The following is a 115,343-nucleotide window of genomic DNA, read 5'->3' as shown; positions in this document are numbered from 1 at the left end:
GGGAAGCCGACGCCCAGACTTATATTCGCGACTTTCCTATTTTTCAGGCTATCGAGTGGGTGGATGAGTCCTTTAATGCTAACTGGATTGTGTCTCGCAGCAGTGATGAAGAGGTAAAAGGATTATTTATTGAGCATGGGAGTGAAAGACACGGGCTACTCACACAGGCGCTAGCTCGTGATAGCACGACCATCATTTCTCCCGTGAAGCTAGTTCAGGGTGAATATGGGCTGGTGGTCGTTAGGCCATTAGGTGTTGGCGGAGAATTTAATGGCTTTATTTTAGCGATCATTAGTGTTCAAAAATTACTCGACAGTGTGGTGCCGACCTTGTCCATCGCTGATGATTTTCAATTTCAATTCAAACTCTTCGACGGCGATACCTTAATTGCAAGTAACCCCAGTAACCTAGCAGAACATACTGTTCAGCTTAAGAAAAGCAGCGAGTTTTCTTTTAAAGAGAGCCTGTGGCGTACAGAACTTGCCTTGTTTAACGGGCCAAATACTCAATCAGGTTCACTGTGGGCCCATAGTAATATCGTACTCTCCATTAGTGCTGTCATTTCTGTTTTGATGCTGTTACTCATGCATTTACGCTATCGTGAGCAAACAAGCATCAAGCAGCTTGCGCAACAAATTGAGCTGGCTGAAAAGGAAGAGCGGCTGAGAGTCACCTTAGAGAATATGTATGATGCCGTCATGTTGATGGATAGTCAGGGAGGGGTGTTAAGTTTTAATAAAGCCGCAGAACAGATCTTTGGCTATTCAACCGATGACATTATCGGCAAGAATATACGTACCCTAGTCGCTGAAATTGACCATGGTGAGCCCAGGCAAAGCCTTGTCGACAGTTTTTTGTCTCAAGAGGTTGGCACTATAGGTCAAAGCTTTGAGACGTTAGGGCGCAGAGCCAATGGCGAACAATTTTTCATGACGATAGCGGTTGTCGATATCACGCTCAATAACCAGCTGTTTTTCTCCGCCACAGTACGTGACATTAGTTTGCGAAAAGCCACTGAAAGCAAAATGAAGCAATATATGCTTCATCTAGAACGCAGTAATAAAGAGCTTGATGATTTTGCTTATGTGGCCTCCCACGACCTTAAAGCCCCGCTTCGCGGCATCATGCAGCTCGCCAGTTGGATCCGAGAAGATGTTCAAGACAGTGCTAACACGCAAACATTAGACTATTTAGCCTTGATGCAAAATCGCATAACTCGCTTAGAGAATCTGTTAAATGACTTGCTTGCCTATTCTCGTATTGGTCGTAAGCATGGAGAGTTTAAAAGTATCAATGTCAGCGAAATGGTGGCTGAGACATTTAAGCTACTGAGCCCCCCAGTTAATTTCACCTTGAATTGCAGCGTAGATTTACCTGACTTTAATACCTTATCGACCCCTTTTGAATTAGTCATGCGCAACTTGATCAACAATGCGATTAAGCACCACGACTCGGATTGTGGTGCTATCACTGTAACGGCAAAAAATATGCGTGAACACATTGAATTCACGGTTAAGGATGATGGCCCAGGGATTGCGCCCGAGCATCAGCAACGTATTTTCGGGCTATTTCAAACCTTAAAACCTCGAGATGAAGTTGAAGGAAGTGGGATGGGATTGGCCATTATTAAAAAAATTATTGAACGCTATCATTGCACTATCAATGTTGAATCTGATGGTGTGCGCGGAACTCAATTTCAATTTACTTGGCCTAAATACAATTTATTAAGGAGTTATTTAGATGAATAACAGGGCATACAAGGAAGTATCCATTCTATTGGTTGAAGATGATGATATCGATGCCATGAGCATAGAGCGCGCCTTAAAGAAGCTGCGATTAGCTAACCCCTATTATCGCGCAGTCGACGGTGTAGAAGGGTTAGCTATTCTGCGTAACCAAGGTGTGGGTCGGCCATTTATTATTTTGCTCGATTTGAATATGCCTCGTATGAACGGACTTGAGATGCTAGTTGAGCTCAGAAAAGATCCTAAATTGACCGACAGTGTGGTGTTTGTGCTCACCACATCAAATGATGATCAGGATAGGGCACAAGCCTATAAAGAGCATATTGCGGGTTACATTGTGAAATCAAAGTTAGACAGTGATTTTACTGAGTTACTGCAGCTGTTGGATCATTATTGGCGTTTAGTGGAATTGCCTGTTGACCATAATTGATGTTTTAACATTGTCGAGCATAAAGTGATGAAAATACTCTTAATTGATGATGACACCATAGACAGAATGAATGCTATTCGCAATCTAAAAAACTCAGGATTAGCACTCAATATTATTGAAGCTGACACGGCAAAAAAAGGGCTAGAATTGGCCACATCTGATCAATTCGACGTGGTATTACTGGATTATAGCCTGCCGGATATGGATGGCTTAGAAGTGTTAACCTTGCTACAGGGGGTGTGGATAAAAAGCACAGCAATCATCATGCTAAGCCACAGTAGCGATGAAGGTATAGCATTAAAATGTATAGAAGCAGGAGCACAAGATTTTATCGTTAAGAGCGAGGTGTCTTCAGTCAGGCTCAAGCGAGCCATCTTACAGGCTCAAGAGCGTTTTAAGTTGGAGCAAGAATTGCGTTCCAGTTACGTCAAATTACGGCATTTGGCGGAACGGGATACCTTGACAGGGCTCACAAATAGATACTTTTTCGATGAAACATTAAAAAATGCCATCCCCACCGCAAAACGGGAGAACAAAAGCTTAGCTCTGATCATGCTGGACTTAGATTTTTTTAAGAATGTTAATGACACCATGGGGCATGAGGCGGGTGATTATTTATTACAGGAAGTGGCACAACGCTTAAAAAATCCGCTCAGAGAAGGGGACACCTTGTGCCGCTTAGGTGGTGATGAATTTGCAATATTAGTGCAAAACCTTGGCAATATTGTCAACATAGGTCAGCTCATCGCTCGAGTTTTTGAATCCCTTAAACCAGCGATGATGATAAACGGCAATCCAGTCACAGTGACGGCGAGTTTAGGTATAGCCACTTATCCTGATTGCGCCACAGATGCGAACCAATTAATGAAATGCGCAGACGTCGCCATGTATCGCTCTAAGTCATCTGGTCGAAATCAATCCCATTTCTATTCGAAGGCAATCCATGATGAAGTACTTAAGCGCGTAACCCTAGAGAGTGATCTGCGTATTGCCGTGGAACAACAACAATTTATTTTATATTATCAACCTCAAGTGAGCTATAACGATCATCATATCGTGGGTGTAGAAGCCTTGATACGATGGCAGCACCCGACGCAAGGGTTGATTTCACCCATGGTGTTTATTCCTGTGGCTGAAGAGATGGGTTTAATCGATGAGATAGGCCGATGGGTGATAGATATGGCCTGCCAGCAGTTAGCCCAATGGAATCAAATGACAAGAAATGACGTTAAGCTATCCATGGCGGCAAACTTATCGGCATTGCAGCTTAATCGCAGCGATTTTTATCAATTTGTGATGAATACCTTGTCTAAGCATGAAATCCAACCAGAGCAACTCGAACTTGAATTAACCGAAAGCACTATTAATAGAAGTGAAATAGCAGATAAGCAGTTAATGGATCTATCACTAGCAGGGATTAAATTGGCGTTAGATGATTTTGGCACTGGTTATTCTTCACTAACTCACCTGCAACTCTTACCTTTTGAAGTGATCAAGATAGATAAATCTTTCATTCATAATATTCACAGCGAAAGTGATAGCCATTTTTTACGAGCCATATGCGCGTTTTCCAAAGCACTCAACTTTGAAATTGTGGCCGAAGGGGTGGAAACCGAGTTTCAACGAGGTTTGTGTGAATCCTTGAAGGTGGATAGGATCCAAGGGTATTATTTTGCCAAGCCTATGCCCGCTAAGGAGCTCGAAGAAAAATGGATAAATCGAACTCACTTGTTTAGATAAATGATCTCAAGCTTGAGTTTATTGGGCAATGGACCGAGCATCAAACCGATAAGGATTGATGCTCGGTTTTTATATCAATCGTATTAACTATCTGATTTTGACTTATCTTCGACATTGGCGTTGTCTTTTTTACTGAAGATACGCTCTACAATGACGAAGAACAGTGGCACAAAGAAAATCCCTAGGAAGGTCGAGCTGACCATGCCCCCTAGAACGCCTGTACCTATGGCATTCTGACTGCCAGACCCTACACCTGTGCTAATCGCCAGCGGTAACACCCCTAAACCAAAGGCCAATGAGGTCATAAGAATAGGTCGTAAACGTACCTTCACTGCGTGTAAGGTGGACTCAACTAAACCGCCACCTTGCTCGTAATATTTCTTGGCAAACTCCACAATTAAAATGGCGTTTTTAGTCGCCAGTCCCACAGTGGTTAATAGGCCCACTTGGAAGAAAACATCGTTAGATAAGCCGCGAACATTCATGGCAATCAAGGCGCCGATGATCCCTAATGGCACCACGAGTACCACGGCCAAAGGCACGGTCCAACTTTCATAGAGCGCGGCTAATACCAAGAAAACCACTAAGATAGACAGGGCATACAAGGCGGGTGCCTGATTACCTGACAAGCGTTCCTCATAGGACATGCCATTCCATTGGATGCCAAAGCCTGCAGGCAGTTTTTCTACCATGGCCTCAATCGCGGCCATAGCATCACCTGTGCTGACGCCCGCAGCTGTTGCCCCTTGAATGTTAACCGCAGATAAGCCATTGAAGCGCTGCAGTTGTGGTGATCCAAACTCCCATTTCCCAGTGGCGAACGCCGAGAATGGCACCATCTCACCTTGGCTGTTTCGCACATACCAGGTATCAAGATCCGCCGTTTGCATGCGGTATTGTGCATCACCCTGAAGGTAGACTTTCTTCACTCGGCCACGGTCAATAAAGTCATTGACGTAAGCGCCGCCCCAAGCTGTACCGAGTACGCTGTTGACATTGCTTATGTCTATCCCTAGGGCGCTGAGTTTGGCGTGGTCGATATCAATCTGATAAATAGGCGCATCTTCCTGGCCATTGGGGCGCACTCCAGTGAGCTTAGGGTCCTGCGCCGCCATGCCCAGTAATTGATTACGGGCTTCAATGAGTTTTTTGTGGCCTTGGCCGCTCTTATCTTGAAGGTAGAAATCAAACCCATTGGAGGTGCCCAGCTCAATCACAGCGGGGGGGGCGAAGGCAAAGGCGAATGCTTCTTTCATTTGCCATAAATATCCCATGGAACGCTCGGCCACAGAGGCCACATCTAATCCAGGGGCTTGTCGCTCTGACCAGTCTTTTAAGTTAATGAAGGCAAGGCCCATGTTTTGACCGCTGCCAGCGAAACTGAATCCTGCAACGGTAAACACAGAGTTAACCGCTGCTTTCTCGTCATTAAGATAATAATCTGAGACCTTATGCAACACTTTGACAGTGCTTTCTTGAGTGGAATTGGTGGGCAATATGGTTTGGGCAAACAATATTCCTTGGTCTTCATCGGGCAAGAAGGCCGTTGGCATGCGCATGAAAATCCAACCCACAGCGATCACTATACCTAAGTAAATCATCATTACCCTGACACTGCGTTTAAGTATGCTGGCGACATTACGCTGATAGCCTGAGGTCATCTTGTCGAAAGTACGATTAAACCAGCCAAAAAAGCCCGTTTCTATATGAGTGTGACCCTTCTTAATGGGTTTTAGCATGGTGGCACACAGGGCGGGTGTGAGTACGATTGCGACTAACACAGATAGTGCCATGGCAGAGACTATGGTGATGGAGAACTGCTTATAGATGACGCCTGTCGAGCCTGCCATAAAGGCCATAGGCACAAACACTGCCGACAAGGTTAACCCTATACCCACGAGAGCGCCTGTGATCTGGTCCATGGATTTGCGGGTTGCTTCTAAGGGGCTTAATCCTTCTTCAGACATAATACGCTCGACGTTTTCCACTACCACTATGGCATCATCCACCAACAGACCGATGGCGAGCACCATGGCAAACATGGTTAAGGTATTAATGGAAAACCCCGCCATGGACAAGATAGCGAAGGTGCCTAACAAGACAACAGGCACGGCAATAGTGGGGATAAGCGTTGCCCTAAAGTTTTGCAAAAACAGATACATGATAACGAAAACCAGTACCACGGCTTCCAGTAAGGTGTGCACCACACCAGTAATAGATTCGGTGACGAAGGGGGTCGTGTCATAAGGATAAACGACAGTCATGCCTTGAGGGAAAAAGGGGGTTAACTCATCTATTTTACTGCGAACGGCTGCGGCCGTGTCCAAGGCGTTAGCTCCAGTGGCTAAGGAGACAGCGAGTCCAACAGCGGGTTTGCCATTATAAAACGACACCACAGAATAACTCTCGGCCCCAAGCTCCACTCTGGCCACATCTTCAAGGTAAACATTGGCGCCTGTGGTGCTTGATTTAAGAATAATGCGCTGAAATTCTGCTACGGTTTTAAGGCGACTCTGGGCCGATACTGTGGCATTGAGCTCTTGCCCTGGTACAGAGGGCGCGCCGCCTAATTGGCCGGCTGACACTTGGGCATTCTGCTCTCTAATGGCGGCTATGATGTCGACACTGGTGAGCTTGTACTGGGTTAGTTTTAACGGGTCGAGCCAAATACGCATGGCGTACTGGGCGCCAAATAGTTGTATATCGCCGACACCGGGTACTCGACTCATGGGATCTTGAATATTGGCCGCCACGTAGTCGGCGATATCTGTCTTATCCAAATTGCTATTTTCAGACACAAAACCTAATACCATCAAGAAGCCTGAACTGGATTTGCTGACATTGACCCCTTGAGCTTGCACTTCTTGGGGTAAGAGTGGCATGGCCGATTGCAACTTGTTCTGCACCTGAACTTGGGCAATATCGGCATCTGCTTCGGCATTGAAAGTTAAGGTGATTTGCGCATTGCCAAAGCTGTCGCTGGTGGAGGATATATAGCGCAGATGATCTAGCCCCGTCATACGCTGCTCAATCACTTGAGTGACGGTATCTTCCATAGTCTTGGCTGAAGCACCCGGATAATTAGCCGCTATCACCACTGTGGGTGGGGCAATACTTGGGTATTGGGATATGGGCAGGTCTTTGATGGCCAAGATCCCGGCCAGCATGATGATCATTGCTATCACCCAAGCAAAAATGGGGCGATCGATAAAGAAACGAGCCATAATTTACGCCTACCTAATTTAAATTATATGAGGGCTTTAAAGGTCTATTCGTTACTGTGATGCACTAGTTGCCTGCATTAGCCTCTGGCGCTGCAGACCATACCTGAGGCATAACCTCTGCACCTGGGCGAATTTTTTGCAACCCTTCGACAATCAGCTTATCGCCAGCCGTTAAACCTGAGGTGATCCGCCACTGATTATCTATGACTTCAGCTGTGGTGACTGGGCGCATCTCCACCTTGTTGTTGACATCGACCAGCATGGCCACGGCTTCGCCTTTACTGTTACGAGTAATGGCTTTTTGAGGCACCAAAATCGCGTTAGGATCTAGGCCTGTATTAATTAGGGCCCGCACATACATGCCGGGGAGTAATAAGGCATCCGGGTTAGGGAATTCGGCGCGCAAAGTCACAGACCCTGTGGCCTCATCGACACTCACTTCGGCAAAGCGAAGCGTGCCCGTATGTTGATAGTTGCTGCCATCTTCCAATACTAAGGTGACATCGGCATTGTCACTTTTTTGTAACTCACCTTGCCTAAATTTAGCTTTGAGGCGCAATAATTGGGCGCTAGATTGGGCTATGTCCACATTGATAGGGTCAAGCTGAGAAATCGTGGCTAAGGTGTCAGCTTGATTGGCTGTCACTAGCGCCCCAGCTGTGATGCTCGATTTACCAATACGACCCGAAATCGGCGCCTTCACTTGAGTGTATTGCAGACTAATATTGGCGGTGTTGATGGCGGCTTTGGCAACCGTGACACGGGCTTTCGCTTCTTTAAAAGCGGCTTGTGCTTCATCAAAATCTTGCTGGCTGATGGCCTTGGTTTTCACTAAAGATTGAAAGCGGTCCGCCTTAGCTTTCGCAGAGATTAAGCCTGCCTCGGCACTGGCTAAGTCAGCTTCTGCACTTAGTAACGCGGCGCGATACGTGGCTGAGTCTATTTGATATAACGACTGACCTTTGATTACGTCCGTGCCTTCGATAAAGCTACGTTCGGTAATAATGCCAGAGACTTGAGGGCGTACTTCTGCTTCTTTAAAGGCGCGGCTACGGCCAGGCAGTTCCACTTGAATCGCTTGAGACTGAGTGCTGACATTAAGCACACTGACAGGAGTGGGCGGCGGCGCACCTTGAGCCGCAGCGTCAGTTTGACCCTCTTGACTACAGGCTGACATCCAAATCGTTGCTGTGACCACAGCGGCTATCTTCAAGGCGTTTCGCATACAAGCTCCAGCTTAATTTAAAAACGGCATACCCTAATTTCAACGACAAATTGCTCAAATGATGGCAAGAGTGAGTCATGTTTGTCTATTTATCCCACAATGAGGGGCATTCAACAACAGAAAAAACATAGAAAATGTGTAAGTAAATAATCAGCTTAGTAGATATGCTGATGTAATGTAGGCTGGGTTTAAGTAATTTTCGAAATTATGAGGGGGTGAAAATTAACGGGATTTTTTTGGAAAAAATGAACTCGGTTAACGAGCGTGTGATCAGGAGGTAAGTGTGGCATTGGCGCCACACTTAATGGGCTAGGAACTGTGTGGCAGAGACTATATATTGCGCTCTTTTTTAAGCTGTAAAAAATCTTTCCACATTACCACTTCTGCTGGCAGCCGCGGTGTATCGCCTTTATAGCCCGCTTCGGCGACTAAGGTGTCGAGGGGGATTTGCTTACCCTTACAGACGAATACGCCGCGCACATGCACTATGCAATGCAGGCCACGCTCGCTGACAAAACGCTGTTCTATATAAAAGTACTTTTCATCCCAACCAACAATCTTGGTTTCAATTTCAAATTTTTGAAACGGTTTAATATCACGTATATAAGTGAATTCCGCGGCATTGACGATCGGCATCCATTTAAGCTTAATGAATTTCTTCAACAGGCCCATTTCTGCCAGCATATAGGTACGAGCTAGATCCATAAAAGCGGGATAGCGGGAATTGGTTAAGTGAAAGTTTACATCACAATCACTAGGCAGGGCACGGTATTGAATGCGGCTGACATCTAAAAAATCGATGCGGCGGCAATGGCGAGTACGCCAAAAAAGCAATAAAAACAAACGGAAATATAAATTCATCGGTGAGCACTTCTTTAATTAGACGATACAGATATAGCCAAGAGGCTAACAGAGGTCTTACCAGTGAGCAAGCTTAAGAATGTAAAACAAAAAAGAAGCACTTAAGTACTTCTTTTTGATAGGAGCATGGAATAGCGCGCCTATATTCGGGCTAGAAATTCTCGGTAAGCTTGCATGGTCTTGGCTGAATTTAGCATCTCACCATGGTTCGCTTTGGGTACAATAATTAATGATTTAATTTTTGACTGACTTGCCAAGAATAGCTTTTCAGATAACTCAGCTGGGACTTGATCATCTTTCTCAGCGCCGATGACCATTAATGGACCCTGATAAAATTTTGAGACGACTTCCTGATTATCCACAAGCTTGAATGACTCAGGGGTTTCTACCGTTAGAAAAGGCATATACCAAGGGATTTTAGTGGCTATCCAATCGTCCACATTGGTAGCCGAGCCTTGCATCACTAATGCATCGGCGGCTTGATTTTTTACTAGCTGAGCTGCGATAAAACTGCCTAGCGAATACCCATGAACAATGACTTTATCTGGCTGATAGGTGTGACGAATAAAGGTTAATTCTTGGATGGCATCAGTTAACAGATTGGCGATAGTGGCTTGGCCATTACTTGCACCTAAGCCTCGACGATCGAATATGGCTATATCCGTTCCTAACTGAGACAAGGTCAGTAGTACGGCTAAACTATCGGGGTCAACTTTCATGCCATTTCCTTGGATAAAAAATACCAGGGTATGGCTATTTGGATTATCGATAAATAAACCTTTTAAGCTGACTTGCTCATCGCCATCAATACTGATCTGATTGACCATGTGTTGAGGCAGGGATTGTGCTAATTTCTCAATATACTCAGTGTTAAACTGGGTGACTTGCTTATCTTGGGTGATAAATCCTTTTTCACTCATAATCGCGCTGCAGCCCACATTGAGCAACAAGGCCCCTAGCAACATACTTGCAATATGCTTGTTCATTTTGACATCCTTGGGTTATTTTTGCTGTATATCTAGCCTATTTTAAAGGGCTAGTCATCAATCACATTGCAGCTGTCATCAGGGTCTACATGCGCCAAAATGTCCCCAGGTGTGCACTGTAAATGCATGCAGATGGCATCGAGGGTTGAAAAGCGAATGGCTTTGGCTCGCCCGCTGCGAAGTACCGATAAGTTCTGTGGTGTAATGCCAATCAATTCAGCCAGTTCTGTAGACTTCATCTTGCGCTTAGCTAAGACAACATCTAATTCAATAATAATGGCCATTACACGGTTAACTCTGCGTCGTCATGAAGCTCTGCGGCCTGTTTCATGATCCACGCAATGCAATAAATCACTAAACTTGTGAGTAGGTAATAGAGTTCTTGGCTGCCGAAGGAGAAATAAAAACTGGTGGCTTCAGCACGTTCAAACACGCGAAGCAGCAAGGTGATCAGTAGAGGATATAGTAGGCTGATGAATAACCAAGCAAGGCAGGTTAAGGCGATGTAGCTTAAGTAGTTAAAGTTTGCTTGAGTAAATATTTGCCGAGTCTGGTACAAGCTAAAAAGTCGATACAAGAAAAAATAAATCACTAAGCAAGGCATAAGTTCAACACTGCCCAAGATCCAGCCGGCATGTAACCCTTCAGCTTCCAACACTTGGGCAATGCTTTGCCATGTGTGTTCAAAATCAATACTGAAATGGCTGTAGAACCCACCCCAATTGAGTGTATAGAGGTAGGCTCCGTTCTCTAGCTCACCTAAACTCATCACCATAGCAAAGCTGCTCATTTGCAACAGGGTGATAAAAACCAGTAAGTATTTAACCCATCGACTCAGGCTAACTATGTTATTCATGATGCTCATCTAAAGTGTGTTATTTATAACACAAGCTAACATGGTGGTCGTTATTCGGCAATAAGTTATCGATTAGCGATAACTTTCGTTGATATTTTTGAAGAAAGCGAATCCGTTAAGCTTTAGTTACAGCTCAATAAATAGCTGCTCGAGTAAGGTTTTGATTTGCTCATCGTCTTCATTGAACTGTATGCCGACATTAACCTTGCCATCGTCATAGCGGCTGTTGCAGACTCTGGCGGGTATGGTGATATCGCCATCTATTGCGGTGCGAATGGTGACAAAAATTTCTTTTGGGGTCACTTTAATCTTGTCGTTATTACTTTTAAAAACGAAACCACATCCCTTGGCTGAGATATCTGAAATAATGCCTTTTAACTTAGGGGTGGGCTTATCTGCGAGCTCTTCTTTTGGATAAAGCGTGGCTGGCAGATGGGTGATAAACCTTTGGTGAGTGCGTAATTGCCGATTCTCAATTTGCTGTGGGTAGCTTAAAAAAATAAATTTCTCTGGGAATTTAGTCACGTTACGTATGCTGGCTTTAAAGGCATAGCACTCACCTTGTTGGCCTTCAAGTAGATAACGAGCGACCACCACATTCCCTTCAACCAGCACATCACTATAGTTACTCATCTGCATAGGGGATGGATGTTTGAGAATAATATAATTGCCCACTTCATAGCCTACCAACGCGGCTTTTATGCGCACTCTAACGGGATGATCTATCTGTAAATCTATGATTTTCCCTGGCGTTAAGTCGAAAAAAAGAGGTTTCTTGGCAATGTTCAAGATGAGGTTCCCGCTATTATTGTTTTTATGTGTTATCTACATCAAATTTGAGCCTTTTTTCTTGATGAATGCTCATTTTCGTACAAAGGTGTAATGTAAGGTGACTAGGAATTGAAGGCAACAATTTTTTGACGCTTGATGGTGGAATGTCTTCGGGACTGAGATCTACAATAGAGATAAATCGCCACTAAAAAGGGCATAAACTTCAGTTTATGCCCCATGTGTGTTGCTAACGCTTTGATCTTTATGCTAGTTAACCGTTAACCGCTAACCGCTAACCGCTAACCGTTAACTTGAAACCTTAAGCCTTGATGCCCGAATGCCTTAACAGGGCGTCAATATTCGGTTCGCGGCCCATAAAGCGTTTGAACAATGTCATCGGCTCTTCGCTGCCGCCCATCTCGAGTATGTTGTTCATAAAACTTTTACCGGTTTCAGGGTTAAATATACCTTCGGCTTCGAAACGGGAGAAGGCATCGGCCGATAACACTTCTGCCCACTTATAACTGTAATAGCCTGCCGCGTAGCCGCCAGCAAAGATATGGGCAAAGCCGTGTTGGAAGCGGTTAAAGCTTGGCGGAGTCAATACTGCTACCTGGCTGCGCACTTCATCTAACATGCCTTGGATGTTGGCGCCTTTCTCGGCACTGTATTCCAGATGCATTCTAAAATCGAATAATGAAAACTCAAGTTGGCGCAACATCATCATGCCAGATTGGAAGTTTTTCGCCGCCAGCATTTTATCTAATAACGCTTTAGGTAAGGGCTCGCCGGTTTCAAAGTGACCGGATATTTCACCTAGTGCCTCTTCTTGCCAGCACCAGTTTTCCATAAATTGGCTCGGAAGCTCCACCGCATCCCAAGGTACCCCATTAATGCCAGACACATCGGCCACATCAATTTTGGTCAACATATGGTGTATGCCGTGGCCAAATTCATGGAATAGCGTGGTGACTTCATCATGAGTGAACAAGGCAGGCTTGCCATCCACTGGGCGATTGAAGTTACAGGTTAAATAGGCCACAGGTTTTTGCAAGCCGTTTGGGGTTTGACGACGCACTCGGCAGTCGTCCATCCAGGCGCCGCCGCGCTTACCAGTGCGGGCATATAAATCTAAGTAGAAGCTGCCTCTTAGGCTATTAGTGTCATCAAAAATATTGAAGAAACGCACTTCTTTATGCCAAGTATCGACATCTTTCTGCTCTTCGATACGTAGCCCAAACAGGCGTGATACCGTATAAAAAAGGCCAGATAGCACTTTGTCTTCAGGGAAGTAAGGTCTTAATATTTCTTGAGAAACTTCATATTTATGTTGCTGCAATTTTTCAGCATAGAAGCTTAAATCCCAGGACTCCATTTCACTGACGCCGTATTCGCTTAAGGCGAAGGCTCGCAGTTCGGCAAGCTCTGTCTTGGCTTGCTCTTTCGAGCGTTGACCTAGTTCGCTTAAAAACGTTAATACTTGCTCTGGGGTTTCGGCCATCTTAGTGGCTAAAGACTTGTGAGCGTAAGATTCAAACCCGAGTAGCTGGGCTAATTCATGGCGCAGGGCGATAATTTCATCCATGGCGGCACTGTTGTCGAACTCACCGGCATTGGGGCCTTGATCTGAGGCGCGGGTGACGAAGGCGCGATAACATTCTTCTCTTAGTGCACGGTTTTCGCTGTAGGTCATCACAGGTAAATAGGAGGGAAAATCTAAGCTGAATAACCAACCACTTTTGTCATCTTCTTCCGCCATGGCTTTGGCCGCCGCTTTAGCTGAATCCGGTAAACCCGCCAGCTCTGATTCATCGGTGATCAGCTTGTGCCAGGCCTGGGTAGCATCGAGCAACTGATTGGAATACAAGCTTGTGAGCTCAGACAGACGTTTAACGATTTCGCCATAACGTACTTTTTGCTCATCATCTAGGCCAATGCCAGACAACTCAAAGTCTCGCAAGCTTTGTTCTATGGCCATTTTTTTAGCTTGTGGCAAGTGAGTAAATTCAGCCGACTCATGGATAGATTTGTAGGCTTGATACAGGCCCTGATGTTGACCAACAAAGGTGCCGTAATCTGACAGCAAGGGTAGGCAAGCATCGTGAGCTTCCCGCAGCGCATCTGAGCTGGTGACTGAATTCATGTGGGACACAGGCGACCAAATTTGGCTGAACTCGTCATCACTTTGCTCAAGGGGGGCAATTAAGTTATCCCAAGTGTAGTGGCTATTCTGCGCCAATAAGGTCTCTATGGTATTGCGGCATTTGGCGATAGCTTGCTCTACCGCGGTCTGAATATGTTCAGGCTTAATTTGGGAAAAAGGCGGTAAGGCGGCGCCACTCAATAGCGGGTTACTCATAGTATGTCCTTAAATGCGTGTTGGATCTGTTCGTTGAGCAAGTATGCCCCAGAGAAACCATTAATTTAAAAGAATAAGCATAGGCTTAGTATGGATAGATATATGGCTTTGGTGCAAGAATTCAAGGCTTAGCCCACTTCTGTTAACTCGCAGGTCCAAGCAGGTCGAATTATGTGGGGGCTTGAGGCGAGCGCGCGCCTTGTTGCAGGCTAACTATTGCAGCTTAGATTACCGCCCTTAAGTTCGCACAAATAGATGTTCGAATCATGATATTTACTGATGCAGGACTTAATCAAATCAGAAAAGTGTGCTGTATCGACTAATTTAGATTTACACTATCTTTACAGAGAGATAGCTGACTTATTTATGTAAATAAGACTGGTTTGTATTTGCAATTGTCTCGGCCAAGCGGACTGTACAGTGATGGGAACAGCAGCTTGGTTTTACGCTTGGATGATAATGGCTAAGCAAGTAAAGAAGACCTAAAGGTATTATGAATAAAAAGCTAACTCAGTGTTTGTTGTTATCTTCCTTAGCCGCTGTTGTGATTCGTGCTCAGGCTGAGGAGGGGGATGCGCGATGGTTCGTCTCTACAGGGCAAGATAGCCACTACGTCACAGAGGGGCGTAATAATTTAGCCCAAGGCGGTATTTACTGGGCCAATGCCTTGTTGAATAAGGCGGCCTTCACTGGTTTTGCCACTGTGGCTCGCGGTAGCAATAGCCATTATGTGGAGTGGAACCTAGGGGTCGAATACTTAATCCAACTTAGCGATAACCTGGAGTCTTATGTGGGCTATCAGCGCTTAGAAACCTATGGCAGCCATGAGGGAAATCTGCGCACTTCAGATAATGAGCTGTTTTCACTGCTCAGTTACACCCAGTGGGACTGGTTAACGCCCTCAGTGGGCTATACCTATTCGACCTTGGCCGCAGGTTATTTTGTTGAGCTAAGCCTGCACAGTCATTGGCAGCTCGATGATAAATTTAGCCTCAGCCCTTATATGAGCCAAGGGTTTGATTTTCAGTATGCAACCGAGGCTCATAACGGTGCTAACCACGTTCAATTAGGTGTCGAAGCCAATTATCAATGGACAAAACAGCTGCGTCTTAGTGCTCACATGGCCCATAGCTGGGCCTTGGAAGACATAAATCTTGAAGCCCGTCGCACGGGGCAAGCAGGCAACCTAGGTCAAACCTATGGTGGCTTGCATATACATTGGCAATTGCGCTAATGACGGCTTTTTTGCGGCAAAATTGAGTCCTATTTACTAATCTTAACTGACAACTCATTAGGTCTTATACCTAAGGCTCAAGGCAAGGAACGCCTATGTTGTCTACTCATCAAGATTTCACTGCTAAAGCTATTTCGCAGCATCTCACCTCTGTGGTGATGGCAATGCCCGTTTGGCTATGCCTGAGTGCTAACTTACCCCTGTTGTTTATGTGCCCAGAAATTGCAGCCAGTGACGAAAACTGGCGCCAATTGGTTGAACAAGTGGAGCAGGCGCAGCAAGACCCAGAAGCCAGTCAGACGCCCCAACTCAAACTTGGCAAGCCCTTAGTGTTAGATAACCAAGGCCAAAGCATGGATCATCAAGCTGCAGATGATATTGAGGTCGGTCTAGAGTTTAGTGCTCAAGATGCGCCCGATTTATCAGAGCGTTCAAAATTACAACAGGGCAAGCAGCACAAAAAATCAGTCACAAAAAACCGCAAGAAAAAAGCTCGCACTCTGAGCCGTAAACAGCAATTGGCCAGCCGTAAACATGTGGCCAATGATGCCGGTTGTCGATGGCTCGACAGCCGCATGGATCATCTAGAGGGGCAGCTAGCACAAACGGGCACCCAAGACTTAGGGCATCAAGCCGCAGAGCTTGAGATCAGGCAAAAAGAATGGCAGTGCCTTAAATGTGGTGTCGAGGGACCGTCGGTTGCAGATCGCAGCCGTTGCCAACATAAGCGCTGAGTGCTTACGCCTTAGCACTTACTGTTTAGAGCTTACTCTTTAGAGCTTACTCTTTATAACTTAGAGTTGAGAGAACCGAGAATCGAGAACCAGCCGTAAGCATTTGGCATTCATAGGTTTACGATAAACACTTAAGCTTCATATATGCAGGCTAGTATGCGACGTCATTCCCCCCTACAATGGCTGCAATAATAAAACGTGGAGAACAGCATGACCCAAGAATTTGACTATATCTGCCTAGGCGCAGGTAGCGGCGGTATCGCTTCGGCTAACCGAGCAGCGATGCGCGGCGCCAAGGTATTACTCATCGAAGCCAAACAAGTGGGCGGCACTTGCGTTAACTTGGGCTGCGTGCCGAAAAAAGTCATGTGGTATGGCGCCCATATTGCCGATGCAATGAACTTATACGCCAAAGATTATGGTTTCGATGTCACAGTGAATAAATTCGATTGGAGCACCTTAGTTGCCAGTCGCGAAGCCTATATAGGCCGAATTCATGATGCCTATGGTCGCGGCTTTGCTAACAACAAGGTGACCTTGCTCGAAGGCTACGGCCGTTTTGTTAATGGCAACACCATAGAAGTGGACGGCAAGCATTACAGTGCTAAGCATATTCTTATTGCTACCGGCGGTGCGCCAAGCTTCCCCAATATTCCTGGCGCCGAGCATGGCATAGATTCAGATGGTTTCTTTGGCCTTAATGAGCAGCCCAAGCGAGTTGCCGTGGTCGGAGCGGGCTACATAGCGGTGGAACTCGCTGGTGTCATGCATGCCCTTGGCAGTGAAACCCATTTATTGGTGCGTAAACACGCGCCGCTGCGCAACTTTGACCCCATTTTGACTGACGCCTTAGTGGAAGCCATGGCGCTCGATGGTCCGACGCTGCATACTCACAGCGTGCCCAAAGAGGTGCTGAAAAATGCCGATAATAGCCTGACCTTAGTGCTAGAAAACGGCAATAGTGTCACGGTCGATTGTTTAATCTGGGCCATAGGCCGCGCGCCATCCACAAACAATATTGGCCTAGAGCACACCCAAGTTGAACGTGATGAAAAAGGCTATATCATCACGGATGCACAGCAAAACACCAGCGCTGAAGGCATCTATTGTGTTGGCGATATTATGGCGGGTGGCGTCGAGCTGACTCCCGTTGCCGTCAAGGCTGGACGTCTGTTATCTGAGCGTTTATTTGGCGCCATGCCAGATGCCAAGATGGACTATAACTTGATCCCAACCGTGGTCTTTAGCCACCCGCCTATAGGCACCATGGGCTTAACCGAGCCAGAAGCCGTGACTCAGTACGGCGCGGATAAGGTCAAAGTTTACAGCTCAACCTTCACCTCTATGTACACAGCGGTAACCGCCCACCGTCAGGCGTGCAAGATGAAGTTAGTCTGCGCCGGTGACAATGAAGTCGTGGTCGGCATTCACGGTATTGGCTTTGGAATGGATGAAATCCTCCAAGGCTTTGGTGTAGCCATGAAGATGGGCGCCACTAAGGCAGATTTCGACTCTGTGGTCGCAATACACCCAACTGGCGCCGAGGAATTTGTTACTATGAGGGGTTAATGTAGAAAACCCACCTACACACGTTTTTTCTGTAGAAAAACCTAGCAAGGCCAGAATTATTTCTGGCCTTTTATCTCATGAAGTTTATTTCGATATCTCACATCAACATGATTGCCTAGAGATGGAAGTTCACTTAAAATTCTTCTGACTGCATATTGTATGAATGATAATGTAGATATTTTCCTATACATACGATATGTGCCAGATTTTATTTATTTTTTCTATATTATGCAACCACATCCATTAACATTCTACTTTATACACCAATTAAAACATGGACTAGCATCATTTGATGTAAAAATATTTATCTGCAGATTAAATTCATATTTAAGAATCGGTTATATGACAATGAAATTCAGGACTTATGATGCATAATACTTATAAAAAAATTCCTCCGATTTTATACGCGCTCATATTTATAATTTTTTTTACATCGTGCTCAAACTTCATTTCAGGCGAAACACCATTACCTTTGCCTTATGAAGAAAGAGAGTTTATTAAATTATCTAAGCTAGTATCAACAATCCCTAACATTACCTATTCAAGCGGTGAGAGAAACATAAAATTCTATGTAGTGGCTTTCGATGGCACGCAAAATAATCAGTACGATTTTGATAAAAATTCAGAACGTGAAACTATTGTGGCCTACTTGTACAATTCCCTCCCAAAAAACTATCAGGGAAATTATTATTTCGGGCCTGGATACAAAGACATTATAGATTCTGTGCTGTGTACTACATGCGTAAGTAAGGCTGAGACAGCAATTAAAGACATAAAAAAGAAGATATCAAATGAATGGGGAGGCATCCCGAATCTTGAAGTTAGAGTTATTGTCTTAGGCTTTAGTAGAGGTGCAGCAATTGGACGACACTTTATGAATTTATTAGATGAGAATTTCCAAACAAGCCTATTAGCATCTATAACGTCTACAGAGCCTTTAGTTAGAACTACCGCAATAATGTTCGATACGGTTCCGACAAGTGTATCAGATAAACTTCAATTATCTATTTCAGAATCTACTGACTACTTTATACATATAATAGCAAAAAATGAAAGAAGAGACTTATTTTATGGTGTAAAAGACTATGATCCAAACTTCATTACACTACCCATTATATATGATGAAACTGAATTTCACACATGTTCAAAAAGTGAAGTAAAGTCATCAAGTAGACTTTTTCAAATCGAACTACCTGGTTCCCACTCAGATATAGGCTCCTCATATAAAAATGGCATTGGCACGCTTTATCGTAATTATGGGTTGTTTATACTCTCCAGTCTTGGATTAATCCATGAAAATCAATTTCAGATCGAAGAGTCATTTTATTCACAAGGATATCATGATTCTCGAGGATATATTGACATAACTAAATCAGCAATTTTTGGAGAGAGACCAATTAGAAAGTATATAAATATATATTCAAAACCACTAATACCAGAAGAGATAGTACTATTGAATGAAAGATTGAACTCTATGTATCTTTCTTCCGCACATAGTTTCATCACTGACACAAAAGAAATACGGCCTATTGTTTTTGATGTATTTAAGAAAAATAATGAATTAACAATCATAGATAATCATAGTGGCATTAAAAGAAGTGACATTAGCTACAGTTATGCAGATGCTTCACATACAATTAAATATCGCTTCAATGATTCAAATAAAGCATCATTAGTAACGATCCATAAAAATATTTGGGAGCAAATTCCAAACAACGAAATGTCAAGAATTGAAATCATTTTGCTAAAGAATGGCAACGTCAACAACCTGTATTTTTACATAAACTGCAAACGTGTACTCGAATATCACTGAGATCTAATGATGATTATTAAATAATCATTAGGTAGATTTCACCCCAAAGAGCCCACTGTAAACGATAAACCTCATTTGCAAGCGCTCAAACTGCCCAAATTGGTACATTACAGGCCTTAGGATCTCGATAGCAGTAGCAGATACTGGATGAACCAACAGTTATTACAAAGTTCATCCCGTGGCTTACTTGATCAAATCAGACGACGTGCATATTGGTGGTGAAATCATCACTGAAACAGACCCTATAGAGTTTCTGCATGGCCGAAATCTAGGGTCATTGCCAACTATTTATGACCAAAATTGGGGATATGTTGCACCAGTAAATCACTGGTTCATTCATCTTAAAGCGAACAAACGCCTCGAAAACCTGAGTTCTTATGCAAGAGCGCTTTTGCATTATTGGAATTTTCTTGAATCAGAAAAGTTAACCTGGGACGCCTTCCCCTTAGCAAAGGGTTTAAAGCCTACATATCGATATAGGAATGACAAGCTTCTCAAGAGCGTTAAAGCTGGTGAGCTGGCATACTCAACTGCAAACACGTATATGACCCATGTCGTCCAGTTTTATTTATGGGCAGCACATGAACGTTATTACCACATCAGCGAGAAACACAAGCCCTTCGAAATCGAATTTGTACGAATACAGAGAAGCGACATGCTGGCTCATATGATGCCTAAATTTCTGGTCCAAACTACAGATTTGCGCATCAGAACGCCAAGGGATGCAACCAGCAATAATATTCGGGGGCTAAAGCCCTTAACTCAAACTGCACTCACTCATTTAGCTCTGCATTTACGTAACACACCTTGCGAATTTAGGCTGATCTGTTTGCTCGCAGCTCAATGCGGCTTACGTATCCAAGAAGCGTCAGGATTGACTTTGACCGCACTAGAGCAATCGGTTCAACGCTCAGGTTCTATAACTCATTTCGAGTTAACAATAGGACCAAGTAATGGTGTACCTACAAAATACAATAAAACTCGAACTATTGAGACCCGAATTCAGATAATAACTGCGACACTCTTAATTGAGGCGTAGAAGAAGCCAACTGCTGAAAGTGGTAGGCTTTATCTCGCCAAAGAAAAAAGAGTATCACTATGAGTTATCAGCAGTTGACTGAGGGAAGAAGATATCAGATTTCAGTCCTTTTAGACCAGGGTATTTCGATAACTTTGATTGCAAAAGCTATCAATTGTCATCGTGCGACTGTCTATCGAGAACTAAAACGTTGTCATGCCCTGCAGGGTTATTGTCCTGACAGCGCTCAAGCCAGTGCGTGTAAGATGCGGCGTCATTCAGCCAAATATACGATCCCCGATACAAGAATAAACGTCGTCCGCTTCCTACTGCAACATGATTGGAGCCCAGAGCAGATTTCACGGGTGTTATCGGGCATGAACCAAGCGGTTAGTCATGAATGGATTTACCGCTTTGTGGCAAGAAATAAACGTCAAGGCGGCAAGCTATATCGCCACCTACGGCAGGGTCATAAGCGCTATCGCAGAGGTAAAAAAGAGAAAGCGCCAGCGATTAAAAATGGTACCTCTATCGACTCTAGACCTGCCATCGTTGATACCCGTGAGCGTTTTGGTGATTGGGAAATCGATACCGTATTAGGCAAGCATGGGACAGGTTCAATCGTGACAATTTTAGAGCGAAAGACCCGTTTTTATTTAATAAAGAAAGTGGCCTCAAAATCTGCTGAAGATGTGACTAAAGCGACTATCGAATTATTGATGCCCTATAAGCAATATGTGCACACTATAACTGCCGATAATGGTCGTGAATTCGCTCATCATGAAGTCATAGCCAACGCGCTAGATACCTCGTTTTACTTTGCTCATCCGTATAGTTCTTGGGAACGTGGCGCCAATGAAAATGCCAACGGTTTATTAAGGCAGTATGTAAAAAAAGGGACTGACTTAAGGACAGTAAGCGACGCCATCATCTTATTTGCCCAGAACAGGATTAATTACAGACCTAAGAAATGTTTGAAGTTTAAGCAGCCAGCTGTTGTGTTTAAACAATTAGCCGCTTAATTTGGTAAGTGTCGCACTTCGGAGTTGAATTCGGGGATAACAAGTCGCCTTTTATCAGATTTGAAAACTTATGCCATTAGTGAGCGGCGAATGTGCCGACTTGACAAACTTCTTAGCAAAATTGAGTTCCACAAAGGCATCAATGACATAAAAAAATCCCACTCTGTTCATGTCTCAAAGGAAAAACTCGACGCCCTGACCACAGCCCAGCGAAACGAACCCTTATTTATTAGCCAACAAGGTAATCCATACGACCCAAACACGATAGGCTCTCGCTTTGGAGAAGTTCGCCGCTCAATAATTAAGTCAGGAATACAATTTGAGCATAAGTTTCATGATCTTAGATGTAGTTATGCAACCTACCGACTACATAGCCTACTTGAAGCAGGTATTGAGCCTGCGAATGCACTGAGCTTACTGATGGGGTGGATGGGACATAAGAATGAATCCACGACATGGAAGTACTTGCAGTACCTCAAAAGAAAAGAAGCGTTAAAAGAGAAGATATCTGTACTAGACAGCATTATGCACCAAGCATTAGAGGAAGCTAATGAGCAAGACGTTGAAATTAATAGCCCCCTGGGTTGAACATCTTTGTATTCCCATACGAAACGGGGCAAACGCACATACACTCTTAGACTTTAATCGATTCAGGTATCGTGGGGTACCTAAAACGCATGAAATAAAGCTGGGAAATGTTCAGCTATTAGACCGTGATGATATAGCACAGAAACTGTTTATCACAATTACGGGCAGGGAAGATGCTTCACCAGCAACCAAAGGTAACGCATTCACCGCAGCTAGAAGACACTTTACGTTTTGTGATACGCAAACTCCCCCGCTTCAACCGCTATCGGAAATGGCATATGTTAAAGAGCTAGAATATAACTCCATTCGTCAGCGAAGAGGAGAAATCAAAGATAGTACAGAAAGCAGGCTACGGGCTGATTTATCATCCTTATTCCAGTGGCTAGATCTCCCGGTTCGGAACATTTATCCACAACGGCTTCGATCGGGCCGCACTCAAACAGAGCCAACTCGCGGCTATAGCGATGCAGATCTAAAACAACTGCTTCCGTTGCTAAGAAGTATTTTTAAGCAATTGTACCAGCAATTTATTACCGACCCAGAATTTCATATTCAAGCAAGTTCGAACGTTCACACAATGATTTTTTCTTGGAAGGGGAAAGATTATCCAGTAGCCGGTGGAGCATCAAAGATTTTTTATGCCGCAACATTCCTTCTAAGTTATTACACGTGGAGTAACAGCACCGTCCTATATAGTTTAAGACGCCCACAAACTAGTACACACGTCATATCAAGTAATTGGTATCAAATGCCAGCATTTAAACGAAGGGCGTTTAAAACTATCACTGTAGAGCTAGGGGATCATAACAAGCTAGAAATTCCTAAGTATGCAACCCAGTTTTTTGACCAATTAATGACTGTCTCAAAACTGGTCGATCCTAATCCTGATGGTTTGCTGTTACCGGCTTACAGCTACCGAAAAAGAAAAGTTCAGATGATGAGCGGATGCCTGCTCAATGGCTTCAAAGCAAATTGGTTAACTAAATATTTCCCGATGACTGATGAACGAGGAGACGTATTATGGCCAACACCGAGGAGATTCAGAGCAACGGGTAGTCATTTAACTTTGGCACTAAAAGGCACACTGGAGGCTGCGATTCTTCTGGATAACACACCTAGGACTATCGCCCTCGCATATTCAAGTGGAAACCCTCATGAAAACGATCTGATGAACCGTGATACAAGCCAAACTTTGGAACAGATCGTTCGCGACAGACAAGGTGTGGAGTCAGCAAAACAAAAGGTCAGAGAGACACAAAAAGTGGAAGTACTTGCCTATGAAGCGTACATCCGACGAGCATCTCCTCCCATTCGTAGTGCTCACGGCAGTTATTGCAAAGAGCCGATGGGAGCAATGGCTGAGAAGTTTACATCAAGAGCACGAGCACATGGGCTCATAACTGAAAGTGAAAATCTAGCATGTGCCGATTTAATCAAATGTTGGAGCTGCGGACATCAAGTGCTTGTCGAATCGGTAACTGATTTATGGTGTGCTCTTAGTTTTCGCGAATGCATTGAAGAATCGGCATGCCTGCATATAGATAATGCTCATTATCAGAAAAATTTTGGCGAAGCCTTAGCAAAGATTGACCTCCGCTTAAAACAATTAAGCCCCAAAGTTGTACAGCAAGCCAGAAGAAAATTAGCAGATGAAGGTCGTCATCCCCTGTGGATGGATATAGATAGTGTCAATATTAGCTGAGGACAAAATGAAACCACTATTACATTTGCCAATTGAAACGCCTAGTTCACTCAATCTTTACACCCAAGAAGTGGAACGATTAGTCAAAGAGCGTAACTGGGACAAATTGAGCCAAGTACCTGTATGCATAGATCAACATCAAATATTAAGAGCATACTTTGGTCAAAATCGCTGGGATTGTAGCCCATATGCCTCGGATAAAGGCAGTGATAAAAACCAAAGAGAATTTGATTTTTCTTATTTAGCTGACTCTCCTAACTTACTTCTTGAAGCAAAACTCATAGCCTATGGCTGGTTATACGAACAAGGGCATTGTTTGGGACAAAAATGTAAATTATCCACTTTAACATCTAGATTTAATATCGGATTAAAAAAATCGTTAGTCAGCTTAAAAAATAACGGGGCCAATAGTTTTAGCGAATTAAACAACCACGATGTCTGGCAAAATTTTGAAATGGATTTGCAAAATGAGTCATTAAGTAAACGCACGCTTGAACTTGCTTTCACCGCTCTTCAATCTGTGGAAAGGCTGAATCCATGGCTTCCTTTTGAGTTATTGCTACCAAATACCAATTATAAACAGTTAGCGAGCAAGTTGGCAGATCAAGAAAAATTAGAGCATAGACAAGCACTCGCCATACCACAATATTTAGTGAACCTACTTTACGGCCAAGCTGTCAGTGATGTAGAAAAAGCATGGCCACATAGGACAAAACTCGCCCAACTCGAACGCGATTTACAATCAAACTATGATATTGGCCGTGCAGCAGTAGACTATAAGCTAGCCATCGGTAGATGGAAGTGGCTTTATGATGTGGAAGGCAGGCTTAATAGCAAAAAATACGTTGAGGAAATCAACAAAGCGACTCCTCGTTCGCAATCTGAAATCATCATGGAACATCTTGGTGGAACAGGATTACTACCAGATAATAGTGTTGATGGGAACTGGCTATTTACATGGCGAGCGAATCTTCAAGCTGCTTGTTTTGTATGTTGTGGCGCATTCAGCGGGATGAGAGTTAGCGAACTGTTTGAACTCCATGAAGATAGTTTTCGCACTTACTCTATCAACGGACAAATATTTCACTCTATATCAGCAGCAACGCATAAGCTTGCTGCTGGTAGAAAAAAAGAAGAGTGGCTCACCAGCCCTATCGTAGAAAAAGCCATATCGCTCGCAATTTCATTAAGTGCATGTGCCCGTGAACAATTGGTAAAACTTGCAGCGCATAGTAGCGATCCTGGGTAAGTTGATAAATTATTGGAAATATCAAGTAACTTATGGCTTAGCCAAGCACAACGGAAAAACTTGCCAATCCTCATATCTCGCACAAAATGGAACGACAAACTAAAAAACTATGCAAAAAGAGTTGGTGCAATCGTTGATGAAAAAGCATTGTCCGAATGCCGCCAACTCAATCCCAAGAATGGCGGGGCCATAGAAGACAAAGTTAAACTGGGTAAACCCTGGCCTTTCCTCACACATCAATTTCGACGTACTTTTGCATGTTTTGCTGTCCGCAACGGACTGGGCCACCCTATATCCATTAAGCAACAATTCAAACATATCCATGTTCGCATGAGTGAATGGTATAGCAATGGCGCAATCGAATCCCGCCTACAGGATATAAAGGTAGACAGTGAGCTAATTAACTTGCTCAACGAAGTAAAACTTGAACAAACAACGGCGCACTTTGATAAATGGTTCAATGGTGATGAAAAGCTAACGGGAAGCTTTGGTAAGGCTATTGTCGCCATGCGTGACGACAAACCTGTGATCTATAGCAACTGGGATAGCTTGTATCGATTGGTTAAAGAAAAACGGTTAACTTTACATGGCACCCTACATAGCTATTGTAAAAATGGCTATGAATGTGATATGGATGGGGTAATAAATGCCGCATTCTGCGTTGATTGCCGTGGCGGAGGTAGCGTCGTGGATGATAAAAAGGCGTCGTGGTGGCAAAAGAAACATCAAGCGTTGAGTAGCTATCTGAAGCAGCAATCCGATGTCAGCCATTCAGAGTATGCTCACTGTATTACACAAATTCGAGCTGCCGAGAAAGTATTGAATGATTTTGGACTGAAATTTGAAAAATATCAGCACCCATTACAGGTTATCGATTTATGAAAAAGTCAGAAAATACACTTCTCAAGCTTGAAGCAGCTTTGCAACGAATCATCGAACGAAAAACCAAACGAATACCCGATCACCGCAAATTATCGGTTCGAGCTGTAGAGGAAGAAGCCGGATTGGGAAATGGCAGTTGTTATTACTATCCAGATTTCAAGCTCAGAGTTCAATCAGAAGCACAAAAACTAAAGTGCCTTACGCCTGATACAGCAGTTCAGTCCGACGTCGAGATTTTGAGAGAAAAGCGCAACCAAGAAAGAAAGGTAAAAATTCAGTATCGTGAAAAAGTTGCTGTATTGAACCAAAGATTAACTTCAATGGCAGCAGAACATCATCAACTAAGTCATGCTCTAAGGAGTGCACTTTCACGTATTGAAGATCTTGAACTTCAGATAGTTGAGCTCAAACAGAGCCAGATTGTGAGAATCAAGTGATTGTATACCTGAGCTAGTTTTACTGCCCTTTGCTGGCTAAACTAGCCAAACAAACAGAGCCAAGAAAACTTTCACATGTGAAAGTTTTCCTGCTTAACCTCAAAGGCAGAGAAGATGGGTAGAAAACTTGAAGACATCATTGCAGAGCAGCCTCAAGAGGTCGTTTACGCAGCCGAAGAGATAGCGTCGAAGCAGTTGATTCAGCTTCGTCTGATGGAGCTACTCAAGCGTATCGGTGCTGATGCAAGTTACCAAATTGATAGCTGTACTATCGATAGCCTACAGCAGTTGAAACAAATTGTTGAATCAGGCGGAGGAAAAATCCGCCTTCATATTGAACTACCAGACGGCTTAAGTCATGGTGTTAAATTGTGATTATATTATATGTGTGAGTTTTTCAAGTAGATTCAATCATGTTATGAATGACATTAACAAGCTGAAATCAAAGGCTCCAGCATGAATAATTACAACTCATCTGAATTGTATTAATATCCAGTTTAGCGGCGACCATAAGGCTGTAAAAAATAATAGGAATTAAATTTTACCGAATAAGGATATCAATTATGGGAAGCGTTCAAAGAAAAACAAACAAATATCTCGAGTTGTATCGTAAAAAATTTAGAAAAAAGGTAAGAACTGTTTTGTCATTCACGCCACCGGGAATTAAAAAGAACGATTTTATCAAGTTGTTCTCTGAAATATATCCTGATGACATTATTAGCATGGAGAAAAACTTTAGATTTTACCAAGAAAAAAACAGACGACGAAGAAGGGGAAAGCCTCTTTTTTTCCAAACCCATCAGATCTATTGTATAGTTTAGCTAAACCCAAGTTAAATGATATTTGTGAGCGGGAATTTGATTTATTCCAAGCTCAGATGGCGAAAGAAGAAGCTCTGGCAGAAGCCCAATTAGATAGTAATAGAAAGAAAATACAGTACAGAAACAACAATATATCAACACAATTCGTCACTCCTAAATATATTAGCCTGCTTATTGAAAAGTATTGGCACGAAAAAAATAAATTTCGTAGACTTTTAATAGTTATCGAATGCAGCAAGTACAAAAATGAAAGTACTATTTTTTTCTTTAGACAGGTGATGAGTGGCGAAAAGGATTGGTTTATACGAAATTATTGTTTAAGGATACTTCAACGATTTGATGAAGTTGTATATCTTCCACCAAAAGGAAAAGGGGCGCAAGAAAAATACAACACCTTAGTAAAGCATTTCGGTTGCGACTATAAGGAAGATATAGGAAGGACTCCTGAAGATATTGTGAAGGAATTATATGAAAATGATTACATAGAACATGCAAAATATTTCGATGCATTCATATCTCATGCAGTTTCAAATGCAGATATGGTTGATGAATTTGTATTTAAATTAAATTCATTAGGGCTTGTCGCTTTCGTTGACTGGAAAAGCGATAGACAAGATTTAAATAGGAGTAAACTTAGTCATTATACACCAACAATACTAGAACTTAGAATGAGGCAATCAAAAAACCTGATTCTAATTCGGACCAAGGAGTCAGATTTATCTAGTTGGGTAACTTGGGAAATTAATTACTTTTCTAAACTAGGGAAAAAAATTGCAGTTCTAAACTTGGACAATGAACATGGTAAACCACATGAATTAATCGACACCTATCCAACAGTGCGAATTATAGATGGCAATATTCTTGTATTTAACAAAAGCAAACAGCACAAGTTGGTAGACTGGATAAATGAAAGTTAATCATACGCGTAAAATAGTGTGTCAGCTTATACCTTAAACATTATTTGTAGTGCATCTAACAATCATCAGCTGTATTAGTCTCGACTTGATCTGACATTCAACTTGAAAAAGTGAGAGTTACCCGTTTTGATAAAGGTGTCGAATCTTTTAATCAAAACCAAAAAGGTAACTCTCATGTTTCATACTAACAATCCAATCATTAAACACAAAGCAGGTTTACTCAATTTAGCTGAAGAGCTAGGTAATGTATCTCGAGCATGTAAAGTTATGGGGGTCTCTAGAGACACATTTTATCGCTATCAAGAGCTTGTTGAAGATGGTGGTATTGACGCTTTAATCGAAAGAACACGCAGAACACCCAATCTAAAAAACCGAGTTGATGAAGCAACCGAACAGTCAGTAATTAAATATGCTATCGACTTCCCTGCTCATGGCCAGCATAGAACCAGTAATGAACTACGCAAGCTTGGTGTTTTTGTATCGGGCAGTGGTGTTCGCTCTATTTGGCTTCGTCATAGCCTAGAGAATTTTAAGAAACGGCTCAAAGCTTTAGAAGATAAGGTCGCTAATGACGGGATTATACTCACTGATGCGCAAGTTGCAGCTCTTGAAAAGAAAAAGCATGATGATGAAGCGTGTGGTGAGATAGAAACCCATCATCCTGGGTATCTTGGTTCTCAAGACACCTTCTATGTCGGCAATTTAAAAGGTGTCGGTAGGATATACCAACAAACCTTTGTTGATACTTACAGCAAGGTAGCATTTGCCAAGCTTTACACGACTAAAACACCAATCACAGCGGCCGATGTACTTAACGATAAAGTCCTGCCTTATTTCGAGCACCACGAGCTTCCAATGCTTCGAATATTAACGGATAGAGGAACAGAATACTGTGGTCGAGTGGAGCATCATGATTACCAGTTATATCTGGCAATTAATGATATCGATCATACAAAAACAAAGGCAATGTCACCTCAGACCAATGGCATTTGTGAGCGATTTCATAAGACAATTTTAAATGAGTTTTATCAAGTCACTTTCCGCAAAAAGTTATATGACAATTTAGAAGTGCTGCAAAAAGATCTAGACGAATGGATGAATTACTACAACAATGATCGAACTCATCAAGGGAAAGTGTGTTGCGGAAGAACTCCGCTTGAAACATTGCTTGATGGGAAACGAATTTGGGCTGAGAAAAATTTAGCTCAAATCTAAACTGACAGGCACCATTTAAAATGGGTAACTGTCAGATCAAGTCTGAGCTAGTACACATCAGCACTACAATAGTTCTCTTAAATTAGATCGATAAGCCTTAGTCAGGTTTCCAGTAGCGCTCTTCCATCTCGACTGGTTGAATCTCAGGACTAGTAAACCTTTCTTCTTTTGTTGAGATACCTAACCTATTATGAAAGAGTCTAACATAATCTAAATCATTATAAAGATCACTATCTAGTGGTTCATTCATAAGCTCTGCTAGTTTTAATGTAGCGCCGCCTGTCGAGATAACTGGTACAATATCTTTATTTGGTTGAAATTTCTGAAAAAGGTTGAACTCATCAATAACCCCTCCCATTCCGCCAATAAAAACAGCAGCTTTGAAATTATTATCTGCGAACATTAGCTCTCTCATGTGAAGCAAGCTTTTCTCAAGATTATTTTCTATGTTTTTTGTATATACGACATTTTTAAAAATTTTATTATCTTGAGGGAACTGATCTTTAAAATATAAGGACTGATATAGTTTTACCCATTTCTCGTAGTCAAAACCCATTTCCTCCGCTACAACTTTTATCATTGGAGTTATTGCTGGATGACCTCCCCATACTAAAACTCTACGTCCCAAGGTAACATGAATTAATGCTCTAACAGCTGAAGTAATCGCTACAGAATTAGACGAATACGCAAACTCAGGAGCTCGCTTAGGATCAGGTACACTAGCAGATAAAAAAATAAAATCGTCCATGTTCAATACTCCCAACCAGCCAGCGACCAAGCTGCCTGAGTAATTTTCAACCCTCGCACAGACTTAATATTCTCATCTAACCATTGCAAATGATCAGACCAAGTTTTTCGAATTCCTATATCGTCATATACAAGAACTGGGACTCCTTTATCAGGATTTGACCGAGCCTTAATTGCAATATCATTTAAAGTCTCGGCGGTCGGAATCCCTACGACAGGATATAGCCAGAGTTTTCTATCATCAATTAAACGAATGGCAATTGCTCTATGAGCTCCAACGCCCTCAAAGCGAGCACCAATACGTTCAACATCAGCCCGAAGACGGCCTGTAATAGACATATATCTAGCCGCTATACTACGGCTTCTAATACTTTCTATTTTAAGAGAAATTTCATCTATTTTTCCAATAGTTAGTGGTCCGCTATCGTTTTCTAAGTCTTCATTTTCTAAGTAGATAGTTTCTGACAAATCTGCCATTTTATTTGGCTCATGGTTAGGCCAAACCACGCGTAATACATGAATTTCCTTAGCCCTGGCACGACCGATTTCTTCACGAGTCCATCTACTTTCGAAATAAGTAGGTGTATCTAGCATGATTAGCACATCGGAGTCACAAAGCTTATGCCAAAGAACGTCCTGAAAAGGCTCTCCAGGGCGTATATCATGAGTATCAAGGAATACATCAAATCCTTTTCTCATAAGAAGATCGTGTATCTGCAATGCAGCATCACGTGACTCAGTCCTGCGATAACTCACAAAAATTCGCCTTTGACGGCGCAGTAAGCCTACGCACTCCATCATTAATGTTGCAAGCTCTTTTATTTCTGGATCTTGTCCATTTAGACAATATCCATTTGTGGGCTGTAAAAACTTAGGAATACATATTGAAAACTGCTCCAAACTATTAACCACAGGAATTATTGGAACACTTTCAGTGAATATTGAGTGTGCAGCTTCTATATCAACCTGAGGTAGCCCTCCAAAATAAACTGCAGCAAAAGCTGAAGACCTATTTCTTTGTTTTACCGTCTCTGCATCATAGATTATAACTTGATTATCGAGTTCAAGTTCAAACTCGGAGGCCATCTGCTGAATTGAATTTATTAAACTTTGTCTTTGCTCAGGAGTAATACTACCTAAAACAGCAAACTCATAAATTCCCATCATATTAACGACCTGCTGCTTTAGCTGCTTTTTCTATCCAAGTGGCGAGATTTTTATATCCATCATCATTTACCCAATCATAGGTTTCATACATCTCTGAAAAATATGTTTTATTACCATTTTTTTCGATGTACCAATAATCTAGAGGGTTTTTACCCTTGGTATCGGCACCTTTTTGCGGGTCTTTGACACTATGAATATCTATTGCCAATATGCCTTTCTTTAGTTCGTAGCTACGTTTGATCTCATGACGTACCCACGTTCTATCATAAGTCTCAGCGCCAAATAGAACTACTGTAACAGATGTCCCCTTGAGTTGATCTTCAATCCACTGCTCGATACCACCTGAACGCCTCTTTGCTTCTTCAAACTCAGCTTTGTCATAGAAAGGTTGAGCCTCACCTCCAGGTCGAACAACCCAAGAGTTTCGAATCTGGACAACACGCCTAACATCACGCTCGTAATGAAAACTAAAGAATACTTTTCTAGCCATATATTACTCCCAAAACAATTATCAAGTTAAAAGTGCTGTTCTGGCCTCCCCCTTTAACTCAAAAGGGAATGTGAGACCTTTATTTACGTACTAATAGCTATCAGGTGATTTACCATTTAACCATTCTTTCATTGAACAAAATCCAGATTTAACGCTATTAACCCAAATAGTACCAAGTACGTCTATATATGGATAAAGTCCTAAGTACTCTTGACCAGCAAAAGAACTTTCATCGGATTTTGCAATGGGAAATATAGCAATTTTCCCATTAATTCCATCGAAATACCCGCACTCCCAAGGCATCCACTTGCTGGTAGTGGAGTTAGATGATGTTACAAAAAGTAAAGACTGGCACTGGGACATACGTTTTCGTAATGTTTCAGCGGTCTCAACATCCACAGATGAACGGTCTAACTCTTGTTCATCAATCCAGTCCACATATACTGATAAATCATGGTCTTCCAAGTATTTTTTAACCGCAAAAACTAAGTCTTTATCTCGATAGCTATGGGATAAGAAGACATCAAATTTTTCATGATCAAGGCTCCGATTAGAAGCACTTTCACAAGTAAGACTACTTTTGTTTAGGTATGACCTTAAGTCCGATTCTTTTAATAGAGCCACTGTTATCCTCTAACGGTAAGTGTTTGATAAGAAAATCTTAACAGCTGACATAACCAACTACGCATAATGCAGTATGGTTATATGTTGGTCAAATAGAAGACCACAAGAACGCGATGAAAGGTGCATCAGTCCCTTTAAATTAGAAGTATTTGCTCATGTGAGATTCTGGAAAAATGTATTATGGGATCTACATTTTTTAGGAAAAGTAGTGAAAAATCTCCATTTCCTTGAAAAAGGCTATTAACTCTTACCCTACAAGTCTTTCAAGATTTATTTCAGAATCGACTTGTGGGAGTATCGAACTACTATGCGCTGATAAGTATCAGGCTATCCGATTAGGCTAAAAGAGCACCTTTTAGCCTTTTTTATTCAAGCATTCTTTGGAGTGCTACAAAACAATAAGCAACAAATAGCAAAAACAATAAATAATAATTGGAGCTTAGGATGCACAGTAAGTGGTTTGGCTATGGACTTATCTTGGCACTGGTGGGCGTCATTGCCCCCTTTGAGGTATTCGCTCACGGGGTGGATGACAATACACGCGCCTTTTTAGAGCAAAAGATTGGGGTGCAATTTTTCCCTTTTGTGTATATCGGCGCTAAACACATGATCACAGGTTACGATCACTTGTTATTTCTAGTGGGAGTGATCTTCTTATATCGCAGCCAAGATGTGTTCTTGTATGTCACCATGTTCACCTTAGGTCACAGCACCACTTTGCTGCTAGGCGTGCTGAGCGACATTCAAGTTAATGCTTATCTTATTGATGCCATTATTGGTTTATCTGTGGTGTATAAAGGATTCGACAATTTAGGTGGCTTTAAACGCTGTTTTAATTGGCAACCCAATACCCAATGGGCGGTGTTGATTTTTGGTCTATTCCACGGCTTTGGCCTCGCGACCAAATTGCAGGAATTTGACTTACCTGAGGCAGGCTTACTCACTAACTTGTTAGCCTTTAACTTGGGCGTTGAACTCGGTCAGTTTGCCGCTCTTGGGTTCATTTTGATTGTCATCACAGCTTGGCGCAAATGGCCGTCGTTCCAACATTTTTCAACGGTAACGAATACCTTGCTAATGAGCGCCGGGTTAATCTTGATGGGTTATCAACTGACCGGCTACGCAATTAACTAACAAGAAGAAGATTATGCAACATACAGTAAGCAGTAAGACATTGATTAAAGCCTCGTTTTCGGCGGTTATCTTAGCGGCAATTGCCTTGGTGAGCTTAATTTTACCCGCAGAATACAATATAGACCCCACAGGAGTGGGCAAGGCCTTAGGCCTAACAGCGCTGGCTCAGCCAGACTCGGGCACTCAGATGCAAGCTGTATTAGATGCTAAGTCTGAAGCGTCACAGGCTTCAGCCAATGCGCCACAAAGTGATGCCGCCAAGCTTTCCGAGCACAGCATCAATGTGACTGTGCCTGCGGGACGCGGGGTGGAGTATAAGTTTTATATGGCGCAATTTGCCAAGATGGAATACCAATGGAGCACTAACACTGAAACCGCCACTGAAACCGCCACTAATAATAGCAGCCCGAGTCCGCTATATTTTGACTTACACGGCGAACCACAGGGAGACACCACAGGGTATTTTGAGAGCTACGTCATTGCCACAAGTGATGAAATGAAAGGCAGTTTTACCGCCCCTTTTGCAGGCTCCCACGGTTGGTATTGGAAAAACACCAGCGCACAAGCCGTTACCGTGCAGCTTAAGGTCAGCGGTGACTTCACCGTGATAGGGCTTAAATAACGCTAGAAGAACCGTTGCATTAAATGTCTGTATTCAAGGAGTGAATATGAAAGTAAAAATTAACAGAATTCTTAATGAAAGTGGTTATTTAAAGTATGAATCATTAGGTGGGGTAAAGATTTTTTAAAAGAAATTAGTGATAGATATTTTTTGGGATTTAAATATGACTCGAAGTCAATCGGTGGTTATCCATTAATATCATATGGGATTTTTGATAGAGAGATGTTTGAGGTTTTATCTTTAGTTGAAAAAAACGTCGAGTTTAGGCATATATTGTTTATCATATGAGTTCCCACTGAATTATGATCATGATTCTACGGGTAAGCTGATTGAAGATAAGCTTCAAGACACAATTCAGGATCTTAAAAATAAGGTTGTTGAATTTGAAAAGGTAAAAATGAAATCATCGATAATTACGAAAAGTATCTTTAAAAAAATGGATAGATTTTGTTGAGACGAGTCATTGCTCCAAATTTGACGTGTTGTTTTAATATAACTGTTTTATATTTCGCATTGCAAATTCTGAAAGAATTCTTGTTAAAGTGTTAATGAACACTAATATCAAGTTTCATTGGCTAAGTCAGGTGAGTAAATCCTATCAATTTGGACATGTCATAAGCTCCAGGTAGTATCACATCGTAGGCTTCGGCTGTGCCGTATTCAGTTATTGGGTTCTATATGAGTCAACAATTGCAATAGGCGCTAGCAGTTATCAAGTATTAATAAAAACTGGAGTGGTTATCGAGAATGAATCAAAAAAATAATGAAAACAGAATAGCGCCGTTTGTAAAATTGATCCCGGCAATGCTCCCTTTTCTTGTGAACTTAATATTATATGAAATGGGTTGGTTGTTTGGGATTTTAGTAGGATTTATTATGATAATTATTTCATACAAAATACCTATAGAATACATATTTTACGAAACTCGGGTTAGATACATGTGGCATGTCTGTTTGTTTATTTTATTCTCTTTTTTGTTTTATCTATTTGGTAGCCTTTACCCTCAGTACAATACAATTGCGAGAGTGATATTTGCAATAGGATTTTTTATTTTCATATATAGCTATGCGGAAAAGATTGATGGTAAAACTCAATAGTTAGATTCAAACAAAGTGTATATTTATGGCTTTAAGTCAGAAAATTACAAAAAATAAAATGTTACGGTTGGCGATTTACGTATCGGTATAAAAGTCTCTGTGCATCATTATGAAGCCAAACTCAAGTTTACATCTTTGGCCAAAGTACTATTTTTTTCATAAAAAGCCTCTAATGAGGCTTTTTATGGAATACAGAATGAACACTCATTACTAATACTGAGCGGTTTTTTCTACGCCTTCTTGGTATTCAAGTTTTTTATGTTGTTTTCCCATGGCTTCAGCCACTTCTGGCGGCATATAGTTCTCATCATGCTTCGCCAGTACTTCTGTGGCTTCAAGCTTACCTGAATCAGTTAACACCCCTTGGGCGACTATACCTTGGCCTTCACGGAATAGATCGGGTAAGAGGTCATCATAGGTGACGATAACTTGGGTGCCGGTACTATCATGAACCGCGAATTCCACATGCAAGCTATCAGGATCCCTTACCATGGATCCCATAGTGACCATGCCGCCAATGCGAATGCGCTGGCCAATCTCAGGTTTAATGCCAGTGTCGTTCTTGCCATTAATGATTTCATTGGGGGTGTAGAATAAGTTTAAATTGCTATTGAGTGCATACAAGAGCAATGAAGCTGCCCCTGCTACACCGACTATTAATGCCACTGCCAGAGTGAGTCTCTTTTTACGTCTTGGATTCACGATTAGCCACCTTTTACTTCTGAGGTTCTGATTTGTTTAAGTCTCTGTTCACGGCCAGCTTGTTTGGCTATTTCTGTCAATACTTTGCGTTTTCTGCCTAAGCTTGAAATGATCAAGCCGCCTAGGCTTAATGCTGTGACGCCGTAAGACAGCCAAACATAGAAGGCATAGCCGCCCATATTGAAAAACGCACTGATAGAGTCGAATTGCATTATTTAGCACCCTCCGCTTCCGCCAAGGCTCGCACCCAAGGGCGCATGCCATTACGGGCCAAAATCTCTGCCCTAAATCTAACCAAAGTAATCGCGCCTGCCATTAAACCAAAACCTACAATATTAATCAGCAAGGGGTACAACATATCCGAAGACATGGTGGACTCTTCGGTGATGCGAATAGTCGATGGTTGGTGCAAGCTGCTCCACCACTCCACAGAGTATTTGATGATAGGAATATTAATCACCCCGACTAAAGCCAGTATGCCAGCGGCTCTTGCGGCTAATACCTTGTCTTCAAAGGAAGCGTACAGTGAGATAACCCCCAAATACAGGAATAGCAGAATAAGCTCAGAGGTTAATCTTGCATCCCACACCCACCATGTACCCCACATGGGTTTACCCCAAGCGGCCCCGGTAAACAAGGCGATAAAGGTAACAACCGCGCCAATGGGCGCCATGGACGCCGCCGCCCAGTCGGCAGACTTTATTTGCCACACCAGGCCAACAAAAGAGGCGCTGGCCATGCCCATATAGATAGCCATAGACATAGAGGCGGCAGGAACATGGATATAGATAATGCGAAAGCTATCGCCTTGTTGATAATCCATAGGGGCAAACAATAAGCCCCATGTAAGGCCGGTCGTGAGCAGCATCAATGCTGCTACAGCGAACCAAGGCAATAAGGTACCAGAGAGTTTATACGCTCGCTCTGGATCTGCGTAAGGATGAAGCCATTTCCACATGCTAATTTGTACTCACTCTTAAGGACGCTCCAATGGCAATTGGAGCCAACACTGACGCTGCCACTAACATGGCGCCAATTATAGCCAGTTGGCCATCATAGGGTAAATTCATTCCTGCTGCATCCATGGCACTGGTCGCAAAAATGAGCACTGGAATATAAAGGGGCAAGATAAGTAGACTGAGTAACACTCCACCTTTTCTTAACCCAACAGTCAATGCAACCCCTATGGCGCCCATTAAGGATAATACTGGAGTCCCCAAGCTTAAGGTCAGGAGTAGGGCCACATAAGAATTCGCTTCAAGTTGCAGTAACAGTGCTAAGACGGGGGATATCAGGATAAGTGGCACACCCGTGAGTAGCCAATGAGCGAAGACCTTCGCCAGTACTAACACTGCTAAGGGTTGCGGGCTGAGTAACATCTGCTCTAGGGCGCCGTCGTTATAATCGGCTTTAAATAATCGCTCTAGAGATAACATAGAAGCCAGCAACGCCGCGACCCAGATAATACCAGGGGCGATACGGGTGAGTACCTTGGGCTCAGGCCCTATACCTAATGGGAACAAGGTAACTACGAGTATGAAAAACAACAGCGGATTAAAAATATCCCCTCTGTGACGAATGGCGATTTTTATGTCGCGCATCAGTACAGTGTAGAATGCTTGTCGATAGCTAATGCCTCTGTTCATTGCTTGCCCTATAGTGAACGGTAATCGAGGGTGAGGGTGCGTAACTGTTCGGCCTTTATCAGGCTCATGTCTTGGTGAGTGGTCAGGATAACGCAACCACCATTATCAACATGGGCCAAAAATAACCGCTCGAGTTGTTCTACGCCTTTTTTGTCTATGGCGGTGAAAGGCTCATCTAATATCCAAATTTTGCATTGGGTATGCAATAGTCTGGCTAGAGCGGTTTTTCTATGTTGCCCCGCTGACAGGTGGCCTGCTAATGCATCTTCAAATCCGGCTAGGGACATATGTGCTAAAGCGGCTTGGGTATCAAAGTCTTGATAGCCGCTGAGCGTCAGGTTGAAATCGACATTTTCTGCGGCGCTTAGCTCACTCTTTACCCCAGGTAAATGACCTAAGTAGAGTAAGTCAGCATTAAATTCTTCACGGCAAGCTAAAATGGTTTCTCCGCAATAGCTGACATGGCCAGAATAAGGCCGTGATAGCCCAGCTAAAATGCGTATGAGGCTGGTTTTCCCTGCGCCATTAGGTCCTTCTATTTGAACGATATCACCGGGATTAATGTCGAAGCTTAATCGGTCGAAGAGTATGCGTTCTTCACGGATACAAGTGAGTAGGCTAGCACTGAGTAATGCTGGCAGTGGTTTATTGCTTGTCACTTTAGCCTCGTTAACCTGATGGATGATATTCACGGAATGGTATCACACTCCCATTGCAATATTAAAAGCTTACGTACGATACAGGGGACAGCCGAGAGCCGTGTCTGGGCATCTAGCAGCAAAGATAATAAACCGATTTATTTATGCTTTGCTAATATAATAACTATTCTTGTTCATTTGTCTGTTTCCGCATTGCAAGCTGGGAGGCTTATCACAAAAAGGTGTGATTTTATTAACTTTATAGTAATCTAACTAGGTTAAAAATACGCCAGTCTGACATAGAGCAGGCGGTTACTGTGTGTGAGTCGTAGCATTAGGAAGGGTTAATATGAAAAAATTGTTATCAATGGCGGCTATTGTTGCTTTGAGTTTAACGGCAAGCGTTTCAGCCCAAGATGGTGAAACCGTTTATAATAAAGCCTGCCAAGTATGCCATAGTATGGGTGTAGCCGGAGCGCCTAAGGTTCATGACGCCGCAGCTTGGGAACCGCGTCTCGCTAAAGGGATGGATACATTAGTTGCCTCGATCAAGACGGGTATGAGCGCCATGCCACCAGGCGGCATGTGTACCGACTGTTCAGATGAAGACTATAAAAACGCTATCGAGTTCATGGCGAAGTAATTAGCTTTGAACCACCAGATTAAAAAAACCGGCTGATGCCGGTTTTTTGTTGCTGCTGAAATAGCTGTTACTTGTTGTGCTTATTTCAATTCAGTTTCTAGCACTAGCTGATTGAGCTGGTTAAAGCTGCCATTGGCGAGCTTAGCCTGAATATCGCCGGTTTGTGGTTTGAGGCTACCGCCCTTTGAGAGTAACACCACTATTTCTACTGACTCTAATCCAGTGGTGTTAACTTGCTCGTTAATAGCGTGGCTTGCATCTAAGGTCACACTTAAGGGGAAGCTAACCTTGGTGAGCTTAGTCAATAACAAAGGTGTTTTTGGCTGGGTTTGGCTGCGGGCGAAAACATATAAGGTATCCGTTCCTGTTAGTTTGTCTGCTAACTGAGGTGCCAAAGTGACAGTGACTTTTAATGCGTCAGGGACGATAGGTCCAAGGTGTAATTGCGCTTTGGCAGCATCGATAGCGTTAATCAACGCCCCTCTGTCGATATCGCTACGATCGCTAGATAATATCAATTGCCATGCATCAATGGCCTGCGGGTAATTAGCCTTAAAGAATGCATCCATACCTACAAGTAATAAGGTCGAAGGATCCTTAGGATCTAATGCTAATGCTTTATCTATGATAACTTGGGTTTCTGCAGTAATAGTTTGATCAGCTTGATAATATAGTGCAGTGGCTTTAGGCCCAAGCAGCTCAGCTTGTACGCCAACGAGTTCCATCACCTTATCAAATGCCGCGATGGCTTGGTTATATTGATTGTTAGTGATGTAGGCATGTCCTAGAGTGAACCAAGCTTGGCTGTTGTCTGGTTGAGCTTGCACTTCAGCTTCAAGAAGTTTAATCCTTTGGCCCAAGGCCATTTCAGGCCCCATTGCAGAATGAGCATCATTTGCCTGCATTGGTATCGCTAATTGTTGATAGGCTCCTAACTGCTGGTAGAGGTATCCGCTTAGCGCCAATAAAGTGATAGACATGAGTGATGGCCAGAATAGGCCTTTCTTTTGGATTTGGTTATCGAGCGAGTCATCGCCAACTTGTTTGATATCCTGTAACAAGCTGACTTCTAACTCTTGCTTTAGTGCCGCAAATTCTTGCTGTTCTAGTTGACCTTGCTGAAATTCTTGCTCAAGGTTAGCTAAACGTTCAGCAAAGACTTCAAGGTTAGTTTGCTTACGGACTCCAGAAGCTTCAGTTTGCAACAAGTGCTGTTGGCGAAAGTGCGGGATCCAAATTAGCAATAAACCACTAAAAACGACGAGGGCGATAGCAATCCAGAATAGAGTCATAGGGTTTATCTTCACTTATTGGTTGTAGAAAAAGCTTCACTGAGGGCAGATTATACGGAAAGTTAACTCCTTTAACAGGGGGAGAGTTAGGTGTTACAAGCGCAAATCGCTAATTTGGAAGCACAAAGCGGCCGCAGAATGACGAAATTGTGATCGAGAGCACCATAATGTTTAATCAACTAAATAACAGGAAAGCTATTTATAATGAGACCATTAGCCCAGTTTGACATGAAAATGGCAGACAGCGCTTAGTATTGATTCTAGAATGACTTAAAATTCGGCATTGCTAATGTTAATTATTATTTAATATTTATCTTAATAGCCTTTGCGTATACTCCCGCTTTTTATAGAAGAAAGATTGAGGACAACTGATGATCCCTGAACTTGGCCATTTCTCGCTGATCTTAGCGTTGGCATTTGCACTGTTACTTGCCACTGTGCCCTTGATAGGTGCAGCCTGCAGAGATCAATATCTAGTGCGCTATGCTCGGCCCCTATGTTACGGCATGTTCGCTTTTGTCAGTCTATCAATTATTAGTTTAGGTTATAGCTTTGCGGTGGATGATTTCTCCGTTGCCTATGTGGCTCATCACTCTAACTCCCAGTTACCTATTTTCTTCAAAATTTCAGCAGTGTGGGGCGGACACGAAGGCTCACTACTGTTTTGGGTGTTTGCACTTTCAGTATGGTCTGTGGCCGTCGCATTATTCAGTAAGCAGATTGAAGAAGTGTTCACCGCTAGGGTGTTGTCGGTACTGGCGATAGTGATTGTTGGTTTTACCTTCTTTATGTTACTTACCTCTAACCCTTTCGAGCGGCTTTTTCCTATTCCTATGGAAGGCCGAGATTTGAATCCTATGTTGCAAGATATTGGGCTTATCTATCATCCTCCTATGCTTTATATCGGTTATGTAGGCTTTGCCGTTAGCTTTGCTTTTGCGATTGCAGCATTAATGAGTGGCCGACTCGATTCAGCATGGGCGCGCTGGACTCGTCCATGGACTCTCGCTGCTTGGGTATTTCTCACCGGAGGTATAGCGTTAGGTTCTTGGTGGGCTTATTACGAACTCGGTTGGGGTGGTTGGTGGTTCTGGGACCCCGTGGAAAACGCTTCCTTTATGCCGTGGCTCGTGGGTACCGCATTAGTACACTCATTGATAGTGACAGAGAAGCGCAGTGCCTTTAGAAACTGGACTGTACTACTGTCGATATCAGCATTTTCATTGAGTTTGCTGGGCACCTTTATTGTTCGTTCTGGGGTGCTGACTTCAGTGCATTCATTTGCATCCGATCCTAGTCGTGGGGTGTTTATTCTATTACTGCTCGCCTTGACTGTTGGCGGCTCACTAACCCTATTTGCTTTTAGAGCTAGCGATATGGCAAGTCCTGCACGTTTTGAGCTTAAATCAAAAGAGACTATGCTGCTTATCTGTAATGTTTTGCTCGCCGTTGCAACCGGTACCGTTTTACTGGGTACCCTTTATCCTCTACTGATTGATGCTTTAAACATGGGCAAGATCTCCGTAGGCCCACCTTATTTTAATGCGGTGTTTGTGCCTTTGGTGCTTATCTTGTTTGGCTTTATGGGTATAGGTCCGATTATTCGTTGGAAAAAATCTAAAGCTGGCGAGCTCAAGCGTCAACTGCTATTGCCTGCAATGATAGCGGTAGCCTTAGGCGTTACACTGCCATTTATCATTGCTGAAGGTGAATTCGATATCTGGGTTGCATTTGGTTTAGGCATGGCAAGTTGGATAATCTTAGCTACTTTCAGGGCTGGTTATAATATGGCGCGAGGAAGTAGCTCGAATATTGATCTTCGCCGCATAGGCAGAAGCCAATGGGGTATGATCATCGCCCACTTAGGTATTGCCGTCTCAGTGATTGGCGCGACTATGGTGTCTAATTACTCCATCGAGAAAAGTGTGCGTATGGGGCCAGGCGTGAGCTATGAATTAGCAGGCTACCAATTTAAGTTTATCGATACTCGTCATATTGTCGGCCCTAACTATACCGCTGAACAAGCTCAGATAGAGATTTATCAGCAGGGCGAGTTTGTGGCTTTAGTACAGCCAGATAGACGTCAATATAATGTACGTACCATGGATATGACTGAAGCCGGTATCGATTGGGGGCTGTTTAGGGATCTTTATGTGACTATGGGTGATCCCATCAGCACTACGGAATTTGCGGTGCGGTTAAATTATAAGCCTTTTGTGCGCTGGTTATGGTTTGGTGCGATTTTCATGATGGTCGGCGGACTATTAGCTGCGTCAGACAAGCGCTATCGTCGTAAAGTGAGCGTTGCACAAGCGGACACTCACGCTAATCCTAAATTCGCACCAGCGCTATAACGGAGACTTAATGAAAAAGTTAATTTTATTTGTGCCATTAATGATCTTTTTAGGCATGGGCTTTTTTCTCTATAAAGGATTATTTCTCAATCCTAAGGTGCTGGAGTCGGCTTTAGAAGGTAAGCTGGTGCCGTACTTTGAGTTGGAGCAATTAGAGCAATCTGACAAAGTGATTACCAATAAAGATCTTATCGGTAAAGTTGCCATGCTAAACGTATGGGGCACTTGGTGTCCTGCATGTAAGTACGAGCATCCTTATTTAATGGTGCTTGCCCGTAACAAGCAAATTCCCATTTACGGTATTAACTATCGTGACGAACGAGATATGGCACTGGAGGAGTTAAAACTTCAAGGTAACCCCTATGAAATTAACATTTTCGACAAAGATGGCCGTCTTGGATTGGATCTTGGCGTTTATGGTGCGCCTGAAAGTTTTCTTATCGATCACCAAGGCATAGTCAGATACCGTTTTGCAGGGCCTATCGATCAGCGTATATGGGCCGATACCTTATATCCAATAGTTAAAACTTTGCAGGAGCAAGCTGTAAAAGATGGAGCCTCATAGATGATAAGAACAATGCTTATAGCCCTATGCTTATTCATCAGTGCGATAGCCAGTACTTATGTTCAAGCAACGCCTGTGGATACCTTTGCGTTTTCGTCGGCAGAGAAACAAAAGCGCGCCTTATCACTGGCCCACGAGTTACGCTGCCCTCAGTGTCAGAACCAAAACCTTATCGACTCTAACTCACCCGTGGCAAAAGATTTACGTTTGCAGGTCTATCAAATGGTAGAAGCGGGTAAAGGCGATGATGAGATAGTGGAGTTTATGACATCACGCTACGGCGACTTTGTGCTTTATAAGCCTAAGCTGGACCCCAAAACTTACGTGCTATGGATAGGCCCCTTTGTATTACTACTATTCGGTCTCATCATAGGTTTTGTGTTTGTTCGTAAGCAAAGGATCGTCAATAACAGCCAAGTAGAACTCACAGAGGCCGATCAGCAAGAGTTAGCCGCACTTCTAAAGCAAGATAAAGACTAACTTCTCCACGGAATATAGTGCACCTGGCTGAGCGTTATAGCCAAGGCATGAGACTTAGGGCGTCATCTCAAGACAGTATTCAACTGTGATGAGTTGATGCCCTTGTCATTTCTGGCACATTCTTGTTTGTTAATAGCGACTCACCAGGTACTAAAGCACATTCTCTAACACACTATATAACTACCTTCTATGACACTACTTTACTAACGAAACACACTCGGTCGTTAACGATAAGCAAGCGATAACAATCCGCCGTATCAGTATTCGTTTATATTAGTTCAGCATTCAATCCTAGATAAGTTTCTGGATAAGAGTCTATTCATTACTATCAATTATCCTATTAACGGTATTAATACGATTGGTATAATCAAAAAGCTTAATAAATGAGCGTAAATAGGCGGTTTCAAGCCAAAACGATCGTTTTTGTGTAAAAGATCGCCTAACGATCGCCTTTATTGAAAAAGGCGTTAAAAAGCCCTTGCGTAAAAATCTGATCTGCCTATAATGCGCAACCACTGAGACGGCAAACGGTTCACGCCAACGCTGAATCAGTTTGGTTTATAGGTTGATTTGAAACAGTTAACTGCTTAAATCAAAGCGAAAAGAAAGTTTGAAAAAACACTTGACGCTGACAACGGATTGCGTAGAATACGCAGCCCAAGCCAACGACCTAGCGTCAACGGCAGCTGAATGAAAATTAAGTTTTTCATGTTAGCAACGCTCTTTAACAATACGAACAAGAAATCTGTGTGGACACTCACAGGTATTGAGTTATTCGACAATTATTTAAATCAGTTTAACTGCTTTAGATAATCAAAAAATTTAAACTCAATGCACAAAGAGTGTTCATAGAAATATGTACATAGAACACATCGAAAGATGAGTTCGAATCAGAATTCATTGAGCCGAAGTCTTTCCTAATAGAAAACTTCAAAAAACTTTAATTGAAGAGTTTGATCATGGCTCAGATTGAACGCTGGCGGCAGGCCTAACACATGCAAGTCGAGCGGCAGCGGGGAAGTAGCTTGCTACTTTTGCCGGCGAGCGGCGGACGGGTGAGTAATGCCTAGGGATCTGCCCAGTCGTGGGGGATAACAGTTGGAAACGACTGCTAATACCGCATACGCCCTACGGGGGAAAGGAGGGGACCTTCGGGCCTTTCGCGATTGGATGAACCTAGGTGGGATTAGCTAGTTGGTGAGGTAATGGCTCACCAAGGCGACGATCCCTAGCTGGTCTGAGAGGATGATCAGCCACACTGGAACTGAGACACGGTCCAGACTCCTACGGGAGGCAGCAGTGGGGAATATTGCACAATGGGGGAAACCCTGATGCAGCCATGCCGCGTGTGTGAAGAAGGCCTTCGGGTTGTAAAGCACTTTCAGTCAGGAGGAAAGGTAGCGTGTTAATAGCACGTTGCTGTGACGTTACTGACAGAAGAAGGACCGGCTAACTCCGTGCCAGCAGCCGCGGTAATACGGAGGGTCCGAGCGTTAATCGGAATTACTGGGCGTAAAGCGTGCGCAGGCGGTTTGTTAAGCCAGATGTGAAAGCCCCGGGCTCAACCTGGGAATTGCATTTGGAACTGGCGAACTAGAGTCTTGTAGAGGGAGGTAGAATTTCAGGTGTAGCGGTGAAATGCGTAGATATCTGAAGGAATACCGGTGGCGAAGGCGGCCTCCTGGACAAAGACTGACGCTCATGCACGAAAGCGTGGGGAGCAAACAGGATTAGATACCCTGGTAGTCCACGCCGTAAACGATGTCTACTCGGAGTTTGGTGCCTTGAGCACTGGGCTCCCAAGCTAACGCATTAAGTAGACCGCCTGGGGAGTACGGCCGCAAGGTTAAAACTCAAATGAATTGACGGGGGCCCGCACAAGCGGTGGAGCATGTGGTTTAATTCGATGCAACGCGAAGAACCTTACCTACTCTTGACATCCACAGAAGCCAGCAGAGATGCAGGTGTGCCTTCGGGAACTGTGAGACAGGTGCTGCATGGCTGTCGTCAGCTCGTGTTGTGAAATGTTGGGTTAAGTCCCGCAACGAGCGCAACCCCTATCCTTATTTGCCAGCACGTAATGGTGGGAACTCTAGGGAGACTGCCGGTGATAAACCGGAGGAAGGTGGGGACGACGTCAAGTCATCATGGCCCTTACGAGTAGGGCTACACACGTGCTACAATGGCGTATACAGAGGGTTGCAAAGCCGCGAGGTGGAGCTAATCTCACAAAGTACGTCGTAGTCCGGATCGGAGTCTGCAACTCGACTCCGTGAAGTCGGAATCGCTAGTAATCGTGAATCAGAATGTCACGGTGAATACGTTCCCGGGCCTTGTACACACCGCCCGTCACACCATGGGAGTGGGCTGCAAAAGAAGTGGGTAGTCTAACCTTCGGGAGGACGCTCACCACTTTGTGGTTCATGACTGGGGTGAAGTCGTAACAAGGTAGCCCTAGGGGAACCTGGGGCTGGATCACCTCCTTACCTATACGACTAACTCATACCTGAAAGTGAGAAATCACCTTGAGTGTTCACACAGATTACTTGTTAACCTTCTTTGGAAGGGTAGAGTGAAACACACCGCGAGCCGGTTAAGTGTTGTTCTTTAACAATTTGGAAAGCTGATAGTACTAACTAAAAGGCGCAGAAATGATGATTCGTTGTCGTTTGTGTGATTAGGTTAGTGCGAAAAATAATATTTGTGCGCAAGCATGAATATGAGTTCTCAAAACACTTTATTAAGTGTCTTGAATATTTTTAAAACTAAGGCGTGTCCACTTCCTACCCGGAGGTGAGACAAGTAAAAACCAAGCTGGTCCCACTCTTTATTGAGTGACGTACGACCCAAGTTTTTCTTACTTTATCTCGATAAGGTAAGCGCAGTGATTCGATACGGTGTCTAAGCCGTGAAGCGAATGAGAAAGGAGTGTAGCAGCGCTACATGACTGACGAATGAGGTTCACAATAACGACAGCGTGATGAATAACAAGCGAAAAGATGAAACCTATCCGGGTTGTATGGTTAAGTGACCAAGCGTATACGGTGGATGCCTTGGCAGTCAGAGGCGATGAAGGACGTAGTAACTTGCGAAAAGCGTTGGCGAGCTAGTAACAAGCATTTGAGCTAACGATGTCCGAATGGGGAAACCCGGCCACATAAGTGGTCATCATACAGTGAATACATAGCTGTATGAGGCGAACCTGGGGAACTGAAACATCTAAGTACCCAGAGGAAAAGAAATCAACCGAGATTCCCCTAGTAGCGGCGAGCGAACGGGGATTAGCCCTTAAGTCTATGGGGTGTTAGTGGAATGGTCTGGAAAGTCCAGCGGCACAGGGTGATAGCCCCGTACACGAAAACTAACCGTAGATGAAAACGAGTAAGGCGGGACACGTGACATCCTGTTTGAATATGGGGGGACCATCCTCCAAGGCTAAATACTCCTGACTGACCGATAGTGAACCAGTACCGTGAGGGAAAGGCGAAAAGAACCCCTGTGAGGGGAGTGAAATAGAACCTGAAACCGTATACGTACAAGCAGTGGGAGCGGTTCTTGAGACCGTGACTGCGTACCTTTTGTATAATGGGTCAGCGACTTACATTTTGTAGCGAGGTTAAGCGAATAGCGGAGCCGTAGGGAAACCGAGTGTTAACTGCGCGTTTAGTTGCAAGGTGTAGACCCGAAACCGAGTGATCTAGCCATGGGCAGGTTGAAGGTTGAGTAACATCAACTGGAGGACCGAACCGACTAATGTTGAAAAATTAGCGGATGACTTGTGGCTGGGGGTGAAAGGCCAATCAAACTCGGAGATATCTGGTTCTCCTCGAAAGCTATTTAGGTAGCGCCTCGAGCGAATACCATTGGGGGTAGAGCACTGTTAAGGCTAGGGGGTCATCCCGACTTACCAACCCTTTGCAAACTCCGAATACCAATGAGTACTACTCGGGAGACAGACAGCGGGTGCTAACGTCCGTTGTCAAAAGGGAAACAACCCAGACCGTCAGCTAAGGTCCCAAAGTACTAGCTAAGTGGGAAACGATGTGGGAAGGCTTAGACAGCTAGGATGTTGGCTTAGAAGCAGCCATCATTTAAAGAAAGCGTAATAGCTCACTAGTCGAGTCGGCCTGCGCGGAAGATGTAACGGGGCTAAGCTAGTCACCGAAGCTACGGGTGCATTTCATTAGAAGTGCGCGGTAGAGGAGCGTTCTGTAAGCCGTTGAAGGTGAAGGGGTAACCCACGCTGGAGGTATCAGAAGTGCGAATGCTGACATGAGTAACGATAAAGGGGGTGAAAAACCCCCTCGCCGGAAGACCAAGGGTTCCTGTCCAACGTTAATCGGGGCAGGGTGAGTCGACCCCTAAGGTGAGGCCGAAAGGCGTAATCGATGGGAAACAGATTAATATTTCTGTACTTCTGCTAACTGCGATGGAGAGACGGAGAAGGCTAGGCTAGCGCGGCGTTGGTAGTCCGCGTTTAAGGTGGTAGGCTGAATTCTTAGGCAAATCCGGGAATTCGTACTTTAATGTACAGGCTGAGAGCTGATGACGAGTCACTACGGTGATGAAGTAGTTGATGCCATGCTTCCAGGAAAATCTTCTAAGCTTCAGGTTAGTAGGAATCGTACCCCAAACCGACACAGGTGGTCGGGTAGAGAATACCAAGGCGCTTGAGAGAACTCGGCTGAAGGAACTAGGCAAAATGGTACCGTAACTTCGGGAGAAGGTACGCTGCTGTTGGTGATGGGACTTGCTCCCTAAGCTGACGGCAGTCGCAGATACCAGGTGGCTGCAACTGTTTATCAAAAACACAGCACTGTGCAAAATCGCAAGATGACGTATACGGTGTGACGCCTGCCCGGTGCCGGAAGGTTAATTGATTGGGTTATCGCAAGAGAAGCTCATGATCGAAGCCCCGGTAAACGGCGGCCGTAACTATAACGGTCCTAAGGTAGCGAAATTCCTTGTCGGGTAAGTTCCGACCTGCACGAATGGCGTAATGATGGCCACGCTGTCTCCAGCCGAGACTCAGTGAAGTTGAAATTGCGGTGAAGATGCCGTATACCCGCGGCTAGACGGAAAGACCCCGTGAACCTTTACTATAGCTTGGCACTGAACATTGAACCTACATGTGTAGGATAGGTGGGAGACTTTGAAGCATGAACGCTAGTTTGTGTGGAGTCGTCCTTGAAATACCACCCTTGTAGTTTTGATGTTCTAACCTGGACCCCTTATCGGGGTTAGGGACAGTGCCTGGTGGGTAGTTTGACTGGGGCGGTCTCCTCCCAAAGAGTAACGGAGGAGCACGAAGGTTGGCTAAGTACGGTCGGACATCGTACGGTTAGTGCAATGGCATAAGCCAGCTTAACTGCGAGACATACACGTCGAGCAGGTACGAAAGTAGGTCATAGTGATCCGGTGGTTCTGAATGGAAGGGCCATCGCTCAACGGATAAAAGGTACTCCGGGGATAACAGGCTGATACCGCCCAAGAGTTCATATCGACGGCGGTGTTTGGCACCTCGATGTCGGCTCATCACATCCTGGGGCTGAAGTCGGTCCCAAGGGTATGGCTGTTCGCCATTTAAAGTGGTACGCGAGCTGGGTTCAGAACGTCGTGAGACAGTTCGGTCCCTATCTGCCGTGGGCGTTGGATGATTGAAGGGAGCTGCTCCTAGTACGAGAGGACCGGAGTGGACGAACCGCTGGTGTTCGGGTTGTCATGCCAATGGCATTGCCCGGTAGCTACGTTCGGAATCGATAACCGCTGAAAGCATCTAAGCGGGAAGCGAGCCCTAAGATGAGTCATCCCTAGAGCTTTAAGCTCTCTAAAGGGCCGTAGGAGACTACTACGTTGATAGGCAAGGTGTGTAAGCGTTGTGAGGCGTTGAGCTAACTTGTACTAATGACCCGTGAGGCTTAACCATACAACCCAGATGGGTTTTACTGATAACCTTAGTAATAGAAATAGAGCGCTTAATAAAGTGCGAACTCAAAACGAAATCAGCTTTCCGAATTATTATTTAATGCACAAATGAGTGCGTTAGATAGGAGCAATTTATCAAATACATCCGTGTATTTGACCCTAACGGGCCGCACTAAAGTGCGTTAAAAATTTGTTCCGTACAATTTTTTGTCTGGAAACCATAGAGCTGTGGCACCACCTGATCCCATTCCGAACTCAGAAGTGAAACACAGTATCGCCGATGGTAGTGTGGGGTCTCCCCATGTGAGAGTAGGTCATTTCCAGGCGCCCAATTAAGTAGAGAAGCCACCTGAATAAGGTGGCTTTTTTGCGTTTGGGATTTACAAAGTAGGCGCATCATATCTGATGACCCAAAGCAATATGCTCAGGTGACTTATCTACTTAAGCACGTACGTGCAACACCTATCCTGATGTCGGTCGATAAATGCTCCTTCAATATAGACACTTCCGCCATCCATGGCGGTCGCCCCGCCGCTAAGCGGGCTCCCCAGCTTGCAGGCTAGCTGCTGCGCGCTTCAAAGCCCTTTAATACCCTGTATTCAAAACAGGGCTTATTCGCCCCCATGTGAGAGGGCATAATAAATAGGCCAAAATTGTTCCCAACAATTTAAGGCACTTCCCACATCCTTGTGGGTCGTAGGGTGAGTTTTTTGTGTTTATAAAGCGACGCTTTATGCAAATTAACGAACACGGAGAGCTTCGATAACTGCTCCTGCGTTATTCTACTTACCGCCGTCCATGGCGGCATGCTCGAAGCTGGCCATGACAGGCGCCTAATTAAGTAGAGAAGCCACCTGAATAAGGTAGCTTTTTTGCGTTCGGAGTTTACAAAGTTAACGCATCATATCAGATGACCCTAAGCAATATGTGCAGGTGACTCATACCCATTACGATTAAAGACTTCCCAGTTTAGCCCAATCCCAGCGACATAATCTTTTCACCCTATTTCGACACTCAATGAACGTATTCCATGCACGACAGCATTGCTCAACAGTATCGTTAACGTCGGCTAGGTCCTGCGTATACCAACCAGCACCATCAAGGATCACGAGTAGATAGCGATCATTGGCTGTGGCTACCGATATTTGCGTTAATACCAATCACATTAATTATGTGACCTATCAGAGCGCCTCAAGCTTTTCAATTCAAGGCGCATTAATGCAGTAAGGGTTATTCCCTTTCAAACCTCATTCTTGCACAGGAATGCAACGATGAAGTGGAATGCTTGAGACGCTCCCGAGGGCGGGTTTCAAAGGGGATTTCTCTGCGTTGAATACTTTTGACATAGCAGCACTATGCCTTCAAGCCTTCGCCTTGATTAATCCCCTTTGAACTCCCGCTGAATGACCAGATAATTAATACGATTGGTATAAATGCTGGCTCATCCATCTTGAAAGCAAATATCAACGCGATCAAAAGGAATATAGACGGGGAGTATAATAAATTCGATAAAATCTTGAGGCGAACTGCAACTTTTCACTGATTTATTTGTCCTAGATATGCTGTTTGTTGATACAGGATATGTTAATCCAAGAGTAATTCAGCCTAAGTATTTGAAAAATATTTTAATAATAAATAGTTTTATCCTAATAAGAATAATAATTGAGGTTAACTATGACATTCTTTTCCGGCGGTACGGGAGCAAAACATTCCCGCGCTGGGTCTTTTTCATTTAGAAAAAACTCACCTTTTCAGTCTCGTCAATGGGCGTTTAAATCCCTCGCCATAATGGCATTAATCTGTCTTGTTGTGATGACACTCAGTCGTATAGGCTTGAGTTTGTGGCAATTAGACAGAGTCAATGATGCTCAAGGTTGGAGCCATTTGTTGTTACAAGGTTTACGAATCGATATCGCCAGTTTATGTTGGCTATTCGGTATCGCAGCCTTAGGCCAAGTTTGTTTTTCAGGCAATCATGCCATAGGAAAAGTGTGGCAATTCATGTTAAGGCTATGGTTAACCCTAAGTTTATGGCTGGTCATTTTCTTGGAAGCCTCTACTCCCGCATTTATTGAAGAATACGGTTTCAGGCCCAATCGCCTCTATATTGAATATTTAATTTATCCTAAAGAAGTCTTGTCCATGTTGTGGTCGGGGCGCAAGTTTGAACTTATCTTGTCTGTGGTTATTTCACTCTTGAGTCTAGGGCTTGGCTGGCAGTTAAGTGGCAGGTTTAGCCGTAATATTGCCCAACCTAAATGGTACTGGCGACCGGTGTTGGCTGTTATCGTGATGGCTATCACTATCGCTGGGGCGCGTTCAACCTTAGGTCATAGACCGTTGAACCCTGCTATGGTGTCGTTTAGCACAGATCCTCTAGTCAATTCCTTAGTACTGAATTCATCTTACTCACTGTTTTTTGCTATCAAGCAAATGGGCAGCGAAGAAGATGCCGCTAAAATGTATGGCGCCCTGCCTGAACACGAGATCATAGAAATTATTCGCCGTGAAAGTGGCCGAGAAGCGCTAGCGTTTACCCATGAAGATATTCCAAGTTTGTCTGTTAATCAGGCGAGCTTTCAGGGCAAGCCTAAGAATTTAGTGATTATTTTAGAGGAAAGCTTAGGTGCACGCTTTGTCGGTAATCTCGGCGGCCTCCCTTTAACCCCCAATATTGATGCGCTTGCAACCCAAGGTTGGAATTTTGAAAACCTGTATGCCACAGGTACACGCTCTGTGCGCGGCATAGAAGCTGTGGTGACAGGCTTTACGCCTACCCCAGCTCGCTCAGTGGTTAAGCTTGGCAAGAGTCAGAGCGGCTTTTTCAGCTTGGCAGAGTTACTTAAAAATAGAGGCTATACGACTCAGTTCATTTATGGCGGTGAAAGTCATTTCGATAATATGCGCAGCTTCTTTCTCGGCAATGGTTTTACCGATATTGTCGATCAAAATGATTATCAAAATCCTTTCTTCGAAGGCTCATGGGGTGTATCAGATGAAGATCTGATGGCGAAAGCTCATAATGAATTTGAACAATTGACCGACGAAGGTAAGCCATTCTTTAGCTTAGTCTTTAGCTCGAGTAATCACGACCCGTTCGAATTCCCCGATAATAAGATCGAGCTCTACGAGCAGCCAAAGCAGACCCGAAACAATGCCGCTAAATATGCCGATCATGCGGTAGGTGAGTTTTTCAAGCAGGCTAGACAATCAAACTACTGGAAAGATACCCTATTCTTAGTGGTTGCCGATCATGACAGTCGCGTCGGCGGCGTCGATCTAGTGCCTATTTCACGCTTTCGTATTCCTGGGATTATCTTAGGTGAAGGGGTGCGAGCCAAGCAGGATAAGCGTGTAGTCAGCCAAATTGATTTAGCTCCGACCTTGCTCTCCTTGATGGGCATTTCAGCCAGCTACCCTATGTTGGGTCAAGACTTAAGCCAAGTAGAAGACAACTGGCAAGGCCGCGCCTTGATGCAGTACGAGAAAAACTTTGCCTTGATGCAAGGTAATAAGGTCACCATCTTGCAACCAGAGCTAGAACCTAAGAGTTTTGTCTATGATTTTTCAGCTGAAAAGTTAACCGCTAAGGACTTGGATAGCGATCAAGCCAACACTGCACTGGCTTGGGCCTTGTGGGGCAGCATGGCATACAACAAACAGTGGTTTAGGCTGCCCAAAAAAGCTTCTAACCTAGAGACAACAGAAGAATTGGATCCTTAGAGAATAGGGGGCTAAAAAGAAGGATAGCTTAAATACTGATGCTAAGGGTTGGCAGGGATTGAGGTGACACTTTTGCCTGATAAAACTGCTCAACTTGCTGCCCCAGCTGCTGATAAAAACTGCTACTTTGGCCTTGTAGGCTAGGATGGTTGGCAAGGCCTTTGGTTTCTTTCTGATCCTCTTTCGCCGGTTGCTTTACATGTATGTCTTTGCGCTCGAGTGCGGCTTTGTTGTTGGCAATAATACGGACAGCTTTGGCGACCACAGGGGCTGCAGCCGTTTGAGTGCTGACTTTTTGCTGGTAAAGCGAGGCATTTTGCTGTTGCTCTTGCTGCTGCTTTTGCTTGATAACATCGGCAGGCGCACGCTCATTATTCTGGTTGTATGCCCGCTCTTCATGGCCCTTGCTGGGCTCTTGGGGCGGCAATAGCGGCGGTTTTTGCTGATTATCTATGCGCGCAAGATCAGTCGCGACATTGGATGTCGAGATAGGCACTTGTGGATAGTGTGAATTAATCAGCATGATTTGGTCACCAAGAATGAGTTAGTACAAATAATAGCCGAAGTTATGATTTACTGGAAGTGAGTCATAGCGTTACTGAGGCAAATAGTGCAAATATTTTGAGCATTGAAGATTCATTAGCTTTGCTAAGAGCAAAATAAATTCCCTTTGCGAAGCGGTGTGTCATAGTAAATGACGCTAAGGTTCAGTCATAGGTTCTTCGATGTTAGGTATCCTTCATCAAGAGAACAGCAGTATTCAACCAAATTACCTAGGCATATCAAGATGTATCAAGTCGTGAAAAAATCTGTTTTATTCGCTTCAGTGTTCACTTTGGTTATGACGTTAACGGCTTGTGGTTCTGGAAGCGATGAAGCTAAAACTGAGACTGAAATTTCAATCTGCGATGAGTTTGGTAATCGCTATTCGTCTGAAGATGAGCCCAAAGCCAAGGGGCTGGAAATGTATCAGTACGGCGCCACTTATTGCCCCGAATATAAACCAGAGCTGAACTAAATTAGACTTGAGCCGAGGATTAACGGTGCCAGCCAGTGTAATGCTCTTTTGTGATCCCAGCCTTATACCGTATGTTACATAAAGAACAGGAATCTACCTTGACGAAAGCAGAGATTTTGGAGCCTTCCAATGGCCAATAAAGTGATTAATTATTGTTTTTTTTGCCATATTGGTCGGATTGAGTTTTATCAGTGTTGAGGTATTCGCTCACGGGGTGGATGACAATACCCGCGCCTTTTTAGAGCAAAATACTGGGGTGCAATTTTTCCCTTTTGTGTATATCGGCGCTAAACACATGATCACAGGTTACGATCACTTGTTATTTCTAGTGGGAGTGATCTTCTTCTTATATCGCAGCCGAGATGTGTTCTTGTATGTCACCATGTTCACCTTAGGCCACAGCACCACTTTACTGTTAGGGGTGCTGAGCGATATTCAAGTTAATGCTTATCTTATTGATGCCATTATTGGTTTATCTGTGGTGTATAAAGGATTCGACAATTTAGGTGGCTTTAAACGCTGTTTTAATTGGCAACCCAATACCCAATGGGCGGTGTTGATTTTTGGTCTATTCCACGGCTTTGGCCTAGCGACCAAATTGCAGGAATTTGACTTACCTGAGGCAGGCTTACTCACTAACTTGTTAGCCTTTAACTTGGGCGTTGAACTCGGTCAGTTTGCCGCTCTTGGGTTCATTTTGATTGTCATCACAGCTTGGCGCAAATGGCCGTCGTTCCAACATTTTTCAACGCTAACGAATACCTTGCTAATGAGCGCCGGGTTAATCTTGATGGGTTATCAACTGACCGGCTACGCAGTTAACTAAAAAACCGGCTACGCAATTAACTAATAAGAAGAAGATTATGCAACATACAGTAAGCAGTAAAACATTGATTAAAGCCTCATTCGCGGCGGTTATCTTAGCGGCAATTGCCTTGGTGAGCTTAATTTTACCCGCAGAATACAATATAGACCCCACAGGAGTGGGCAAGGCCTTAGGCCTGACAGCGCTGGCTCAGCCAGATTCTAGCACTCAGATGGCTCCTGAATTAGCGGCATCTAAGTCTGACACGTCACAGGGGTCAGCCAGTACGGTACAAAGTGATGCCGCCAAGCTTTCCGAGCATAACATAAGCGTGACTGTGCCTGCGGGACGCGGGGTGGAGTATAAGTTTTATATGACGCAATTTGCCAAGATGGAATACCAGTGGAGCACTAACACTGAAACCGCCACTGACACCGTCACTAATAATAGCAGCCCGAGCCCGCTATATTTTGACTTACACGGCGAGCCACAGGGCGACACCACAGGGTATTTTGAGAGCTACGTCATTGCCACAAGTGATGAAATGAAAGGCAGTTTTACCGCCCCCTTTGCAGGCTCCCACGGGTGGTATTGGAAAAACACCAGCGCACAAGCCGTTACCGTGCAGCTTAAGGTCAGCGGTGACTTTACTGTGATAGGGCTTAAATAGGCCAAGTGTGAGCACAAATTTTTGCGTGAATCGTACTGTATTGGCTTGCGATTAGTGCAGTACGCACTGCGAGATTTCTAATCACTATCTCGAGTGCAAGGCGCTAGCGGTAAAAGAGGTATCAATGCTTAGCATCAGGAAGTTTCAACATGGCGACGAGTCAGAATTAAGAGACATTTTTTTCAATACTGTCCGTAAGGTGAACAGTAAAGATTATTCCGAGATTCAAGTTAACGCTTGGGCACCGGATGAATATGACCCAGCCGCATGGCAACTGCGTATTCGCGCCATCAATCCTTTTGTCGCCATGTTAGATAGCGACATAGTCGGTTATGCAGATATTCAAGATGATGGCTATATAGATCATTTTTTCTGCCATTGGAATTACCAAGGTCAAGGGGTAGGTAAAGCGCTAATGCACGCGCTTGTTACAGCAGGGCAACAAAAAGGGCTGGCTCGTTTTTATGCCCATGCCAGCATTACCGCAAAACCATTTTTTGAACATTTTGGTTTTCAAGTAGTAAAGTGTCAGCAAGTGGAAATTCGTGGTCAAACGCTTACCAATTATGTCATGGAAAAATTAGTGTGAATTATCTGGTTGTTTAACGCCGCTTAATGCATGTTAAGCGTTCAAGGAGTGGAAGGTGAAGCCAAAGAATAATAAGCCATTACTTGTCGGGGCATTATTGTGCGCCATCGCGGCCTTGCTCCATGTGGGGTGTATTGTATTTGGCGGTGACTGGTATCGTTTTTTTGGCGCCGGAGAGGCGATGGCCTCGATGGCCGAGCAGGGGCTTTGGTACCCAAGTATTGTCACTGCAGTGATAGTGGGTATATTGCTAATCTGGTCACTCTACGGACTGTCCGGCGCTGGGGTGATTAAACGCTTGCCGTTAACTAAGCTGGCGCTGGTGATCATTTCCAGCATCTTTTTGCTGCGAGGAGTGTCATTCGTGGGTTTAATGCCGCTATTTCCTTACAAAGAGTCTGAAAATAGTCTGACATTTTGGGTAATAAGTTCAGGCATTTGTCTATTCATAGGCAGCTTGTTCGCCATTGGCACCTATCAGCAATGGTCAAGATGGGTCAGTGACAAACAGTAATAAGCAGTAATGAACAGTGATGGATTTGAAGGAGTTTTGATGAATAACATTAGCCCCAAGAAATTACTCAACAGCAAATGGACAGCTGTTGCACCCGTTAATAAAGAAAAGCACTTTATGGTCACTGAAATTGAATTCGATGAAGAGGGAGTTGTCATTTTGTGCTCAATCGAAGCTGTGATATCAAAACGCTCTGCCCCAATAGACTGGCATGATTTGCAAGATGATACGCGTTGGGTTCATGGCTGGAAGTAATGCCTTTTGACTGCAATATAAATGGAATTAACTAAGCTCAATCGGTGATCTCAACCATTGCACTAACGTCCCGAGTGACGCCGTCTTCTCAAACGTAAGAAGGTCCCTGTGGGCTCGGACGCAGCGTCCCTGCCGCCTAACTCAATAGAGCAACTCGAGCCATTTAGATCAGCATCCTCCTATTAGCATTGCTGTCATTGTTTAGGTTGTATACCGATAACAGCGAAACTTAACATCAGAGGGTTGATCTCGGACATTGGGCTAACGTCCCGAGTGACGCCGTCAACACGTCCTTGTGGGCTCAAGCGCAGCATCCCTGCTGCACATGCACTCGAGCCATTTAGCCCAATACCCTCTCATTAGCATCAGTGTCGCAATTTAGAGCCAAACACCATATTGATGTCATCATTAATTCTCTAGCTGTGAAATCCCTCCATCTTACTTGAACTAATGTCATAAGTGCATTATGTTGTTGTTTTATAATGGCTATTAAGATTTCTGCCAGAGTATGTTTTCCACTTAAGAGCAATCTGCATTAAAGGGATTGATAACCCTCGGACTAGCTGATAAGTTGCTAAAATTAATAAAAATTTAAGTGTATAAATCTTATGATTTTGGGACATCTCTTAGGATGTTTGTCGGAATTCGAGTTATTACGCTGTTAAGTTTCTAAGGAATTTTGTGAACTCATCTAACGAAAAAATGAAGTGGATCCTATTTTGGGTATTTATTTCACTGTTTGTCTTAGCGGTACTAGGAACCTTAAGCGTTGTTTTCTTAGGTATGGGAACACCGACAGAAACTGAGCGCGAATGGTTAGTGAAAGGCTTAATATTAGAGGTGGCTGCATGTGTGATTGCTTTGTTCTATTCGATTTTTGGTCTTAAGAAAAATGATGATTCTTACAATGATAAAACACTTTCCGATATCGAAATTAGGTTAGAAGAACTTGAAGCGAATCTTCTATTATCCACAAAGGAAATCGATCGTTCAAAAAGCTTACTACCTATACCTAATGATTCAGAAGCGAATGCACCAGGCGATGAACTTATAAATAGAATGTATCCTTATTTAGAGCGTATTGAGGGGTTAACTACACCTCCAGCATTTGACGAAAGCACTTTTAGTATAATGCCTTCTTACTCTGAAATAATTGCAGACATTGCTAAAACAAAACCTTTTGATAAAGAACACCGATTAGAAAGCTATATTGGTTTAAAAATTCAGTGGAAGTGTGCCTTTTCTGGCTTTCAGGAAAAAGAAGATTGTTATAGGGTTAGAGTCTACACAGAAGAACCTCTTTATTCTGCATACCTAAACATAGATAAATCCAAAAATGTATCTAGATTAAAGGTTCTTGATGAAAATCATCCTTTCTGGGTATGTGGAGAGATCAGTGAGATTTCAGGTACTAACATTGAGCTAGTAGATGCTGATATATTGGTGTGATCGAAACTTGGTAAGGTATTTAAATGTAACTAAAACAATTATTTAATTTTGTGCTTGTTACACATTATCACCAACAAGTTTAGTTCGCTTAATGCGGCGTTCTAACTAAAGGAATAGGATTAACGCTGACACCCAGCATAAACTTTGGCTTAATGCTTTTAAGTTAATAAGTTACACAGAAGCTAAAAAGGTGAGCCACGGCAATTTGCGAGACGACCGTCCATCCCATGGACGGGATGTTCGAGCATCCAAGGACGGACTTGCTGCGTGTCGTAAAGTGAATGCCATGGCAAGCCTGTACTGGTCATGATGGAATTACGCTTATTTGTCTTTGCATAACTGCAGATTTTCTACAACGAGTTTAGGCAGGGAGAGATTACTTAAACATTAGACATTTTTACTGTGAAAGAGATGTATCTTGCATCGAGATAGCAGCCAATATTCAATCAAATGACCTAGGTATATTAAGATGTATGAAGTAGTAAAAAAGTTTGTGTTGCTCCCTGCTGTTGTTGCATTGGTGATGGCGCTAACGGCGTGTGATTCTGGAGGCGTTCAAGCTATCACTGAGACTGAAGCTAATATTGAAGCTGGAACTGTAATTTCAATCTGCGATGAGTTTGGTAATCGCTACCCTTCTGAAGATGAGCCTAAAGCCAAGGGGCTGGAAATGCATCAGTACGGCGCAACGTATTGCCCCGAATATAAACCAGAACTGAACTCCAACTAACTTACACCTGTCGTATTTGAAGATTAGCGGTGGAATTAACACTAGCGTTCAACACAACCGTTATGCTCATTTAGATCCCTACAACAATCTCTCTCTGCTCAATTATCTGTTGGTTAAGACCTCTTCGCTAAAAATTGGCTAGTTAAGAACCTGCCCGTGAAAAGAGTTGTATATATGTTTTTTCATATATACACTTCTGAAGTGATCTAGTTAATCAGAGAAAGCCAGTATGTCAGCGAGCGCGTCTAATCCTTTAAGCTCAGTCGGCTCAAGCCAAATCGAAGGTGATTCGCTCCCTAAACGGCGGGTGTTGTTTATTTGCAGCGGCAATACTGCGCGCTCGCAAATGGCGGAGGCGCTGCTGCGCCATAAAGCCGATAGCTATTTTGAGGTCTGTAGTGCTGGCACTGATGCCGCAGAGGCCACTGATGCAGTCGGTGTTGTGGATGAACGAGCTTTAAGTGCGCTTACCCAGTTGGGCATTAATACCCAAGGCTTAGTGCCTAAGTCGATTGCACAGTTTGCCACTCAAAGGTTTGATTTTGTCATCAGCCTCTGTGACAAGGCTAGTCAGGAATGCCGCAGTTATGCGGGTGCTGGGCAGCAATATGCCTGGGATATCGCGTCCCCTAAATCTCGGGGCGGTGAAACCCCATTTTTAGCGACCTTAGATGACATCAGCCATAGACTAGACTTATTTTTGCGCTTGGAAGTGCCACAGGCTTTGGTTCGGTCAGATGTTCATGCCGATGCTCATTCTCAGAGTGCGGCAGACCCAGTCGCAGCCAGTATCATTGTCGACCCCATCAGTTTTTATAAATGCCTAAGCGATGATATTCGCCTAAAGACCTTAATGCTCAGCCATTATCTGGGGGAGTTATGCGTCTGTGAATTGATGGTGGCATTAGATGAGTCAAGCCAGCCGAAAGTGTCGCGCAATTTGGCTGTGCTGAAAAAGGCGCACATTATCAGCGACCGAAAACACGGCCAGTGGGTGTTTTATCGCATTAATCCCTTGTTACCTTTATGGGCCAAAGCCGTATTAGCACAGACCACAGAGCACAATGTTGAGGCCATAGAGCAAGAGCTGAAGCGCTTAAGCCTGATGGCGGCTCGGCCCAATAAGGCCAGCTTTTGCAAGAGCTAACGCAGACTAGATCTACAGATGTAGCGATAATTTAAACTTAGTAAGACCTGTATATACAAGTTTTAACCTATTAAAATTTAACACGTTAAGGATCCAAGATGACAATTAAAATCGGTATTAACGGCTTTGGCCGTATGGGGCGTTTATCAATGCGGGCAGCCTTCGATTGGGACGACATTGAAATAGTGCAGATAAATGACCCCGCCGGTGATGCGGCGACCTTAGCCCATTTAATGACTTTTGATTCCGTCCATGGCCGCTGGCACCACGAAGCCACCCATGAGGGAAGTGCCATTGTGATTAATGGTAAAGCCATTCCTTGTACACAAAACATCGCCACTCAAGATACCGATTGGTCAGGTTGTGATCTGGTGATTGAGGCATCAGGCAAGATAAAAACCAAGGCCTTGCTGCAAGCCTACCTAGACCAAGGGGTAAAACGTGTGGTGGTGACCGCGCCTGTGAAGGAAGACGGGGTATTGAATATCGTCATGGGCGTCAATGATGGCTTATACGACAAGGCAATTCACCCAATAGTGACGGCCGCCTCTTGCACCACCAACTGCTTAGCCCCAGTGGTTAAGGTTATCCATGAGCACATTGGCATCAAGCATGGATCTATGACCACAATCCATGACATCACCAATACCCAAACCATTTTGGATGCGCCCCATAAAGACCTGCGCCGTGCTCGCGCCTGTGGCATTAGCTTAATTCCCACCACTACAGGTTCGGCGACTGCCATTACCCATATCTTCCCTGAGCTTAAGGGCAAGCTTAATGGTCATGCTATTCGTGTGCCGCTGGCCAATGCATCAATCACAGACTGTGTGTTTGAGCTTGAGCGCGCAACGACTGTGGAGGAAGTCAATCAGCTGCTAAAGCAGGCCTCAGAGCAAGATCTTAACGGCATTTTAGGGTTCGAGACGCGGCCATTAGTGTCCGTGGATTACAAAACCGATCCACGTTCGAGCATTATCGATGCGCTTTCTACCATGGTAGTGAACGACACCCAAGTGAAGCTCTATGTGTGGTACGACAATGAGTGGGGCTATGCAAATCGCACCGCCGAGCTTGCCCGTATGGTAGGCCGCGCCGATAAGGAATAGTCGTCATGGGTTTAAGGGATTTGTCAGCACCAGTGAGACAGTATTTGCTGATCACCAGCAATTATTGGGCGTTTACCTTAACCGATGGTGCGCTGCGCATGCTGGTGGTGCTGTATTTTCATCAGTTAGGCTACAGCCCACTTAGCATTGCCATGCTATTTCTGTTCTATGAAATCTTCGGCGTGGTGACTAATTTAGTCGGCGGCTGGTTAGGGGCAAGGCTTGGGCTGAATCGCACCATGAACATTGGCTTAGGGCTGCAGGTCTTGGCCCTCTCCATGCTGACTGTGCCTAATGAGTTTTTGACCGTGGCCTATGTGATGGCGGCGCAGGCTTTGTCTGGGATAGCTAAAGATCTCAATAAAATGAGTGCCAAGAGCGCCATTAAACTGCTGGTGCCAGCGGGGGCAGAAGGTAAGTTATATCGCTGGGTTGCCCTGCTGACGGGCTCTAAGAATGCATTAAAAGGCGTGGGCTTTTTCTTAGGCGGCCTGCTATTGAGCTTGTTTGAGTTTCGCGGCGCCATACTATTGATGGCAGGTCTATTAACGCTGGTGTGGCTATTAAGTTTAGTCAGCTTAAAGCAAGAGTTAGGCAAAGCGAAAAATAAGCCAAAATTCAACGAGCTATTTTCTAAAAGCCGGGCGATAAACTTGCTGTCGGCGGCGCGCTTGTTTTTGTTTGGTGCGCGCGATGTGTGGTTTGTGGTGGCGCTACCTGTGTATCTGGCGGCGCAATTTAATTGGCAAGCCAGCTGGGTGGGCGGCTTTATGGCGAGCTGGGTCATAGGCTATGGCATAGTGCAAACCTTGGCACCTAGACTCACAGGCAGGGGCAAAGGGGACGTAAGTGGTAACCGCACAAGCCAAAACCAAGCCCCAAGCGCCAGTACAGCCTTCAGCTGGGCCTGTTATCTCGCCTTTATTCCTGGGTTAATCGCCCTAGCGCTGCAGTGGGATTTTTATGCGCAAGCCTCGCTTATCATGGGGTTACTCTTGTTCGGTGTGGTGTTTGCCATTAACTCATCGCTGCACAGTTACTTGATTGTAAGCTTTGCCGACACTGATGGCGTGTCATTGGATGTGGGCTTTTATTATATGGCCAATGCCATGGGGCGCCTCATAGGCACAGTATTGTCGGGCTGGGTGTATCAAGTCCATGGGCTAGAGGCCTGTTTGTGGATATCGAGTCTGTTCGTCATCTTAGCTGCCTTGGTGACGTCACGACTAAAGCTTAAATCTAGGTGTTAGCTCTCAAAAGAGCACAACTTACCCTAACGAACTGGTGCTGGCAGAGGCAACAGCTAATTGTCACTAGCACAGCAGCCTGCATCGAGCTGTTTAGGCGGACATTCCATATCGGCATAGGAGCAAAAAACGCAGCAATCACCCGCTAAGGGGCTGAGCATGGTTTGGCATAGTTCGCATTCATAAAACCACAGGCAGGCGTGGGTTGGCATTTGCAGCTGTTTGCAATGGCCGCAATGAGGGCAAGTGAGCTTGGCGATTAAGTTGGCGACCTTCATGGGAGTTGTGATCCTCAATGATTGCGATTCATTGAGTCTAGCCCTTGGACCTTAGACTAAGGTCAAGGGCTAATATTAGAGGCGAAGGGCTAGTAGCCAATCATAGGGGGACATGAACAATAATTTAATTGTTTAACTTACATCGATTCACTATGCTGTAATGCTTGCTAATGGAGAATACACTTTGCGAAAGACTCAGTTAATCATGATGTTTGTGCTAATGGCCTTTGTCGGTCAGGCATTCGCGTCTGTGTTTTTACCGAGTCATATGACAATGCCAGCCATGAGTAACACTAAGATGACCATGACGGCATCTTGCGATGAGACCAGTGCACACCATGCCCTTATGCTGAGCCAGATGGAGATGGAAAACCGCTATTCCATCATCTTATCCAGTGCCGATAACAGTGCTAGCTCCAGCCAGAATAGCGGTGATTGCTGTGAGAATAGCTGTCGTTGCCCTGTGAGTTCTTGTATGTCGGTGGCGTTAACCATGGCCATGCCGGTACTCAAGTCTGAAATCCGCTTCATCGAACCTTTTTTACTGCCCTCAGCTGAGCTTAGCCCTCAATATAACGTTTCCTTGTACCGCCCTCCGATATTTGCCTAACCTAGGCACAGTCACGTCTTTTTTCTGTGACTGGGCTAACCAATCGAGTGTTTTACGCCTTGTTAACCTATTGATTAGATTGCAAGGTGATTAGATCTAGCCCTTGGGCTGAGGTCATAGAATTTGATTTGGAGGCAAAGCATATGCCCATTTCCTACCCAAAAAAATCAATTGTTCGATTTGCCACTATTATTATATTTTTCATGGTCTTATTAGGGCTCTATGTTCAAGCGAATGCCGAAAAACTTGAGGTAAGTCCCGCAGCCCTTGCTTCACATGAGCAGCTGCCAGAGCCAATACCTAAGCCAAAAGCTGAACCTATACCTGAACTTAGCGTTTACAAGGATGCCAATTGTGGTTGCTGTGAAAAATGGCTCACTCATGTAGAGCAGCGTGGTTTTAGGGTTAAGTCGCACAATATCGATAAGCTATTCGAATTCAAAACCGCTAAGGGTATACCGGCATCGCTGCAATCTTGCCATACGGCGGTATCTTCCCAAGGTTATGTGTTCGAAGGCCATATTCCCGCTAAGTTTATTAGTGCATTTTTGGCTTCCCCTCCCAAAGGAGCCCTTGGCCTCACAGTACCTGCCATGCCTGTGGGAAGTCCTGGGATGGAATATCAAGACAAGTTTAGGCCTTATCAAGTGTTGCAGTTAAACGCGGATGGCAGCACATACGTCTATGCTGAAGTGAAATCTTTAGAGGAGTCAGTGCAATGAAGACCATCACCAAGGCAGAGATACCGGCCAAAGCCTTAAGGACTAATACCTTAATGGCTGAGACCAATAATAGCGCTAACACTATGCCAGATAGCACGCGGCGTCGTTTCGTGTTTGGCGCCTCGGCCATGCTGGCCTTTGCCGCCATTCCCTTTCCTAAGAATGCCCTCGCCAATGCCTTGAGCCAGTCCTTGACTCAACTCTCGGGCAAAGTCTTCGATCTTAGCATCGACTACATGACAGTGAATTTTACCGGTAAGCCGGCAAGGGCCACAGTGGTTAACCAGCTGCTACCTGCACCCTTGTTGCGCTGGAAGGAAGGTGAAACTGTCACCTTGAGAGTCAAAAACAATCTGGATCATGACAGCTCCATTCACTGGCATGGAATTATTCTGCCCACTGAAATGGATGGGGTACCTGGCTTTAGTTTCGATGGCATCAAACCCGGTGAAACCTTTGAATATCAATTTTTAGTGCAGCAGAGCGGTACCTATTGGTATCACAGCCATTCGGGTTATCAAGAGCAGACGGGCATGTATGGCGCGATAGTTATCGACCCTGCAGAGCCAGATCCTGTGGAGTTTGACCGTGAATATGTGGTGTTGCTGTCCGATTGGTCCGATGAAGCGCCGGAAACCATCTATGCCAAATTAAAGAAACAGGCGGATTATTACAACTTCCGTGAAAGAACCGTGATGGATCTCTTTTCTGACATAGGCAAAAACGGCTTAGCCAACACCTGGAATGCCCGTTCTATGTGGAATAATGCTCGCATGAGCGAGCGGGACATTTCCGATGTGACCGGCTCGACTTACACCTATTTAATGAACGGTAATTCACCGGCTCAAGGCTGGCAGGCATTATTTAAACCCGGGGAAAAGGTGCGGCTGCGCTTTATTAACGCCGCCGCCATGACAATATTCGATGTTCGCATTCCTGGGCTTAAAATGACAGTGGTGGCCAGTGACGGGCAGAACATTCAAGCTGTGACTGTGGATGAGTTTCGCATCGGTGTGGCAGAAACTTACGATGTGCTGGTGGAGCCGGATGCGGACTCTGCCTATTGTATCTTCGCCCAAAGCATAGACAGGACAGGCTTTACCTTAGGTAACTTGACTTCGAATGTGAATTTACAGGCTGAGGTTCCTCATATGGATCCCCCGCCCGTGCTAGGCCACAGTGATATGGGCATGGGTGCTGGCGATATGCAGGGCATGGATCACAGCAAGATGGACATGGGTGCTGGCGATATGCAGGGCATGGATCACAGCAAGATGGACATGGGTGCTGGCGATATGCAGGGCATGGATCACAGCAAGATGGACATGGGTGCTGGTGAGATGCAGGGCATGGATCATAGTAAAATGGACATGGGTGCTGGCGATTTGCAGGGCATGGATCACAGCAAAATGGCCATGGGGACTGCTACTGGTTTAGGTCTGGCGGGTTTTGGCAGTAACAATGAGATTAAGCACCTAGATAGCGAGTTTGGCCCTGAGGTCGATATGCGCGCCGATACGCCGCAATCTGGCTTGGCGGATCCTGGCATTGGCCTTAGGGAGCACCAGCAAAGGTTTAACCGTAAGGTGCTGACCTACGCCGATATCAAAGGCTTGCACCCCACCTATGATAAGCGTGAGCCAAGCCGTGAAATTCAATTGCATTTAACCGGCAATATGAACCGCTATATGTGGTCGATGAACGGGGTTAAATTTATGGACGCCGCACCGCTCGAGTTTGAATACGGTGAGCGGCTGCGAATAACCTTAGTCAACGATACTATGATGACCCATCCCATGCATTTGCATGGCATGTGGAGTGAGCTAGAAACTGGCGATCCTGATTTCATTCCCCGTAAACATACAGTGCTAGTGCAGCCAGGCTCAAAAATCAGCTACCTAGTGACGGCCGATGCCAGAGGCCAATGGGCATACCATTGTCATCTGCTATTCCACATGCCAGGCATGTTCAGAAAAGTCGTGGTGAAATAAGGGGATAGATTATGAGTAACACAAGTTTAGCGTCTGTCGTGTTTATGGCACTGACGATGACGCTCACAAGTACTATGGCCCATGCCGGCGGAGATGATGATCCCTTGCTTGCCAAGCTCATGTTAGAAGAGCTGGAAACAGGAGTTGAAACAGATGCTCCAATCAACTTCAGTGGCCAAGCTTGGGTTGGCCATGACATGCATAAGCTGTGGTTTAAAACCGAGGGTGAGTATCAACGCCGTGATGCTCAAGATGTAGAGCTTCAGGCGCTCTATAGTCGGCCTATAGCACCCTACTGGGATCTACAGCTGGGACTTAGAGTGGATATTGAGCCATCACCCACTCGTAATTGGGCCGTGGTCGGGGTTCAAGGGCTAGCACCGTATTTTTTTGACGTCGATGCCGCGCTGTTTATTGGTGAAGAAGGCCGCAGTGCACTGCGTTTGAGCGCTGAGTATGAATTGTTAATTACTCAAAAACTCATCCTCAGTCCAGAAATTGAAATGAACCTTTATGGCAAAGACGATATGGACGTGGGTATTGGCTCAGGGCTCGCGGACGTGGGGGCTGGGCTGCGATTGAGGTATGAAATAGTGCGAGAATTTGCTCCTTATATTGGAGTGGACTGGAGTCAGAAATTCGGCAATACCGCAGACTTTGCTCGGGCCGAGGGAGAGGATACTCAGGAGACGCAATTTGTTATTGGCCTCAGGGCCTGGTTTTAACCCATTTTTGATAAACACTTAGGTATTTAAAATCGTTATAAACAACACAAAAAAAGGAAACAAGATGAAATTATTTAACTCAGTATTAGTCGCCGCAGGCTTAATCTTATCCAGCTCTGCTTTTGCCCATGTGGGTTTAAGCAGCACAACGCCCGCCAATGGCGCCATGATAAGCCAGGCGCCAAGCACGCTTGAGCTTAATTTTTCGGCGCCGGTGCGTCTGGTAAAGCTTGCTATGCAAGATGAAAACCAGCTTGAGGTGCCGTTAAGTGTGCCAAAACACGCTCAAAGCCAAGCAAACTTTGCCATAGCCTTACCTGCCTTAAAGCCTGCCAAATACACTGTGAGTTGGATGATCATGGGCGATGATGGTCACAAGATGAAAGGGGAGTTTGGCTTTATGCTCCACGGCGCTAAGGCTGCTGCTATTGATGCCGCTACTGGTACAGTGACTGATGCTGTGAAAGCCGATGCTAAGGTAGATATCAAGGTAGATCACAGTGCCCACCATTAAAGGGGAGCCATCAGCTAATGGTATTAACCGAATTTGAAATTCTAGCACTGTTATCAAAATGGCTTATGTATCTGAGTGTGGCCACCGTAATTGGCGGTGCATTTATGCTAGTCTTGACCCATTCACTTGCTCGAACACAAGCGAGTGAAATGACGCATTTATACCGCTACATTGGCTGTGGCGCTGTGCTTGGTTTGCTGGCGGTAACGATTAATTTTTTCGTTCAGGTGGGCTCCTTCGCCGAAGACGGCATAGGGGGCATGCTAGATCAACAAATGCAGCTATTTATGTGGCAAAGCCCTGTGGGTGAGTCTTTGGCATGGCGTGTAGCGGGCTTTAGTTTGGCGCTATTTGGCAGTAGCGGGGCATTGCTGGCCCGCCAAGGTGTTAGCAAGCTAGCCAATGCCTTATTAGCCATGGGCGTTATTGCCTTAGGGACTTCCTTTAGCCTAATTGGTCACAGCACTGAGCTTAACTTCTGGGCCCAAGGCTTGGTTGTGCTGCACATACTTGTCATCGGCAGCTGGCTAGGCTCCTTCTATCCACTATGGCGCATGTGCTCAAGTGCAAGTACAAGTTCAAGTTCAGGAGTAGGGCTTAGCGACTTGAAAGCCGTTATGGATAAGTTTGGTCAGCTAGGTGTGATGATAGTCAGCCTAGTACTGGCAACGGGTGCGGCTTTAGTCTGGATGCTGTTCGATAGCCCAATGGAGTTAATCGACAGCGACTATGGTCGGGCCATCTTATTGAAACTCAGCCTTATTGTGCTGATATTACTGATTGCTGCGCTGCATAAATTTATTTTAGTGCCTAAGTTGGAAAGCCCTCTGTCAGTAGAGGCTGAGCACAGTGCTAGGATAAAACTTAAGCGTTCCATCGCCATCGAAGCTATGATTGGGGCACTCATTTTAGCTGTCACAGTGATGTTATCTAGTGTACTTGGGCCGGTCAGCTTGAGCTAGCTGCCAAACCTTCGGCCAATATCAAAATTCAAGTTAATGAAATAAAACAAAAAAGAGTAATTTATATGAAAAAGAACAACTTATTTCGCCTAGTGATTGGGCTTATCCTTAGTGTTTTCTTAGGTCAGAGTCCATTAGCCTTGGCCCATGGGGATGAGCAACACAGCACTGAGCCCAGTCTATTTATTGGCATGGAATTAGCCCCCGCTAAAGTGGTGAAGGCGTTTCATCAGGCTCTAAGGAGTGGTGATACCCAAGGTGTAAGCCTTGCCCTTGCCAGTGATGTGTTAATTTATGAAGGTGGCAAGGCCGAGCGCTCTCTTGCCGAATATGCCAGCCATCATTTGCAAGCCGACATGGCTTATTTGAAGGGCCTAACCGTCACCACCAAAGAGCAGCAAGTGCGAATAATGGGCGATATGGCCATTTCAACGGCTATTAGTCACTCAAAAGGCGAGTTTAAGGGTAAAGCAGTCGATTCCACTGGTATGGAGACCTTAGTGTTAGCCAAGCAAGCCGATGGCAGCTGGAAGATAGTGCACATACATTGGTCTTAGTAACCCTAGTTTAGTCACTATGGTGTTAGTCACTATGGTGTTAGTTACTAGGACTGCCTAACCTATTCAGATGACAGCAAATTGTATATCCAGCATACTGCTAACCACAGCCCCAATGGGCGCAGGTTATCAACAATAGATAAAGCATTAGTTAAACATTAGTAAACCATTAGCAACCCATAAAAAGGACAATATTATGATTTCAGTAGGTCAACAATTACCTTCGGCAACCTTAGGTCAATTAACTAAAGATGGCATGGTTAATCACCAGGTCAGCGATCTTTTTGCCGGTAAGAAAGTGGTACTTTTTGCCGTACCAGGCGCTTTCACACCAACCTGTTCAGAAGCACATTTACCGGGCTATGTGGTACTTGCCGATGAATTTAAGGCCAAGGGTGTGGACATGATTGCCTGCATCTCGGTAAACGATGCCTTCGTGATGAAGGCCTGGGGCGAAGCGCAAAATGCCTCAGAACTTATGATGCTTGCCGATGGCGATGCCAGCTTCACTAAGGCACTCGGGCTTGAAATGGACACGGCGGCTTTTGGCGGCGTGCGCTCACAACGTTATGCTATGGTGATTGAGAATGGCAAAGTCACAATGTTAAACGTAGAAGCGGCTAAATCATTTGAAGTGAGTAAGGCTGAGGCAATACTGGCTGCGCTTTAAGTGCAAATATAACAGGCGGTTAATCGGATGGATTTAACCCCTGAATTAAAAAAGAGCGCGATATTGCGCTCTTTTTTTGTCTGTGTTTTCCTTCAACTAGATTAAGCCGCAGCGTCTATCCCAAGGCTTAACTCTATCTCTTGCACCCTGTCTGTGACCTCTTGGGCTATGGTCTGGCTTTGGCTGAAGGTGCCTTGGGCCTGCTCCATTAAGCTGTTCATGGCCAAGATGAAGGCATCTAAATAATTGTTCTGCTCTATGGCATGGGCTGTGCCTTGCTCGGCAGTGCGCGCCATGGCCTCTGCCTGAGATTGGACTAGTTTAGCGGCATCTAGCAGGCTTAGGGCGCGAGACTTTTGGCTCTGGGTCGCTTCTTCTATGCCAGAGACAGTCTGAGTGAGTTCATGATTAGAATGACTTAAGCGTCCAAGAATGGCGGTGATTTCTTGCAGAGATGTTTGGGTTCGCTGGGAGAGGCTCCTGACTTCATCGGCAACCACGGCAAAGCCTCGTCCTTGCTCGCCAGCTCTGGCGGCCTCTATGGCCGCGTTCAAGGCCAATAAATTAGTTTGTTCGGCTATATTACTGATCACATGGACTATCTTTTCTGCGTCGGTCACAGAGGCACTAAGTTGCCCCAAGGATCGATTGCAATGACCTATAGAGTCTAAGGTTCTTTCTGTGGCGCTTAATACTGCCTGAGATTGATTTTGACTAGACTGCATCTGCTCCATGGTTTGCCGTGCGCTATTGGCGAGCAAAGATGAAGACTGGGTGACCTCCTGAGATAAATGCTTCAGGGTATGGGTCTGATCTTGGGCGGTTTGCACTATGTGTTGAGTCTGCTTAGTATCTGTAGAAATACCACCAATGCGGGTAACCAGTTGGCTTAGTGAATGAGAAATTTGCGTCAGGTTCTTGGCCCTTTGCTCATCTTCTTGCTCAAACCTGTGTAACAAGTTATTGAAATAACCCGCAATTTGACCTGTTTCACAGCGGCTAGTGATGGTGATTCTTTCTCTCTGATTGGTTTCAGTCAATTGAAAGAAGGCTTGGTTTAGGCGTTTGAGAGGCTTCACGACCTTAAGCTGTTGCAAGATTAAATAACAAAGAGCAAACAGGGCTAAGATGGCGACCATACTATATAACAGCCACTGTAGTTTTAACTTAAGGGCTTGGCTCAGGGTATGTTGAACTTCAGCCAGTTGTGTAAGCTGTTGTTCTAACTCAGCAGTGGCCAGCATTAATGCCTGCTGTACTTTGACATTTTCAGCCTGTTGAGCTTGGGTATTAGCAATTTCTTTGGGGTAGCGCTGGGCTAAACTAAGGAGTTCTGCCTTGAGTTGCTCACCCATTTCAACTCGCTCTGGCTCATCATCACCCAGAGCAAATTCATCCAGCTCTTCAACTTTATAGATACCCAATAGGGGCAGTTTAGCCAGTGCTTGATGCCATTGCTCAAGTTCAAGCAAGCTGTTATCTAAGCTGGCTTGGCGACTGGGATCGTTTTCCAGAATAATCGCCGTGGTTAATTGTGATAATTGGTAGACGAGCTGAGGTAAGTCTTGGTTAAGGCTTTGATAGTTTTTGGCATGCTGGATCGTGTTATTTAGAGCGTCACTATGGGTTAATACAGAATTGGTTAATGCAGAATTGGCTAACACAGATTGCAGTGCATAATAGCTCAGGCTACGGTTATAGGCCAGCATTTCAGATTCAGCATGGGACAGGAGTTGCCTTGGATTGCCTGCAAGCTTACCCGCAGAGCGATATTTGCTATCGAGTTCCTTAACAAAATTGCCGATAAAGTCACTGACTCCCCGGGTATTAAGTCGTGGATGTGCTTGCTTTAATACATCGATATCAATAGCGATGGACTTGAGCTCTTTACTGGCACTGCTTAAGTGATTGCTAAAACCTGTTTGTAAATATTGGTCGATATTACGTCGAATGTTGAATTGAAATATTGTTTGTATCTGGGTTAATTCTTGGGTGAGTTGCTCATCTTCTTGTCTTTGGGTGTTGCTCCAAATGAGGGTCGCCGCCAAGGTGCTGGCAAGCAAAAGTAATAGGGCAGAAGCGGTTAACGATAAGGTCGATATTTTCATTCGCACATTAGCCAAAAGAGAGGATTCGGCGAAGTATAAGAATAGAATATGACAGAAATATGTTATCAGACGAATGCATGAGCAGAAGTCACGAACAAGCTGCCCACGAAAGCAAATCCAATTAAGATGCGTTTAATTTGATAACACATAGTTTAAAATCAATAGCTTTGCTATTGTGGCGAAACCTTGTGTTGGCAGCTAAAGGCTAAGTTTACACCAGAGGCAGCCATACTTTGGCACATAAGCCGCCTTGGGCACGGTTACTGAGTTTTACCTTGCCATGATGACGGTCGACAATACGCTTTATGATGGCAAGCCCAAGGCCTGAACCCATGCTGCCTCGGGCACTGTCCCCTTGGGTGAAGGGCTGAAACAGTTCATCAATTTTATCTGCCGCAATGCCAGTGCCATTATCTTCGACACTAAAACAGACATAATTACGCTCACTGTAAGCACTGATTTTTATCCAACCATTACCGTATCTGAAGGCATTCTCCACTAAATTACTGAGCACCCGCTTAATGGCAACGCTCTGCATGGGGATCTCTGGGCAGTCTTGTAAATCGAGCTCAATCTCACCTTCACGGTGCATTTCTTGTTGGGCGATTTCTTGGATAAGCCTGTGGATCTGATCTGGCTCTCTGGGGGTTTCCCTGTCGTGGCGAATGTAGGCAATAAATTGATTAATGATGGCATCCATGTCTTCGATATCTGTGACTATGCCTTCTTTAAGATATTGATCTTCCTCGACCATCATCTCAGAGGCGAGGCGAATTCGGGTCAAAGGGGTGCGAAGGTCGTGGGAAATGCCCGCCATCAGCAAGGCCCTGTCTTGCTCCAATTGTTTCATGCTTTGCGCCATATGATTGAAGGCATGAGTCACTTCGACAATTTCGGTGGAACCTTTCAGGGGTAAAGGATCGGGGAAGTCCCCCTTGGACACAGTTAACGCCGCTTTTTGCAGGCGTTTCAATGGTCTATTTTGCTGGCGTGCGAACCACCATCCCCCGGCGACACTCAAGGCGCCGATGACGATAAGGTATAAGGTTAATGGCGATAAGTCTGACTCATTAAAGCCTGCCAGTGGCACCTTTATCCATAAGGATGGCGCTTGAGGCGGGCGGATCCACACTTGCATCTCACTGCCTTGTGAGAGTCTAACATCGGCTTTACCGCCTAAATAAATCGACATTTGATCCGACAGAAAACCATAGTAGGTGGCCTGCTCGACCCCAGCTCGCTCGGCTTGCCTTTGACTGTAAAAGCGCATGCCATCATCGCGCACCTTGGCATTGAGGGCATCGACTATGGTTAAATGCTCGCGCCCTACCTCGACACCATCGACAAATAAGAGATTGATTTGTCTGGCAATGAGCTGGTTGATTTGCTCGTAACTGGGCTTGATAAAATACACAGTCACAGACAGGTAAGACACCAGCTGATTAATCAGCAGCAGGCTGCCTATTAGGACCACAGTCTGACTAAAGGCGCTATGGGGAAGGAAGCGGCGCCACCATTTTCTCTGCATTATGCTCTCTGCATGTTAAAGGTTACTTAGCCTCACCATCGGGCACGAACACATAACCTAGGCCCCAAACGGTTTGAATATACCTTGGGCTGGTGGCATCTTTTTCGATAAGGCGGCGAAGACGCGACACTTGCACATCGATGGAACGCTCTAAGGCAGAATAATCACGACCTCGGGCTAAATTCATCAATTTATCCCGCGATAAGGGTTCTCTGGGGTGATTCACTAACACTTTCAGCACGGCAAATTCGCCGCTGGTGAGGGCGATACTCTCTTCGCCACGATACATTTCTCGGGTGGCTAAGTTGAGTGAGAATTCACCAAAGGAGACGCTCTCTTCCTCTTGCGCTGGGGCACCGGGAACCTTAGGGGCTTGGCGACGCATCACGGCCTTAATACGGGCTAAGAGTTCTCTTGGGTTAAAGGGTTTTGGCAGGTAGTCGTCGGCGCCCAGTTCCAGGCCGATAATGCGGTCGACTTCATCACCTTTAGCGGTCAGCATCACGATGGGAATCGGGTTATTTTGTTGGCGCAGGCGTCGACAAATCGACAGACCATCTTCACCTGGGAGCATTAAATCCAAGACCAAAAGGTGGAAGTTTTCACGCTCAAGTAGGCGGTCCATTTGCTCGGCATTGGCTGCACTGCGAACCTGATAACCTTGCTCTACTAGGTAACGTTCCAGTAATGAACGCAGACGCATATCATCATCGACGACGAGTATTTTCGATGTTTCCTGACCCATGAAATATCCTTTTGTATGAATTGTTAACCCTTTGTGCCTGTCCAATATAACCAGTTTATCGATGAGCTAATAGCAGCTTACATAAACTTGAGTGTTATTAGTAGATTAGTCTTAGGTAAAAGCGTTTCAAAATATTGAAATACAAAGTAATTCGCTTAACACATGAGTGATGAATAAATTGTAACTAAATAGGTTTTATAAAGCTAAAAGCATGATTTCGACTGACATTTAACAGCTTGCCATTTTACGCTTAGGACTTTAGTTTATAACATCAATACTTTTTAGGCTGGCAGGCAAGTGGCCATGCTAGGAGAACACCATGACAATAAGGATTGCTCAGCTGGCCTTAATCGGTTTGAGTTTGCTGGTCAGCGTTAACGCGTATAGCTGCGACTTTGATTGCACCTTAACTAAGCATTTAGATGCCATTCAAGCCAAAGATTTTTCCGCGTTTGAGTCCACCATTAGTCAGCAACCACGGCTGACCTTTATTTTACCTAATGGTGCTTTTTTTGATGATGCTAGCGAGTATCGCGCCATGCTGAAAGAGTGGTTTGCCACTAAAGGTTGGCATTTTAACTATAAAATCATCAGTGTAGAGAAGAGTGCTGAAATGGCCAATGCGTTACTCTTAGTCAGTTACGATGAAGATGATCGCAATGGTAAGCCCTATCATATCGACCATTACCTGAGCCTACTGTTTAAGAAGCAAGGGAATGGCTGGTATTTGGTGCACGATCAAAATACAAAAATTGAACCTAAGCCTGCACCCACACAAGCACACTAGCTCTCTCCCTAGTCGCACATCCAAAGCCATGGCTGACTCGATACATAGGACAGGCACTGAAGTTGTGTGATTTCGCTCTCGAAATCCATGACTTTGGGCGTCAGCTCTCAGAGACATTCAATGGCGCTAATACGGACATTTCTGCCTGAGTAAACTGTGCTCTGCGCCACAAAATCCCCTGCCTTAAGATGTTAGTTTAACAAGCGAATTATTTATACCTTAAGCACTGTGCCATAGCGGTTATAGCTTGAGGTAAAAAACTAACAAAACATACTGATATGCCAAGTCAATGAGCCATATCAGCAGAGGATGAAGAGATGAGAAAGAGCCTACTCTCAGTGTGTGTTGCAGCAGTACTTGCCCCTATGGCCTTAAGCATGGGCATAGCCCATGGGGCTGAAGCCGACTCCTTAGCCAGTGCGATGACAGACGGTAAGGCAAGTATCAATCTTAACCTTAGATATGAATCCGTAGAGCAAGATAATGCCCTGAAAGATGCCGATGCCTTAACCCTGCGCACTCGATTAAATTACACCACAGCAGAATTTAATGGCTTCTCATCTGTGGTTGAATTTGAAGACTCTCGCGTTGTTGCAGGCATGGATAATTATAACGATGGCTTAGGCTATCAAGCGGGTTATTCGGTCATTGCCGATCCTGAAACCACCGAATTAGATCACGGCTATGTGCAATACAAAAACCAGGGCTTTACCGCTAAGGCAGGTCGTCAGGCACTGATGTTTGATGGTCAGCGCTTTGTGGGTGATGTGGGCTGGCGTCAAGACAGGCAAACCTTCGATGGAGTGATGTTAGCTTATCAATTCACAGAGGCTTTCAAGCTTGATTATATGTATGTCAGTCAGCGCAACCGTATTTTTGCCGAAGATAGGGATCTAGATGCTAAAGATCACTTAATTAACGCCTCTCTAAAAACAGACTTAGGTCTGCTAAGTGCTTATAGCTACCTATTAGAAGTCGATGACAACACAACTAATGGTTTAGACACCTATGGGGTGCGTTTCGACGGAGCCAAGCAGCTTCAAGAGGCTAAATTATTGTATGCGCTTGAGTATGCGACTCAAGATGCAGACAGTGCTAGCAGTTCATACAGTGCTAATTACTACAGTCTAGAAGTGGGCGCAGCATTTTCTGGTATCACCACTAAGCTAGGTTATGAAGTGCTAGGCTCAGATGATGGGCTTTATGGTTTCGCCACTCCGCTTGCCACCTTGCACAAGTTTAACGGTTGGGCTGATCAATTTTTAACGACGCCAAAAGAAGGCTTAGTGGACATGTACGCCTTAGTGTCTGTGCCTGTGGGCGGTGGTTCTTTTACCTTGATGTACCACAAATTTGAAACCGATGAAGCAAATGCTACAGTGGACGATTTGGGCTCTGAAATTGATCTTGTCTATACAATGCCAGTGGCTAAAAACTACACCTTAGGGGTGAAGTACGCCGCCTATAGCGCAGGTGATGCGGCAGCAGGCAAGGTGGATACAGATAAAGTCTGGTTATGGGGCAGCGCGGCGTTCTAATTGACGAATGCTTGCTTTGAACAATAAAAAACCTGAGTAGCCCTCAGGTTTTTTATTTGGATTAATCAAAATTGTACACGTCCCAGAGATCCACTATAAAGAAGCATAAATGATTACACGGATTGGTAGCATTTATGCCTACAATGGCATCAAGTTGTTTCAACAGATGATATTTAATACCTAAAGCGTTCCTTCAGTGTTGTACTTCAATGGTGGATCAGATTATAACGCTAGTACCTCTTTGAGCTTTTGCTGGTTAAATTGCTGTATAGACAGTATCAGCACCGCAATGCCACAAGCGATAAAAATGATTTCAATATTAAGGTGATAAAAATCGACCAATCCTCCTGAAATAACCATACCTAAAGGTAAGGATAGGCGAGTAATAACTCGGTAAATACTCATTACTCGACCACGTTTATTATCTGGAGTGTTGGTTAATATGGCTGTTTCTATCATAGTATTGATTAATCCAAAACAGCAGCCACAAGCAATGAATAATATTAAGGATAAATAAATATTTTTACTTACTCCGAGTGTAATAAGTAAGAAACCAAAAAATAGATAACTGTTACGGCCCAAAGTAGACCAGTCTTGTACTTTGGACTTAAAAAAAGGTAAAGATAAGTAGCCGATCAATCCTCCTCCACCAAAAGCTGCGATCAAATATCCATACCAATAGTCTGGAACGGATAAGGTTTGTTCAATATAAAAAGGCAGCAGGATAACAAAAGGACCAATAAAAAAATTGACCCCGCCAATGAGTAGCAATAAAGATTTTAGAGATTTTTTTTCGCTGATATACACCAATCCTTGCTTCATACCGGCGATGATTTTCTTTGAATCTGATAAAGAGTTTATAGCTTTTGCAGGTTTGGCTTCCTGTAGGGGAAGTTTTATTCGTGATTCACTCAAGGCGGAAAAATAAAACGATAAGCTATTAGCGATTAAAATAGGGATAATCCCAAATTGACCATAGAGTAATAGTCCTATGCCTTGGCCCATTAACATAGCGCCTTGAATGGTGGCATTCTTGATGGAATTGGCAAGAGGAAGCTGCTCTTTTGCAACCACATTGCTCAGTAATGCAGAGTAAGCTGGATCATATAAACCTAATGTGGCACCTAGCACTAGTTGCATCAAGAGTACTAATGTAATAAGCAGATAGAGCTTATCTGGGAAGAAATAAAAAGCTAGTGGCAATAAAATAGATGCTGTCCCGGCGAGTAAATCACTGGATATGATAATAGTTTTTCGGCTGTAGATATCGGCAAGGGCTCCTCCTAGCGGAGAAAAAATGGCGATAAAAAGAGAAAATAACATCGCTGATAGTCCCATAACTGAAGCCAAGCCTACCTGCTCTTTTAACCAAAAAATGAGTACTATTGCTGTAATTTGGCTACCAAACTGACTGATGAACTGGCCCAACCACATATATGTAAAATTACGGCGAGCGTGCTTATCCGATAATGATATGTTCAATTGCGTGCTCCAACCCGATCATAGGTCGGGTTTTTGAAATTAAGAATAGGAGTGCTTAACGTGATGAGCTGACTAAATCAGCTCGAAAATAGCTTCAAATATCGATCCGCCAAATACCATAGCTGGGTGTTTGGTTTCACCATTAAGTAAAACAACCAGCTGAACATCATCATGAGCTAATATGGCGGCTTCGTGTCCAAGCATATCTCCTACGTGCCCTAGATGCCCCTCAATGTTGAAAATTCCCAAACCAGCCTGGATATGTTGATCCAGACTCACGTGCGCGGGTAAGTCTATAAAATCCAAGCGCTGCTTTTGCATCTCTTGACTCAAGAGTCGCCCATCGTTGATGGCTGCCTGCCAGGTGAGCAGATCTTCAACAGTAGAAATTAATCCTCCGGCCGCCCAAGTGAAGCTGGTGTCTTTATTGGGTAAAGGATTTAGCTGCTTGTCATGCCCTGATGCTAGGCTTTTCTGACATGCATTATTATCTGCAAAATGAGTGTTTTGTAAACCAAGTGGCGCAGTGATACGGTTAAAAAGCCGCTGTTCAAATTTTTCTCCGGTGACTTTTTCGATAATAAGCCCGAGTAAAATATAACCGCTGCTGGAATATCGCCATTGTGAATGAGTTTCAAGAAGAGGTGGGGTCACTGCAGTATTAAAATAGCGGAGCAGTTCTTCAGGTTCCCATATTTTTTCAGGTTGATTTAGACAAATGTCTTTAAACTCACCATTATTAATATAATCCTCTAGCCCAGAGGTGTGGTTAAGTAATTGTCTGACAGTGATCTTTTTATCTATGCCTGAGTTGTTGATCAAGCTAGGACTTAAGATATCTCCGACTGCTTGGGTTAGTGAGATCTTCCCCTCATCAACCAACTGTAGGATAAGAGTAGCGACAAAAGTTTTTGATAAGCTACCGATCCTGAATTGATGATTTTTAGTTAACTTAGCTTGTGTTTGGGTATTGGAGATACCCCGGCAGCAGATGACAGTTTCTCCGTTAGGAAAGCGCGCACCGAGTACTAATCCAGGTATTTCATATTGTGTAAGAATTTTGTCTATGCCAGTTTGTAGTTTTTGTTCAAACGCCTGCTCTACTTTAGCCATTTTTTTATCGTATTTTAGGTGAATATAATCTATCAACTCCTTGTTGATATGAGCAAGCCACTGCTGAGCTAGATCCGTCGCTAGGCGATTGTTGTTATAATGGAGTTCGATATGAAGTTGACCTCCTCTAATTGAACCAGAAATGTCCATAACATGTTGCAATGGCGGACGTAGAGCGGGTAAATCAAATTTAGCAACATCGACGATTCGGCTCCGCTGACTTTGTCGGTCAAAGGTACCGTAATAATTGAAACTGGCTTGTGGCATTATGTTGCTATACGTTTCAGTTATGCTCTTATTATTGGGTAGATAGTTGAGTACACCATAGCCTAAGCCTTTATTAGGGGCTTGTTGTAATATATTTTTTGTTTTGGCTATATCTAGTAATAAGGGGCAGGGCTTATTTTGCGCCAACACCAAAGGATAAATGCTGGTAAACCAACCCACTGTCCGACTGACATCTAGAGTGTCAAAACATTCCTCTCGGCCATGGTTTTCAATGATAACGGAATACTGGTTTGCACCAAATATATTAGCCATGGCCCTAGCGTGTAGGGTTAACACTAGTTCGTGTACAGCTATGCCTTGGTGGATATTTTGTCTCAATAGTGCCTTGGTTTGTGATTGGCTCAGTACAAGGCTTATGTTGTCTGTATCAGTCTGTTCTTTGCTTGGTGCAAAGCGAAAGGCAGAGTTCAGGGCTTGATCTGTCTGGCACCATAATTCTCGTTCTTGCTGCAATGTTTCACTCTTGCTAAATTTATGAAGTTGTTGTGACCATTGCTGCAATGAACTGGTTTTACTGCCTAGGTCTACTTTTTTTCCGGCGAGTAGCTGTTGGTAGGATTTTTCAATATCATCGAGTAAAATCCACCATGAAACAGTATCGACGATCAAGTGATGAGCAAGAAGAAATACATGGTCATCGCTAGTTTCTGCTTTGAAAATAATGCCTTGCAACAGTGTGGATTTATTGAGCCAGTTTTGGTTGGCTAGTGCGTTCATATGAATAGCCATTAATGTATGGTCAATTTTTTCCAGATGAATGCAATGAAAATCAATAGATATGTTTGGGGTTAATACCTCTTGCCGCCATTGCTTTGAGTCTATGTCATAAACAAATGATGAGCGTAAACTATCATGTTGCTTCATGACCTCTTGCATTGCTTGTTGCAGGGTTGCTTGGTGAATCTTATCAGTAAAGGATAAGAGTGCGTGTTGGAAAAATTTGTTCTTATCCCCTTGATAATGGTTAAAAAACCACTGTTGTATAGGGGTTAGTGGTACTTGCCCTTGAACTTGGATATTGTCTTCTTGCAATGCATAAGTGACGTGTTGACTTAGCTGCTCTATGGTTGGATATTGCAAGATATGGTTAGCTTTTATCTTTAACCCCAATTTCTTTAATTCAGCAACAGTTTGAATCGCTTTTATCGAATCGCCGCCAAGTTCAATGAAGCTTTGTGTTTGATTAATGTGGTTTATATTAAGGATTCTTTTCCAGATACTCGTTATGCTAGCTTCAATGTCCTTGCTATTTGGTAGACTAATTATGCCTCCTTTTTGTTGTTCTGATAGTTGACGTAAGGCGCTGCTGTCCACTTTATTATTGGGAGTCATGGGAAACGTGCGTAAGGCCGTAAAAGTGGAGGGAATCATGTACTTGGGGAGTGTGCTTGATAGTGCTTGGCGGATAATGCTTTCATCATCAGCAACCCCAATATAATAAGCACTCAGGTATTGTTGGCTGGCCTTACCATTGACCAAAACTCGGGCATCTGCGATCTGTTCAAGCTGTAGTAATTGATATTCAATTTCCATGGGTTCTATTCGGTAACCGCGAATTTTAACTTGGTCATCCTTCCTTCCGAGAAATTCAATGTTACCGTCGGCGAGCCTACGGGCAAGATCGCCGGTTTTATACATAGGTAATTCAGGCATATGTGGGTTTTGGGTAAAACATTGCTTGGTTAACCCCGTCTGATTGAGATAACCATGAGAGACACCTAACCCTGAAATGTACAATTCACCGGAAATACCTGCAGGTAATTGCTGCAGGTGAGAATCCAATACATCTAAGCGGAGGTTACTGATTGCTTTACCAATAGGGATCGGTTTGTTATTTTGCTTTAAGTCTGCCCAAGCAGTGGCTGACACTTCAAAAACACTGGCACAGACGGTGGTTTCAGTCGGACCATAAGCATTAATATACCTGACCTTATCCCACCATTTTTCTACCAGAGTGTGATCAGTCGTCGATCCGGCAGTCAATAATGTTTTCAGACTATTCAGGTGCTCAGGGGTCAGTTGTCGGACATAAGTGGGGGGGAGTACAGTTACTGTGACTTGCTGTTGATTCAAATAGTCTTCAAAATCATGAGTATCTAATATTATCTCCTCGGTGATGAGCACCAAAGTACTGCCGCTTAATAACGTAATAAATATTTCAAAAATTGAAGCATCGAATGAACAATTGGCAAACTGTAAAAAGCGATCATTCGCGGTGAGGTTAAGATAAGCTTTAAAATGCTGTGCAAGATTCACGACCCCTAGGTGATGCCCTAACGTACCCTTAGGCTTACCCGTCGAACCTGAAGTATAAATAATATAGGCTAAGTCATTAGTGGCGGGAATTAGCGGGAGGTTGTTACTATCAAAATTGATAATCTGGGGAGCATCGGCGTTTATCCAACAAATATCCTTAAAAATGTGACTTAAATTGTCATCTTCCTTGTTAGTGTTGCTCAACACAAAACTGATACCACTATCAGCAATAATGTATTCCTTTCGTGCTTGGGGATAGCTTATTTCTAGTGGTAAATAAATGGCCCCTAATTTTAAAATAGCTAATGCACTGGTGATCATTAAGGGAGACCTTGGCATATGACAGCCAATGACATCACCTGGTTTGACGCCTAATGTTTGCATATATCTAGCAAGCTGGTTAGCTTGACGGTTAAGGCTTTCATAACTTATTTTTTGTTCGAAAAAAGACAGTGCAATAGTGCTTGGGGCTATTTTTGCTTGATTTTCAAAACAACCGACGATATTAGGCTCATTGATCGGGCTATCATTTGGACGCAAATCATCAATGAGTTGCAGTTGCTGAGCAGCGGTTAATAATGAAATATCAGCCAGTTTGATGTCAGGCTGTGCTAAAACCATTCTGACAATCGTCGTAAAGTGCTGGCCTAAGCGAGAGACAGTTGCTGATGTGAATAGGTCTTCGTCATAAATAATATTACAGTGTAAAAGACCCTCTGATTCTATCCATTTAAGGGTTAAATCATACCAGGGCGTATGTTGTAGTGCTGGCAATTCGGACAAGATGAGTTGTGCATTTTTTTGCTCAATTTGTTCAAAATTTTGTAGCATGAATATAGTATCGAATAAGGGGGAACGGCTCATATCCCTTGGAAGATCTAAGGCGTTAACTAAATCTTCTAGACCATAGGATTGATGGTCGAGTGCATCATTGATATTGTTTGTAGTTTGTCTTAAAAATTCATTAAAGCTCAATTTGTCTTCACATTGACTCCTCAAAGGTAGCGTATTGACAAACATACCCATTAACGGATTCAAATCCGGATGACCTCGCCCAGCAGTGGGGAAGCCGACGACAATATCTTGCTCGTTGGTATATTTAGCTAATAGAACTTGATATATCGACATTAACAATGAGAATAAACTGCTATTTTGATTAATACTCAATTGCTTAAGTTGCTTGGTCATGCCGCTGTCGATAGTGAAGTCTAATTGAGCGCCACGAAAATGTTTTTGCTGCGGACGGGGGAAATCAGTCGGCAGTTCCAGCATCGGAGTGGGATGTGCAAATAGGTCTAACCAATAGTTTTTTTGAGCTATTTGCTTTTTCTGTTGTTGCTCTAATGTTTGCCAGTGACAAAAATCCTGGTATTGGACCGCCAGCGGTGCGGGTTTATATTCTCCCCCAGTTGCGAGTATTTGATAGGCTGACATGAGTTCCTGGCCAAAGAGTCCCATAGACCAAGCATCAAAAATCAGATGGTGGAAGCAAAAATACAAATAATGAGTTTGCTTATCTAGCCTAAAGAGCTTTAAGCGAAATAATGGCGCTTCAGCCAAGTTAAACGCCTGCTGACTGTCGTTGAGCATTATTGTTCTAGCCTGCTTTGCTGCGTCGGGACGAGTAGACAAGTCAATAATGTCGAGTGGGTAATGAAAATCTCCCTTAATGCGTTGTATGGGGCTGCCATTGTCTTCTTCATCAATGACGATACGTAAATTATCGTGGCGACTGATTAAAGCATCAATGGCTTGATTAAACGCCTGGCGATTTAAATCACCTGTTAATTGACAGGCTCCGGGAATCGTAAACTGCCCTTGCTGATCCGCTAGTGTCTCACTGAGCCAGAGACTTTGCTGTTGTCTGCTCAGGGGGTAATATTGTTGTTTGGGTGCCAATGTGATGGCTTGATAATGTGCACCGGTTAATACTGGAAGCTTATCAATATGATCGGCAAGCGCTGAAATTGTGTCATGCTGGTAAAAATCCTGAATGGAGATCTCGATATTTAGCTGACGATACATTTCACCCAGTACTTTCATGACGGCTAATGAGGTGCCCCCTAAGTCAAAGAAATGATGATATTTACTGAGACTAGCTGCCCCAAGACTGGTGCGCCAAATCTCACTGAGTATTAATTCGGTAGGGCTTAGGTCTTGTTCTTCTTCAATGTTAAAGTCATTGAAATACGTGGCTGGATTGGGAAGTGCTTTTTTATCGACTTTGCCGTTGAGCATTAAAGGGAAGCTGCTTAATTTTATCATCATGCTGGGAATGAGATTGGTACTGAGTTTGTCAGCAAGTAAGTCTTTGATCTCATTGGTAGAAATATCTTGATGGCAAGTGTAGTAGCACACCAGTTTGCTAGATTGATCTTCATCTTTGTAGAGATTAATAAAACACTGATCGATTGCGGATAAGTTATGGATGTGACCTTCAATGTCATTAAGCTCAACACGTATCCCGTTGAGTTTAACCTGGCGATCAAGGCGGCCGAGGACTTCGACGCTGTGATTTTCTAGATATCTGCCTAAATCACCCGTTTTATAAATAATATCTTCATTATCTGGGTTGAGTGGATTTTGAATAAAGCTTAAATCTGTCAATGGTTGATCATTAAGGTAACCTTTGCTGCGAAAAGGGGTTTTAATATAAATCTCACCGATATCACCTACTCTACATAAGGTATTATTGGCGAGGATCAATACTGCTGTATTAGCAATAGGGTTCCCGATGGGGATCATTTGGTTTGCTTGTTCAACTGGGCCTTTAAGGCGATAGAACAATTTAGCTAAGGTCGTTTCGGAAGGACCATAAAGATTGACCAATTCTATATCGTTGCCAACCAGTGTTATCCAGCGGTTAGCATCTCGACCAAATAGAGGCTCTCCTGCTAGCAATATATGCTTTAAATGGCTTAATTTTTGTCTATTGTATTCCTGAGTATTGTTATCAGCTTCAAGCTCTGTCATTAACAAGCGAAAAATAGAAGGAACGCAATGGATTAAATTGATATGGCTATTACTTATCCACAGCAACAGGCGTCTGGCATCAAATTGCACTTCAGGCTCAGGAATGCAGCAAACCCCACCGCTGAGCAGTGGCACAAAAATATCTCGTAAGCTGACATCAAACGTAATGGGAGCTAGTTGAGCAATCCGTAGGTGGCTCGATAACGCAAACTCTTTCATTTCCCAATGAATAAAGTGACTGAGGCTTTTATGGCAACCGACGATTGCCTTGGGATCTCCTGTGGTACCAGAGGTAAAAATAATGTAGTTACTGTCCTCAGGGGTCGCAGACATTTGTGGCTCAGTATCTGGGTATGGTTTGTGCAGTAATGCGCCTGAGTCTAGGTGAGTCAATTCAAGTTCACCGGTATTGCCGTAGTTAAATATCTTGATGGTTATGTGTTGCAAATCCAGTGCGGCGAGTGTTTTCTTCAGCGAAAGCGCCAACTCCTTAGTGGTCATTATTAGGCTAGGTTGTGCCTTGCGTAAAATATCACCAAGGCGTGCGTCAGGCTGTTCTGGGGATAAGGGTAAAAAGGCTTGATCGCTTTTGAGAACAGCTAATACCCCTAAAATATATTCAATACTTTTGGGCAAGAACAAGCCAACGGGTGTGCCTATTTGATGGCGAGTATCACTAATGTGATAAGCAAGGTTATTGGCATAAGTGTTGAGTTGTTGATAACTTATCTGGCGCTGACTTTCAACAATGGCGGTTTCATTTGGAAATAAACTTGCCGTTTCAGCGAATTTTTTGTGAACAAAATACTTAGTCATGATTTCCTACCTGAAATAAAAATATGATGGACTGAAAATATACTGCTTATGACTCAACAAACTCGCGAAGTAAGATACCTGTGGTAATAACCACCATTAGAAAGTCTGTTTCGAAAGTTTGATTGATGTCATGGGCCCCCCTGATGGCACTATTAGTCAGTCTTTCTACGGTATCGGGATTAAAAATCCCTTGGCGAGTAATGGTGGCTCTACTGAGCATGTCCATAATCCATTCGGGTTTATTTTTCAGAAGAAAAGGGCTACCAGGGGCTACAAAAGAAAATTTCTTGCGTCGTATAATGGACTCAGGCACCGTTTTAGTTGCGAGTTGTTTTAGCAGGTATTTTTCATTGCCGTTTTTTAGCATCAACTCTGGAGGTATCGTGCGAACAAAATTAATTAAATCAATATCAAGAAATGGATATCTGGCTTCCACCGAATTAGCAAATGTGACTCTGTCTCCATGATCGGCTAATAAGTGATCGGCGATACGTAATTTAAAATCAACATAAGAGCGCTGATGAGTGGGATGACGATTGGCTATCCGTGCAGGGTTAATTATGGGCTGGGAAGTACAGTGTTGCCTAAGCAAAGCGGCGTTGGTATCAGCCGAATAAAGTGAGCTCTTGAGAGTATGAAACTCGTGATAGTTCTTTTCGTAGAAAAAGTTTTCATCTCCCCATAGCGTTTTTCTGGCTTGTTGTTCCAGCATAAATTCAAGGTCAAAGGGTTCTTCTTGTCCGCGTGATTGCTGGGCCAGACGATAACCCACATATCCCGCAAACAGTTCGTCAGCACCTTCACCAGTTAATACTGCTTTTATTCCTTGTTGTTGAACCATCTGTGATAACGCTAGCGAGCAGGTATTATAGGACTCTTTTAAGGGGGATTCGGCTGCGATAACAGCCTGAGTCAAGCGTTGGTTAATTTGCTCATAATCAAAAATCTGTTCATGATGGTTTGAATGTATTTGGTTAACCACTTGCTGTTGATATTGGCGTTCGTCAATATCCGCACGGCCAAACCCAATGGCAAATGAGTTGAATACTTGCTGGGGGTCCATATCGTGGGCCAGTGTGGCGATAAGTGATGAGTCTAGGCCACCGCTCAAATAAAACCCCACAGGAACATCAGCATGCAAGCGTGTTTTTATTGCCTGACGTAGTAAATGGTCCAGCTTTTCAACGTAATATGCATCAGTGTGAGGTTGAGTATTAGGGTTATTCTCAGGGTAATCCAGATCCCAATATTGCTCAATCTGCATGCCTTGCTTATCTACTGTCATGACATGACCGGGCGGCAAGCATTTAACGTCACTAAAAATGGTTCTTGGGCTAACCATACCTGGAAAGGTGACAATTTGATCTAGGCTGATTAAATCAATGCTACGACTGACGTCAGCACTGTTTAAAAGGGTTTTTATTTCAGAACCAAATAACAATGTATTATCTTTATAATGATAATAAAGTGGAGCAATACCAACATGATCTCTGGCTAGGATAAGTTTTTGCTGCTTGACGTCGTGTAAAGCGATAGCAAACTGGCCGTTAAGTCTGTTAAGAAAATTGATACCGTATTCTTCATATAAGTGCGGTATCACCTCGCAATCCATTTGCGAGCGAAAGCGATGCCCGCGTTTAATTAAATCATTTCTAAGTTCCTGATAATTAAAAATCTCACCATTGACGACACAAGCAATACTTTCATCCTCGTTAAAAATAGGTTGGTTACCCAGCTTCAAATCAAGAAAAGACAAACGTCTGAAACCAAAGCAGGCTTGCTCGCTGGCATACAAGCCCAGATCGTCAGGTCCTCTATGAACAATGCTTTGAGTCATTCTTTTTAATAGTTCAATATCAGCATGTTGGCCGGCTTGAACATCTTGCATAAAAATCCCTGTAATTCCGCACATATTACTTCCTTAAAATTCTTCGTCTATGGCGAGAGCGGCATCTAAAAATTCAGCTTGGGCTTGTTGTTCTCTTGTGCTGAGCAAGCTTTGTTTTAATTCTCTGATTGTGCGCTGAGGCTGTTCCAATATTTGTGAAATTAACTGGATCAACTGATCCTTCATGGTCGTGATGCTTGCTTCATCTAGCAGCTGATTGTTATATTCGATCACCAGTTCGAGGGCGTCACCCTTGACCAGCATAATATTGAGATCTGCTCGGCTAGTGGTGGCAGTTTCTAGGATCTTGTTAAAGCGCAATCCATCTAATTGGTAATCTGAGTAACTTTGATATTCCATCACATTTAGGATGATGCGATAAAAATCGCTAATCGTTCCTTCTATTAGATCAATCTCTTCTAGTACTTGCTCAACGGGATAGAGCTGGTGTTGCATTATGTTGTGCAATTGAGTCTTTGTGGTATTAAGCAAGTCAGCGAAACTGAGCGCGGGGGTTAGCGCTTGTCTCAATAAAAAGGTGTTTAAGTAAAATCCGACTTGTGACTGTAACTGTGGCAATTGGCGATCTGCGATGGGTGTGGCATAAATAATTTCATCAGTGGCACAATAATGACTGAGTAGTACACTGGTCACCGAAGCAAAGAAGGTGTAGAGACTGATGCTATTATGTCGGCAGTAGTCTTGCATTGCATTGGCCATCGTTTCATCTAGGATGCTCCGGTGCCAATGTCCGCTATACCGATCTCTGTTGCTGGCATTAGGCAATAACATGGGGCGATTAACCCCTGCCAGTTGTGCTTGCCAGAAGGCTTTATCGTTCAGTGCTTGAGCTGTGTTAAGCACCTTGTTGTGCCAAGCGGCATAATCTTTATATTGAATGACTAAAGGCTGAAGAGTCGGTGCTTGCTGCCGGCGATAGCAAGTATAGAGTTCGGATAATTCTTTTAAAATAATGCTGTTTGACCAGCCATCACAAATAATATGATGGGCATTAAACATTAATACTTGGGCCGGTGTTTCACTGCTTAGTTTAACCACAGTGATCTGAAATAGAGCATCGGTTTCTAAGTTAAAATGATGTTGTGCTAACGCCAAATACAGTTGGTTAAGTGCAGGGGAGTTAATGGTGATTGCTGCAGGTTCGAGCAAGGTTAATGGCAGTTCGATATCTGAATGTATGAGTTGTTTAGGTTCTCCTTGGGTAAAAATAAAATTAGTGCGTAACGATTCATGTCGACAGATCAACTGAGAAAAGGCTTGTTTGAAGGATGGGATGCAGAGTTCACCTTCAAGTAAAAATGCGGCATGGACATTATAGGCAACACTTTGTTCTTTGATCTGAGAGACTAACCACAACCTTTTTTGTGCACTGGATAAGGCATAGTAAGCTTGCGGCTTTATGGGTGAGATCTCAATCAATGATTGCTCATTGGTCGTCAGCCATAAATCGAGGGCGGCGATATTTGGGTATGCAAAGATTTCATTGATGGATACTGGGGTTGAAAACTTCTGTGATAGTGCAGCACTAATTAGCATGGCTTTGAGGCTATGCCCTCCGAGCGCAAAGAAGTCATCGGTTAAGCCCATCGATGGTATTTGTAAATGTTGTTGCCAAACATCAAAAATGACTTGCTGAGATGCGGATAATTTATCTGTTGTAGTCGTGATGCCGGAGGACGTCTTCTCGTGGCTGTTAAGCAGTTTGTTAATGTCGAGTTTACCGTTGGCGTTCGTTGGAAAATGTACGACTTCAAGATAATGGCTGGGACATGTATAGGAGGGTAAATGCTCGGACATGAACTTTCTGAGCTCTGTCACTGTTACAGGTTCACGACTTTGGTAGTAGGCAACTAATTCATTACCACTCTGATTTTGTTTGTTGATCACTGCCGCACGTTGTACTTTGGGGTGTTGCTCAAGTACATTGATGACCTCTCCAAGCTCTACCCTGTACCCCCTGATTTTTACCTGATCATCAAAGCGGCCATTAATGTGCACCTCATTATTAATAATAACGCCGCAATCTCCTGTTTTATACACACGTTTGTCTGGTGAGAGGGGCAGAGTGATAAATTTAGCTTGTTCAAGATCGTCATGGTTTAAGTAGCCCAGGGCTAGGCAATCTCCTTCAATACAAATTTCACCATGCTCACCATCGGCTACCACAATATTATTTTGGTCGAGTATATAAACCTTACAGTTAGCTATGGGCTGACCAATACTCATGTTGTGACGGTATTGCTCAAACGTTGCGGCATTAAACTCACGTGTGATACAACCGATAGTGGCTTCTGTCGGACCATAATGATTAACAAATACGGTTTCTTTGAAGCATTGCAAATAATTGGCGACATCATCAGCTCTGAGCTTTTCACCGCCGAGTATCATTAATCGAAGTGTTAACCCTAGTGCGGGGGTGAAGTCATGGTGATTGACTAAGACTTGAAACAATGAAGGGGTCATTTTGATAAAAGTTAGGTGTTGCTGCGCAATATAATGCAGTACGAAGCTAATATCCTGCCGAGCACCCTTATCGAGTAGATGCAAAGAGGCGCCAGACAGTAAGCAACCCCACATAGAGGTATAGCCTAAGTCAAAAGCATATGAAGACAGTAAAACACTGCTATCCATATGGTTTATAGCGTATTTTCCAGTAAGCCAGCGACAATAGTTCATCAGTGAGCTATGGCTTATTTTAACGCCCTTGGGTCGGCCAGTGGTACCGGAGGTATAAATAATATAGGCCAACGTATCAGCTGTTATTGCGGTTACAAGTGGCTGCTGACTGAATTCGGCGTAATCTACTCGGTTTAGATCGCAACGTGAATAAAAGTCTTGCTGAGAGAGATGGGATTCAGTGAGTAGCACTTTAGCCGCGCTATCTTTAAGGATGTAATTAACCTTTTCCCTTGGAGCATCAGGATCAATGGGGATATAACAGCAACCGAGTTTTAATACCGCAATTAATGCTGAGATCAGAAAATCACCTGACTCAACTTGAACGGCAATGCGCTCTTTGGGGCAAATATTATATTGCTCTTTAAGCATGTGGGCCAATTGGTTGCTTTTCAGGTCTAGCTGCTTATAGCTGATTGTCTTATCTTGATATTTTACCGCAACATGGTTGGGGTAACGTTTTGCTACAGCATTGAAACGCTCAATTAAGTGAGCGCTTTCAGACCAATCAAGCAGCTGTTCAGCTTCGAGTTCAGCAGGAATATCTACGGAGATTGGCAGAATATGCTCAAGTTTTTGCTTGGGTGATTGTAATACCTTGTCCAGCAACAACAGGGTTAAGTCTCCCCAATTGGCAATGGTCGCTAAATTAAACAGATTTTGATTGTAATGAAAATTAATGCTCAGTTGTTGTTGCTGTACGATAACCTCAAAGGAAAAGTCATAAACACTCCCTTTTTGAGCCAATGTTTGTGGGATAAATTCAAGCTCAGGGATGGCCAGCACTCGATCGTCTGCTTGTTCAAACACAAAACTGACATCAAATAATGGATTACGGCTTCTATCACGGCGCATGCCTGATTGTTCAAAGTGTTGTGAAACTAGCTGATCAAAAGGATATTCTTGATGGGCATACACTCCTAGACAATTTTCTTTGACACTTTGTACTAAATCTTCGAAGGTATAGTGGTTGTCGAGGCGATGTTTGTACACCACTGTATTGGTCAGCATACCCACTATGTGATTAAAGCCTTTGGGTTGACGCAATGCCACCGGAGCACCAATGATAGTTTCATTATTGCCCGTGAGTCTGCTGAGCAGTAGGTGGCAACCGCTGAGCAATAACATATATAGAGATACATTTAATTGTTTAGCCAGTGAGGTTAATTGCGCCGTTTTTGCTGGTGATAAAGAAAATGAGTGGGTATGACCGTTGAAGGTTTGCTGTGTAGGTCGTTGATGATCCAGTGGTAACTGTGTGGTCTGTGTATAATTGGCAAGGTTATGTTGCCAATACTGACGGTCTAACTGGAATTTAGTTGAAGTCAAATAGTCCGTTTCCCAGTTGACAAAATCTTCAAACTGACTTGGAGTCGCTAGCGTCGTATCGCTATTGTTGTTATAAGCACTGATAAACTCTTGAAACAGAATGTTAGCGGAGTAACCATCGGCAGCAATATGGTGGATATCGAGCATAAAGACATGCTCATTGGGCGCTAGGTTGACTAATTTCGCCCTTAGCATGGCGTCATTTTTTAGATCAAAAGGCCTGAAAAAATGGTCACTTGACTGAGCTAAGGTTTCTGCTGTTGCCAGTTCAAGGCGGGGAGGGAGCTCAGGGTGAACCACGCGGATAAATTCACCCTCTAACAGCTCAAAGGTTGTCCTAAGACTCTGATGACGCTGAGATAATAATGTTAACGCCTGTTGTGCCCTGTTAGCATCAATGGGGCCATTAATTTTTGCAATATACGATAGGTGATAAGCTTGCTCTGCTCCCTTAAGGCTATTGAGTGTAAACAGACGTTTTTGTGCAGAGCTCATTAAAGAGTGCTGCTGACTGGATTTACGCAGCGACTCCTTCGGGGGTAAGGGCGAAGTTGTAGTGGTAAAGGTAAATCCACCCTGTCTAAGTTCGTTAATACTATCGATGACGGCAGTGATAATATTGTCGATATCTACTCGAGTGTGGCAAGTGGACATAAAACAGATCCGACGCTCCCAAGTGTAAATGCCTTTGGTCATCATCAGATAAAAGAATAGATCCATTTCAATGGGTTGCAACGCCAGTGCATAGCGCCCAAAAGATTCAAAGCGGAATATGGGGCCACAGCACTTGACTTCAATTGGCACTTGGTTAGCAGCGAAATAATCATTAAGTCGAGTTACCAGTGACAATGTAAGGGCATTAGTTTGCTGGTATAACAGTGCTCCCTTAGCTTTTATTTCTAATAATACAGATTTTGCAGCTGCCAATGCCATTGGATGATTTGCAAAAGTTCCAGCGATAAAAGTCGCGGTAGTTTGAGGAATTGAATCGTCCTGATACTGCCAGAGACCTCCATCGATCACATCCATAAAGCGACGTTTTCCAGCGACAATACCTATGGGTAAGCCGCCGCCAATGATTTTTCCGTAGGTGACTAAGTCGGCTTGAATATCAAAAAATGCCTGGGCGCCACCGGGCTGTAATCTAAACCCTGTAATTATCTCATCGAAAATAAGCACGGTATCTGATGCTGTAGTTAGGGCTCTGAGCTGTGCTAGAAACGTCTTGGGTTGCAGCGCTGGATTGCGACTCTGTACTGGCTCGACCAAAACGGCAGCGAGTTCGGTTCCCAGCTGCTCAATGATCTCCAGTGCTTTGGGATCCCCATAAGTGAGTACTATCGTATCTTGCACTGAGCCCAGAGTTATTCCTGGGGTGGTTGGATAGCTGCCTTGTTCATCATTTTCTGCCAGTATGGCATCATAAATACCGTGATAGGAGCCAGAAAACTTGACTATCTTAGTGCGACCAGTCTGGGTTCTGGCGATACGCAGTGCTAGCATTACCGCTTCTGACCCAGTGTTACAATAGGATACGCGGTCAACACCGGTTATTTCTTTGAGCAGCTGAGTGACGTCGCCTAGTAATGATGAGTGCGGGCTCAGTACAAAACCTTTGTCCATTTGCTGTTTGACTGCATCGATAACAAATTGTGGTTTGTGACCAAAGAAATGGACACCATAACCGATGGCCAAATCAATATACTTGTTATTATCAATATCCCATAAATAGGCTCCCTCGGCTTCATTTGACACAAGGGGATAAAGAACTTCTTTGAGTGTTTTACGAAAATTAAGACTTGTCAGATAATGAGCAAAATCACCTTTGTGATCCTGACTGAAGGCCTTGGACTTTGCGGTTTTTATGCAATATTCGCTAATTAACTGGTTAACGAAGGCTTGCTGTGGATCTGAGAGTTTATCCTCACTAAATTTTGTTAACCTGAAATTGGTTTCAGGATAAGCCGTCCTTGGTGACGGCGGTATTGCTTGGGATGGCTCTGAATTTGTAATGTTATCCTTGCCGAGATAATTCAGTTGTGCTTGGCATATCGCCTGTACGGTTTGAAGCTGCTGGCTCAATAAATTCGCAATGTCATTATCTGGGGTGACTGGATTCGATAATGAGACGTGCTGTAGTTCATCTGGTTGCCGTTGTTGAGTGTTAAATGGTTCTGGTTGCAGGGTGACCCGTTCAGACAAATAGTGGTGCAGCTTTTCTCCACTGCTGCATTGGTCATAAAAAGAGGCCAACGGGATGTCAATGCTAAACTCTTCAAAAACCTCATTTTTTAATCTGGCTAGCATGAGGGAGTCTAGCCCTAAATTGAGAAAGTCCAGATGTTGTTTTTGCTGGTCGAGTTTGATGCCTGAAATACCTTCAATCAATCGAGCTAGAGAATTTATGATCCCCACAGAAGGTAATGATATCGGTTTCAGAGGCTGGGTATTGTCCCGTGACCTTGTAGGTTGCGTCGAGGTGCTCTCTAGGGCATCAGCATGTATCGGGAACGTTGTTTTCTCAAATCCATAATAGGGAAGATCAATAATTTTGCCTAATGGATGAGACACCATGGCCTTCCAGTTCACAGGATAATGATGGACATATAAATCAGCTAAAGTCTGATAAAAAGTATCCAGTGATGGCTTAAGCGCTCCCCGTTGGCTGGCAAGATTAAGCAAGTCTGAGTGTGATTTTAAGGTTTTCGCGGCGAAAGCAGATAGCGTTGCAGTGCCTCCTATTTCGACAAAAGCATGACAGCCATGTTTGGATAGGGTGTCGAGTCCGGCACTAAAGGTGATGGTATCGCAAATATGAGTGAGCCAATAATCTTTATGAGTGATTTCACTGTGTTTACCCGGAGTCGTCAGAAAGCCAGTCAAATCACTGACGATCGGTAATTTCGGAGGATGCAGTGTTACTTCATCGAGAACGTGACTAAAAGGCTCCAGTACGGATTGCATTAAGGGTGAATGGAAGGCGTGAGAGACCTTCAATTCTCGATAAGGAAGCCCCAAGTCTATCATTGCCTCAATGATAAGATTGATCTCTGCGATACTGCCACTCAAAGTGACATCAACAGGGCTATTAATTGCTGCAATCGCAACGCTATTACCTTGTTTTGTGACTAGGTCCTGAATAATCGAAATTGGCGCGGCAACAGCGACCATGGCGCCCTGGAGTTTGACCTTGCTCATTAATAGTGCCCGGTTAGCGACTAAATGAACCGCGTCTGGGAGGGTTAATACCCCAGCCGCTAAGGCTGCGGTATATTGTCCTATACTATGTCCTAATACGTACTGGGGTTTAATGCCGAAATCTTCGAATAATTTTATCAGTGCATAACCGATAGAAAAAATGATGGGTTGTGCATATAACGTATTATCAATTAATTCAGAGCCGTCTTGATATAATACGTCTTCAATAGACTTATTGAGATAAGGGGAAAATAGCTGGGCACATTCAGCTAAGGCTATATTGAAAACTGAAAAATGTTGATGAAGCGCTTTCGCCATATTGAAGTATTGCGATCCCTGTCCTGTAAAAATAAAAGCGATATTTCCTGGGTTTTCTGTTGGCGCAGAGTGGTAAGTGTCATGGGTTAATTGCGCTAAAAGTGATGCGTTATCGCTACCCACTACCGCCAAGCGGTAGGGGTAATCTTGCTGGTTACGCTGGCTGACCGTCGTAATGTCCTGAGTGCTATGCTGGCTATGGCTTAAAAAATCGATATATTGATTTTTACAATGATGTAAACTCGTTAGAGTTTTGGCTGTTAGTATCAATATTCCGGCTTTATCATCTTCAATATCAATCGCTTCAGATATAGGATTGTTTTGTAGAATAAGATGTGAGTTGGTACCCGACAGACCAAAAGAGCTGATACCACAAGTGATTTTTTGGGTATTGTCCAGCGAGTGGTGTTCACTTAATGGCTTAAGGGGGATTTTGTCCCAGGGCACTAGCTGATTATACTGGTTTAAATGTAAGTTTTTCGGAACAATACCGTGCTCCATTGACAAGATAAGTTTAATTACTCCTGCGATACCCGCAACCGCTTCCAAGTGGCCAATATTTGATTTTATAGATCCTACGGGTAAGGGATTGTTAGCGGCACGCTGTTCAAAAATGTTGCTTAAGGCATTAAGCTCCTGAGGGTCGCCGAGCTTAGTGCCGGTTCCATGCGCCTCAAGATAGTGAATATCATGAATTCCCACCTTTGCTTGAGCCATAGCATCACAGATAACTTGCTGTTGTGCTAATCCATTAGGTACAGTCAGACCACTGCTTTTTCCGTCGTGATTGACTGAAGAACCAGCAATAATCGCGCGAATAGAATCGCCATCTCGCTGTGCATCCGATAGACGTTTAAGCACTAGCATTGCGCAACCTTCACCACGGCCGTAACCATTGGCACTGTCATCGAAAACTTTACATTTTCCATCATCAGAAAGTGCATTAACCCTACTAAGGCTAATATAACCTTGTGGCGTTAGTATTAAATTGACGCCACCAACCAGTGCCTGATCAGCTTGCCCGGTTAGTAAGCTGGTACAGGCAAGATCCACAGCCACTAAGGATGAGGAGCAAGCTGTATCTAAGGTAAGGCAGGGGCCCGTTAATCCGTAATAATAAGAAATACGACCTGAAGCGATACTGGCGATGTTGCCGGTTAAGCTATGTTCTTTTAACGTTGAACTGCGATTTTGTTCGAAGGACTGATGAGCAAAATCACTGTTTGCCATAGCAATGTAAACTGCAGTTTTTGAACCATTAAGGCTTTCATTTCTAATACCAGCATTATCAATGGCATGCTGACTAACGGTGAGCAGTAAACGTTGCTGAGGGTCCATTACTTTGGCCTCAACGGGTGTGATACCGAAAAAACTGGCATCAAACTCATTAACCTGATCAAGAAAATAACCTTTTTGGGTTTTTATACTTCCAGGGGTATTTGCTTGATCATAATATGATTTATTGCACCAGCGGTCGCTGGGTATCTCTGAACAAAGGTCTTTACCTTCATAAAGATTATTATAAAAAGTTTCGTTTGATTGCTGACTTCCTGGGAATTGACCTGCAAAACCGATAATTGCAATGGCCTCTTTTTCTTGGTGGATTGATTTACTCTCTGGAAGTTGCAAGTTTTCGGGTGGCTTCGTTTGAGCTTTGACTTGTTCTAGTAGGAAGTTTTCGAGTTGTGTGAAGGTTGGGTAATCAAAGAAGCACGATACAGGTATCTCGATGGCTAATGTCTCTTGCAGTACGGCATGAAACTCAACCACTTTTAGCGAATCAACACCATGATCTGCTAATTTATCATGATAATTTGTTACCTGATAACCGAGTAATTTTGTTAGTGTTGTGTGTAAATAATAGTGAAGTGTTTCGTCACTCATTGGTGGCAATTGTGAGCTTGACTGGGTTTGTTGCAGTTGTTTTATCTCATTAAGTATGGGCTGATAATCACCATTAATGAAATTTTGCTGAAGTTGGAAGCGCTGAACCTTTCCACTAGTGGTTTTAGGTATATCGTTAATGGGGACCAAGGCATGAATACTCAGTCCCATACTGGTTTGTAGATAACGTCTAAGCTTGTCGGCTACGTTTGTAAACTCATCAAGATTTTGTTTATAACGTATAAATATAACCAGTTGTTCTATATTGTTTTTATTTAAGCAAACGCTGCAGGCAACAATATTGCGCAATTGTATTTCAGGTATGTGAGCACACATTTGTTCAATGTCATGAGCATAAATATTTTGGCCATTGATAATAATCAAATCTTTGGCACGCCCCGTGATAGTTAGCTGCTGGTTGTTGATGAAGCCTAAATCACCTGTGTTAAGCCAGCCATCTGGGTGTAGTACTCTGCGTGTTTCCTCCTGGTTATGAAAATAGCCGGAGGTAACATTTGCTCCTTTTATGTGGATTAACCCTATGTGGTTGTCCGGTATATCCTTGCCAGCAGCATCGGCAATTTTAATCGCGCATTCGTCAATCGCAGTGCCTACCTCAATAAAGGTAATGGCATCAGGGTTATCGGGCCTGACATGAACAATTTCTTGTTGAAAATTAAGCTTAGTGCGATCAAGGTAGTGGGCTTTTATTGGGGCGCCTGGTTTTGGGACCGAGACTCCAACACTGGCTTCTGCAAGCCCGTATACTGGATACATGCTATTGTGAGCTAATCCATAAGGGGCCATAGCGGCAAGAAATTGCTTAGCTAAGGTGAGTGAAATAGGTTCGGCACCATTAAATATGACCCTGACGCTTGATAGATCCCAGTCCGGTTGACGCTTTTTCATTGACAGTAATAGTGCATTTAAACCGTAATTCGGGGTAAATAACATAGTGCCTTGATGCTGTGATGTTTTATCCAGCCATAATAAAGGTCTTCTGATAAATGTGCGGGTATCAATCAGCACTTGTTTGATGGCGAGTAAGGTCGCGGTTAAATGAACCGCAATCAGTCCCATGTCATGGGTTAATGGCATCCAGCTGATCATGACATCCTTGATTGTCGTCTCTGAACAGTTTGCAAGAGCTTTGGTATTGGCTACCAGATTTTTGTGGGTTAATACCACACCTTTAGGTTGGCCAGTAGAGCCTGAGGAGAATTGAATAAAGGCGGTATCATCGGGGTTAACATCGCAGATAAGGCTAGAAAGGTTTTTATCGGAATTCACTGGTAGCAAAGACAGATCAAGTGCTTTATCTCTTATTTTAGCAAAGTCACTTTGTGATCCTGTACGTTGAGAATATTTTTCAAGATTTTCCAGTAATATGGGAGAGTCAAAACATAAGGTGGGATTATTAAAAAGTGCCCAGACGGAAAACACTTTTTTTAAACTGTCATCTTTGGCGCCAACAGAAATTGGCACAGGGATTATCCCCCCCAGAATACACGCCCAAAAGGTTGTCGTAAAATGTTGAAGACCTTCTAATTGGAAAACTAGCTGATCCCCTTTTCGTAAACCTAGATGATTAAGGTGTGCTAATAATTGTAATGACTGGCTATAGAGTTGTCGGTAATCAGAAGTGACTTCATCACTACTATTGTTGCAGTATATTAATTGCTGTTTGCTATTTTTATGGGCAAGCAGGGTATCGACTAAAGTCGTAATTTTATTAAGTGATGCCTTACCGTTCTTGTTAGTCAAAATTAATATCCTATATTATTTAACTGAGCAGATAACTGAGCTGATAACTGATACCTGATAGGTAGGGGGTCATGATTCACATAGATTACAATCTAAATATTTCAATTTTAGTTTTTGATTATTTAGAGGCCTAGAACCTTTATCATCTGGCCTTCAGCAGAATGAAACCCCACATTGTCATAACTCAAATAACGGTTGAATTCTGCAGAAACATGCTCTTCGAGCACATGTAACACAACACTTTCATATTCTAGTATTAAATGCGGTATAAATACGTCCTTCCTCCGTATGAAACGTAGCTTAATATATAAGCAAAAAGTGACGGTTATCTTGAAAAACACCGAATGTGTTGATGGTGAGATATAAAATTTTCTAGTTCACTAAGTGAAACTCGTTTAGGATGGCCGTTCTGGCAAGGAAGTAATAAAGTCGACGTGAGTAGGTGTAGAGCCTGAACCGATGAGTTATACCAATCGTATTAATTATCTGGTCATTCAGCGGGAATTCAAAGGGGATTCAAAGGGGATTAATCATGGCAGAGGCTTGAAGGCATAGTGGTGCTATTTAAAAAGTCTTCAGCGCAGAGAAATCCCCTTTTAAACCAGCATCTTGGGAGCGTATCAAACGTTCCTCGTCATCGTTGCATTAATTTGAAAGGGAATAACCCTTACTGCATTAATGCGCCTTGAATTGAAAAGCTTGAGGCGCTCTGATAGATCAAATAATTAATGTGATTGCTATTAAAGCGGGGAGAGCGAAGAGAATAGGATGTCATAGCAATAGCTTTATTATTTAACGGTATACTAGTATATAAAAGAGTCCACCCCACAATTTCTATTTGTGCTGGAAGCGTTTCATTTTATGCGCGAGAGCGGAGTATCTTGAATATATATCACTAAACTAAGTGTGTTCTTGTTTAAACAGTAATAGATTGGCAAAGATAACAGCAATGAAAATAATATTGGATAGTCCATGTTTTACGTCCTCGTTGTGTTTTTCTAGGCACCCAAAAGTGGCAAGTGCTTTATCTTTCGATAGGTCATGGCTAAGGTGATGCAGTGCTTTAATTGTGGTTCAGGAAAAGGCCCGTTAATAGTGAGTATGATGGCGCGATTTCCTTCGAAGAACAGGGCGTCAGGGTATAACTCACGAAAGGTATCGACCAACTTGGTTTGGCAATGGAAAAAGAGGCAATAGTGTTCTGGGTTTGCCGCCTTCCAATCCATGCGTATGGGGCTGCCCATTTTCACACTATAGCTCAACTCACCCCATTTTAAGTTTTCCACCACAGCACCTAAGGCGAGTTCACTCGCGACTTGAAATATGAGTTCTCTGAGCCGATGTAGACAAGGGTGAACCCTCTCAGGATAGCTGGCAAATTTATCTTGAACATCCTTTTCCATGGCAAAGCCTCCTAATTTAATATTTCACAATGGCTGGTATCTACATCATTCGCTTTGACATCCTATCTTTGAAACAAGAGTTAAGCACTTTTTTTACCTTTATAGTGGTGTGCGGCATGACTCAGCTTTTTAGCTGTTGTGTGGGTAATAAAGCGGTTATCGAATGCCCTTTATGTTCACATGCTGTTAAAGTTATTGTTGTTTCGCTAACCAAGTGAGTAAGTGCTGACTGAACTCTTGCTGGTGAGAGATAAAGGGGGCGTGGGAGGCCTTGTGTTGAATGACATCCTCTATCTGTGAGCCATGTGGCAAGTGAGCTTGGATTTTTTGTGGTACTAGGCCATCCAAACGACCCCAAAATCTTAACCATGGCTGGCTGATTTTAGCTAACTCTTGGCGTAAATCCACTTGAGCCAGCATGGCGAGCCCCTGCTCCAGTGCTTGAGCTTGCGGCAGTGGCTTATCTAGTAGCAATTGCTTTAATTCTGTTAAATCTTGCTTCATGGTATCGCTGCCCATGGCCTGAATGGCTAAGAACCTGTCTAAGGTTTTTGGCAGATTGCTGCCCAATTGACTGGAAAATTGCGCCAGTACTTTGGGGGCAATACCGGGCCAGTTTTCGATCTCTCTGGCCATAAAACAGGGGGAAGAGGCAACAGTGACCAATGCTCTCACCTTATCTGGATAACTAATGGCGGCTTGTTTCGCCACTAAACCGCCTAATGACCAACCCAGCCAAATCGCGCTTGAAGGAAGGGCGGACACTAAAGCCTCGACCCAAGCGTTAATGTCCCCGTCAATGCTCGGGCTGTGGCCAAAACCAGGTAAATCCACATAATGGACTCGATAATCGGCTAACTCATGCTTAAGTGATGAAAATACTGCGTTGTTGACCCCCCAACCGTGGAGTACGACTAAATCTGCGCCTTGGCCTTGTACCTCAACATGTAGCTTGGCTTTATTCACATTGTTCATCTGCTATCTTTCATTTATGAGTGGGCCACAAGGATTATGATGTATGCGAGCATGGATAACCAAGCTGCTAGCGTCAATCTCTACAATCCCTAAGCAAGTGCAGGCTAGTTTACCTAACCGCTGTTTGTTGTGCCATCAAAGCATAGATAATACCGGACAAGCGCCCCGGCAGCTGCGGTTCTCGGGTTTGTGCAAAGTGTGTCTTGAAGCATGTCTATATCATGAACCCCATTGCCTAGGTTGCGGCAAAACCTTAGTGGAACCCAGTCATTTAACCACTGCGTCTTTAGCCCCTTCCTCTTTAGCCACTTCCCCTTTAGCCACTTCCTCTTTAGCTCCAGGGCAGTTAACAGCAGGTGCACAATCAAACATCTATTGCGGCCAATGCCTAAAGACAGTGCCGCTTAAAGTGATTGCCCCTGCCAGTTACCATCATGGTCTTGGCCCTGTGGTGGCTGCAATAAAATATCAGCAGCAATTGGCACCCTTGAAGGTGCTGGTCGGGGCGCTGGTGAGCCGAGTGAATCAATTAGTTGAGCAGAAATTAATAATATTGCCGCAAGTCTTGTTGCCTGTGCCCTTACATCCTCAGCGATTAAAGCAGCGGGGTTTTAATCAAGCTTGGTTGATTGCCAAAGAGATAAGCGTGCAGCTTAATATTCCCCTCGATGCCAATGTGCTTAAGCGAGTGGCAGACACTCAACCTCAGGCAGGGATGACAGGCAAGCAAAGGCGAAAAAATTGCCATAAAGCCTTTGAATTAGTTAATCATATACCTTATCAGCGCGTCGCCTTGGTGGATGATGTGCTAACCACAGGCACAACGGCCAATGAAATCGCCAAATTGCTTAATAAACAAGGCGTTTATGTGGATGTTTGGTGCCTAGCCAGAGCGGAAGCCCCCAGCCTTAGAGGACAGGATTAACCTGATAAGGCATAGAATATAACCCAATATATTACGAATGAGAGGGTTTGGGGCTACAAAGCCCAAGCAAGTCAGAGTATCATAGGCGGTATCTTACTAAATTACTCAGGTATCCCCTGACGGAGCAGCTTGTTATGATTAGCATTTCCGATTCGGCTCAGGCCCATTTTGTAAAACTATTGGCTGATCAGCCTGCTGGAACACACATTCGCGTGTTTGTTATCAGCCCAGGTACCAGTCAGGCCGAGTGTGGCGTATCTTATTGTCCTCCGGATGCAGTTGAAAGCGATGATGTCGAGCTAGAGTTTAATGGCTTTAATGCCATGGTTGACGCGAAAAGTGTGGCTTACTTGGAAGACGCCAGCATTGATTTTGTCACAGATCAGCTAGGCTCTCAGCTGACCCTTAAAGCGCCGAACGCAAAAATGCGTAAAGTGTCTGGCGACGCACCTTTGGTTGAGCGCATCGAATACGTTATCCAATCTGAAATCAACCCACAGCTTGCCAGCCACGGCGGTAACATCATGCTGGTGGAAGTGACTGACGATGGCGTGGCTGTATTGCAGTTTGGCGGCGGCTGTAACGGTTGCTCGCAAGTGGATATCACCCTTAAAGATGGTATCGAAAAGCAGTTGCTGGACTTATTCACCGGTGAACTCACAGGGGTTCGCGACGTGACAGATCACCAGCCCGGCGCGCACTCTTATACTTAAGCGCTTGGTATAGACTAGTGTTGTAAACATAAGCTCCCTCATTTGAGTGGAGCTTTTTTTATGCCTATTCGGTAGTAAATGTTAACCCTGAGACTTAAAAATCTTTGCTGAACCGATAATCTAGCCCCAGCAACAAGCTGCGAGCCAGCATAAAGGCGCTAAACGCCAGCCACAAGCCATGATTGCCTAAGCTTTGTGTGATGAACCACAGCGGAAAAAACACCCCGAAGCTTGCGAGTATCATGCTGTTACGCATCACTTTCCCCTTTGCCGCACCAATATAAACTCCATCGAACAGATAACAAGCAAAAGACAATAAAGGCAGCGCAATAAGCCAAGGCAAGTATTGCTCGGCAGTGGTTTTCACTTGGCTGATATCTGTGAGTAAGCTAATAATATGGCCGCCGAACAACCAAAAAATGATGCTAAACGCTAATCCAATGGCCAGCGACCAGTAAAAGGCCAGGCTCACTCCTTGTTTGAGCTTAAGTTTATCTTTTTCACCATAGGCTTTACCCACTTCAGCCTCGGCATAATAGGCGATACCATCGAGGGCGTAGGAAATTAGCATTAATAGATTCATCAGTACGGCATTGGCAGCCAATATGATGTCGCCCTGGCTGGCACCGTAAAAAGTCACAAAACTAAAGCAGGCTTGCAGGCATAAGCTGCGAATGAAAATATCCCGATTCAGGGTTAACAATGGTGTTAAACCACTCAGATTTAAGCCTTGCCACAGCTTGGCTGGGGTGAAGTCTGGCTCCTTGAGTAACTGTCGATAAACTAAGCTGCAGGCAAGAGTGAAGGCGGCAATATCGGCAATCGCGCTAGCCCAAGCCGCGCCTTCCACTTGCCAGCCAAGGCCGACCACAAAAATGATATCCAGTATGATATTAACAGCGTTGGCTATGATGAGTTGCCACATGGCGGCCATGGGGGAGCGTCTTCCCAGTAGCCAACCTAACAGTACTAAATTCAGCAGGGCAAAGGGAATGGAGTAAATACGAATGGCAATATATTGCTGACAGTAGTGGCTGACCTCGGCACTGGCTTGGCTTAATTCGAGTGCCAATTCAGTTAACGGCGCTTGAATGAGCATGGCCCCAATGCCCAGCAATAGCGCCAGTATCCCACCTTGCATCAACAACCGATATTGGCTGTTAATATCGTTCGCCCCAACAGCTTGGGCCACAAGTCCTGTGGTAGACATGCGCAAAAATCCCAATAACCACACCATCAGGCTGATAATGGTGCCGCCAAGGGCGACACCCCCTAAGAAATAGGCGTTAGAGAGATGACCGATTACCGCGGTATCCACCAAACCCAGCAAGGGCGTGCTGATATTGGATAAAATCATTGGCAGCGCAAGGGCTAACAGCTGCTTGTGGCGACTGAGATCTAACATCGGGTGTAAGCCATAGGGAATAAACTAAAATCAGCAAAATGAGCGATAGCGCACACTAGCAAGTATGCCGCCCAGGCTCAAGCCTGTGGCTCAGGTTTATGCTTAGACGTCTTAACTGCTTGCTAACGTTAATATTCAAAAACTCATTTTTGGACAGAAACTGCGTTAAAAAGACCAAAATAACTTAACTCCAGTATTGTCAGTACAGGCTTGCCATGGCATTCACTCGAAGACACGCGTGCTCTTGATTTAAATCAAAAGCATCCCTGTAGCTTGCTTCGACGTCCCCTTTCCTAAACGAGGAGCTGACGGTCGTCTCGGAAACACTCATGATTCACCTTCTTAGCATTTGTGCATCTGTTAGCTTTAAAAGATTACAAACCTAGTTTTAGCTATCTGCAAGCCTCCTCTGTAACCAGCTCAAACTCATTTTTGGACAGAAATGCGTCAGAATTTAATCATGAAGCACAAACAGAAACATGCTGGATTTTTATCTAAATGGTAGCTCTGATGCTAATGAGATGGTGTTGGACTAAATGGCTCGAGTCCATCTCTTGAATGAGGCAGCAGGGATGCTGCACTCGAGCCCATAGGGACCTTTTTATCAGTAAGAATACGGCGTCACTCGGGACGTTTGCCCAATGGCTGAGAGCCTTGATTGAGTTTATTAAGACATACATCGAGGTTAAACAAGTTGGCTCTAGAGAATAACTCATTGATATTATTTTAGAAAAACAACATTGAATTTTGATGTGAATAAAGCCACTCTTGCCACAAATATCCATATAAAACCCTTTGCTTATCAAGAACGAATGGTCGTAAACTCCAAAGTGTCAGGTAATAAATAACTATCAGAGAATTAAATGGTTAAGCAAATTGAGTTGGATTGGTCTGAAGGAATAGAAATCGAAAAGGCTTTTTTTCCTGAAGATAAATTAGGACGTGTTAGATACGCGACATTCCTGACAAAGCTTCTTGCATCTCAGGGGTTTGATAAAGCAAGAGCTGAAGGTGATCAAAAGCGCAACTATGTGCTTAATCTAAATGCTGAATGGGGAGCAGGTAAAACATACTTTCTTAAACGTTGGTCTGAAGATATCAAAGAATATTACCCCGTTGTTTATGTTGATGCGTGGAAGAAAGACTACTCTGATGACCCCTTAATGACAGTGATTGCTTCCATTATCGAGCAATTGAGAAAGCAAGCTGGGAAAGACAAAGATTCTCCTGAGTTTAAAGTTCCTCGTAAGCTTATAGGCCTGTTGAAAGCTGCTGCACCTGGCATAGCTCGTGGATTATTCAAGCGATATGTCGGTATTGACCCTGTAGAAGTTATGAATGCCGATAATGACAATATCGGTAGTATCAAGGGGGAGGATGGGGAAAATTTGACAGACGTAAACGGCAAGCCTATTGATATGGGCTTTGCAGCTTCTGAAGCAGTTAAGTATTTAATCGATGAGCATGATGCTAAAAGTGCAGCTATAGAAAACCTGAAAACAAGTGTATTCGAATGGGTATCGGCAGTTGTAGGCAAAGAACTGCCAGCTTTCATTTTCATTGATGAACTTGATCGCTGTAGGCCTAGTTATGCTGTTGAAATGCTCGAAACAATTAAACATATATTTGATATTAAGGGCGTTGTTTTTGTGGTTGCGACTGACACTGAACAATTACAGCATGCAGTAAAGGCCATTTATGGCGAGGGATTTGATGCCAAGATTTATCTTAGTCGCTTTTTTAATAGCCGTTATAGCCTTAAAGCTCCAGATTTAGAGAACTTCTTAGAAGTGCACAGCGATGCTAGCAAGCTTTCTGGTGATTATTTGAGAGACTTAAACATTGAAGTTTTACCTTTCAATGAAGATGCAAAAACAACGCTCCGAAATATTTCAGTCGTTCTCGATGCCTTTAAGGTTTCAGCTCGAACAGCTATCCAAATCGCAGATAGAATAGTCGCAACAATCTCAAATATGCCTAGAGGTTCAAAGATTGATATTTTGATGTTGACAACTTTGCTGTGTATCAAAGAGAAAGATCATAATCTCTTTGATGAGATAGTAAGTGGCAAGTTTGAGAGAATTATACAGAGTGGGGATAGCCAAAAGACTATCTATTTGAGTGACTTTCTCGAAACTTATATCCCAGAAAGCTCTCACATGCGGCATATTGAAATGCACTTCGACCCACAAGAATATGCCTCTTATTTTAAGACTTCCCCTTACTCTAGCCCTGTAGTTAACCAGTATACGTCTGGCAGTTATCGATTATATTTAATTGAATATTTAAAAGAAATTTTATCTTCTCACTTTGGTTCATCTGGGAAATCCCGCTCGATAATCTATAATCTAGGAGGACGCCGTAAAAGTCCGGATCAAGAACAAACACCTTTAGAGAAAATCGGTAAGGCTCTAACTGAAGAGTACAAAAAACATCAAAATGACACAGATGCTCAAACGTTAGGAGTACCTGCACTTCTGTGGGTTAAATTTTTATATATCAAGAATAAATTCGAGTCTATCGATATGGATGAATATAAGGATTTTGTCGAATTAGCGTCCCCATTAGACTGGATGGGTAAAGATGAATTACCAGAAATAGACTGATTCATTCATTTGTAAACCATATTTATTCTGATGTGGGTGAGGCGCTACGAAGTGAGTGGTGCTTCAGCATTCCAAACCCACAATGCGGCAAAACCTGTCTGAACTTAATCATCATGCCCATGCAGAAATATGCAGATCTTAATTCTCAATACCTGCCCCAATGCTAATAAAAATCCGTTGGCTTAATTTATGCTTCGCTGTTTGAATAGCGGTTAAAAATTTGCTCCAAATCGGCCAGTAATTCCTTGTGATCAATTTGGCCCATCTGCCCCAGCACAGGCTTAGGTTTGAATACCGCAAACTTCTCCCCTTTAGGTGACACTAAGACATAGGATGCACTGTGATCTACTTGGTAATCATCGCCATCACCGACCATGGCATAGGCAAATCCTAAATCCCGACTAAAGGGAAACAGTTTAGCGTGTGGGGCAGTGACGGCTTTAAATTCAGAGTTGAAAAAATTAATGTAATCTAAGCGTTTCTGCTGGGTATCCCGGGCGGGATCTGCCGAGACAAATACCACTTGAACTGGCACCTTGCTGACGGCTTGAAGCTTAGGGAACAGGGCCGCAAGCTTAGACAGGGTAGTGGGGCAGACGTCGGGGCAGGAGGTGTAGCCCACGAACACTAGGCTCCATTTACCGGCAAAATCTGCTTGGGTAAATTCAGCCCCTGACTGATCTTCGAGGCTAAAGGGCGCTAAGCCCCTAGGCTGCTCGAAAAGGTAGCCGCTGCTTAAGGTCAATGGGCTTGTGTTCACCGCCTTGGATGGCGATAGCGCCACTAAGGCTGCGCCGCCAATACCGAAGAGTAAAATGAATGAAATAATCAGTTTTTTCAATTGATTAACCCCATAAGTAATGATCGACCAATAAGACGACAAATAACAGCATTAAATGATAGATGGAGAACTTAAATACCTTCATCGCAAGCCCTGGCTCATCTTGGTATTTAAGCTGCCACGCCTTATAGATAAAGCCGCAACTTAAGATGCTCGAGCCCACTAAATACACAGGGCCTGACATGCCCACAAGCACAGGCAACAAACAGGCGAGTGCTAGCAGGAAAGTGTACAGCAAGATGCAGGTCTTAGTGAATTCCACTCCATGAGTCACAGGTAGCATGGGGATGTCTACTTTGGCGTATTCGGCTTTTCTGTGGATGGCCAGCGCCCAGAAATGGGGCGGCGTCCAAGTGAAAATGATGATCACTAACAATAGCGCATTACCGTGTAATTCATTGGTGACCGCAGTCCAGCCAAGTAGTGGCGGCATGGCGCCCGCAAGACCGCCGATGACGATATTTTGCGGGGTTGCGCGTTTTAAATAGGCGGTATAGACCACGGCATAGCCGATTAAACTGGCAAAGGTGAGCCAAGCTGTTAGTGGGTTCACCCACCAATACAGCAGCACAAAACCCAGTACCCCGAGTGAGAAGGCAAAACTAAAGGCCTTGTTGACCGATAACTTTCCCTTGGGCAGCGGGCGATTATAGGTGCGTGCCATCAAGCCATCGATGCGGCGATCGATAAGATGGTTAAAGGCCGCGGCCGAACCTGCCATCATGGCAATGCCCAGCATGCCAAAGACTAAAGGTTGCAAGGGCACTGCGCCCGGCAGGGCCAAACACATGCCCACTAACACTGTCAGTAGCATCAAAGCGACCACCTTGGGCTTGGTCATTTCGAAGTAATCACGCCAAGATAGCGAGAAACTCATGCTTTGGGCTGGAATGATAAGAGGTTTAGCCATGGTTGCGTCCTCGCTATGCTTTACGCCACAGGGCGTAATTAATAAAAACTAAGTTCAGTAACAGCAGTGCTGCACCGCCGTTGTGAGACACGGCAATACCTAAGGGTAAATGCATCACCACATTCGATATGCCAAGCCCGATTTGCACTAACACTAAAACAACCAGCAAGTAGGCGCTGTTGCGCATCACTTGTGACTGAGCGCTGAATAATTTGAACGCAAGCCAGAGTAAGGTCAGCGCCGTGACTAGCCCCCATATTCTATGGCTGACATGTATGGTCATTCGCGTCGCATAGTCGAGCACCCCATATTCAAAACTTGGGTGTTGCCCCTGAAACGGTGAGAAGGCATCGGCAAAGCGCAGATTATCAAACCAGTTGCCTTCACATAGGGGCAGTTGGGTACAGGCGAGGGCGGCATAGTTAGATGACGTCCAGCCGCCGAGCATGATTTGGACGATTAATACTCCAAGGCCAATTAACGCCAGTGGCAATAGGGCTCTTGCTTTGCTGTCACCACCTGGGATCCTAAAGGCCCCAGTGCGTAAATACAGCAGTAGCAACAAGGCAAACAGGGTAAAGCCACCAATTAAGTGCGACATCACCACTATGGGCATGAGCTTCATGGTGACAGTCCACATCCCAAGGGCTGCTTGAAACAGGATTAATATCGAAATAAAGATAGGTAGCCGCTTAGGGGTATCTTGGCTGCGTAAGCACAAGATTAAAATGCCTAGCACTAATAAGCCTAAAGTGCCGGCTATGTATCTGTGGATCATCTCAAGCCAGGCTTTTTCCGGCTCTACAGTGTGCTCGGGGAAGCTTATCTCCACCTTGCTCAGTTCATGGGCTTCATCAGGCACAGTTAAGTGACCATAACATCCCGGCCAGTCTGGGCAGCCAAGGCCAGCGTCAGAAAGCCGAGTGTATGCGCCCATTAAAATCACCATTAAAGTAAAGACTAAGGTGATCTTGAGTAGGGATTGCAATCTCATTAGCCTACCCTCGACAATTTGAGCATCTTACGCAGATCAGCAAGCATGGCCTTGCCTTGGGAGATATTGGCGTCGCGGCCGCTAATGCCGTCATAGCGCATCACGAGATTACCTAAGGGGTCGACGATGATCATCTGTTGCTCAACCAGCAGGCTTGCTAGTTGAGTGTTGGCAGTCATAGTGCTGTAGTTAAGCTCAAGCTTATCTAAGGCACTCACATCACTGTTGGATTGCACTATGATGATGGGCGCGACACGATTCTTCACTTGCCCCAGGGCAATATGACTCTGCTGTAGGATATAGAGTCTGTCTTGGCATTGACTGCCGCAATGACTGGGGAGTAAATAGAGGATTTGCCAAGAGTGCGGCTTAGGGTTGGCTTGAGTCAGGGATTGATAGCTGATATCGCCAGTTAATAGCTCACCCTGATTGGTGGCGCCGCCTTGGTACAAATTTAGGCTTAAGACTAATTTTGCCAAGGCCACAGGCAGTACAAATACCAAGATAAGCACAAATAACGCTTTAGGACGTTTTTTAGTGACCGTTTTTGTTACCGTTGTCGCAGTTGCGATTGGGGTGTGGGAGTTCATTCCATCTCCTCTGTTCTCATTGAGTTGTTATTGTTGTTTTTTCAATCTTTTATAGACTAACCATAACAGCATTAGCGCAAATACCGAAGCCATAGTGAACCATTGCAAGGCATAGCCAAAATGTTTCTTGGCAGGCATAGGCACAGGTTGCCATGGTTGAGGTAACGCACTGATATCTTTGGCTTGTAACACCACGGGCACTAGCTTAAGTGCCAGCAATTGTTCCAAGGCCGGTAAATTTAAATTCTGAAACCGCAGCGGGTCCCCCGTTTCAGCATAAAGCTCATCACTCATGGGGTTAATTTGTTTTTGGTAGACTCGTCCCGTGAGTTGATAGGCTTCTGAGCGCTGAGGTAACGGCGTTATCTTTGGTAGTATGCGCCTGTCCTTGTTGGCGCCAATAAAGCCGAGTTCAACTAAGATCCAAGCAGGGGTATCATCCCCTTGATGGCCTTCAAGGCCGCTTAATGATCCTTGGCTTATCTCAAACACTTGCATGGCTAAGTAGCCCACTTGACCTTGATAAACTTGGTTATCTAGCAATAAAATTGGTACAGGGACTGGCTGGGCTTGGACACTCAAGTTAAACCCTGTGAGTTCATCTTGAGGAGTTTGCGCCAATAACTGCGCCAAATTTAACGGTGCGGCATTTTGTCTCTGAACTAGGCTCGCTTGCCACAAGGACTTTTGCTCCCCTTTTTGATATTGCCACACGCCAAGCTTGACCAAAAGCAAAAACACACTCACAGTGACACACAGTAAGAATAGATTAGCCCAGCTCACCATTCGAAAAGGAATCTCTGTGAATAGCCTAGTCATATTTAAAATCACCTTAGTGTTACTGCTTGTGTTCATTATTTTTAATCTAGCTAAAGCCTTAATTATTATGGTTAAAGGTGAGCAGACCCAGCCCATGAGCCATTACCTTGGCCGGCGGGTACTGCTCTCAGTGTTGGTGGTGCTGTTATTGCTGGTGGCGTTGGGGCTAGGTATTGTCGAGCCTAACCCCCGTCCATATTAATGCTCAACAGGTGTTAGCCTTAAAGCACGTAAACAAATAAGAATAAGCACAACCACACCACATCAACGAAATGCCAATACCAGCTACCCGCCTGGAAAGCGAAATGCTTATCCGGGCTGAAATGCCCCTTCAATACCCGCACAAACAACACAATCAAAAACACTGTGCCTAAGGTGACGTGCATGCCATGGAATCCGGTCAGTAAGAAGAAGGTGTTACCGTAAATGCCAGAGGCCAATGTCAGCCCCATTTCTTGATAGGCATGGGTGTATTCTTCTACCTGTAGCACCAAGAAGGCGATACCCAGAATAATGGTTAACCCTAACCACAGACCGATAGCACTGCGTTTAGATTTCTCTAAACTCACGTGAGCAAAATGCAGAGTAACTGAGGAGGTCAGCAGTAAGATGGTGTTGATAAGCGGCAGACCATTCCAACCCATGGCTTCTGTTTTAGTGCCATCTGGCGTGGTGACCAGCGGCCAAATCGCTTCGAAGGTCGGCCATAATACTTGGTGAGTCATGGCGTTGTTCGATGCGCCGCCAAGCCAAGGTACAGACAGCATTCTGGCGTAGAAGAGTGCGCCAAAAAATGCCCCGAAGAACATGATCTCTGAGAAAATAAACCAGCTCATGCCTTGTCTGAATGATCTGTCCATCTGCGGTGAATACAGCCCCGACATGGACTCTTCAATGACGGTTCTAAACCAACCGAAAATCATAAAGATAATAATGGCGAGTCCTGCTATCAGCAGATAGCCACCAGGGCCACTAGCTTCACTGGATAATTGTTGTACATAGTTACCTGCACCGAAGGCGATTAAAAACAGCCCTATGGCGCCTATAATCGGCCAAGCACTTTGGGCTGGCACGTAATAGGATTGATGTTTTGTCATTTTGCTGCTCCTTGCTCTATGGTGCTCACCTGTCTATTGGTGATGTCATAGAGAGTGTACGAGAGAGTCAGAGTATTGATGGACTCAGGCAAATCAGGGTCCACGTAAAAAATCAGCGGCAATTCGGCATTGGCTAATGCCCCTAAAGGCTGCTGGTTAAAACAAAAACATTCTGTTTTATTGAAGTATGCCGCCCCTTGTCCCGGTGACACAGAAGGGATAGCTTGCCCTACAGTGTCAACCGTGGAGAGGTTTTTGGCTAAAAAATGCGTACGAACTAACTCGCCAGGATGAACCTTAAGTCGATTCACCTTTGGGGTGAACTCCCAAGCCATACCTGGTTGAATTTGCGCAATAAATTCAATATTTACAGTGCGGTCTTTGTCGATAACCACGGCCTCATAACGGCTGGCTGTGCCTTGGGGCTTACCATTGATCCCCAAGGCATCACACAAGACGTCATATAAGGGCACCAAGGCGAAGCCAAATCCAAACATAGCCACTGAACTCAAGATCAATATGCTTAACAGTTTGCGATTAGACTTGCTTGGCGCGGCCATATCATTTCACCTCAGGTGGTGTGGTGAATGAGTGATAAGGCGCAGGACTTGGAATGGTCCACTCTAAGCCTTCCGCTCCTTCCCATGGCTTGTCTGCTGCTTTTTCGCCGCCCTTGATGCACTTAATTACCACGGCTAAGAAAATAAACTGTGACAAACCAAAGGCGAAACCACCAATAGAGACAATTTGATTGATGTCGGCAAATTGCACCGCGTAATCAGGGATACGTCTTGGCATGCCCGCTAAGCCTAAGAAATGCATAGGGAAGAACAAGACGTTGACCGAAATCACCGAACACCAGAAATGCCAGCGGCCTAAGTTTTCGTCATACATGTGGCCGGTCCATTTAGGCAGCCAGTAATAAGCCGCCGCCATGATAGAGAAAATGGCCCCTGTCACCAGCACGTAATGGAAATGCGCCACCACGAAATAGGTATCGTGATATTGGAAATCCGCTGGTGTGATGGCCAGCATCAAGCCAGAGAAACCGCCAATGGTGAACAGAATAATAAAGGCCACCGCAAACAACATGGGAGTCTCGAAGGTGATCGAGCCACGCCACATGGTGGCCACCCAGTTAAATACCTTAACTCCAGTGGGGACGGCGATTAACATGGTGCAATACATGAAAAACAGCTCGGCAAATACCGGCATACCTGTGGTGAACATGTGGTGTGCCCACACCAAGAATGACAAGATGGCGATACTGGCCGTGGCATACACCATGGACGAGTAACCAAAGAGTTTCTTACGACTAAAGGTCGGTACTATGGCCGAGACGATACCGAAGGAAGGTAAAATCATGATGTAGACTTCGGGGTGACCGAAGAACCAGAAAATATGCTGGAACATCACAGGGTCGCCGCCGCCAGCGGCATCGAAAAAGCTAGTGCCGAAGTATTTATCTGTTAATACCATGGTGACCGCGCCCGCAAGCACTGGCATTACAGCTATCAGTAAGAATGCCGTGATTAACCAAGTCCACACGAATAGTGGCAGTTTCATCCAGGTCATGCCAGGTGCACGTAAGTTGACGATAGTCACAATCACGTTAATCGCACCCATGATTGAGCTTATGCCCATCATGTGCACAGAGAACACAAACAGGGCTGTGGTATCTGGGCTATAGGTGGTGGAAAGTGGCGCGTAGAAGGTCCAACCGAAGTTAGGCCCGCCGCCTTCCATGAATAATGACCCCAACAGCATGGAAAACGCGAAGGGTAAAATCCAGAAACTCCAGTTATTCATCCTAGGCAGTGCCATATCTGGCGCGCCTATCATCATGGGGATCAGCCAGTTGGCCAGCCCGGTAAAGGCTGGCATAACGGCGCCAAACACCATGATGAGTCCGTGCACTGTGGTCATCTGGTTAAAGAAGTTAGGTTCGACTAATTGTAATCCAGGCTGAAATAATTCGGCGCGGATCACCATGGCCATGGCGCCACCGGTTAAAAACATGATGAAACTGAACCAGAGGTACAAGGTTCCTATGTCTTTATGGTTGGTGGTTAACACCCAGCGCATTAAACCGCTCGGGCGTTCATCATGGTGATGATCATCAGTGGCGGCAGTATCTTGTGCCGCAGTATCTTGCGTCATAGTGCTCATAGTTATCTCCTACTGTCCTTGACTGACAACATCAGTTGCCTGTACGACATCACCACTGTTATTACCCCAAGCGTTACGCTCATAGGTCACAATGGCGGCCAGTTGCTGTGGGCTCAGTTGCTTGCCAAAGCCCTGCATTGCCGTACCAGGCTTGCCATTTTTCACTATGTCTATGTGGGCAGAAACATCCCCTTTGATAATGGGACTGCCGATAAGTGATGGGAATGCCCCTGGTATGCCAGCACCCGTAGGTTGATGGCAGGCGGCGCAATAGGTCATATAGACTTGCTCACCTTGTGCCATGTGCTCTTCCAGGCTTTTAGGGCTTAAGTCTGGCGCTGCTTCAACTTCCGCCTCAACAGCAGTCACAACGTCCGCAGGCACTTCTACTTGAGTCTCAATGGCTTCAGTTGGCGCGCTGGCCGCTGAATTTAAGGCATTCACATCAGCAGCTTGTACCGCATCTCCTGAGTCATTACCCCAAGCATTACGCTCATAGGTCACTACGGCGGCAACGTCTTTAGCCGTTAATTGCTTACCAAAGGCTTGCATGGCGGTGCCCGCTTTGCCATTGACAACAATATTGATGTGATCCATCACAGGTCCATTAATAAGCGGACTCTTGATGAGGGAAGGGAAGGCTCCAGGCAGACCAGCGCCATTGGGTTGGTGGCAAGCGGCGCAGTTAGCCATATAGACTTGCTCGCCTCGTGCCATTAATTCCTCAATCGGCAAGGTTTCGCTAAGGGCGGCTTTGGCAATAGCGGCGGCTTCGTCGGCTAAGCGTTTTTGATCCCCAAGCCAAGTATCAAACTCGGCCTCGGTTACGGCTTCAACCACTATGGGCATAAAGCCATGATCTTTACCGCAAAGCTCGGCGCATTGACCACGGAAGGTGCCAGTTTTATCAATTCTGGTCCAAGCCTCGTTGATGAAACCTGGATTGGCATCTTTCTTAACTGCAAAAGCGGGCACCCACCAAGAATGGATAACATCATCGGACGTCATTAAGAAACGCACTTTGCGATTGATGGGCAGGACTAAGGGCTTATCCACCTCTAACAGGTAGTGCTCGCCCTTGGCTTCAGTGCCGTCAATTTGGCCCTTTGGCGTAGCCAAAACGCTATAAAATTCGATATCTTTATCGAAGTAGCTGTAATGCCATTTCCATTGGGAACCCGTGATCTTGATGGTGAGATCGGCATCGCTGGCATCTTCCATGGCAATCAAGGTCGTAGTGGCAGGAATTGCCATCGCGATCAAAATGATAAAGGGAACCACGGTCCAAGCGATTTCGACTTTAGTGCTTTCGTGGAAGTGGGCTGCCACCGCACCTTTGGATTTTCTATGGTAAATCATGGAATAAATCATGAT

The 115,343-nt window shown here is 44.3% G+C and carries 89 protein-coding genes, 3 rRNA genes and 1 pseudogene (2 of these 93 only partly in view); 52 read left to right on the top strand and 41 right to left on the bottom strand.

The genetic code is table 11. The features are described from left to right. The 3 genes in view from SDEN_RS19965 to SDEN_RS18730 are tightly spaced (at most 27 nt apart) and all read left to right on the top strand, a layout consistent with a single transcriptional unit that may run on beyond the window. On the top strand, window positions 1-1,748 hold the 3' portion of the coding sequence (locus SDEN_RS19965) for an ATP-binding protein (protein WP_011498019.1). 874 nt of this gene lie to the left of the window's left edge; the window shows 1,748 of its 2,622 coding nt (coding positions 875-2,622); its start codon lies beyond the left edge, outside the window; its stop codon occupies window positions 1,746-1,748. Beyond that, on the top strand, window positions 1,741-2,175 hold the full coding sequence (locus SDEN_RS18735; RefSeq protein ID WP_011498018.1) for a response regulator: 435 nt from the start codon (window positions 1,741-1,743) through the stop codon (window positions 2,173-2,175). The genes SDEN_RS19965 and SDEN_RS18735 overlap by 8 nt, the downstream gene beginning before the upstream one ends. Before the next feature lie 27 nt (window positions 2,176-2,202). Further along, window positions 2,203-3,915, top strand: a complete 1,713-nt coding sequence (locus SDEN_RS18730; RefSeq protein WP_011498017.1) for a putative bifunctional diguanylate cyclase/phosphodiesterase — start codon at window positions 2,203-2,205, stop codon at window positions 3,913-3,915. 83 nt (window positions 3,916-3,998) lie between these two features. Here the strand turns inward: SDEN_RS18730 and SDEN_RS18725 are convergent, their stop codons facing one another. The 8 genes from SDEN_RS18725 to prlC all read right to left on the bottom strand — a co-directional run bounded on the left by SDEN_RS18725 (window position 3,999) and on the right by prlC (window position 14,197). Further along, entirely contained in the window at window positions 3,999-7,139 is a 3,141-nt protein-coding gene (locus SDEN_RS18725; protein WP_011498016.1) for an efflux RND transporter permease subunit, read from the bottom strand. Between the two features lie 64 nt (window positions 7,140-7,203). Further along, window positions 7,204-8,364, bottom strand: a complete 1,161-nt coding sequence (locus SDEN_RS18720) for an efflux RND transporter periplasmic adaptor subunit (RefSeq protein WP_011498015.1) — start codon at window positions 8,362-8,364, stop codon at window positions 7,204-7,206. A gap of 330 nt (window positions 8,365-8,694) precedes the next feature. Next, window positions 8,695-9,225 carry a thioesterase family protein gene (locus tag SDEN_RS18715; protein WP_011498014.1) on the bottom strand — a complete coding sequence of 177 codons (531 nt, stop codon included), beginning with the start codon at window positions 9,223-9,225 and terminating at the stop codon, window positions 8,695-8,697. Window positions 9,226-9,365: 140 nt separating this feature from the next. Beyond that, window positions 9,366-10,211 carry an alpha/beta hydrolase family protein gene (locus SDEN_RS18710; protein ID WP_011498013.1) on the bottom strand — a complete coding sequence of 282 codons (846 nt, stop codon included), beginning with the start codon at window positions 10,209-10,211 and terminating at the stop codon, window positions 9,366-9,368. Between the two features lie 50 nt (window positions 10,212-10,261). Further along, a complete protein-coding gene (locus SDEN_RS18705; RefSeq protein WP_011498012.1) occupies window positions 10,262-10,495 on the bottom strand; it encodes a helix-turn-helix domain-containing protein in 234 nt (77 codons plus the stop codon). Continuing rightward, on the bottom strand, window positions 10,495-11,067 hold the full coding sequence (locus SDEN_RS18700) for a DUF2975 domain-containing protein (RefSeq protein ID WP_198134612.1): 573 nt from the start codon (window positions 11,065-11,067) through the stop codon (window positions 10,495-10,497). Before SDEN_RS18700 ends, SDEN_RS18705 begins: the two co-directional genes overlap by 1 nt. A gap of 126 nt (window positions 11,068-11,193) precedes the next feature. Then, window positions 11,194-11,856 (bottom strand): PilZ domain-containing protein, encoded by a 663-nt coding sequence (locus SDEN_RS18695; RefSeq protein WP_011498010.1) that lies wholly within the window; start codon window positions 11,854-11,856, stop codon window positions 11,194-11,196. A gap of 301 nt (window positions 11,857-12,157) precedes the next feature. Then, window positions 12,158-14,197 (bottom strand): oligopeptidase A, encoded by a 2,040-nt coding sequence (prlC, locus tag SDEN_RS18690; RefSeq protein WP_011498009.1) that lies wholly within the window; start codon window positions 14,195-14,197, stop codon window positions 12,158-12,160. Between the two features lie 493 nt (window positions 14,198-14,690). Here prlC and SDEN_RS18685 point away from each other — a divergent pair, with 493 nt between their 5' ends. From SDEN_RS18685 to SDEN_RS18620, 14 genes are all read left to right on the top strand, one after another. Further along, window positions 14,691-15,431: a hypothetical protein gene (locus tag SDEN_RS18685; RefSeq protein ID WP_011498008.1), complete on the top strand. Its 741-nt coding sequence runs from the start codon at window positions 14,691-14,693 to the stop codon at window positions 15,429-15,431. A 95-nt stretch (window positions 15,432-15,526) separates the two neighbouring features. Then, a complete protein-coding gene (locus SDEN_RS19960; protein WP_049763071.1) occupies window positions 15,527-16,165 on the top strand; it encodes a hypothetical protein in 639 nt (212 codons plus the stop codon). Window positions 16,166-16,375: 210 nt separating this feature from the next. Then, window positions 16,376-17,734 (top strand): glutathione-disulfide reductase, encoded by a 1,359-nt coding sequence (gorA, locus tag SDEN_RS18675; protein ID WP_011498006.1) that lies wholly within the window; start codon window positions 16,376-16,378, stop codon window positions 17,732-17,734. Between the two features lie 364 nt (window positions 17,735-18,098). After that, window positions 18,099-19,547, top strand: a complete 1,449-nt coding sequence (locus tag SDEN_RS18670) for a DUF2235 domain-containing protein (RefSeq protein WP_011498005.1) — start codon at window positions 18,099-18,101, stop codon at window positions 19,545-19,547. Window positions 19,548-19,725: 178 nt separating this feature from the next. Continuing rightward, on the top strand, window positions 19,726-20,586 hold the full coding sequence (locus tag SDEN_RS18665) for a hypothetical protein (RefSeq protein WP_011498004.1): 861 nt from the start codon (window positions 19,726-19,728) through the stop codon (window positions 20,584-20,586). Window positions 20,587-20,645: 59 nt separating this feature from the next. After that, on the top strand, window positions 20,646-21,587 hold the full coding sequence (locus SDEN_RS18660) for an IS30-like element ISSde3 family transposase (protein WP_011496017.1): 942 nt from the start codon (window positions 20,646-20,648) through the stop codon (window positions 21,585-21,587). 90 nt (window positions 21,588-21,677) lie between these two features. Continuing rightward, window positions 21,678-22,175 (top strand): tyrosine-type recombinase/integrase, encoded by a 498-nt coding sequence (locus tag SDEN_RS18655; RefSeq protein ID WP_232279911.1) that lies wholly within the window; start codon window positions 21,678-21,680, stop codon window positions 22,173-22,175. After that, on the top strand, window positions 22,138-23,877 hold the full coding sequence (locus tag SDEN_RS18650; RefSeq protein ID WP_041405902.1) for a hypothetical protein: 1,740 nt from the start codon (window positions 22,138-22,140) through the stop codon (window positions 23,875-23,877). The genes SDEN_RS18655 and SDEN_RS18650 overlap by 38 nt, the downstream gene beginning before the upstream one ends. A gap of 7 nt (window positions 23,878-23,884) precedes the next feature. Beyond that, window positions 23,885-25,126: a hypothetical protein gene (locus SDEN_RS20910; RefSeq protein WP_011498001.1), complete on the top strand. Its 1,242-nt coding sequence runs from the start codon at window positions 23,885-23,887 to the stop codon at window positions 25,124-25,126. A gap of 12 nt (window positions 25,127-25,138) precedes the next feature. Then, complete coding sequence (locus SDEN_RS20905; RefSeq protein ID WP_011498000.1) at window positions 25,139-26,008, top strand: hypothetical protein; 870 nt, start codon at window positions 25,139-25,141, stop codon at window positions 26,006-26,008. Continuing rightward, on the top strand, window positions 26,005-26,445 hold the full coding sequence (locus tag SDEN_RS18640) for a hypothetical protein (protein WP_011497999.1): 441 nt from the start codon (window positions 26,005-26,007) through the stop codon (window positions 26,443-26,445). Before SDEN_RS20905 ends, SDEN_RS18640 begins: the two co-directional genes overlap by 4 nt. Window positions 26,446-26,559: 114 nt before the next feature. Further along, window positions 26,560-26,820: a hypothetical protein gene (locus SDEN_RS18635; RefSeq protein WP_011497998.1), complete on the top strand. Its 261-nt coding sequence runs from the start codon at window positions 26,560-26,562 to the stop codon at window positions 26,818-26,820. Window positions 26,821-27,253: 433 nt separating this feature from the next. Next, entirely contained in the window at window positions 27,254-28,183 is a 930-nt protein-coding gene (locus SDEN_RS18625; protein ID WP_198134611.1) for a TIR domain-containing protein, read from the top strand. Between the two features lie 174 nt (window positions 28,184-28,357). Then, window positions 28,358-29,398 (top strand): IS481-like element ISSde2 family transposase, encoded by a 1,041-nt coding sequence (locus SDEN_RS18620; RefSeq protein ID WP_011497995.1) that lies wholly within the window; start codon window positions 28,358-28,360, stop codon window positions 29,396-29,398. Between the two features lie 97 nt (window positions 29,399-29,495). Here SDEN_RS18620 and SDEN_RS18615 read toward each other — a convergent pair whose 3' ends face one another. The 4 genes from SDEN_RS18615 to SDEN_RS18600 all read right to left on the bottom strand — a co-directional run bounded on the left by SDEN_RS18615 (window position 29,496) and on the right by SDEN_RS18600 (window position 32,426). Continuing rightward, on the bottom strand, window positions 29,496-30,146 hold the full coding sequence (locus SDEN_RS18615) for a hypothetical protein (protein ID WP_011497994.1): 651 nt from the start codon (window positions 30,144-30,146) through the stop codon (window positions 29,496-29,498). A 2-nt stretch (window positions 30,147-30,148) separates the two neighbouring features. Next, complete coding sequence (locus SDEN_RS18610; protein WP_011497993.1) at window positions 30,149-31,312, bottom strand: toll/interleukin-1 receptor domain-containing protein; 1,164 nt, start codon at window positions 31,310-31,312, stop codon at window positions 30,149-30,151. Window position 31,313: 1 nt separating this feature from the next. Further along, complete coding sequence (locus SDEN_RS18605; protein WP_011497992.1) at window positions 31,314-31,802, bottom strand: TIR domain-containing protein; 489 nt, start codon at window positions 31,800-31,802, stop codon at window positions 31,314-31,316. A 90-nt stretch (window positions 31,803-31,892) separates the two neighbouring features. Next, window positions 31,893-32,426 carry a toll/interleukin-1 receptor domain-containing protein gene (locus SDEN_RS18600; RefSeq protein WP_011497991.1) on the bottom strand — a complete coding sequence of 178 codons (534 nt, stop codon included), beginning with the start codon at window positions 32,424-32,426 and terminating at the stop codon, window positions 31,893-31,895. Between the two features lie 444 nt (window positions 32,427-32,870). On the opposite strand from SDEN_RS18600, the gene SDEN_RS18595 reads away from it, so the two are divergent. Both SDEN_RS18595 and SDEN_RS18590 read left to right on the top strand, forming a co-directional pair. After that, window positions 32,871-33,560: a HupE/UreJ family protein gene (locus SDEN_RS18595; RefSeq protein WP_011497990.1), complete on the top strand. Its 690-nt coding sequence runs from the start codon at window positions 32,871-32,873 to the stop codon at window positions 33,558-33,560. A 13-nt stretch (window positions 33,561-33,573) separates the two neighbouring features. Then, window positions 33,574-34,182 carry a hypothetical protein gene (locus SDEN_RS18590; protein ID WP_011497989.1) on the top strand — a complete coding sequence of 203 codons (609 nt, stop codon included), beginning with the start codon at window positions 33,574-33,576 and terminating at the stop codon, window positions 34,180-34,182. Window positions 34,183-35,490: 1,308 nt separating this feature from the next. On the opposite strand, the gene ccmE is transcribed toward SDEN_RS18590, so the two are convergent. Genes ccmE through ccmA form a run of 5 tightly spaced genes read right to left on the bottom strand, consistent with a single transcriptional unit; the run spans window position 35,491 to window position 38,287 of the window. Beyond that, window positions 35,491-35,982: a cytochrome c maturation protein CcmE gene (gene ccmE, locus SDEN_RS18575; RefSeq protein WP_011497988.1), complete on the bottom strand. Its 492-nt coding sequence runs from the start codon at window positions 35,980-35,982 to the stop codon at window positions 35,491-35,493. Between the two features lie 2 nt (window positions 35,983-35,984). Next, a complete protein-coding gene (ccmD, locus tag SDEN_RS18570; RefSeq protein WP_011497987.1) occupies window positions 35,985-36,194 on the bottom strand; it encodes a heme exporter protein CcmD in 210 nt (69 codons plus the stop codon). Continuing rightward, window positions 36,194-36,940, bottom strand: coding sequence for a heme ABC transporter permease (locus SDEN_RS18565; protein ID WP_011497986.1), 747 nt, complete (start codon window positions 36,938-36,940; stop codon window positions 36,194-36,196). The genes ccmD and SDEN_RS18565 overlap by 1 nt, the downstream gene beginning before the upstream one ends. Window position 36,941: 1 nt before the next feature. Further along, a complete protein-coding gene (gene ccmB / locus SDEN_RS18560) occupies window positions 36,942-37,628 on the bottom strand; it encodes a heme exporter protein CcmB (protein ID WP_011497985.1) in 687 nt (228 codons plus the stop codon). An 8-nt stretch (window positions 37,629-37,636) separates the two neighbouring features. Next, on the bottom strand, window positions 37,637-38,287 hold the full coding sequence (gene ccmA / locus SDEN_RS18555; protein WP_041406562.1) for a cytochrome c biogenesis heme-transporting ATPase CcmA: 651 nt from the start codon (window positions 38,285-38,287) through the stop codon (window positions 37,637-37,639). 328 nt (window positions 38,288-38,615) lie between these two features. Here ccmA and SDEN_RS18550 point away from each other — a divergent pair, with 328 nt between their 5' ends. Next, on the top strand, window positions 38,616-38,909 hold the full coding sequence (locus tag SDEN_RS18550; protein WP_011497983.1) for a c-type cytochrome: 294 nt from the start codon (window positions 38,616-38,618) through the stop codon (window positions 38,907-38,909). 80 nt (window positions 38,910-38,989) lie between these two features. On the opposite strand, the gene ccmI is transcribed toward SDEN_RS18550, so the two are convergent. Then, window positions 38,990-40,201, bottom strand: a complete 1,212-nt coding sequence (gene ccmI / locus SDEN_RS18545; RefSeq protein WP_011497982.1) for a c-type cytochrome biogenesis protein CcmI — start codon at window positions 40,199-40,201, stop codon at window positions 38,990-38,992. A 371-nt stretch (window positions 40,202-40,572) separates the two neighbouring features. Between ccmI and SDEN_RS18540 the strand changes: the two genes are divergently transcribed. The 6 genes from SDEN_RS18540 to rrf all read left to right on the top strand — a co-directional run bounded on the left by SDEN_RS18540 (window position 40,573) and on the right by rrf (window position 49,851). Next, entirely contained in the window at window positions 40,573-42,555 is a 1,983-nt protein-coding gene (locus tag SDEN_RS18540) for a heme lyase CcmF/NrfE family subunit (protein ID WP_011497981.1), read from the top strand. 10 nt (window positions 42,556-42,565) lie between these two features. Then, a complete protein-coding gene (locus SDEN_RS18535) occupies window positions 42,566-43,120 on the top strand; it encodes a DsbE family thiol:disulfide interchange protein (protein WP_011497980.1) in 555 nt (184 codons plus the stop codon). Next, window positions 43,121-43,600 carry a heme lyase NrfEFG subunit NrfF gene (nrfF, locus tag SDEN_RS18530; protein WP_011497979.1) on the top strand — a complete coding sequence of 160 codons (480 nt, stop codon included), beginning with the start codon at window positions 43,121-43,123 and terminating at the stop codon, window positions 43,598-43,600. It abuts the gene before it with no gap. Between the two features lie 941 nt (window positions 43,601-44,541). Next, a 16S ribosomal RNA gene (locus tag SDEN_RS18525) occupies window positions 44,542-46,086 on the top strand. A 535-nt stretch (window positions 46,087-46,621) separates the two neighbouring features. Next, window positions 46,622-49,526 (top strand): 23S ribosomal RNA (locus SDEN_RS18520). A gap of 209 nt (window positions 49,527-49,735) precedes the next feature. Further along, window positions 49,736-49,851: ribosomal RNA gene (gene rrf, locus SDEN_RS18515) — 5S ribosomal RNA — on the top strand. Together the 16S, 23S and 5S rRNA genes form the textbook arrangement of a ribosomal RNA operon. Before the next feature lie 627 nt (window positions 49,852-50,478). On the opposite strand, the pseudogene SDEN_RS20900 reads toward rrf, so the two are convergent. Next, a pseudogene (locus tag SDEN_RS20900) lies at window positions 50,479-50,679 on the bottom strand (hypothetical protein); the annotation flags it as partial. 634 nt (window positions 50,680-51,313) lie between these two features. Between SDEN_RS20900 and SDEN_RS18510 the strand changes: the two are divergent. Continuing rightward, the gene (locus tag SDEN_RS18510) at window positions 51,314-53,248 is read left to right on the top strand and encodes an LTA synthase family protein (RefSeq protein ID WP_232279986.1); all 1,935 of its coding nucleotides are present in this window, start codon (window positions 51,314-51,316) and stop codon (window positions 53,246-53,248) included. A 28-nt stretch (window positions 53,249-53,276) separates the two neighbouring features. Here SDEN_RS18510 and SDEN_RS18505 read toward each other — a convergent pair whose 3' ends face one another. Next, window positions 53,277-53,771, bottom strand: a complete 495-nt coding sequence (locus SDEN_RS18505) for a hypothetical protein (RefSeq protein ID WP_011497976.1) — start codon at window positions 53,769-53,771, stop codon at window positions 53,277-53,279. Between the two features lie 264 nt (window positions 53,772-54,035). Here SDEN_RS18505 and SDEN_RS18500 point away from each other — a divergent pair, with 264 nt between their 5' ends. The 7 genes from SDEN_RS18500 to SDEN_RS18470 all read left to right on the top strand — a co-directional run bounded on the left by SDEN_RS18500 (window position 54,036) and on the right by SDEN_RS18470 (window position 58,548). Further along, window positions 54,036-54,266 carry a hypothetical protein gene (locus SDEN_RS18500; protein ID WP_041405899.1) on the top strand — a complete coding sequence of 77 codons (231 nt, stop codon included), beginning with the start codon at window positions 54,036-54,038 and terminating at the stop codon, window positions 54,264-54,266. A 169-nt stretch (window positions 54,267-54,435) separates the two neighbouring features. Continuing rightward, window positions 54,436-55,092: a HupE/UreJ family protein gene (locus SDEN_RS18495; protein ID WP_011497974.1), complete on the top strand. Its 657-nt coding sequence runs from the start codon at window positions 54,436-54,438 to the stop codon at window positions 55,090-55,092. A gap of 37 nt (window positions 55,093-55,129) precedes the next feature. Next, a complete protein-coding gene (locus SDEN_RS18490; protein ID WP_011497973.1) occupies window positions 55,130-55,741 on the top strand; it encodes a hypothetical protein in 612 nt (203 codons plus the stop codon). Window positions 55,742-55,865: 124 nt separating this feature from the next. Beyond that, complete coding sequence (locus SDEN_RS18485; protein WP_011497972.1) at window positions 55,866-56,330, top strand: GNAT family N-acetyltransferase; 465 nt, start codon at window positions 55,866-55,868, stop codon at window positions 56,328-56,330. Between the two features lie 55 nt (window positions 56,331-56,385). Then, the gene (locus tag SDEN_RS18480; RefSeq protein WP_011497971.1) at window positions 56,386-56,844 is read left to right on the top strand and encodes a hypothetical protein; all 459 of its coding nucleotides are present in this window, start codon (window positions 56,386-56,388) and stop codon (window positions 56,842-56,844) included. A 39-nt stretch (window positions 56,845-56,883) separates the two neighbouring features. After that, window positions 56,884-57,099, top strand: a complete 216-nt coding sequence (locus SDEN_RS18475; protein WP_011497970.1) for a TIGR02450 family Trp-rich protein — start codon at window positions 56,884-56,886, stop codon at window positions 57,097-57,099. A 681-nt stretch (window positions 57,100-57,780) separates the two neighbouring features. Continuing rightward, on the top strand, window positions 57,781-58,548 hold the full coding sequence (locus SDEN_RS18470) for a hypothetical protein (RefSeq protein WP_011497969.1): 768 nt from the start codon (window positions 57,781-57,783) through the stop codon (window positions 58,546-58,548). A gap of 182 nt (window positions 58,549-58,730) precedes the next feature. Here the strand turns inward: SDEN_RS18470 and SDEN_RS20995 are convergent, their stop codons facing one another. Beyond that, the gene (locus tag SDEN_RS20995; RefSeq protein ID WP_269571446.1) at window positions 58,731-58,856 is read right to left on the bottom strand and encodes a hypothetical protein; all 126 of its coding nucleotides are present in this window, start codon (window positions 58,854-58,856) and stop codon (window positions 58,731-58,733) included. A 161-nt stretch (window positions 58,857-59,017) separates the two neighbouring features. Between SDEN_RS20995 and SDEN_RS18465 the strand changes: the two genes are divergently transcribed. From SDEN_RS18465 to arsJ, 4 genes are all read left to right on the top strand, one after another. Beyond that, window positions 59,018-59,278 (top strand): hypothetical protein, encoded by a 261-nt coding sequence (locus SDEN_RS18465; RefSeq protein ID WP_011497968.1) that lies wholly within the window; start codon window positions 59,018-59,020, stop codon window positions 59,276-59,278. Between the two features lie 229 nt (window positions 59,279-59,507). Then, entirely contained in the window at window positions 59,508-60,425 is a 918-nt protein-coding gene (locus tag SDEN_RS18460) for a metalloregulator ArsR/SmtB family transcription factor (RefSeq protein ID WP_011497967.1), read from the top strand. A 98-nt stretch (window positions 60,426-60,523) separates the two neighbouring features. Then, the gene (locus SDEN_RS18455) at window positions 60,524-61,534 is read left to right on the top strand and encodes an ArsJ-associated glyceraldehyde-3-phosphate dehydrogenase (protein WP_011497966.1); all 1,011 of its coding nucleotides are present in this window, start codon (window positions 60,524-60,526) and stop codon (window positions 61,532-61,534) included. Between the two features lie 5 nt (window positions 61,535-61,539). Further along, window positions 61,540-62,784 (top strand): organoarsenical effux MFS transporter ArsJ, encoded by a 1,245-nt coding sequence (arsJ, locus tag SDEN_RS18450; protein ID WP_011497965.1) that lies wholly within the window; start codon window positions 61,540-61,542, stop codon window positions 62,782-62,784. A gap of 53 nt (window positions 62,785-62,837) precedes the next feature. Here arsJ and SDEN_RS18445 read toward each other — a convergent pair whose 3' ends face one another. Continuing rightward, window positions 62,838-63,059, bottom strand: a complete 222-nt coding sequence (locus tag SDEN_RS18445) for a GDCCVxC domain-containing (seleno)protein (protein ID WP_041405897.1) — start codon at window positions 63,057-63,059, stop codon at window positions 62,838-62,840. Between the two features lie 184 nt (window positions 63,060-63,243). Here SDEN_RS18445 and SDEN_RS18440 point away from each other — a divergent pair, with 184 nt between their 5' ends. The 8 genes from SDEN_RS18440 (at window position 63,244) to SDEN_RS18405 (ending at window position 69,810) form a co-directional block, all read left to right on the top strand. Next, window positions 63,244-63,669 (top strand): hypothetical protein, encoded by a 426-nt coding sequence (locus tag SDEN_RS18440; RefSeq protein WP_232279909.1) that lies wholly within the window; start codon window positions 63,244-63,246, stop codon window positions 63,667-63,669. 86 nt (window positions 63,670-63,755) lie between these two features. After that, a complete protein-coding gene (locus SDEN_RS18435) occupies window positions 63,756-64,391 on the top strand; it encodes a DUF411 domain-containing protein (protein ID WP_232279908.1) in 636 nt (211 codons plus the stop codon). A gap of 53 nt (window positions 64,392-64,444) precedes the next feature. Further along, window positions 64,445-66,382, top strand: a complete 1,938-nt coding sequence (locus tag SDEN_RS18430) for a copper resistance system multicopper oxidase (RefSeq protein WP_157599962.1) — start codon at window positions 64,445-64,447, stop codon at window positions 66,380-66,382. Between the two features lie 11 nt (window positions 66,383-66,393). Continuing rightward, window positions 66,394-67,107, top strand: coding sequence for a copper resistance protein B (locus tag SDEN_RS18425; protein ID WP_011497960.1), 714 nt, complete (start codon window positions 66,394-66,396; stop codon window positions 67,105-67,107). A gap of 64 nt (window positions 67,108-67,171) precedes the next feature. Beyond that, complete coding sequence (locus SDEN_RS18420; protein ID WP_011497959.1) at window positions 67,172-67,621, top strand: copper resistance CopC family protein; 450 nt, start codon at window positions 67,172-67,174, stop codon at window positions 67,619-67,621. A 17-nt stretch (window positions 67,622-67,638) separates the two neighbouring features. Then, complete coding sequence (locus SDEN_RS18415; protein ID WP_011497958.1) at window positions 67,639-68,583, top strand: copper resistance D family protein; 945 nt, start codon at window positions 67,639-67,641, stop codon at window positions 68,581-68,583. Between the two features lie 65 nt (window positions 68,584-68,648). Further along, window positions 68,649-69,140: a YybH family protein gene (locus SDEN_RS18410; protein ID WP_011497957.1), complete on the top strand. Its 492-nt coding sequence runs from the start codon at window positions 68,649-68,651 to the stop codon at window positions 69,138-69,140. 196 nt (window positions 69,141-69,336) lie between these two features. Beyond that, window positions 69,337-69,810, top strand: coding sequence for a peroxiredoxin (locus SDEN_RS18405; RefSeq protein ID WP_011497956.1), 474 nt, complete (start codon window positions 69,337-69,339; stop codon window positions 69,808-69,810). A gap of 101 nt (window positions 69,811-69,911) precedes the next feature. Here SDEN_RS18405 and SDEN_RS18400 read toward each other — a convergent pair whose 3' ends face one another. From SDEN_RS18400 to ompR, 3 genes are all read right to left on the bottom strand, one after another. Continuing rightward, window positions 69,912-71,918, bottom strand: a complete 2,007-nt coding sequence (locus SDEN_RS18400) for a methyl-accepting chemotaxis protein (protein ID WP_011497955.1) — start codon at window positions 71,916-71,918, stop codon at window positions 69,912-69,914. Between the two features lie 211 nt (window positions 71,919-72,129). Continuing rightward, complete coding sequence (gene envZ / locus SDEN_RS18395) at window positions 72,130-73,446, bottom strand: two-component system sensor histidine kinase EnvZ (RefSeq protein ID WP_011497954.1); 1,317 nt, start codon at window positions 73,444-73,446, stop codon at window positions 72,130-72,132. A gap of 22 nt (window positions 73,447-73,468) precedes the next feature. Continuing rightward, window positions 73,469-74,191, bottom strand: a complete 723-nt coding sequence (gene ompR, locus SDEN_RS18390; RefSeq protein ID WP_011497953.1) for an osmolarity response regulator transcription factor OmpR — start codon at window positions 74,189-74,191, stop codon at window positions 73,469-73,471. A 319-nt stretch (window positions 74,192-74,510) separates the two neighbouring features. Between ompR and SDEN_RS18385 the strand changes: the two genes are divergently transcribed. Continuing rightward, entirely contained in the window at window positions 74,511-74,978 is a 468-nt protein-coding gene (locus SDEN_RS18385; RefSeq protein ID WP_011497952.1) for a YybH family protein, read from the top strand. Between the two features lie 317 nt (window positions 74,979-75,295). After that, the gene (locus SDEN_RS18380) at window positions 75,296-76,516 is read left to right on the top strand and encodes an alginate export family protein (protein ID WP_011497951.1); all 1,221 of its coding nucleotides are present in this window, start codon (window positions 75,296-75,298) and stop codon (window positions 76,514-76,516) included. Between the two features lie 222 nt (window positions 76,517-76,738). Here the strand turns inward: SDEN_RS18380 and SDEN_RS18375 are convergent, their stop codons facing one another. From SDEN_RS18375 to bioH, 6 genes are all read right to left on the bottom strand, one after another. Continuing rightward, a complete protein-coding gene (locus SDEN_RS18375; protein ID WP_041405895.1) occupies window positions 76,739-77,998 on the bottom strand; it encodes an MFS transporter in 1,260 nt (419 codons plus the stop codon). Window positions 77,999-78,070: 72 nt separating this feature from the next. Next, the gene (locus SDEN_RS18370) at window positions 78,071-85,444 is read right to left on the bottom strand and encodes a non-ribosomal peptide synthetase (RefSeq protein WP_011497949.1); all 7,374 of its coding nucleotides are present in this window, start codon (window positions 85,442-85,444) and stop codon (window positions 78,071-78,073) included. 46 nt (window positions 85,445-85,490) lie between these two features. Beyond that, window positions 85,491-87,356, bottom strand: a complete 1,866-nt coding sequence (gene asnB / locus SDEN_RS18365; protein WP_011497948.1) for an asparagine synthase (glutamine-hydrolyzing) — start codon at window positions 87,354-87,356, stop codon at window positions 85,491-85,493. 9 nt (window positions 87,357-87,365) lie between these two features. Further along, on the bottom strand, window positions 87,366-98,522 hold the full coding sequence (locus SDEN_RS18360) for a hybrid non-ribosomal peptide synthetase/type I polyketide synthase (RefSeq protein WP_011497947.1): 11,157 nt from the start codon (window positions 98,520-98,522) through the stop codon (window positions 87,366-87,368). A 998-nt stretch (window positions 98,523-99,520) separates the two neighbouring features. Further along, window positions 99,521-99,925 (bottom strand): DUF1801 domain-containing protein, encoded by a 405-nt coding sequence (locus tag SDEN_RS18355; protein WP_011497946.1) that lies wholly within the window; start codon window positions 99,923-99,925, stop codon window positions 99,521-99,523. Window positions 99,926-100,117: 192 nt separating this feature from the next. Continuing rightward, window positions 100,118-100,900, bottom strand: a complete 783-nt coding sequence (gene bioH, locus SDEN_RS18350) for a pimeloyl-ACP methyl ester esterase BioH (protein ID WP_011497945.1) — start codon at window positions 100,898-100,900, stop codon at window positions 100,118-100,120. A 43-nt stretch (window positions 100,901-100,943) separates the two neighbouring features. Between bioH and SDEN_RS18345 the strand changes: the two genes are divergently transcribed. After that, on the top strand, window positions 100,944-101,825 hold the full coding sequence (locus SDEN_RS18345) for a ComF family protein (RefSeq protein ID WP_011497944.1): 882 nt from the start codon (window positions 100,944-100,946) through the stop codon (window positions 101,823-101,825). A gap of 134 nt (window positions 101,826-101,959) precedes the next feature. Further along, window positions 101,960-102,538, top strand: coding sequence for a Fe-S biogenesis protein NfuA (gene nfuA / locus SDEN_RS18340; RefSeq protein ID WP_011497943.1), 579 nt, complete (start codon window positions 101,960-101,962; stop codon window positions 102,536-102,538). Window positions 102,539-102,632: 94 nt separating this feature from the next. Here the strand turns inward: nfuA and SDEN_RS18335 are convergent, their stop codons facing one another. After that, on the bottom strand, window positions 102,633-103,943 hold the full coding sequence (locus tag SDEN_RS18335; RefSeq protein ID WP_011497942.1) for an MATE family efflux transporter: 1,311 nt from the start codon (window positions 103,941-103,943) through the stop codon (window positions 102,633-102,635). Between the two features lie 863 nt (window positions 103,944-104,806). On the opposite strand from SDEN_RS18335, the gene SDEN_RS18330 reads away from it, so the two are divergent. Further along, a complete protein-coding gene (locus SDEN_RS18330) occupies window positions 104,807-106,549 on the top strand; it encodes a KAP family P-loop NTPase fold protein (protein WP_011497941.1) in 1,743 nt (580 codons plus the stop codon). A gap of 187 nt (window positions 106,550-106,736) precedes the next feature. Here SDEN_RS18330 and SDEN_RS18325 read toward each other — a convergent pair whose 3' ends face one another. The 5 genes from SDEN_RS18325 to SDEN_RS18305 are packed head-to-tail and all read right to left on the bottom strand — an operon-like array spanning window position 106,737 to window position 110,703. Continuing rightward, window positions 106,737-107,390 (bottom strand): SCO family protein, encoded by a 654-nt coding sequence (locus tag SDEN_RS18325; RefSeq protein WP_011497940.1) that lies wholly within the window; start codon window positions 107,388-107,390, stop codon window positions 106,737-106,739. Between the two features lie 4 nt (window positions 107,391-107,394). Then, window positions 107,395-108,300, bottom strand: coding sequence for a heme o synthase (cyoE, locus tag SDEN_RS18320; protein ID WP_011497939.1), 906 nt, complete (start codon window positions 108,298-108,300; stop codon window positions 107,395-107,397). Between the two features lie 13 nt (window positions 108,301-108,313). Further along, a complete protein-coding gene (locus SDEN_RS18315) occupies window positions 108,314-109,294 on the bottom strand; it encodes a COX15/CtaA family protein (RefSeq protein ID WP_011497938.1) in 981 nt (326 codons plus the stop codon). Next, a complete protein-coding gene (locus SDEN_RS18310) occupies window positions 109,294-109,884 on the bottom strand; it encodes a hypothetical protein (RefSeq protein WP_011497937.1) in 591 nt (196 codons plus the stop codon). Before SDEN_RS18310 ends, SDEN_RS18315 begins: the two co-directional genes overlap by 1 nt. A 27-nt stretch (window positions 109,885-109,911) precedes the next feature. Then, window positions 109,912-110,703, bottom strand: coding sequence for an SURF1 family protein (locus tag SDEN_RS18305; RefSeq protein ID WP_011497936.1), 792 nt, complete (start codon window positions 110,701-110,703; stop codon window positions 109,912-109,914). On the opposite strand from SDEN_RS18305, the gene SDEN_RS18300 reads away from it, so the two are divergent. Beyond that, complete coding sequence (locus SDEN_RS18300) at window positions 110,687-110,905, top strand: DUF2909 domain-containing protein (protein ID WP_041405894.1); 219 nt, start codon at window positions 110,687-110,689, stop codon at window positions 110,903-110,905. The two genes, SDEN_RS18305 and SDEN_RS18300, sit on opposite strands and share 17 nt — an antisense overlap. A 19-nt stretch (window positions 110,906-110,924) precedes the next feature. Here SDEN_RS18300 and SDEN_RS18295 read toward each other — a convergent pair whose 3' ends face one another. The 4 genes in view from SDEN_RS18295 to coxB are tightly spaced (at most 9 nt apart) and all read right to left on the bottom strand, a layout consistent with a single transcriptional unit that may run on beyond the window. Next, complete coding sequence (locus SDEN_RS18295) at window positions 110,925-111,800, bottom strand: cytochrome c oxidase subunit 3 (RefSeq protein WP_011497935.1); 876 nt, start codon at window positions 111,798-111,800, stop codon at window positions 110,925-110,927. Further along, the gene (locus SDEN_RS18290) at window positions 111,797-112,360 is read right to left on the bottom strand and encodes a cytochrome c oxidase assembly protein (protein ID WP_011497934.1); all 564 of its coding nucleotides are present in this window, start codon (window positions 112,358-112,360) and stop codon (window positions 111,797-111,799) included. Before SDEN_RS18290 ends, SDEN_RS18295 begins: the two co-directional genes overlap by 4 nt. A gap of 1 nt (window position 112,361) precedes the next feature. Next, complete coding sequence (gene ctaD, locus SDEN_RS18285; protein WP_011497933.1) at window positions 112,362-113,969, bottom strand: cytochrome c oxidase subunit I; 1,608 nt, start codon at window positions 113,967-113,969, stop codon at window positions 112,362-112,364. 9 nt (window positions 113,970-113,978) lie between these two features. Next, on the bottom strand, window positions 113,979-115,343 hold the 3' portion of the coding sequence (gene coxB / locus SDEN_RS18280; RefSeq protein ID WP_011497932.1) for a cytochrome c oxidase subunit II. It continues 171 nt past the right edge of the window; 1,365 of the gene's 1,536 nt are visible here — the last part of the coding sequence; its start codon lies beyond the right edge, outside the window — the gene reads right to left on this strand; the stop codon is at window positions 113,979-113,981.

This window comes from Shewanella denitrificans OS217 (assembly GCF_000013765.1).
Taxonomy (GTDB): domain Bacteria; phylum Pseudomonadota; class Gammaproteobacteria; order Enterobacterales; family Shewanellaceae; genus Shewanella; species Shewanella denitrificans.
The sequence above is the reverse complement of the archived record's forward strand: the minus strand, read 5'-3'. Positions and strand labels throughout refer to the sequence as shown.

Bases quoted from the DNA above. Each gene is read 5' to 3' on its own strand.
- SDEN_RS18635 (WP_011497998.1), top strand. From the start codon at position 26,560: ATGGGTAGAAAACTTGAAGACATCATTGCAGAGCAGCCTCAAGAGGTC.
- SDEN_RS18700 (WP_198134612.1), bottom strand. From the start codon at position 11,067: ATGAATAACATAGTTAGCCTGAGTCGATGGGTTAAATACTTACTGGTT.
- SDEN_RS18410 (WP_011497957.1), top strand. From the start codon at position 68,649: ATGAAAAAGAACAACTTATTTCGCCTAGTGATTGGGCTTATCCTTAGT.
- SDEN_RS18610 (WP_011497993.1), bottom strand. From the start codon at position 31,312: ATGATGGGAATTTATGAGTTTGCTGTTTTAGGTAGTATTACTCCTGAG.
- SDEN_RS18490 (WP_011497973.1), top strand. From the start codon at position 55,130: ATGCAACATACAGTAAGCAGTAAAACATTGATTAAAGCCTCATTCGCG.
- SDEN_RS18565 (WP_011497986.1), bottom strand. From the start codon at position 36,940: ATGTGGAAATGGCTTCATCCTTACGCAGATCCAGAGCGAGCGTATAAA.
- SDEN_RS18540 (WP_011497981.1), top strand. From the start codon at position 40,573: ATGATCCCTGAACTTGGCCATTTCTCGCTGATCTTAGCGTTGGCATTT.
- SDEN_RS18535 (WP_011497980.1), top strand. From the start codon at position 42,566: ATGAAAAAGTTAATTTTATTTGTGCCATTAATGATCTTTTTAGGCATG.
- SDEN_RS18330 (WP_011497941.1), top strand. From the start codon at position 104,807: ATGGTTAAGCAAATTGAGTTGGATTGGTCTGAAGGAATAGAAATCGAA.
- SDEN_RS18385 (WP_011497952.1), top strand. From the start codon at position 74,511: ATGACAATAAGGATTGCTCAGCTGGCCTTAATCGGTTTGAGTTTGCTG.
- SDEN_RS20995 (WP_269571446.1), bottom strand. From the start codon at position 58,856: ATGACCAGTACAGGCTTGCCATGGCATTCACTTTACGACACGCAGCAA.
- SDEN_RS18650 (WP_041405902.1), top strand. From the start codon at position 22,138: ATGAGCAAGACGTTGAAATTAATAGCCCCCTGGGTTGAACATCTTTGT.
- SDEN_RS18455 (WP_011497966.1), top strand. From the start codon at position 60,524: ATGACAATTAAAATCGGTATTAACGGCTTTGGCCGTATGGGGCGTTTA.
- SDEN_RS18620 (WP_011497995.1), top strand. From the start codon at position 28,358: ATGTTTCATACTAACAATCCAATCATTAAACACAAAGCAGGTTTACTC.
- SDEN_RS18305 (WP_011497936.1), bottom strand. From the start codon at position 110,703: ATGACTAGGCTATTCACAGAGATTCCTTTTCGAATGGTGAGCTGGGCT.
- SDEN_RS18615 (WP_011497994.1), bottom strand. From the start codon at position 30,146: ATGGACGATTTTATTTTTTTATCTGCTAGTGTACCTGATCCTAAGCGA.
- SDEN_RS19960 (WP_049763071.1), top strand. From the start codon at position 15,527: ATGTTGTCTACTCATCAAGATTTCACTGCTAAAGCTATTTCGCAGCAT.
- SDEN_RS18485 (WP_011497972.1), top strand. From the start codon at position 55,866: ATGCTTAGCATCAGGAAGTTTCAACATGGCGACGAGTCAGAATTAAGA.
- SDEN_RS18345 (WP_011497944.1), top strand. From the start codon at position 100,944: ATGCGAGCATGGATAACCAAGCTGCTAGCGTCAATCTCTACAATCCCT.
- SDEN_RS18510 (WP_232279986.1), top strand. From the start codon at position 51,314: ATGGCATTAATCTGTCTTGTTGTGATGACACTCAGTCGTATAGGCTTG.
- SDEN_RS18605 (WP_011497992.1), bottom strand. From the start codon at position 31,802: ATGGCTAGAAAAGTATTCTTTAGTTTTCATTACGAGCGTGATGTTAGG.
- ccmI (WP_011497982.1), bottom strand. From the start codon at position 40,201: ATGACTCTATTCTGGATTGCTATCGCCCTCGTCGTTTTTAGTGGTTTA.
- SDEN_RS18660 (WP_011496017.1), top strand. From the start codon at position 20,646: ATGAGTTATCAGCAGTTGACTGAGGGAAGAAGATATCAGATTTCAGTC.
- SDEN_RS18595 (WP_011497990.1), top strand. From the start codon at position 32,871: ATGCACAGTAAGTGGTTTGGCTATGGACTTATCTTGGCACTGGTGGGC.
- SDEN_RS18295 (WP_011497935.1), bottom strand. From the start codon at position 111,800: ATGACAAAACATCAATCCTATTACGTGCCAGCCCAAAGTGCTTGGCCG.
- ompR (WP_011497953.1), bottom strand. From the start codon at position 74,191: ATGGGTCAGGAAACATCGAAAATACTCGTCGTCGATGATGATATGCGT.
- SDEN_RS18715 (WP_011498014.1), bottom strand. From the start codon at position 9,225: ATGAATTTATATTTCCGTTTGTTTTTATTGCTTTTTTGGCGTACTCGC.
- SDEN_RS18475 (WP_011497970.1), top strand. From the start codon at position 56,884: ATGAATAACATTAGCCCCAAGAAATTACTCAACAGCAAATGGACAGCT.
- SDEN_RS18355 (WP_011497946.1), bottom strand. From the start codon at position 99,925: ATGGAAAAGGATGTTCAAGATAAATTTGCCAGCTATCCTGAGAGGGTT.
- SDEN_RS18405 (WP_011497956.1), top strand. From the start codon at position 69,337: ATGATTTCAGTAGGTCAACAATTACCTTCGGCAACCTTAGGTCAATTA.
- SDEN_RS18670 (WP_011498005.1), top strand. From the start codon at position 18,099: ATGATGCATAATACTTATAAAAAAATTCCTCCGATTTTATACGCGCTC.
- SDEN_RS18640 (WP_011497999.1), top strand. From the start codon at position 26,005: ATGAAAAAGTCAGAAAATACACTTCTCAAGCTTGAAGCAGCTTTGCAA.
- SDEN_RS18400 (WP_011497955.1), bottom strand. From the start codon at position 71,918: ATGAAAATATCGACCTTATCGTTAACCGCTTCTGCCCTATTACTTTTG.
- SDEN_RS18655 (WP_232279911.1), top strand. From the start codon at position 21,678: ATGTGCCGACTTGACAAACTTCTTAGCAAAATTGAGTTCCACAAAGGC.
- SDEN_RS18730 (WP_011498017.1), top strand. From the start codon at position 2,203: ATGAAAATACTCTTAATTGATGATGACACCATAGACAGAATGAATGCT.
- SDEN_RS18430 (WP_157599962.1), top strand. From the start codon at position 64,445: ATGGCTGAGACCAATAATAGCGCTAACACTATGCCAGATAGCACGCGG.
- prlC (WP_011498009.1), bottom strand. From the start codon at position 14,197: ATGAGTAACCCGCTATTGAGTGGCGCCGCCTTACCGCCTTTTTCCCAA.
- SDEN_RS18310 (WP_011497937.1), bottom strand. From the start codon at position 109,884: ATGAACTCCCACACCCCAATCGCAACTGCGACAACGGTAACAAAAACG.
- SDEN_RS18425 (WP_011497960.1), top strand. From the start codon at position 66,394: ATGAGTAACACAAGTTTAGCGTCTGTCGTGTTTATGGCACTGACGATG.
- SDEN_RS18500 (WP_041405899.1), top strand. From the start codon at position 54,036: ATGTATCAAGTCGTGAAAAAATCTGTTTTATTCGCTTCAGTGTTCACT.
- nrfF (WP_011497979.1), top strand. From the start codon at position 43,121: ATGATAAGAACAATGCTTATAGCCCTATGCTTATTCATCAGTGCGATA.
- SDEN_RS18420 (WP_011497959.1), top strand. From the start codon at position 67,172: ATGAAATTATTTAACTCAGTATTAGTCGCCGCAGGCTTAATCTTATCC.
- SDEN_RS18705 (WP_011498012.1), bottom strand. From the start codon at position 10,495: ATGGCCATTATTATTGAATTAGATGTTGTCTTAGCTAAGCGCAAGATG.
- SDEN_RS18465 (WP_011497968.1), top strand. From the start codon at position 59,018: ATGTATGAAGTAGTAAAAAAGTTTGTGTTGCTCCCTGCTGTTGTTGCA.
- bioH (WP_011497945.1), bottom strand. From the start codon at position 100,900: ATGAACAATGTGAATAAAGCCAAGCTACATGTTGAGGTACAAGGCCAA.
- SDEN_RS18505 (WP_011497976.1), bottom strand. From the start codon at position 53,771: ATGCTGATTAATTCACACTATCCACAAGTGCCTATCTCGACATCCAAT.
- ctaD (WP_011497933.1), bottom strand. From the start codon at position 113,969: ATGAGCACTATGACGCAAGATACTGCGGCACAAGATACTGCCGCCACT.
- SDEN_RS18725 (WP_011498016.1), bottom strand. From the start codon at position 7,139: ATGGCTCGTTTCTTTATCGATCGCCCCATTTTTGCTTGGGTGATAGCA.
- cyoE (WP_011497939.1), bottom strand. From the start codon at position 108,300: ATGGCTAAACCTCTTATCATTCCAGCCCAAAGCATGAGTTTCTCGCTA.
- nfuA (WP_011497943.1), top strand. From the start codon at position 101,960: ATGATTAGCATTTCCGATTCGGCTCAGGCCCATTTTGTAAAACTATTG.
- SDEN_RS18550 (WP_011497983.1), top strand. From the start codon at position 38,616: ATGAAAAAATTGTTATCAATGGCGGCTATTGTTGCTTTGAGTTTAACG.
- SDEN_RS18710 (WP_011498013.1), bottom strand. From the start codon at position 10,211: ATGAACAAGCATATTGCAAGTATGTTGCTAGGGGCCTTGTTGCTCAAT.
- envZ (WP_011497954.1), bottom strand. From the start codon at position 73,446: ATGCAGAGAAAATGGTGGCGCCGCTTCCTTCCCCATAGCGCCTTTAGT.
- arsJ (WP_011497965.1), top strand. From the start codon at position 61,540: ATGGGTTTAAGGGATTTGTCAGCACCAGTGAGACAGTATTTGCTGATC.
- SDEN_RS18720 (WP_011498015.1), bottom strand. From the start codon at position 8,364: ATGCGAAACGCCTTGAAGATAGCCGCTGTGGTCACAGCAACGATTTGG.
- SDEN_RS18685 (WP_011498008.1), top strand. From the start codon at position 14,691: ATGAATAAAAAGCTAACTCAGTGTTTGTTGTTATCTTCCTTAGCCGCT.
- gorA (WP_011498006.1), top strand. From the start codon at position 16,376: ATGACCCAAGAATTTGACTATATCTGCCTAGGCGCAGGTAGCGGCGGT.
- SDEN_RS20910 (WP_011498001.1), top strand. From the start codon at position 23,885: ATGAAACCACTATTACATTTGCCAATTGAAACGCCTAGTTCACTCAAT.
- SDEN_RS18445 (WP_041405897.1), bottom strand. From the start codon at position 63,059: ATGAAGGTCGCCAACTTAATCGCCAAGCTCACTTGCCCTCATTGCGGC.
- SDEN_RS18380 (WP_011497951.1), top strand. From the start codon at position 75,296: ATGAGAAAGAGCCTACTCTCAGTGTGTGTTGCAGCAGTACTTGCCCCT.
- SDEN_RS18415 (WP_011497958.1), top strand. From the start codon at position 67,639: ATGGTATTAACCGAATTTGAAATTCTAGCACTGTTATCAAAATGGCTT.
- SDEN_RS18735 (WP_011498018.1), top strand. From the start codon at position 1,741: ATGAATAACAGGGCATACAAGGAAGTATCCATTCTATTGGTTGAAGAT.
- ccmB (WP_011497985.1), bottom strand. From the start codon at position 37,628: ATGAACAGAGGCATTAGCTATCGACAAGCATTCTACACTGTACTGATG.
- asnB (WP_011497948.1), bottom strand. From the start codon at position 87,356: ATGTGCGGAATTACAGGGATTTTTATGCAAGATGTTCAAGCCGGCCAA.
- SDEN_RS18315 (WP_011497938.1), bottom strand. From the start codon at position 109,294: ATGAGATTGCAATCCCTACTCAAGATCACCTTAGTCTTTACTTTAATG.
- SDEN_RS18335 (WP_011497942.1), bottom strand. From the start codon at position 103,943: ATGTTAGATCTCAGTCGCCACAAGCAGCTGTTAGCCCTTGCGCTGCCA.
- SDEN_RS18460 (WP_011497967.1), top strand. From the start codon at position 59,508: ATGTCAGCGAGCGCGTCTAATCCTTTAAGCTCAGTCGGCTCAAGCCAA.
- SDEN_RS18590 (WP_011497989.1), top strand. From the start codon at position 33,574: ATGCAACATACAGTAAGCAGTAAGACATTGATTAAAGCCTCGTTTTCG.
- ccmD (WP_011497987.1), bottom strand. From the start codon at position 36,194: ATGCAATTCGACTCTATCAGTGCGTTTTTCAATATGGGCGGCTATGCC.
- SDEN_RS18290 (WP_011497934.1), bottom strand. From the start codon at position 112,360: ATGGCCGCGCCAAGCAAGTCTAATCGCAAACTGTTAAGCATATTGATC.
- SDEN_RS18370 (WP_011497949.1), bottom strand. From the start codon at position 85,444: ATGACTAAGTATTTTGTTCACAAAAAATTCGCTGAAACGGCAAGTTTA.